The organism is Streptomyces cyaneofuscatus, from assembly GCF_000718135.1.
Taxonomy (GTDB): domain Bacteria; phylum Actinomycetota; class Actinomycetes; order Streptomycetales; family Streptomycetaceae; genus Streptomyces; species Streptomyces cyaneofuscatus.
The window spans coordinates 280970-396312 of sequence record NZ_JOEM01000004.1 but is presented as its reverse complement, the minus strand read 5'-3'; the positions used below and the strand labels follow the sequence as shown (position 1 = coordinate 396312).

Sequence of the window (115343 nt, the reverse complement as noted above, 5' to 3'; positions counted from 1 at the left end):
CGGTCGCCGAGACCGCGGTGACCACCGTCGCGAGGGCGAGACCGCGATGGGTGGCGGCCAGTGCGTTGGACACGTCGTGGCGGCTGACCGACACCCCACCCGACCGCCGGTCGTCGAGCGCGGTGAGCCCCGACGCCATCAGCGCGAGCCGGGGCAGCATACCCAGCAGCACCACGGAGAACACCGCCATCACGGCGCCCAGCCGGGCCGGGTCCGACTCCACCGCGGCGACGGCCTCCCACACCGCGGTGACGGCGGTCGTGGCCCCGGCCCCGATGAGGCCGCCACGGCCCAGCGGGGAGAAGAACCCGAGCAGCAACAGGGCCAGGATCACCGCTGCAGCCACCGCCGCCAGCCGGGCCGGGCCCGACCAGTCGTAGGCGTCGGCGGCGGTCCACGCCGTGAGAACGCCGAGGCCACCCGAGACGAACAGCAGCGCGGTCGCCAGCCCGCGGTTGCCCGCGCCGATCCGGGCGCAGAGCGCGCCCCCCACGAGGAGGACGGCGGTGACAGCCGCCAGCGCCCCGGCCAGGGTGTCCAGCGGGAATTCGCGCCGCGCCAGCAGCGCGGCGACCACCGAGAACGCCACGGTCGACGCCCCCGCGGCGACCCTGCGCGCGGCCGGACGCCAGCGCCAGGCCTGCAGATCGAGGGTGTCGGCCACCTGGTCGGTGACGTCGTGCACCACCGGGGCGGGCGGAGCGGCGTGGATCCTGACGAGCCGGAGTACGGCACCGTCGCTGACGCCGGCCGAGGCCAGGGTGCTGTCGTGCGGAAGGGCCGAGCCGTCGGAGGTGAGCAACTGCCTGGTCAGTGGCCGCGAGGCTGCCCGGTCGTCCAACAACTGCAGGATGTCCGGCAGGAGTTGGCCGATGGGAGTGTCGGACGGCAGCACGATGTCGGCCCGGCGCCGCTCGCCGACCAGGGTCACCCGGCTCAGTTCCGAGCGGGACGTCATTGCTGTGCTCACCACTTACGGAAACCTATCATCGTGATTTTCCGAGCTTTCGGGCCAATTGACCAATAAGGAACTGTGCGCTCTTTCCCATCTTCTCCTCGATAGGGAATGCGGAGCGGTGCTCACCCTTAATGCGGCGGCTGCTCGTACTGCTGAGCCTGCCGCTGCTGTTGCTTCTGCTGCTCGGCCTTCTGCTTGTCCAGGGTGTGCTGGAGGAAGGACCACCCCACGCACCCCGCACACAGCACGGCCGTGATCGCGATCCCCGCGAAAACCTTGCCGAGCCGCTCGTCCGCCGTCCGCCGCGCCCGCTCCACACCGAACAGCAGGGCGTCCCGCATCCGGCGCCGGCGTACCCCCACGGACTCCAGCAGCTGGCTGTCGTAATCCCTTGCCATGCGATCCCCCTTTGCCACTGCAACATAAGGCATGGCCGGGCGGGCCGTACACCTCAGGGCCCCTTCTCCGCTCCGGGACGTCATTCCCGCCGCAGCGCGAACCACAACTCCGTCCGTACGTCCATGTCGTTCAGGTCCACGTCCAGCAACTCCGCGCACCGCCCGATGCGTTGGCGGACGGTGTTGCGGTGCACGGACAGGGCCACCGCCGTGCGGTCCCAGCTGCCGTGCAGGGAGAGCCAGCAGCGCAGGGTGTCGGCCAGGGGCGGGGTGAGCGGGGCGAGGAGGGTGCGGGCGTGGGCGGCCGCCTGGTCGGGGGGGATCAGGGCGGCCAGGCCGGTGACCGGGGCGTCCACTTTCAGCGGGGTGCGGGTGGCCTCCGCGTGGGCCAGGGCGCGGGCCGCCCGGGTGTCGGCGGTGGTGAGGGCCGAGAGGGGGGTGGGGGTGGAGACGCCCAGGGTCCAGCCGGGGTGCGGGGGCACGGTGGGGGGTCGCGGGGGCTGCCTGGGCTCTTCAGGCTCTCCGGGCTGCCTGGGCTTCTCACCGTCGCTCCCTTGCGGGGGCGCCTCCCTCGTGGTCGCCGGGAGCAGGACTCGTACCGTCTCGTCGTCCTCCCGGCCCGCGTCCACCAGCGCCGAGCCCAGCGACGCCCCCAGCGCCCCCGCCGTCAGGGCGTCCGGCGTCGTGCCGTCGCTGCGGCGGGCGTGGATCACCGTCCAGGGGCCGTCGGGGCCCAGCAGCGGGGCCACCTCGGCGGGCGTCGCGCCGAGCAGCAGGCGTACCAGGGCCGCCGAGCGGTCCGCCGCGTCCGCGCCCTGGTGGGGGGCGGCCAGGAGGGAGAGCAGAACCACCGCGATCCCGGCCACCGTGTGGTCGCCCGGCTCCCGCCCACGGGTCGCCAGGGAGAGGACGAGGCCCTCGCCGCCGCCCAGCGCGTACGCCGCCAGGTGCGTGTCGCCGTGGGTGTCCGTGGCCGAGGCGGGGGAGCCGGGGCGTTCGCGGGCGACCACGCGGGCCAGGCGTGCCAGTGCTGCCGCCGCCTCCGGATGCGGGCGCCGGCCCGCCGCGTGGACCTCCTCGCCCCGCGCCGTCAGCAGCACCGCCCGGCCGCTCAGCTGCGTGGCGAGCTGGTGGAGGACCGCCGGTACGGGGTCGGGGCGGGCCGCCGCCGTCGCCAGGGCCTGCTGAGCCCGGGTCACCCGGCGCAGCTCCCGGTGGCGGGCCTGAGCCATCAGCCGCCACACCGCCCGCGCGATCGTCGTGAACGGGGTCTCCGGCGGCACCTCCAGCAGCGGTAGCCCGTACCGGTCGCACGCCTCGATGAGGGCCTCCGGGACCGCCTCGTACACCGGCCGGACACCGAAACCCAGCGCCGCCGCGCCCGCCTCCACCAGCCGCGCCACATAGCGGTCCGGGTCCGTCAGCAGCACCCCGGCGCTCAGCAGCAGCTCACCGCCGAGGAGGTACGGGTAGGGGTCGGCCATCTCCGACGTGTGCACCCAGAGGAGGTCGGCCTCGGCCGGGCCCGCGATCCGGCGCAGGCCCAGCTCCTTGCTCGCCAGGAGTTCGGCGAGGGGGATGGGCGGGGCCGGCGGGCCGGGGGAGGGGGCGGGCGGTGTCGGCATGGAGGGTTCGTCCATTCGCGGCGGTGGGAGTAGAGGAAACGTACACTTCAACGCTGCCTTTCGGCCACCTACCGTCTTCCTCGCACCTGCAGCTGCATCCGGACCTGCACCAGGACCCGCACCTGCACCCGCACTGCACCTGTTGCGCGAGACGGAGGGAAGCCCATGGCTGTCGACTACGCCGTGATCGTCGTCTACCTGGCCGGCATGCTCGCCATGGGCTGGTGGGGCATGCGCCGCGCCAAGTCCAAAGCTGAGTTCCTGGTCGCCGGGCGCCGCCTCGGGCCCTGGATGTACTCCGGCACCATGGCCGCCATCGTCCTCGGCGGCGCGTCCACCATCGGCGGCGTCGGGCTCGGCTACAAATACGGGCTCTCCGGGGCCTGGATGGTTCTCACCATCGGCCTCGGGCTCCTCGCGCTCTCCATCTTCTTCTCCGCGCGGATCGCCCGGCTGAAGGTCTACACCGTCTCCGAGATGCTCGACCTGCGCTACGGCGGGCGGGCCGGGATCATCTCCGGCGTCGTCATGTGGGCGTACACCCTCATGCTCGCGGTCACCTCGACCATCGCGTACGCCACCATCTTCGACGTCCTCTTCGACGTGAACCGCACCGTCGCCATCGTCCTCGGCGGCACCATCGTCGTCGCGTACTCGACGCTCGGCGGCATGTGGTCGATCACGCTGACGGACATGGTCCAGTTCGTCGTCAAGACCATCGGCGTGCTGCTGCTCCTGCTGCCCATCGCCGTCGTCAAGGCGGGCGGCTTCAGCGAGATGAAGGCGCAGCTGCCGACCGAATACTTCGACCCGCTCGGCATCGGCGGCGAGACGATCTTCACGTACGTCCTGATCTACACCTTCGGCATGCTCATCGGGCAGGACATCTGGCAGCGCGTGTTCACCGCGCGCAGCGACCGCACGGCGCGGTGGGGCGGAACGGTGGCCGGTACGTACTGCCTCGTGTACGCCATCGCCGGAGCCGTCATCGGGACCGCGGCCAAGGTGATGTACCCGGACCTGGCGAGCGCGGATGCCGCGTTCGCGACGATCGTGAAGGACGAGCTGCCGATGGGGGTGAGAGGGCTGGTGCTCGCCGCGGCCCTGGCCGCCGTGATGTCGACCTCGTCGGGCGCGCTGATCGCCTGCGCGACCGTCGCCAACAACGACATCTGGTCGCGGTTGCGGGGCGCCGTGGTGCGGGACGGCGGGAGTGGCGAGCCGCATGACGAGGTCAAGGGGAACCGGGCGTTCATCCTCATCATGGGGATCGCGGTCATCCTGATCGCCATCGCGCTGAACGATGTCGTCGAGGCGCTGACCGTTGCGTACAACCTGCTGGTCGGCGGGCTGCTCGTGCCGATCCTGGGCGGGCTGCTGTGGCGGCGCGGGACGGCGGCGGGGGCGCTGGCGGCGGTGTGCGTGGGGGGTGTCGCGGTGATCGGGCTGATGGCGGTGTACGGGATCCTCGCCAACCAGCCGATCTACTACGGGCTGCTGTCATCGCTGGCCGTGTACGTGGTCGTGTCGCTGGCCACGCCGCCTACGGACGCGGCCGTGCTGGCCGCTTGGCGCGAGCGGCTTGCGGGGCGCGATTCCAGCCCGTCTGCCGCCTCCACCAGCCCGTCCGCCGCGTCCACCACCAGCCCGTCCGGCGTTTGAGGACGGAACCCTCGCGCCGGATCCGGCGGGCGCAAAAGATGTCCTCAATCGCCGGACGGGCTGGGTCTGGCCGGACGGGCTGAGTAGGCCCTCTCGACCCCGCACACTTGACACCGTACGAAACCTGTACGAATCCTGAAACGAAAGGCACACCCCCCATGAGCAGCAACGAATCGCCGCGCGGCCCCGTCGACTCCTCCCGCGTCCCGCGGTACGCCGGGCCCGCGACGTTCGCCCGGCTGCCCCGGCTCGACGAGGTCGGGCGCACCGATGTCGCCGTCGTCGGCGTGCCCTTCGACAGCGGGGTCTCCTACCGGCCCGGCGCCCGCTTCGGCGGCAACGCCATCCGTGAGGCGTCCCGGCTGCTGCGCCCCTACAACCCGGCCCAGGACGCGTCCCCGTTCGCCCTCGCGCAGGTCGCCGACGCCGGGGATATCGCGGCGAACCCGTTCAACATCAACGAGGCCGTGGAGACCGTCGAGGCCGCCGCCGACGACCTGCTCAACACTGGCGCCCGCCTGATGACCCTCGGCGGTGACCACACCATCGCCCTGCCCCTCCTGCGCTCCGTCGCCAAGAAGCACGGGCCCGTCGCCCTGCTCCACTTCGACGCGCACCTGGACACCTGGGACACCTACTTCGGCGCCGAGTACACCCACGGCACCCCCTTCCGCCGCGCCGTCGAGGAGGGCATCCTCGACACCTCCGCCCTCTCCCACGTCGGCACCCGCGGCCCGCTCTACGGCAAGCAGGACCTGACCGACGACGAGAAGATGGGCTTCGGCATCGTCACCTCCGCCGACGTCATGCGGCGCGGCGTCGACGAGATCGCCGACCAGCTGCGCCAGCGCATCGGGGACCGGCCGCTCTACATCTCCATCGACATCGACGTCCTGGACCCGGCGCACGCCCCCGGCACCGGCACCCCCGAGGCCGGCGGCCTCACCTCGCGCGAGCTGCTGGAGATCCTGCGCGGGCTCTCCTCCTGCCACCTGGTCTCCGCCGACCTGGTGGAGGTGGCGCCCGCGTACGACCACGCCGAGATCACCTCCGTGGCCGCCTCCCACACCGCGTACGAGCTGACGACGATCATGTCCCGCCAGATCGCGGCGGAGAAGCAGACCAAGGACGCCAAGTGAGCCACGACCACGACGACCGGCCGCAGCTCACCGCCGCGCAGGCCGCCGCCGTCCTGACCCCGCCGCCCGGCCGCAACGGCGGTGACCTCGTCGTGGAGTCGCTCCAGGGGCTCGGCGCGACCACCGTCTTCGGGCTGCCCGGCCAGCACGCGCTCGGCATGTTCGACGCGCTGCGCCGCTCCTCCCTCCGTTACGTCGGACTCCGCGTCGAGAACAACGCCGGGTTCGCCGCCGACGCGTACGGCCGGATCACCGGAGAAGTGGCGCCGCTGCTCCTCTCCACCGGGCCCGGCGCCCTCACCTCGCTCGCCGCGCTCCAGGAGGCGGCCGCCGCCTCCGCGCCCGTCCTCGCGATCTCCAGCCAGATCCCGACGGCGGGCCTCGGCGGCGGGCGCCACGGGTATCTGCACGAGCTGCGCGACCAGCAGGCCTCCGTACGGGACATCGTGAAGTCCGTGCACACCGTGCGGGCGGCGTCCCAGATCCCGTCCGCGATCGCCGCCGCCTGGGAGTCCGCGCTGACCGCCCCCCACGGGCCGGTCTGGGTGGAGATCCCGCAGGACGTGCTGCTGGCCGAGACGACCCTTCCCGTCGTCAGCGCCATGGACGCCACCCCGCGCGAGCTGTATCCGCGGCCCGAGCTGACGATCGCCGCCGCCCACCTGCTGTCGAACGCCGAGCGGCCCGTGATCATCGCGGGCGGCGGAGTCGTACGGTCCGACGCCTCCGGCAAGCTGCGCGCGCTGGCCGAGAAGATCGACGCGCCGGTCGTCACCACCTTCGGCGGCAAGGGCGCCTTCCCCTGGGAGCACCCGCTCTCGCTGCGCTCCTGGCTGGAGGACCGGCACACCACCGACTTCCTGGAGGACGCGGACGTCCTGCTCGTCGTCGGCTCGGGGCTCGGCGAACTCTCCTCGAACTACCACACCTTCCGCCCGCGCGGCCGGGTGATCCAGATCGAGGCGGACGCCGGGAAGCTGGAGTCCAACCACCCCGCCCTCGGCATCCACTCCGACGCCCGCGAGGCGCTGTCCGAGCTGCTGGAGGCGGTGGAGCGGCGCGAGGACGCGGGTGCCGCGGAGCGCGTGGCGACGGTGCTGGAAAAGGTACGAGTCCGGATCGACGCCCAGGAGCTCACCCTGGAGCAGCAGGTCCTCGACGCCGTACGCCAGGCACTGCCCGACGCGTCGCCCAGCTTCTGGGACATGACGATCCTGGCCTACTGGGCCTGGTCCGCGTTCGACGCGCGGCGCCCCAACACCATGCACTCCGCCCAGGGCGCAGGCGGCCTCGGCTACGGCTTCCCGGCGGCCATCGGCGCCGCCTCCGCCGACCCGACCACCCCGGTGCTCGCGGTCTCCGGCGACGGCGGGGCGATGTACTCCATCGCGGAGCTGGCCACCGCTCGCCAGTACGACCTGCCGCTGACGTGGCTGATCGTGGACGACGGGGGCTACGGCATCCTGCGCGAGTACATGACGGGCGCCTTCGGCGAGGCCACGGGCACCGAGCTGTCCCGCCCGGACTTCGTCGCCCTCGCCGAGTCCTTCGGCGTGCCCGCCGTCCGTACGACCCCGGAGTCGCTCGCCGCGGACCTGGGCAAGGCCCTGGCCGAGCCCGGACCGTCCGTGGTCGTGCTCCCGGCCCTGCTGCGGATGTTCGAGCCGACGCATCTGTAGGCCGGGCTGGGGAGGGACCGCCCGGCTGCGGGTTCGGCTCCCTCAGCCCGTGGCCGCCGTCCTCTCCGCGCTCGCGTCCGCCTCCGCCTCGGGGGCGGACGCGTGTTCCGTGGCGGTCTCCTCCGGTGTGGTTCCGTCCAGGTCGGTGAACGTCACGCGGATACTGCTCCCGAACAGCTCCATCCGGAACACCGCCTCCATGGCACGGGCGAGCCGTGCCAGCAGGGGCACGGTGGGGACCGTGCCGCCGAGCTCCAGCTTCGAGACCTGCGGCTGCGTCATACCGGCGCGCCGGGCCAGCTCGGTCTGCGAGAGGCCGAGGGCGACCCGCCGGTCGTACACGGCCTGTCCGAGGTCGAACGCGAGAGAGATTTCCTCGCGGCGCCGCTCCACCTCGGGATCCTCGGCGATCCCCTGGGCGACCTTCTCGTCGCGGGCGAGCTTCCAGCGTGCGTGGCTGACCATTACCGCTTCTCCTTCTCCTCGTCGGCTGTGCGCATGTACACATCGTGAGCCGGTGGGTGCTCGGTCTGGCAGAGCACCTTGGCGCGCTTGGCGCGGGCGACCTCGGCCGTCTCCCGCCGCCGGGTCTTGCGGAAGACGGTAAGCAGAACGATCCGGCGATCCGGCGCGAGCCAATAGGGAATCCGGGTCGCGACCCCTTGCCGGCCAAGGCTGAACCGCAGCTCGCGGACGCCGTCGCCGAGGTGCCGGGAGTACGGCTCTCCGAGCGTCGTGGGGCGCTCCCGCAGCAGCTCGGCGACGTGCTCGACCACCAGGAAGTCGTTGTACGGCAGGTTCATCAGCCATAGCCGGACCTCGGGTTCGATCTCGATCACATAGGGCGTATCCATATATCGAAACGTATAGATGCTCCAGTGTATGTCGCCCGCCTTCGCTGCGCAGTCACTCGAAGAAGTGATCCCCTCTCGGTGGTTGTCGTGGCCTCGGGGCGTCCCCCTTTATTGCGGAGGGATGAAATCCGCTCCCTGCCGTGTTGGTGCCTTCCGGAAGATCAGGTCCGACAGCTCGGAAGCAGGAGGCAACGCGTGACGGGCGCAGAGCAACAGGGGTGGGGCCGACGGCTGACCGGGTACGCGTGGCGGTACCGGCGCAATGTCGTGCTCGCGCTCGGCTCCTCGCTCGCCGGGATGGCCGTCATGGCGCTCGTCCCGCTGATCACCAAGGTGATCATCGACGACGTCGTCACCGACCACACCCGCTCGCTCGCGCTCTGGACCGGCCTCCTCATCGGCGCCGCCGTCCTCGTCTACATCGCCACCTACATCCGCCGCTACTACGGCGGCCGGCTCGCCCTGGACGTCCAGCACGATCTCCGTACAGACATGTACACGACGATCACCGAGCTGGACGGCAAGCGGCAGGACGAGCTCTCCACCGGGCAGGTCGTCGGCCGGGCCACCAGCGACCTCCAGCTCATCCAGGGGCTGCTGTTCATGCTCCCGATGACCATCGGGAACATCCTGCTCTTCCTCATGTCCCTGGTGATCATGGCGTGGCTCTCCCTGCCGCTCACCCTCGTCGCCCTCGCCGTCGCCCCCGCGCTCTGGGCCATCGCCCGCCGCTCCCGTAAGCGCCTCTTCCCCGCCACCTGGTACGCCCAGGGCCAGGCCGCCGCCGTCGCCGGGGTCGTCGACGGGGCCGTCTCCGGGGTCCGGGTCGTCAAGGGGTTCGGCCAGGAGGACCAGGAGACCGGCAAGCTCCGCGAGGTCAGCCGGCGGCTCTTCGCCGGGCGGCTGCGCACCATCCGGCTGAACTCCCGCTACACCCCCGCCCTCCAGGCCGTGCCCGCGCTCGGCCAGGTCGCCATGCTCGCCCTCGGCGGCTGGCTGGCCACCCGGGGCGAGATCACGCTCGGCACGTTCGTCGCCTTCTCCACCTACCTCGCCCAGCTCGTCGGCCCGGTCCGGATGCTCGCCATGGTCCTCACCGTCGGCCAGCAGGCCCGCGCGGGCGTCGAACGCGTCCTGGAGCTCATCGACACCGAGCCCTCCATGACGGACGGCACCAAGGAGCTGCCCGCCGACGCCCCGGCCGGGATCGAGTTCGACGACGTACGGTTCGGTTACGACGAGGAGCGGCCCGTCCTCGACGGCTTCTCGCTCACCGTCGAACCCGGCGAGACCCTCGCCATCGTCGGCGCCTCCGGCAGCGGCAAGTCCACCGTCTCGCTCCTGCTGCCCCGCTTCTACGACGTCTCCCACGGCGCCGTCCTCATCGGCGGCCACGACGTCCGCGAGCTCACCCAGGCGTCCCTGCGCGCCGCCATCGGGCTCGTCCCCGAGGACAGCTTCCTCTTCTCCGACACCGTCCGCTCCAACATCGCCTACGGCTTCCCCGACGCCACCCAGGAGCAGATCGAGCAGGCCGCCCGCGCCGCCCAGGCCCACGGCTTCATCTCCGCGCTGCCCGACGGGTACGACACCACCGTCGGCGAGCACGGCCTCACCCTCTCCGGCGGCCAGCGCCAGCGCGTCGCCCTCGCCCGCGCCATCCTCACCGACCCCCGCCTGCTCCTCCTGGACGACGCCACCTCCGCCGTCGACGCCCGCGTCGAGCACGAGATCCACGAGGCGCTGAAACAGGTCATGGAGGGCCGCACCACCCTCCTCATCGCCCACCGCCGCTCCACCCTCCAGCTCGCCGACCGCATCGCCGTCCTCGACGGCGGCAAGCTCGCCGCGATCGGCACCCACGCGGAGCTGGAGCGCACCTCCCCGCTCTACCGCCGCCTGCTCACCGACCCGGACGAGCTGGGCGGTACGTCCCCGGGCCACCGGCCGGTGCACACCGAAGCGGACCCCGACGGCGACCGCTCCCTCCAGAAGGAGCTGGACGCCGAGTTCGACGCCGAGCGCGGCATCACGCCCGAGCTGTGGATCCGCAAGGAGGAGGACCGGGACGCCTCGGTCGCCGGCATGCCCGCGAGCCCCGAGCTGCTCGCCCAGGTCGAGGCCCTGCCGCCCGCCACGGACACCCCGCAGGTCGACGAGGCGCGTGCCGTGCTGCCCGAGGACTCCTACGGGCTGCGCCGGCTGCTGCGCGGCTTCGGGGGAGCGCTGCTCCTGGCCCTCGGGCTCGTCGCCGTCGACGCCGGGATGGGCCTGCTGCTGCCGGTCCTGATCCGGTACGGCATCGACGAGGGCGTCAGTCAGGTGGCGATGGGCGCGGTGTGGGCGGCCTCCGCGATCGGCCTGGCCGTCGTGGTCGTCCAGTGGGTGGCCCAGACCGGCGAGATCCGGATGACCGGCCGGACAGGCGAGCGGGTCCTGTACTCGCTCCGGCTCAAGATCTTCGCCCAGCTCCAGCGGCTCGGCCTCGACTACTACGAGCGCGAGCTGACCGGCCGGATCATGACCCGGATGACCACGGACGTGGACGCGCTCTCCACGTTCCTCCAGACCGGCCTGGTCACCGCGTTCGTCTCGGTCGTCACCTTCTTCGGCATCATGGTCGCCCTGCTGGTCCTGGACATCCAGCTCGCCCTGGTCGTCTTCGCGACGCTGCCCGTGCTGATCATCGGCACGTTCTTCTTCCGCCGCAGCAGCGTCAAGGCGTACGAACTGGCCCGTGAGCGCATCAGCGGGGTCAACGCCGACCTCCAGGAGTCCGTCTCGGGGCTCCGTATCGTCCAGGCCTTCGGCCGCGAGCACGACGGCGCCGCCCGCTACGCCGAGCGCAGCGACAGCTACCGCCAGGCCCGGGTCCGCGGCCAGTGGTTGATCTCGATCTACTTCCCGTTCGTCCAGCTTCTCGCCTCGGTCGCCGCGGCCGCCGTGATCATCGTCGGCGCGGGCCGGGTCGACAACGGCACACTGACCGTCGGCGCCCTGGTCGCCTACCTCCTCTACATCGAGCTTTTCTTCGCCCCCGTCCAGCAGCTCTCCCAGGTCTTCGACGGCTACCAGCAGGCCACCGTCTCCCTCGGCCGCATCCAGGAGCTGCTGCGCGAGCCCACCTCCACCGCCGACCCGGACGAACCGCTGGACGTGCTCTCCCTGCGCGGCGAGATCGCGTTCGAGGACGTCTCCTTCGCGTACGGAGATGAGGAGGAGGCCCTCACCGGCGTCGACCTGCACATCCCGGCCGGACAGACGGTCGCCTTCGTCGGCGAGACCGGCGCGGGCAAGTCGACCCTGGTCAAGCTCGTCGCCCGGTTCTACGACCCGACCAGCGGGCGCGTCACCGCCGACGGCACGGACCTGCGCCGCCTCGACATGACCGCCTACCGCCACCGCCTCGGCGTCGTCCCCCAGGAGGCGTACCTCTTCCCCGGCACGGTCCGCGACGCCATCGCCTACGGGCTGCCCGACGCCACCGACGCCCGGGTGGAGGCCGCCGCCCGCGCGGTCGGCGCGCACGACATGATCGCCACCCTGGAGGACGGCTACCTCCACGAGGTCGCCGAGCGCGGCCGTAACCTCTCCGCCGGGCAGCGCCAGCTCATCGCACTCGCCCGCGCCGAGCTCGTCGACCCGGACATCCTGCTCCTGGACGAGGCCACCGCCGCCCTGGACCTCGCCAGCGAGGCCCTGGTCAACCAGGCCACCGACCGGCTCACGGGCCGCCGCACCACCTTGGTGGTCGCGCACCGCCTGACCACCGCCGCCCGCGCCGACCGGGTCGTGGTGATGGACCAGGGCCGCGTCGCCGAGGACGGCACGCACGACGAACTGCTGGCCCGGGACGGGCGGTACGCGAGGCTGTGGCGCACGTTCATAGGGGAGGGCATGGGCGAGGACGTAGGGGCGAGGACATAGGGGAGGACGAGCCGCCCTCGTCTGAACCGGCCTCCGGGCCCGCCCGTGCAACCTCCCGGCGGTCTGCTGCGTCGTAGCCAGGGACGCTCAGGTGCGTACGGATGTCAGGTGGGGGCGAAAGTGTTCGACAGGGCGGCGGAAACCAGGGGACCGCGGAGACGGCCCCGGCGCGAGGTCGTACGCGAAGGGGTGGCGGCGCGCCTCCTCGTCGTGCCGCTGCTGGCCGGCCTCGTCCTCCTCATCGGCGCCCCGACGACGGCGGCCCAGGCCGCACCCGGCTGCTCCGGCCGCCCCGCGAAGACCATCACGTTCGCGACGGGGGAGCTGCGCGTCTACAAGAGCCGGGCCCACGCGTGTGCCGTCACCGTCGCCAAGAAGCCGGGCAAGCGGCGGACGATGAGCGTCACGCTCCAGCCGCGCGGCGGACGCGTGGTCAAGGACAGCGGCTCGTTCACGCAGATGGCCGGTCCGGTGACGGTGAACGCCCTCAACCGCTGCGTCCGGGCCACCGGAGCGGTCGCCGGGCGGTCGGCTGCCACCGGCTGGATCCTGTGCTGAGCGCCTGGTAGGAGTCCGTGGGGCCCTGTAGCACCCCTCAGGACTCCGGGTAAGGGAAACGTGTGGGGAAGCAAGACACACCCAACCGGGTCTGGCGCCGGGTGCGTTGACCTCGCTAGGTTCACGGCGACTGTTGTGAATCAAGGGGAGGGTGCATGCGCAAGGCGCTCACAGGGGTTCTGTCGCTCGCGGTGCTCATCGGCACGGTGGGAGCGGCGGGAGCCTCGGCCGGTGCGGCCACCGCCGCGGAACCGGACGCGAAGCGGAACGGCCTCGCCGCCGTACACGGTGGCGAGGCGAGCAACGAGGACATCAAGGACCGCATCCTGGCGATCCCGGGCATGAGCCTGATCGAGGAGAAGCCGTACGCGGGTTACCGCTACTTCGTCCTCAACTACACCCAGCCGGTCGACCACCGGCACCCGTCCAAGGGAACGTTCCAGCAGCGGATCACCGTGCTGCACAAGGACACCGCCCGTCCGACGGTCTTCGCCACCAGCGGCTACAACGTCTCGACCAATCCGAGCCGCAGCGAGCCGACGCAGATCATCGACGGCAACCAGGTCTCCCTGGAGTATCGCTTCTTCACCCCGTCCCGCCCGGCGCCCGCCGACTGGTCCAAGCTCGACATCTGGCAGGCGGCCAGCGACCAGCACCGGGTGTTCACGGCGCTGAAGAAGATCTACCCGAAGAAGTGGCTGGCCACCGGCGGCTCCAAGGGCGGTATGACCGCCACGTACTTCGAGCGGTTCTACCCGAAGGACATGGACGGTGTCGTCGCGTACGTCGCGCCCAACGACGTCGTGGACCACGAGGACTCCGCGTACGACCGGTTCTTCCGGAACGTCGGGACCAAGGAGTGCCGCGACAAGCTGCAGGGGGTGCAGCGTGAGGCGCTGATCCGCCGGGCCCCGCTCCAGAAGAAGTTCAAGGAGTACGCCGCCGCCAACGGCCTCACCTTCACCACCCTCGGCTCCCTCGACCGGGCCTACGAGGCCGCAGTCATGGACTACGTCTGGGCGTTCTGGCAGTACAGCCTGCTCGCCGACTGCGCCGAGGTCCCGGCCGACGCCAAGAACGCCACCGACGAGACGATCTGGGACGCCGTCGACTCGATCTCCGGCTTCTCCTTCTACTCCGACCAGGACTTGGAGACGTACACCCCGTACTACTACCAGGCCGGCACCCAGCTCGGATCGCCGGACATCAAGCAGCCCTGGCTCGGCAACCTGAGCCGCTACGGCTACCAGGCGCCGCGCAACTTCGTGCCGCGTTCCATCCCCATGAAGTTCGACCGGGGCGCGATGCGGGACGTGGACAGCTGGGTCCGGAACAACGCCCGCCAGATGCTGTACGTGTACGGCGAGAACGACCCGTGGGGCGCGGAGCCCTTCCACCTCGGGCGCGGCGCCAAGGACAGTTACGTCTACACCGTGCCGGGCGGCAACCACGGCGCCCGGGTCTCCGGCCTGACGGAGGACCAGAGGGCGAAGGCCACCGCCGCGATCCAGCGCTGGGCGGGGGTCGCCCCGGCGACCGTCCAGGCGGACCCGGCGAAGGCGAAGCCGCTGGCGAAGTTCGACACGAGGCTGGACCAGCTGAACGGCGAGATCGAGCGCGAAGAGGTCATGCTGCGCCCGTAAGCAACACCCGTAACCGCTCGTGCCCGCCGGCCCCCCTGCGTACGACGGGGGCCGGCGGGCACAGTCGTGGTGGTGCGGCTAGTACGACAACCCGTGGCCCACCGGGTACAGCACCCGCGCCGGGTCGTCCGCCCGCTGGACCGGGACCGGGAGGCGGCCCTCCGGGCGGGCGCGGCCCGCGATCACCCGGGCGGCGGCGCGGAGTTCGACGTCCGTCCAGGAGTAGGACGCCAGGACCGCGGCGACCCCGCGGCCTGTGAGGTGGGCGGCGTCGTACGGGTTGCGGATCGCGACGGCGACCACCGGGACACCGGTCGCCACGAGGGCGTCGACGAGGGCGCGCTGGGTGCTGCCCGCCGTGATGTTGTACGTGGACACGACCACCGCGTCCCTGCCCTGCGCGGCGGCGACGGCCTCGGCGATCTTCGCCTGGTTCGGGGCCGTACCGGTGGACAACGCCGTTGCGGCGAAGCCCAGTTCGGTGAAGGCGCCCGCCAGGGTGGTGGTCGGCGGACCGGTGGTGCCGGACGGGGACACCGGGTCGGCGCCCACCACGAGCAGCCGGCGGTGGGTACGGCGGGAGAGCGGGAGCAGGGCGCCGGGGTCGGCGAGCAGGGTCGTCGTGCGCTCGGCGATCCGGTCGGCGTCGAGGAGGTGCTTGCGGATGCCGACGGTGCGGTCCACCCCCCGGCCGCTGACGAACGGGTCGCGGAACAGACCGAGCTTGCTCTTCAGCCGCAGGATCCGCAGGACGGACTCCTCGACCCGCGCCTCACTGATCTCGCCCCCTCGGACCGCTTCCAGCACGGCGTTCCACGCGACCGACAGATTCGGCGGGTTCAGCAGCTGGTCCACGCCCGCCAGCACCGCGAGGACCGGCACACGGTCGTCGCCGTACTTGGTCCGCACGCCCTCCATGCCGAGCGAGTCCGTGACCACCACCCCGTCGTAGCCCAGCTCCTCGCGGAGGATGCCGGTGAGGATGGGGCGGGAGAGCGTGGCCGGGTCCTCGGACGGGTCGAGGGCCGGGACGACGATGTGCGCGGTCATGATGGAGTCGATACGGGCCCGGATCGCGGCCCGGAACGGCGGCGCGTCCAGCTCCTCCCACTCCTGCCGGGTGTGCTCGATGACGGGCAGCCCGGTGTGGCTGTCGGTGCTGGTGTCGCCGTGCCCGGGGAAGTGCTTGGCGGTGGCCGCGACCCCGGCGCCCTGGTACCCCTTCACCTGCGCCGCGACCAGCTCGGCCACCGCCTGCGGGTCGGAGCCGAAGGAACGGACGCCGATGACCGGGTTGGCCGGGTTGACGTTCACGTCGGCGTCGGGCGCGTAGTTCTGGTTGATGCCGAGCGCGGCCAGCTCGGCGCCCGCGATCCAGGCCGCCCGCCGCGTGTCGGACCGCGAACCGCCCGCGCCGAGCGCCATCGCGCCCGGCAGCAGGGTCGCGGGCTCACCGACCCGGCAGACGATGCCGTGTTCCTGGTCGGTGGAGATGAGCAGCGGCACCCGGGAGCGCTCGTCGAGGGCGGCCTGCTGGATGCCGTTGGAGAGGGCGGCGATCTGGTGCGGGTCGCGGGTGTTGTGCGCCCAGGAGAAGTAGATGATCCCGCCGACGTGGTACGTCGAGACCAGCTCGGCGGCGGTACGGACCCCGATCTCCTTGAGGTTCGCGTCGATGTCGGCCTGGTCGGGATCGGTGGCGGAGTGCCCGTACACCCGCATCACGAAGAGCTGGCCGACCTTCTCCTCCAGGCTCATCCCGGCGATGATCCGCCGCAGCCGACGGTCGGTGGAGGCGTTCGTGGAGGCATCGGCGGGGTGCGCGGATGCGGTGCCGGCGAGGGGGAGGGCGCCGGTGGCGGCGGCGGCCGTGGCGGCGGCGGTGGCGGTGAGGAGGGTGCGTCGTGAGGTGCGGTGGGGCACGTGAGCTCCTTCCCTGACTGAAAGAAACTTCCAAGATGATACGGATATAGGGAAAGTAACTTTCGGTCAAGGGGGCGGGAGCGGAACGGCAGCGACACGCGCGCGATGGGGTGGTCCACCCCGGGCCGCCTCCGGAGCTCACTCCAGACCCGCCGCCGCCCCATGGGTCTGGAGCGCGGCGACCGCCGCCGTGATCGCCGGCCGCCGGGCCGCCTCCGTACGCCACAGCGCGTACAGCCGCCGCTCCGGTACGGGATCGAGCCGCACCGCCACCACCCCGGCCGGCAGCGTCCCGCGCCCGAGCCGGGGGATCATCGCGACCCCCAGTCCGGCGGCGACCAGGGCGAGTTGGGTGTGGTGTTCCTCGGCCCGGTGCCGGATGTCGGGCTCGTACCCCGCCGTCCGCAGCGTCCGGGTCAGCCAGTCGTGGCACACGGACCCCGGCGGCTGGCAGATCCACCGCTCCCGCGCCAGCTCCTCACGCCGCACCGCCTCCCGCCCGGCCAGCGGATGGCCCGCCGGGACCAGCAGATCGCACCGGTCCAGGCCGATCACCGCCTGCGCCAGGCCCTCCGGGGCGGGCAGCGGGGCGATGTCCCAGTCGTGGGCCACCGCCAGGTCGATGACGCCCTTGGCCACCAGGTCGACCGAGAGATGCGGGTCCACCTCGTCCAGCCGCACATCCAGCGCCGGGTGGTCCCGGCTCAGCTCGGCCAGCACGCCGGGCAGCAGCCCGCGCCCCGCCGAGGCGAACGCGCCGATGGTCAGACGGCCCGTCGGCAGCCCCCGGCGCTCCTCCAGCACCGTCTCGGCCCGCTCGACGATGGCCAGCAACTGCTGGGCCGCGTCGACCAGATGGAGTGCCTCCTCGGTCAGTGAGACCCCGCGGCCGCGCCGCTCCAGCAGGGTCGTCCGGGTCTCGCGCTCCAGCTTGGTGATCTGCTGCGAGACGGCGGAGGGGGTATAGCCCAGGGCGACGGCGGCACCCGCGACCGAGCCGTGGACGGAGACCGCGTGCAGGGCGCGCAGCCGGGGCAGGTCGAGCACCGTGACCTCGCGGGGAGAGAGGGGGATGGGGGAGGGGGAGAGGGCTGATTCGTTAGCAACACTCAATTCCACCATGAAGAAATCCGCGCTGGTGCTACACGGTCACCCTGGCCGAAGCTCGGTCCATGCGTCCCCTCCACATCGCCCTGGCCGTGCTGATCGCGGCTGTCTGGGGCGTGAACTTCGTCGTGATCGAGGTCGGGCTCGGCCACTTCCCGCCGCTGCTCTTCTCCGCCCTGCGCTTCCTCGTCGCCGCTCTGCCCGCCGTGTTCCTGGTCGGGCGGCCCGCCGTCGCCTGGAAGTGGATCATCGGGGTGGGGCTCGCGCTCGGGGTGGGCAAGTTCGGGCTGCTGTTCATCGGGATGGACCAGGGCATGCCCGCCGGACTCTCCTCCCTGGTCCTTCAGGCGCAGGCCGTCTTCACCGCCCTCTTCGCCGCTCTCGCCCTCTCCGAACGCCCCGGCCGGGCCCGGGTGGCGGGTATGGCGATCGCGCTGGCGGGCATCGGGGTGGCCGCCGTGGACGAAGGGGCGGGCGGACCGGTCCTGGCGTTCGTGCTGGTCGTCGCGGCGGCGGCCTGCTGGGGCGTCTCCAACGTGCTGACCCGCAGGGCCGCCCCGCCGGACGCGCTCGCCTTCATGGTCTGGGTCTCGACCGTCCCTGTCCTGCCGCTGCTCGGCCTCTCCCTCCTCTTCGAGGGCTGGGACCGCGACATGGCCGCTCTGGCCGCGCTGGACTGGAGCGGGGTGGCGATCATCCTGTTCATCGCCTGGGTCAGTACGGTGTTCGGCTTCGGCGCCTGGGGCTTCCTGCTCCGCCACCACCCGGCCTCGTCCGTGGCCCCGTTCACCCTGCTCGTCCCGGTCTTCGGGATGTCCTCGGCCGCGCTCCTCCTGGGCGAGGCGGTGAGCCCGCTGCGGTGGTGCGCGGCGCTACTGCTGGTCGGCGGGGTGGCACTGACCTCGCTGGGAGGGGTGCGGGGCCGGGGAGTCAGGACTCCCTCGGCGCCCGCCTCCGTACGACCTACCGCTTCGCAGCCCCCGGCCGCCGGCCCTACTGCTTCGGCGCCCGCAGCCGCAGCAGATGCTCCCGCCCCGCGCTGAGCAGGCCCGGGAGGTCCGCCGCGTCCGGGTGCCAGCGCTTCTCGTACTCCCAGCAGACCCACCCGTCCGGGTCCAGCGGCTCCAGGCAGGCGGCCAGCGGCAGCGTCCCCGCGCCGAGGGGGAGCGGAGTGAGGTCGTCCGTCGATGCGACGTCCTTCACCTGTACGTAGCCGAGGTGCGGGGCCAGCACCGCGTGGCTGGCGGCGGGGTCCTCGTCGGCCAGCCAGGTGTGCAGGACGTCCCAGATGGCCCCGATCCTGGGGTGGCCGACGGTGCCCACGACCCGGGCCACGTCGGCGCCGGCGCGGTGGGAGTCGTGGGTCTCCAGCAGGATGGAGACGCCCATGTCGGCGGCGGCCGGGGCGGCCGAGCCCAGGCGGCGGGCGGCCGTCGCGTCGGCGTCCGCCGGGTCCTGGTCGCCGCCGCCGGGGAAGACCCGGACGTAGCGGGCGCCCAGGTCCCGGGCGAGCTTCACCAGGTCGGCCAGGTCGGCGGAGACGGCCTCGTCGTCGCCCTCGGCCGCCACCTGGACGTACCCGGCCACGGTCAGGATCTCCACCCCGGCCGCCTTGAACGCCTCGACCACATCGGCCCGTTCGAGGGAGGAGAGGCCCGGGTGTACCGGCTCCTCGGCGTGGGCGCGCAGTTCCACGCCCTCGTAACCGTGCTCGGCGGCGAGCCGGGCGACCTCGGCCACCGGCATTCCCGGCACCCCGAGAGTGGAGAAAGCGAGCTTCACGTGCGTGTCCTTCCCATCGTGACCGCGCGGGAACGTGTCCGGCGCCTGCCCCCGGCTCCTGCCCGCAGCCCGGGCCCGTACGCGTACGGACCCCGGGCCCGTACGCGTACGGCAAGCGTCTCAGCCGGTGCCCCGCAGCACCTGCTCCAGGCTACCGAGCAGCCGCAGCGCGTCCTCGCGCTCCGCGCCCTCCAGCGCCCGCCCGGCGGAGGCCGGGGCCACCGGCTCCGGGGTGATCACCCGCAGGGCGGCCGCCGCCTGCCGGGCGAACATCGCCAGCAGGTCCAGCTCCCGCACGTTGGAGCGGGCCTGCGGCGACGCGTCCAGCACTTCGAGCACCCCCAGGACGCGGGAGTCGCTGATCAGCGGGGCCGCCATCAGGGAGTCGGGGACGTACTCGGTGGACTCGGCCAGCGAGCGGTCGAAGGACGGGTCGGTCGACAGGTCGTCCACCACCATCGGCTCGCCCGAGGTCGCCACCCAGCCGGCGATCCCCCGCCCGGCCGGGAACCGGCGCCCCACCAGGAACTCCTGGCCCTCCCCGGAGACCGCCCGGAAGACCAGTTCGTCCGTCTCCTCGTCGAGCAGGAGGACCGAGCTCGCGGCCGCGCCGAAGATGGCCCGGGCCACCTCGACGACCGACTGGAGCAGTTCGTTGCGGGGGGTGTCGGAGGTGGCGGGGGCGAGGGGGGACGCCGGGGCGGATTCAGTCTTCGGAGTCATCGCGGGTATCTCCTGCCGCTGTTGAAGGACGCGGGGGGCGCTGAGCGTTCGGCTCGTGGCGCACATTGGCCGCCGACAGATAGAGGGCGTTCTTGAGCTGGAAGGCCGTCATCCGGGGATGCGCCGACAGCAGGCGCGCGCAGAGCCCGGCGACGTACGGCGTGGCGAAGCTGTTCCCGGTGGTGCGGATCGTCCGGCCGCCCAGCCACGGCACGGTGACGTTCTGACCCGGCCCGAAGAACTCCACGGGCGGCTCCGGGTTGTAGAGGTGGAGGGCCGGGTCGTCCTCCTGGTGGCTGCCGACGGAGATCACCGACGCGAACCGCCAGGGGAAGCTCTCCACCGGGGTGTTGTGGGCCGAGGCGACGATCACCGTACGGGCGAAGTAGGCGCTGTCCGCGAGGGAGTGGAGTTCCTGCGCGAACCGGGCCCGGGTGGTCGACAGGCTCAGGTTCACCACGTCGAAGCGCTGCTCCACCGCCCAGCGCAGCCCGGCCATCAGGATGTCCCCGGTGCCGGAGAACCGCTCGCCCAGCACCCGGACGCTGTGGATCTCGCACTCCGGCGCGGTCCGGCGGATGATGCCCGCGCACGCGGTGCCGTGCCCGCAGGTGTCGCCGGTGGTCGTCGGCTCGACCGTGATCTCCCCGCTCTCCGCGTCCTTGACCACCACCCAGGAGGCGGCCGGCTCGCCGACCAGCGGATGGTCGCGTTCCACGCCGGAGTCCACCACGCAGACGCGTACGCCGCGTCCGGTGGCGGGCCCGGTGGGGTGTCCGCCCGGTGGTCCCGGGTCGCCCAGGACGGGCACGTCCTCGGGGCCGCGCCCGCGCAGGCTCCAGGTCAGGCCCTGCCCCGGCCCCGTAGCAGCTGTGGTCGCTCCTGTGGCGCCCATCGGTCAGCTCCCTTCCCTCGTCGTGCTCGTCGTGGCCATGGCCGCGGGTCCCGGGTGTGCCGCGAGGAAGGCCGCCACCCGGCGGGTCCCCGGCAGGTGCCCTTTGCCCGCGAAGTGCGCCCCGGCGCTCCGGGCCGCCGCCTCGGCGGCAGCCGTGCGGTCCAGCGCGGCGAGGGTGCGGGCCCGGTCCAGTTCGGCGGCGGCCTGCACCAGCGGTGAGTCGGTGAGGAGGGATGCGCGTACGGCCCTGTCGGCGTGGTGGAACGCCTCGTCCGGGCGGGCCCGGGCCGCCAGCCGGGCCCGTAGCCCCTCCAGGTCGACGGCGTCCGCCCGGCTCAGCTCCGACGCGTCGCCGACGCCCGCCAGCCACCTCGCCGCCCGGTCCTCGTCGCCCGCGTCCAGCTCCAGCCGGGCCGCGTCCAGCGCCACGGCCGTCCGCATCCCCGCCGCCCCCATCCGCCGGGCCGCCGCGTCCGCCCGGGCCAGCAGGGCCAGGGCCTCCGCGCCCCGGCCGAGCAGCGCCTCCACGGTCGCCCGGAACACCGGCAGGAACACCTTCGCCTCCGCGAACCCGAGCTTCCCCGCCAGCCGTTCCGCCTCCGCCAGGCACGCGTACGCGTCGTCGGCCCGGTCCTGGAGCCCGTACAGCACGGCCAGCGGGCAGTTGAGCGTGACCCGGACCGTCGGCCGGCCGGACCCGTGGGCCGCCAGCAGGGCGCGGCACCGCTCCACCGCGTCCGGCACCGGGACGGGCCCGCGCCAGAGCGAGATGCCGATCGCCCCCAGGGCCCCGGCCCGCTCCGGCTCGGCCCCGGCCTCCACCGCGTGCTCCAGGGCCCGCGCGTGGTCGCGCTCCGCCTCCTCGTGGCGGCCCGACTGCTGGAGCTGCTGGGCGAGGCGGAGGTGGGCGCGGGCCCGGCCGACCGCGTCCCCCGCCGCCTCGAAGACCGGCAGCACCGCGCGGGCGGTTGCGGCGGGGCCGGGGCGCGCCGCCGGGTCCAGCACCGCCAGCGCGAGGCGGGCGTGTGCCGACTCCACGGGCGCTGTGGTCAAGTCCCGTACCGTACGCAGTAGTTCGGCTCCCTCCGCGACCCGGCCGAGTGCCACCCGCACTTCCCCGAGCCCTAGCAGCGCCCCCGCCGCGTCCGGCCGCAGCTCCACCGCCCGCTCCAGCAGCCCGTGCGCCCAGTGCAGGTCGGAGCGGGCGGCGGCCTGCGCCCCGGCCCGGCCCAGCGCGGCGGCGGCCCGGTCCCGCAGCAGCCGGGCCCGGTCGTCCAGCAGCCCCAGCTCGGTGCGGTAGCGGTAGGCGCGCTCCAGATGGCCTCCGACCGCGCCGTCGCCGGTCCGCAGCACGCTCGGCAGCTCGGCCGCCCACGCGTGGCGCTCCGCCTTGGCCCGCTTGGAGAGCGAGGCGTAGGCGACCTCGTGGACCAGCCCGCTGCTGAACCGGTACGCCGACGGCTCCCCGGCCCCGGGCGGCGCGGGCTCCACCAGGCGCCGCAGGGCCAGCGCGGCGAGCGCCTCGTCGACACGGCGCCGGTCCTCGGGCCCCTGCCCGGTGACGGAGGTAGAGCTGGCCCCGTTCCCGTACCCGGTGGTGACGGTTCCGGGCTGCTCGGCCGTCCGTACGGACAGCTCCAGCCGCACCAGCTCCGCCGCCGCGAACTCCCGGCCGATCACGGCCGCCAGGTCCACCACTCCGCGCTCGGTCCGGGCCAGCGCCCCGATCCGGGCGCCCAGCAAGGCCTGGAGGGTGGGCGGCAGCTCTCCTTCCGGCCCCGACGCCGCGGCGGTCCCGTCGTCGACGAGGAGCTGCTCCAGATAGAGCGGGTTGCCCTCGGCGCGGGCCAGGAGCCGGTCGTCGGCCGGGGCGGGGCGGCCGTCCAGCCGGGCCAGGCCGGCGGCCAGCCGGGCCGCCTCCTCCCGGGGGAGGCCGGTGAGCTGGAGGTGTCCCTGCTTTTCGCCGGCCGCCCGCGTGGCCTGTGCCTCCTCCGGGCGGCCCGCGCAGATCACCAGGACCCGCGCGGGCCCGGCGTCGCCGGTCAGCCGGTCCACCGTCCGGACCAGCAGGGGCGCCGCCGCATGCCAGTCGTCGAAGACCAGGACCACCGGCCGGTCCCGGGCGGTCCGCTTCAGGACCACGGTCAGCGCGGCGCACATGTCCTCGAAGGGGGCGTTCGGCGTGCCGTCGCGCAGGAGGCCCCCGGAGAGCAGGGCCATCGCGTCGTCGGTCGCCTCGTCCCCGGGGGCGGAGGCGTCCCCATGGGCATGAGCGTGCGGGAGCAGGGAGCGTACGGCGTCGGCGAGGGGCGCCAGCGTGCCGTGGTCCCCGTAGGTGCGGCAGCGGCCCGCCCCGTACGTGAAGGCGCCCGCGGCGCTCCGGCGCGTCAGCCACTCCCGTACCAGCCGGGTCTTGCCGATGCCCGCCTCGCCGGTCACCCGCAGCAGGCCGGGGCGGCCCTTCCGTACGGCCTCGTCCAAGGACCGCCCCAGAGCGTCCAGTTCGGTGGTGCGGCCGACGAACGGCGCGTCGAAGCGGCGCAGCAGCTCCGGGTCGTCCGCCCCCAGCGCCAGCAGCCGGTACGCCTCCACGCTGTCGCGCTTGCCCTTGAGCTGGAGGGGGCCGGTGGGCTCGGCCGTCACCGTGGGGCCGGCGGCGAGGAGGGTCTGCGGGCCGATGAGGATCTCGCCCGGGCCCGCGTTCTGCTCAAGGCGCGCGGCGATGTTGACGACCTCGCCGGAGACCAGGGCCTGGCGGGCCGTGGTATCCGAACCAGCCACCACCTGACCGGTGTTGACCCCGATCCTGGTCGTCAGCCGGATGCCGAGCGAGGCGTACAGCTCCTCGTTGAGGGCGTCCAGCGCCCGGCGCATCCCGAGCGCCGCCGCCAGGGCCCGCCGGGCGTCGTCCTCCCGGACCACCGGCACGCCGAACACCGCCATGACCGCGTCCCCGATGAACTTCTCCGGGGTGCCGCCGCGCGCCACGATCTGCGCGCTCATCGCCTCGAAGTACCGCAGGGTCACCGTTCGCAGCGTCTCCGGGTCCAGCACCCCCGACAGGGCGGTCGAGCCCACGAGATCGCAGAACAGTACGGTGACCGGCTTGCGTTCGTCCTCGGCGGGCGGCGCGGCAGGGGTGAGGGCGGGGGCTGCCGCCGCCGGACCGGCGCACGGCGTCCCGCAGGACGAGCAGAACCGGGCCGTGGAGGGAAGCTCCTGTCGGCACGAGGGGCAGGTCATGGCGGGTCCTCAACTCTCCTGGTCCAACTCGCCCCGGAAGAAGGGCTCTCCTCGAACGGAGGGGCGGTGGCTGATCGGTCCCGGGAGCGCACGCGCCGGACCCCCGTCCTGGCGCGGGCGCTCCCGGGGATGCCCGGGGGTGCCCCTAGAACAGCGCGCCGCCCGCGATCTCGCCGTGGGCCTGGACCTCGGGGCCCACCGCGTCCAGCCGGTTCTTGACGTCGAGCAGCAGGGTGAGCTCCTGCGGTGTCAGCTCGCTCAGCACCACGCGCTGCTCCTCGGTGAGCAGGTCCACAGGGAAGCCCGCTTCGTTCAACACCGCCTCGACCGGCGGCCTTTCGGGCTGGTCTGAGCGTGCAGGTGGTCCGGTCATCGGGTGACTCCCGTCGGTGGGGTGGGTCCGGCTCCCCGCAGCGACGGCGCCGGTGCGGAGCGCCCGAGCCGGATGAACAGCCGGGTGAGCGCGTCGAGGGAGTGCAGCGCGCTGACCGCGACGGCCGCTTCCTGGTCCCGGGTCAGCGGCAGCCGGTCCAGCAGCGCGTGCAGTTCGTCCAGGTGGTCCGTGTCGAGCGCCGCGTGCTCCCGTACGGTCCGCAGGGCGGCGGGGGGAAGCCCGGTCAGTCTGCTGATGCGGTCGGCCAGCCCGGGGGCGGGCGCGTATCCCTCCAGCACCGCGATGTAGCCGAGCAGGGCCATCGGGTGGTGGTGCTCGATCCAGTAGTACTGGGGGCCGACGAGGGCGGCTACGTCCGGCGGCGGCTGCGGGCCGAGCGCGTCCTCGGGGGTGGCGCCCGCCGCGAGCAGATCCTCCAGCAGCCAGGCGTCGTGCCCGGCCTCCTCCTGGATGTGCTCGGCCAGATAGGCGGCCAGCGGCTCCGACAACGGGTCGCCGGGCCTCTTTGCCGTACGCCGCAGGGCGAGTTCCATCAGCGGGACGGAGGCCCGGATCACGGCGTGCATGGTGCACAGATACGTCCGGTAGCGCGGCAACAGCGCCTCGGGGCGCCACATATGGGTGGTGGCCCCCCGGAACTCCGGCTCCAGCAGCAGCAGTTTGGTGCGCAGGCGCGTCGAGGCCTTTCCGCGGGCGGTGACGCCCGGCGCTGCGGTACTCGTCCACGTGATGCTCACCGCGCGCTCCCGGCGCCCACCAGCGGCGCGTACGCCGAGCAGCCGTGCCGTCGGACGACGCCTTCCGGCCCGCCGCTCGCACCGCGCTGCGCGGCGGCCAGGTCCAGCAGCGCACCCGCCGGACCCGCCGCCACCGCCTGCGCTCCGGCCGCCACCGCCTCGTCGCCGCCCAGGGCCCGGCACCCTTCGCAGTACGAGCCCGGGTGGGGCGCGGCGCCGGAGCGGGCGGCGAGATGGGTGGGCCCGACCGTACGGATCATCCGCAACACCGGGGATTCCAGGGCCCGTCGGCGTACGGTCTCCCAGTCGTCGGAGCCGATGTGCCCGAGGTTCAGATGGGCCGGGGCGGGCCGCCGGTCCACCGTGTCCTGGTTGCAGCAGACCAGCACCGTGCCGTCGAACGCGACCACCGGCCAGGCGGCCATCGAGCACGGCGCCGCCGCCGACGGATCGGGGCCGGTGCGCGCGGGCCGGGCCCAGGAGGCGGCCCGGCCGAACGGCCGCACCTCGTTGACCAGGGACGGCACCCGGCCGCCGAACTCCTTGTCGATGGCCCGGGTGATGTCGGCCAGGTACGGGTCGGCGGCGCCGGTCCCGGTGAGGTGGAAGCTGACGGAGACCCCCGAATCGCGGATGCGGTGCAGGGCCCGGAACACCTCCGCGCGCGCCACCTCCCGCTCGTGGTGGACGTCCAGGCTCGCGGAGAAGTGGTCGACCTGGGCGATCGCGCGCAGGATCGCGGGCGGGATCTCTTTCGAGCGGGCGAAGAACATGCCGCTCAGCACCGCCGTACGCGATCCGGCGCGCCGGGCCAGGAAGCTCAGCTCGCCGGCGAGCGTGGGCAGGAGCAGCGGCTCCCCGCCCGTCAGCAGGACGACGTCCGGACGGTTCTCGGCGGTGAACGAGCCTACGAAGCGCAGCAGTTGATTGGCGTCCGGCTCCTCCCGCACGGTCAGGTCCGACCCGGTCGAGCAGTGCCCGCACCGCAGGGGGCAGCGGCGGGTGAGGCCGAGCAGCAGACCGGCGGCCGGGAAGGGCCGGAGTCCGACGAGTTCGGCGAGTTCCATACGGGCCGCCTCCTTCGGGGGCTGGGGGCGCGCCCGGACTTCAGGGGCCGGTGCGCACCCGCCCAGGCTCCGACGTACCGGTTCACCGGCGGTCTGCCATCGCTTCAGGACCGGTATACGCCCAGGTCAGCGAGGTCAGCGAGGTGAGGAAGCCGCCCGGGGCCTCGGTGGAGCAGCCGCCGAACCCCGCCGTACTGGCCCCATACCGGCCCCATACCGGAGCCGAAGCGTCTCCCAGGCCGGCGCTCCTAACTTTCTCGGCAACGGCAGGCAACGGGCCGCGGCGGACGCCACGAGAACCGGGCCGGCACACCACGAGTGGACGGAGACCACCATGTCCGAGAACACCAAGCCCGCGGCCGGCGACAACAACGAGACCGAGACCCCCGAGGTCGAGGCGCACTCCGTGCTGGACCTCCAGGAGACCCCGGGCGTCATCGACCGCGAGATCGTGCCCGGCAACTGCGTCAGCACCGTGAGCCTCGTCCTGGGCTGATCGACCGGAGTCGGGGCGGCCTCCGCGCACTGCGGAGGCCGCCCCGCCCTGCGTTCGGCGCACAGGAAGACCCATGAGGGATGACAGGAAGACCCATGAGGGATGAAGGACAAGACGAACGACGGGAGCCTCCGATGGCAACGCCGCTCCGCTCCAACCGGGATTTCCGGCTGCTCTGGTTGAGCGGTCTCTTCGCCGTGCTGGGCGGCCAGATGAGCGCCCTCGCCCTGCCCCTGCTGATCCTCAGGACGACCGGCTCCGCCGTACAGGCCGGCGCCGTGGGGACGGTCTCCGTCTGCGCCCTCCTGGTGACGATGCTGCCGGGTGGGGTCATGGCCGACCGCGTCGAGCGCCGCCGCCTGATGCGGCTGTGCGACGCGGGCAGCCTCGCCGCCGTCACCGCCCTGACCATCGCGGTCTGGTACGGGCACGCCCCCATGGTGCTCGTCCTGCTGGTCGCGACCTCGGGAGCCGTACTGAGCAGCGTCTACGCCCCCGCCGCCTTCGGGCTGATGCGCGCGGTCGTGCCCCCGGACCAGATGGGCACGGCCACCGCACGGCTCCAGGCGCGCACCGCCACGGTCAGGATGGTCGGCCCGCTCGTCGGCGGCGCGCTCTTCGGCATCCACGAAGCGCTGCCCTTCGCGGCCCAGTTCCTCGGACTGCTGCTGTCGACCGTCTGCATCGCCCTCGTCCGCACCCGCTCCGAGGCCAGGACCCGGGCAGGCTCGGTGTTCAGCCGCCGGGAACTCACCGCCGGGCTCGCCTTCCTCTGGCAACTCCCGTACGTCCGTACGGTGTTGCTCGTCTTCGGTCTGGGCATGAACTTCGCGTTCGGCGCCCTCACCTTCACCGCGCTCGCCGTCTTCTCCGACAACGGGACCTCCGGCCTCGGCAGCGGCTTCGTCATCACCTGCGTCTCGGCCGGCTCACTCGCCGGCGCGCTGCTCGCCCCCAAGATCGCACCGGACCGCCATGCCCGCGCCCTCATCATCGCCACCTGCTGGAGCTGCGTCCTGACGGCCGCCGCCCTGGCCTGGTTCAGCAGCGCGGTGCTGGCAGGAGTCCTCTGCGCGCTCTGCATGTGCCTGTCCACGATCGCCAGCATCGGCTTCCTCTCGACCCTGCTGATCGTCACCCCGGAGGACCGGATCGGGAGGGTGCAGAGCGCCGCCGGGTTCCTGTCCTCGATCGTCCAGCCGTTCGGGCCGCTCGCGGGCGGTCTCCTGTTGGCCACCCTGGGCACCCGCTCCGCCTTCGGTGTCATCGGCTGTGTGCTGGCCGTATCGGCGGCCGTGGTGACGCTGTCCTCCGCCGTACGGGCCGGGGCCGCCCCGCCACCGGAGCGGCCGGAGACGCTCGAAAAGCCCCCCGCCCCGCCCGGGCCCGCCCCCGAAGAGGCTTTCGCCCGTAAAGAGCCCCCCGCCCGCCCCGTCCACGACGCCGCCGCCGGTCCCGGCGCACTCTGAGGAGGCACACCGTGTCCGTGTCCGGTATCCAGCAGACCCAGCTCTACTGCCTCGCCGACCCCACGTACTACGAGACCCCGGCCCGGCTCCCGGACGAGAAGACCCGCTATCCGCTGGACTCCGCCCCGCCCCCCGAGGGCTGGCGCCGCGTCCGGGGCGGACTGTGGACCTCGCTGCTGCCGGAAGGCCGTGAACTCGCCGAGCAGGGCTGGAAGATCCATGTCTCCACCGTCCCGGAGGAGGCCGAGGCGACCCTGCGCGACACCGCCCGGATCTGCCTCGCCCACGGGGTGCCGTTCAAGTTCCTCCGCAGCGAGCAGGCGCTCCTGCTGATGTCCGACAAGTACATGGCCCGCTCCGGCGCGGGGAAGTTCCTCACGCTCTACCCGCCGGACGAGACCGTCTTCCTGCGGGTGCTGGACGAGCTGACCCACGCCCTCGCCGGGCGCCGCGGCCCGTACATCCTCAGCGATCTGCGGATCGGTGACGCCCCGGTGTACGTCCGGTACGGGGCGTTCACCGCCCGCTGGTGCCTGGACGCCGACGGCGAGCGGGTCCACGCGCTGCGCCACCCCTCGGGCGAGCTGGTGCCCGACGAGCGGGGCGTCGTCTTCCGGGTGCCGCGGTGGGTCACCGTCCCCGAGGCGCTGCGCCCGCACCTTGCCGCCCGCGCCGCCTCCGGGGACGCCACCTTCCCGTACACCATCACGGAGTCCCTCCAGTTCTCCAACGCGGGCGGGATCTACCTGGCCCGGCACCGCGAGACCGGCGAGCGCGTGGTGCTCCGCGAGGCCCGGCCGCACTGCGGTCTCGACGCGGTGGGCGACGACGCGGTGACCCGGCTGCACCGCGAGCACCGGGCGCTGACCGCACTGGCCGGCCTCGACTGCGTGCCCGAGGTGTACGGCGTACGACGCGTGTGGGAGCACCACTTCCTGGTCGAGGAGCACATCGAGGGCGCCACCCTCCTGGAGGAGATCGTCGGCCGCTTCGCCCTCCTCCACGGATCGGGCACGGCCGCCGAACTCGCCACGTACACCGCCTGGGTGGACTCCGTGACCGAGCGGCTCAGGCAGGCGCTGGCGGCGATCCACGCGCGCGGGCTGCGCTTCGGCGACCTCCACCCGTCCAACGTCATCATCCGCCCCGACGGCCGGGTGGTCCTCATCGACTTCGAGTACGCCACCGCCCTCGACGACCAGGACACCCCGGTGGCGGGCGCGCCGGGCCTCCAGGCGCCCACGGGGACCCCCGGCGCCGAGGCCGACGCCTACGCGCTCTGGGCGACCTGGCTCTCCATGCTGATGCCGCTGATGGAGATGGCCGGGCACGACCGGGCCAAGGCCCTCACCCTGGAACGGTGGGCCCGGCAGAGGTACGGCCTGTCGTCCGACGCGGGCCCCCCGCGGCCCGCCGCGCTGCGGGCGGCGGAAAGCCGCTTCGGCGGCGAGCGCGAGATCGCAGCGCTGCTGGACGGTCCCGCCCCCGACTGGGCGGAGCTGCGGGCCCGGCTGCTCGCGGGCATCCACGCCGGGGCGACCCCCGAGCGCACCGACCGCCTCTTCCCCGGCGACCCGGCCGCCTTCGCGACCGGCGGGACCGACGTCGCCCACGGTGCGGCCGGGGTGCTGTACGCCCTGCACCGCGTCGGGGCCCCCGTGGAGACCGGCTGGACCGACTGGCTCGCCGACGCCGCCCGGCGCCGCGACCCCGCCGCCCCCGGCGGCCTCTACGACGGGCTGCCGGGCACGGCGGTCGTGCTGTCCCTGCTGGGCCGGCGGGATGAGGGCCGGGAACTCTTCGAACGGGCCGCCGCCGCACCCCCGTCCGCCTCGGCCGACCTGAGATCCGGCCGCGCGGGCATCGCGCTCGCCGCCCTGCGCCTGGCCCGGCCGGCCGGTGAGGGGGGCGGGGCGCCGGACCCCGACGCCAAGGTCGACCAGGGTCTTGTCGACCTGGCCGTACGGACCGCCGACGACCTGGACCGCCTGGTGCGAGGGGATTCCGTACCGGGCCTGGCCGCCCCCGCGTCGGCGGGGCTGCTGCGCGGGCTGAGCGGCGCGGCCCTGCTCCACCTCGAACTGCACGCCCTGACCGGCGAGGACCGGTTCCTGCGGGCGGCCGGCCGGGCCCTGGAGCGGGAGGCCGGGCACTGTGTGACGATGCCGGGCGGCACCGTCCAGGTGAAGGACGGGCGGCGCCACTTCCTCTACCTGGACCAGGGGAGCGGCGGCGTCGCGCTGGTGGCCCAGGCGTATCTGGCCCGCCGCGCCGCACCGGCCCTCTCCGCGCTGCTGCCCGGGGTGCGGCAGGGCTGCGTCCTCGAATTCGTCCGGGAGCCGGGCCTGTTCACCGGCCGGGCGGGGCTCATGGCCACGGCGGGCCAGCTGTCGCCGAAGGGCCGTACGGAGCCCGACGTCCTGGCCTCCGCCCGCAACCTGTCCTGGCATCTGATCGCCCAGGAGGACCGGCTGCTGGTCCCGGGATCGAGGCTGCGGCGCTGCTCCGCCGACCTGGCGACGGGCGCGGCGGGCCTGCTGCTGGCGCTGCACTTCCTGGCCGGGGGCGGGGACGGGGCCGGAACGGGAACGCCCGGCCTCCTGGAGCTGCTCACCCTGGGGTGAGGGGCCAGGGGTGAGGGCCCCGGCCCCTCACCCCGTTTCCCGCTCGCGCGCGTACAGACAGAGCAGCCGCGGCACTTCGTACAGCGCGGCGTGGGCGGTGACCTCTCCGGCCGGAGAGGTCACCGCCCCCGCGTCGATCAGCGACTCGACGGTACGGATCGCGGCCCGCTCCCCGCACCCCAGCGCCTCCATCGCCCCGTCCAGGGTGAAACCGCCCTCCTGCGCGGGCCCGGCCAGCCGCCCCAGCGCCCGCCGGTCGTCCGCCGACAGGTCCTGCCACCCGGACGCCATGCGCAGCCGTACGGAGATGTCCCCGGCGACCAGCTCGTCCAGGGCGGCCGACGGATCGCCGAGCCGGTCCGCGTACTCCGCCAGCGGCAGATGGCGCAGGACCGCCAGCCGCATCCCGCCCACCCCCACCGCCAACGGCAGGGCGCCGCAGGCCCGGACGATCCGCAGGGCCGCCGCCGGATCGGTCCGCAGCCGCCCGGGCCCGATCAGCTTGGCCAGCAGCTCCAGCGCCTCGCCGTCCGCCAGGGCGCCCAGCGCGATCCGGTGCACGGGGGCCAGCCCCGCCAGCTGCCCGCGCGCGGTGAGCACCACCGAGGACGGGCCGGACCGGGGCAGCAGCCCCCGTACGAAGGCCTCGTCCGGTACGTCGTCGAGGACGATCAGCGCCCGGTGCAGCGACAGCCACCGTTGCCAGGCGTCGCCCGCCCCCTGCGAAACGGCAGGCACCGTCGCATCAGCCGGCACCGCAGAATCAGTCGGTACGGCCGACGCAGCCGTTACGGCCGACTCAGCCGGGACCCCCGACCCCCCCGGCGCCCGCTCCCCGCACAACCACCCCAGTTCGCCCAGGACTTCGGCCGGGGTGCGGGCCGAGCCGTCCTCTCGCCGGACCTGTACGTGGAAGCGCCCGTCGGGGAAGCCGTCGCCGAGCAGGTGGGCCGCCCGCAGGGCCAGCGCCGACTTGCCGGAGCCCGCAGGCCCGGACACGACGACCACCCGTTCGTCCGGCGAGCCCAGCAGCGCCAGCAGCTCCCGCAGCTCCTCGCGGCGGCCGGTGAAGTCCCTCGGCGCGGCGGGCAGCGCCGTACCGTGCGCGGCCTCCCGGCCGGCCGCCGCGGGCCGGGCGGTACGGCCCCGGCCCAGCATGGCGCGGTACAGGGACGCCATCGCCGGACTCGGCTCCAGGCCCAACTCCCGGGCCAGCAGCTGCCGGTAGTCGTCGTAGACCGCCAGCGCCTCGGCCTGCCGCCCCGACTGGTGCAGCGAGTTCATCCAGGCCACCCGCAACCGCTCCCGCAGCGGGTGGCGCTCCACCAGATCCCGCAGGCCGTCCACCGTGACGGCGGCCCGGCCGAGCTCGATCTCGGTCTCGGCCCAGTCCTCGTACACGGTCAGACAGCGGGCCTCCAGCCGCTCGGCCTCCTCCGCGACCCCGGTGGAGTCCCGCAGGTCGTTCAGCGGCGGCCCCTCCCACAGGTCCAGCGCCTCCCGCAGTAGCCGGGCCGCCGTCCGCAGGTCGCCGCGCTCACCGGCGGCCCGCCCGGCGCGGGCCAGCGAGCGGAAGCGCAGGGTGTCCAGCTCGCCCTCGTCGATGGTGAGCCGGTAGCCGCCGCAGCCGTGGACCACCCGGTCGCGGCCGTCGTCGCCGGTCGAGCCGAGCAGGGCGCGGGCGGCGCTCACGTACACCTGGAGGTTCTTGCGCGCGGTGCGGGGAGGGTCGTCGGGCCACACCGCGTCCGTCAACACGTCGACGGGAACAGGGGTGTTGGGGCGGGCAAGCAGGGTGGCCAGGACGAGGCGCTGTTTGCGCGGGCCGAGCGGGAGCGGGCGGCCGTCCCGTACGGCGGTGAGCGGGCCGAGCAGCGAGAAGTACACCGTACCGGTGGGGGCCGGGCGGGCGGGAGGTCGGATCATCAGCGGGCCTCCGGAAGCGGGGACGGGCGGCAGACTGCCGTACGCACGTTTCCGATCCTGCCGTCGTCACGCCACGCGCACATCGGGGGACTGCCCGTATGTTCCGCCCGCACACCCGACCGAAAGCGCCCCGTGCCCCCATGTTGTAGGGCACGCCCGGGCCCCCGTTTCCAGGGGTACGGCCCCCGGCCCCCTCAGGCCGGCTCCACCGCGCACTCCGCCGCGAACTCGCACAGCGCCGAGCGGTCCGCCCGCCCGGTCTTGCTGAGCAGGCTGGCCATGTGCTTCTCCACCGTGCGCGGCGATATCGACAGCCGCCGGGCGATCTGCTGGTTGCCCGGCCGCTCCGGGAGCAGCACGAACACCTCGTACTCGCGCGGGGTCACCCCGCTGGTCCGCAGCGGCAGCGGGATGCGGTCCCAGCCGCCCCGGTGCTGGGTGACGCTCGCCCCCGCCTGCCGCAGTGCCGCCCGGCACGCCGAGGCGACCGCCTGCGCCCCGACCCCGTAGAAGAACTCCTCGGCCCGCCGCAGCCAGGAGACCGGCTCGCCCCACCCGTCGGCGCCGGCCGCGTCCGCGACCAGGCGCAGCCCGAGGTGGCGGGCGACCGGGAAGGGCACGGCCCGGGCGTCGAAGGAGGCCACCAGGCGGTCTGCTCCGGCCCGATCGCCCTCCCGGCCCAGCAGCACCGCCTCCGCCAGCTGAAGGAACTGCCCGTTCCAGGCGAGTTGGGCCCCGGGGGAGGCGCGTACGGCGTCGAACTCCGCCCGGTCCGCCGCCCCCGCCAGCACCCGCAGGAAGGGGCGCAGCCCGTAACTCCCGCTCAGGTAGAAGTAGCTGGGGTGGTCCCGCTCCCAGGCCAGCACCGCGTCCAGCCCCGCGAGCGCCCGCTCCCGGTCCTCCTCCAGGAGCGCGCCGATCGCCTTGCAGAGCCCCAACTGGTGCGGCACGAGCAGCGATGGCTCACCGCCCGCCCGCCGGAACGCGGCCAGCGCACGGTCCATGTCCCGCCGCCGCCCCCGGTGCGCGGCCATCGTGGCGGAGGAGAGGAGCAGATAGCGGTGGGCGGAGAGGTTGCCGACCCGGGCACTGGCCTCCAGCGAACGGTCGATGATCTCCTGCGCCTCCTCCCAACGGGCGCACAGCACCGCGTTCATGGCGAGCAGCCCGTCCACCGTCTGCGTCAGCAGCAGCGCGCCGAGCTCGATGGCCGCGGCCCGCGCCGACCGCAGCCGGGAGGCGTCCCCGGTCCGCATGAAGGCATTGGCGCCCAGCCGCACCAGCGCCTCCACCCGCCAGACGGGCAGCCCGTGATCGGTGGAGAGCGCCAGCATCCGCTCCAGGCAGGCGTCCGCCTCGTCGAACCCCTTCTCGCGGAGCAGCAGCGCCAGCAACTGCCAGGCCTGGCAGGCGACGACGGGCAGCCCCTCGGCCTCGGCGATCTCCGCGGCCTCGCGGGCGGCGCGCTCGGTCTCCCCGGGGCGCCGGTGCTCCTGCCCGGGCAGCAGGGCGAGATGGGCGTCGGCGACGGTGAGCGCGGCATGCCGGCCGGGCGCCGGATCGTGGCCCAGCAGGGTGCGGGCGGTCTCGATCTGACGGGCCGCGTCGGCCGCCCGCTCGGCCATCACGGCCACCCAGGCGATCTTGGTGTGGACCTCGCCGCGCCGCTCGGCGGCCTCGGTGCGCGCCGGAACCGGCGGCAGCGACTCGGCCAGCTCCAGCGCGGCGTCCAGGTCGCCGCCCTCGGCCCGGGCGACGGCCAGGGACTCGGAGATCGCGGCCCGGTCGGCGTCGGCGGCCAGGGGACAGGCCCGCTCCAGCAGCACGACGGCCGAACCGTGGGCCCCCGAGGCGAGCATCCGCCGTCCGGCCTCCGCGAACCGCAGGGCCGCGCCCGCACGGTTGCCCGCGGCCAGGTGCAGGGAGGCGACGAGTTGCTGCCCGTCCTCGTCGAGCGGGTGACCGGAGTGCTCGATGGCCCCGGCGGCGCGGCGGGCGAGCGAGGCGCGCTCGGCCGGGGCGAGCGAGGAGATCAGGGCCTCGGCGGTGAGGGAGTGGCGGAAGGCGTACCGGTCGGGGGCGGCGCCGTCGGGGGCGATCACGCCCGCCTCGACGGCGGACCGCAGATGGGTGAAGAGGGCCCGGTCCTCGAAACCGGTGACGGTCTGGAGGACGGAGACCGAGAACTGGCCACCCAGGGTGGCCGCCGCGAGTAAGAGGTCCCGGACCGGCTCGTCCAGGCGGTCGAGTCTTCGGGTCCAGGTCCGCACGATGCCCGAGGGGACCGGCCCGCCGGGCTGCTCGGCCGCCTCCCAGCCGCTCCCCGCCCGGCGCAACTGGCCGGTGTCCAGCATGTCCGCGAGCAGCACCTCCACCAAGTACGGGTTGCCGCCCGCCCGTTCGGCCAGCCGATGGTGCACCACCGGGGGTATCTCCTCGGGCGCCGCCTCCAGACACGCTGCGGTCAGTGTCCGCATCTGCTCGTCGGCCAGTGGCTTCAACTCCCGTACGGAGGCGGCCTGGCGGCGCTCGGCGGACCGCACGAGATCGAGCGCGGCCCCCGCCTCCGGGCGCAGCGTGCCCAGGAGCAGGATCGGCAGGTCGGCGAGGTTGTCGATGACGTACTCGACCACCGCGACGGTCTCCGTGTCGCTGTCGTGGAGGTCCTCCAGCAGGATCGCGCAGCCGGACTCGCGGCCTAGCACGGACAGCAGCCGCAGCAGCGCCTCCGCCAGCTCGACGACCGTCTCCGGATAGCCGGGGGAGGCCTTTTGGCGCCACTCGGGGACCAGCCGGGCCAGGGCGGGATGGTACGGGGCGAGCTCGGGATCGGTCGGTGTGCCGGCGGCCCGGAAGCGGGAGGAGAGCGCCTCCACGAGTGGCCGGAAAGGGACGACGAGCCCGGTCGAGGTGGCCCGGCCGCGCAGCACGGGCATGCCGAGGCCGTAGGCCCGGTAGGCGGCTTCACCCACCAGCCGGGATTTTCCGATCCCCGCCTCGCCGACGAAGAACAAGGCGCGCCCTGAACGCCGTTGCACGGCGTCCAGGGCGCTGCTCAGCAGGCCGATCTCCTCGTCCCGCCCGACGATGACCGGCGAAGTGGCGCGCATGGGCGCAGGCTACTTGAGTCGTAACTCATGCGGCAGTGGTCCAATGCGCCACAATGCGGGCCGAGGTGTGGTTAAAGGGGGATCATGGTGGTCCACGGCAGGTCGATCGTGTTGCCGGTCTCGCCCTCCGAGGCGCTGAGGAGCCTGCTGCGCATCCCCAGCCCGCCGCCGATGCCGAGGGAGATCTGCCCGGCCGGGTGGTCGTACGCGCCCTCGTGGGCGAGGTTGCCGGATCCCTGGATCGTGGATTCGCTGATGTGCGTCATCTCTGCCTCATTCTCTGCTGGGTGCTGAATCCTGAACGGAATGAACGCTGGACCAAAGGTTTCTGACGGCTGATCGACAACAAGTGCGGTACGGATGAATCGGCTGCGGATAAAAGGGCGGCCGGTACCGGCCGTGGGAGGGCCTCTCACGCGACCCCCGCGGACGGGTTGAGAAGCAGCGCGGAGCCGATCCGGTCGGGGAACCCCGCCCGCAGCAGTCCGTGCCCGATCCCCGAGAGGCCGGTGAGCAGCCCCGGGTGCGGTACGTGGCCGGGGGTCCCGCAGCGCGGCCCCTCCTGGTCGGCGGCGGCCAGCAGCGTCCCGGACCGGCGCACCCACGGGGTGCGGTCGCCGGTCAGGGCCGGGTGGCCGAGCAGCTCCAGCAGCCCGAGCTCGCCGTGGCAGAGGCTGTCGTCGGCGAGCGGGGCACAGTCCGCCAGCTCACCGGCCCGCTCCGCCAGCCAGCCGGACAGGTCGGGGTCGACGAGGGCGTCCGGGCTGTCCGCGACCGCGAGGGCCACCCCGGCGGCCCCCTCGCACCAGGCCCGGCCCGCCGTCACCTCGACGGTCGCCCGGCGCAGGGCCCGCAGTCCCGCCGTACGGTACTGCTCACCGCCCCCCGCCGCGGCGAAGCGCAGCAGCGCCCAGCCGATGCCCGCGGCCCCCTCCGCGAAGCCCCCGGCCGCCGGGTGCGGCGCCACGGAGATCCGCTCGGCGCAGCGCTCGGCGCCCCGCCAGGCCTCGGCCCGGCCGGTGCTGCGGTGCACCGCGAGCAGGGAGACCAGCCCGCCGGCCGCCCCGCCGCGCACCCCGTACCCCTCCTCGGCGGCGCTCGCAGCGCAGGCCAGCCGGGTGGCCGGGCCCGCCAGGTCGAGCACCGCACGGTCGCCGAGCAGCGACCCCACCTCGGCCAGGGCGTAGGCGATGCCGCCGAGGCCCGCGAAGGCCCCCGAGCCCAGCACCGCGAGGTCTTCGGCCCGGCCGTGCAGCGCGTCCAGCAGCCCGGGCACCGGGGTCAGTGCCTCACGGGCCGCCTCGGCGTACCGGTCGGCGCCGGTGAGGGCGGCCAGCTGGGCGAGGAAGAGCGCGGGGCCGGTGTAGCCGCTCGCGAGGTCGGCCGCCATCGGCGCGAGCCGCCAGTAGCGTTCGCCGAGCAGTTCCAGGCCGATCCAGTTGGTGCGGGCCTCGTGCCGGTAGGCGAGCGAGACGAGCTGGTCGCCCACCGACCTTGCGGCGGACAGGAGTTGCTCCGGCTCGGGGGCCGTCGCGGCCATCCGGGGCCGCGCGCCGCCCTCCGCCCGGTGAGGCGGTTCGGGGGAGGTGGACACCATGGCGGCCCGGATGATCCGTTCCTGGTCCTGGCGGTCCACCGTGTCCATGGCCCGCACCTTCGCCTCGACCCGGGCCAGACCGGTCGGCCCCGGCGCGGGCGGCACCTCACGCCCGGTGCCGCTCCACAGGTCCGGGGAGCCGGGCCGGGTGAGGAAGACCGGCACATCGCCGGCCCACAGCTCCTCGATCTCCTCGTCCTCCAGACCGGGCAGCGCGGGCACGCCCAGGGCGGGGGTGCGCAGCAGGGAGAGGACCTGGTGGCGTTCGGCGGCGTCCCGCATCAGGTCGGGGTGGGTCGACTCGTCGAGCAGGGTGGTGTACGTCCAGGTCGGCCGGGGCACGACCCGTACCTCGTCCTGCGCGAAGTCCGTCAACAGGCCGCGCTTGCCGAGTAGTTCGTCGCGGTGGTCGCTGATGGCGGTGTATCCGGCGCGGAACCCCTCGCAGAGCGCGTCGGTGTACGCGGACGGATCGGCCGCCACCCCTTCCAGCCGGGGCCGGTTGGCGGACTCGCTGAACTGCGCGGAGCGCCGTACCAGCCGCATGGTGTCCGTGCCCGCGTCCGCCCAGTCGGCGGTCTCGATGGGGGAGGGGGCGGCCCGGCCGCCGCCGATGGCGGAGACGTCGAGCGCGGCGGCGTCCCCGACCAGCAGTTGGGGCAGCAGCCCGACTCGGTGGACCGAGGCGTGCAGGGCCCGGGCGGCGGGGTCGGAGGAGTGCGCCTGGGAGAGCGGCGGATGGAACAGGGTCTCCACATCGACCAGGACCGGGTGCGGCCCGCAGGCGATCAGGTTCTCCTGGTGCAGATCGGTCCCGTCCAGCAGGTGGAGCAGGGCCAGCAGCGCGCCCTGGCGCCGGTAGAAGAGATGGGTGTCCGAGGTGGACGAGCAGGGCCGCTCCTCCACGTACTCCACCCACCCGTACTCGCCCCGGTCCAGCACCCGCAGCGCCCGCAGGGACGGCGTCCCGGGCAGCGAACCGAACCATTCCACCAGGGAGTTGAAGTGCCGGTGCGCCGCCAGCGGGCGCGGCTTGTAGACCAGCCGGCTCCCGTCGGTGAACCGCAGCAGCATCACCGAGCGGCCCCCGCGGTGACTGTCCCCCGCCCCGGCCTCGACCCCGGTCAGCGCCCCCGGCCCCCGCCCGGCGGCGAGCGTCCCCGGCGAGGCACCGTGCCCCCGGTCGCCCAGCACACCGGAGGAGGCCAGCAGCTCCCGGTCGTCGGCGAGCCGCCCGAGCATCTCGGTGAAGGCGTCGGCGGCGGCGAGACTCGTCCGGGCCAGGATGCGGGCCAGTACGGGATAGGCGGTGAGGAAGGCCGCGAGCCCGTCCCGCCCCGCCGTCCGCCGCACGAAGTCCCGGAACCGCTCCTGCGGCCCCTCCCCGGCCAGCCGCCCCGCCCGCCGCGCCTTGTGCAGCTCCAGCACGAGCGTCCGCGCCGCGAGCCGGGCCAGCCGGCCGACCAGATGGGACCGGAAGTCCTGCAGTACGGGGGCGAGCCCGACGGCGGTCCCGGCCCGTACGGCGTTGTTCGACGGCGAGGTCAGCAGCCGCCCGGCGGCCCGCTCGGCGAACGGGGCCACGACGAGGGCGAATCCGGAGAGCCCCGGGTGGTCCCGCCCGGCGACGACAGCCTCGGCCGGCGCGTCGGCGATGACGGCCCGCACGAAGACGACCCAGTCGGGCTCCCCCATGGGCGGCTCCCCGACGACTCCGGGAAGCCACCAGGGGTTGGCGCGCGGGGTGGTGGGGGCGGGGGCGGTGCTGCCGGTGTTCGTGCGCGGGTGGTTCGCGTTGGCGTGATCCGCGTACGGGTGGTCCGTGTCGGCGTGGTCCATGTACGAGTGGTCCGTGTTCGTGTGGTCCGTGCGAGCCGCTCCGGCGGTGGTGACGGCCGCTTGGGGGGACGCGGAGGGCGCGGCGGACGTGGAAGTCCCGTTCGCGCCGGCGGACCCGTGGGTACCCGGGAGGGCGAGACGGGCACCAGCCCCCGTACCGCCGCTGCCGATCAGTTCCTTCTCCACCGCACCTCCCAGGTCGGGAGCGGCCCACCGGACCGCTCACGAACCATCCTGGCGGGGGGACTCCCGGGGCGCATGGGGGAGTTGCCCCCATCTTTCGCCCCCGGCCGGTGGGGTGGGTGGGTGCCGGGCTCACCTCGGGGGACCTCACCCCAGGTGACCTGGCTCTGGGCGACCCCTCACCCCAGGGTGACCCAGGCGGCACCCCAACAGCACCCCGGCGGCCTCACCCCACTCGGGGCGGAGTCGTCGACCCACGGATCATCAACTCGGCGGCGATGGTGGCGATTCCGCCGGGCGGCGGGTTCTCCTTGCCCATGGCGAGCCGGCCCGCCCGCGCGCCCGCCTCGAAGAGCGGCAGCCGTACGGTGGTCAGCGCGGGTACGGCGTCCACCGAGAAGGGCAGGTCGTCGAAGCCGGCCACCGAGATGTCCTGCGGGATGCGCAGCCCCTGGTCGCGTACGGCGGCGCAAGCGCCCAGCGCCACCGTGTCGTTGGCGGCGACGACGGCGGTCACGGTCGGGTCCCGGCGCAGTATTTCGAGGGTGGCCTCGTACCCGGAGCGCCGGTCGTAGGGCCCGTGCACGGTGAGCCGCTCCTCGTCCCCGTCCTCCGCGCCGAGCCCGGCGCCCCGCAGGGCCTCGCGGTGGCCTTCCAGCCGGTGCCGGGTGGTGGTGCGCTCGGGGGGCCCGGCGACGTAACCGATCCTGCGGTGGCCGAGCGAGATCAGGTGCTCGGTCAACCGCCGCCCGCCGCCCCGGTTGTCGAAGGCGAGCGCGGCGACGAGCGCGTCCCCCTCGGGCAGCGGGGGCCGCCCGCAGAAGACGATCCGGGTGCCCGCGTCCGCCATCTTGGCCAGCTTCGCGGCCATGGCGGCCTGGTGGTCCGGGTACTCGACCGCGCCTCCGGTGAGGACGACGGCGGCGGCGCGCTGGCGCTGGAGGAGGGTGAGGTAGGTGAGCTCGCGCTCGGGGGAGCCGCCGGTGTTGCAGATGACGGCCAGCTTCTCGCCGCCCGCCCGCCCTGAGCCGTCCCCGGGCCCGCCGATCTGGGTCTGCGCGGCCCCCGCCATGATCCCGAAGAAGGGGTCGGCGATGTCGTTGACCAGGATCCCGACGAGGTCGGAGGTGGCGGCGGCCAGCGAGCTGGCGGGCCCGTTGAGCACGTAGTCCAGGTCGTCCACCGCACGCAGGACCCGCTCCCGGGTCGAGGCGGCGACCGGGTAGTTGCCGTTCAGCACACGGGAGACGGTGGCCGGGGACACCCGGGCGCGGGCCGCCACGTCCGCCAGGGTGACTGTCATCGCTTTCCTCCGTGAGGTCACGTGCGGCGCCCCTCTTGTCCGGCCGCTGTCCGCAGGCTAGCGTCATCTCGTATAGAAAGCGCTTGCTACGGCTGTATGGAGGGAACTTCGTGACACGCAGGACAGTGCGCATCGCCATGAACGGCGTCACGGGTCGCATGGGATACCGGCAGCATCTGGTGCGTTCGATCCTCGCGATCCGCGAGCAGGGCGGCCTGGACCTGGGTGACGGCGAGGTGCTCTGGCCGGAGCCCGTCCTCGTCGGCCGCCGCACCCACGCCCTGGAGGAGCTGGCGGCCCGGCACGGCCTGACCGAGTGGTCGACGGACCTGGACGCGGTGCTCGCGGACGACACGATCGACATCTACTTCGACGCCCAGGTCACCTCGGCCCGGGTGGAGGCGATCAAGAAGGCCATCGCCGCCGGCAAGCACATCTATACGGAGAAGCCCACGGCCACGGACGTCGAGGGCGCCCTCGACCTTGCCCGCCTCGCCCGGGACGCGGGCATCAAGCACGGCGTGGTCCAGGACAAGATCTTCCTGCCGGGCCTGCTGAAGCTGAAGCGCCTGATCGACGGCGGTTTCTTCGGCGAAATCCTCTCCATCCGGGGGGAGTTCGGCTACTGGGTCTTCGAGGGCGACTGGCAGGAGGCCCAACGCCCGTCCTGGAACTACCGAACCGAGGACGGCGGCGGCATCGTCGTGGACATGTTCCCGCACTGGGAGTACGTGCTCCACGAGCTGTTCGGCCAGGTCACCTCCGTAACGGCGCATGTGCAGACGCACGTTCCGCAGCGCTGGGACGAGCACGGCAAGCCGTACGAGGCGACCGCCGACGACGCGGCGTACGGGATCTTCCAGCTGGCGGGCGGGGCGGTCGCGCAGATCAACTCCTCCTGGACGGTGCGGGTCAACCGGGACGAGCTGGTGGAGTTCCAGGTGGACGGTACGCACGGCTCCGCCGTGGCGGGCCTGCGCAACTGCCGCGTACAGCACCGCTCTTCGACCCCGAAGCCGGTCTGGAACCCGGACCTGCCGGTCACGGAGTCGTTCCGCGACCAGTGGCAGGAGATCCCGGACAACCAGGAGTTCGCCAACGGCTTCAGGGCGCAGTGGGAGCTGTTCCTGCGCCATGTTGCGCTGGACGAGCCGTACACCTGGGACCTGCTGGCCGGTGCGCGGGGCGTCCAACTCGCCGAGCTGGGACTGAAGTCGTCGGCGGAGGGGCGCCGCTTCGAGGTCCCGGAGCTGACGCTGTGACGGCGACCGTCCCCCTGCCCTGGGGCCCGCACACCCCGCGCGCGACTCCGCTCGACCTGGCGGCCGGTGGGGCGCGGCCGACCTCCCGTACGGTCTTCTCGGCGGCCCACGTGGTCGCGGACCCGTACGCGGACATCAGCCCGGACGACCCGGCGGCCGTCGACTGGGAGTCCACGCTCGCCTTCCGCCGCCACCTCTGGTCGCACGGCCTGGGCGTCGCGGAGGCGATGGACACGGCGCAGCGCGGGATGGGCCTGGACTGGGCGGGCGCGGCCGAGCTGATCCGCCGCTCGGCGGCGGAGGCGAAGGCGGTGGGCGGGCGGATCGCCTGCGGAGTCGGCACCGACCAGCTACTTCCCTCCTCCGAGCCGACGTTGGCCGAGGTCAGGTCGGCGTACGAGGAGCAACTGGCCCTGGCCGAGGCGAACGGCGTACAGCCGATCCTGATGGCGTCCCGCGCCCTGGCGAAGGCGGCGCAGGGCCCGGAGGACTACCTGGCCACGTACGCACACCTCCTGCGCCAGGCCTCGGAGCCGGTGATCCTGCACTGGCTGGGCCCGATGTTCGACCCGGCGCTGGAGGGCTACTGGGGCAGCGCCGACCTGGACGAGGCGACGGACACGTTCCTGAAGGTCATCGCCGAACACCCGGACAAGGTCGACGGCATCAAGATCTCCCTCCTGGACGCGGCCCGCGAGATCGACGTACGCCGCCGCCTCCCGAGCGGGGTGCGCTGCTACACGGGCGACGACTTCAACTACCCGGAGCTGATCGCGGGCGACGAACGCGGCTTCAGCCACGCCCTGTTGGGCATCTTCGACCCGCTGGGCCCGCTGGCGGCACACGCGGTACGGGTGCTGGACACGGGAGATACGGCGGGCTTCCGGGCCCTCCTGGACCCCACGGTCGAACTCTCCCGCCACCTCTTCCAGCCCCCCACCCGCTTCTACAAGACGGGCGTGGTCTTCCTGGCCTGGCTGGCCGGCCACCAGGACCACTTCACGATGGTGGGCGGATCGCAGTCGGCGCGCTCGCTGCCGCACCTGGCGAAGGCGTACGAACTGGCGGACGGATTGGGCCTGTTTTCGGATCCGGACCTGGCGGCACACCGTATGCGAGCGCTGCTGGCGGTCAACGGAGGCGCACGATGAACGTCGAACGCCTGGCCCGCCTCTCGCTCAACCAGGAGACCATCAAGCAGTGGTCGCTGCCCGAGCTGGCGGAGGGGTGCGCCAAGGCGGGGATCGGACAGGTCGGCCTGTGGCGGGCGCCTGTCCAGGCATACGGCGTAGAGCGCACGGCAAGGCTCCTCTCCGATGCCGGGCTGGCGGTCACCAGCCTCTGCCGGGGCGGCTTCCTCACCGCCCTGGACCCGGCGGACCGGGCCGCCGCCCTGGACGACAACCGCCGGGCGATCGACGAGGCGGCGGCCCTCTCCACGGACACCCTGGTCCTGGTCTCCGGCGGCCTCCCGCCCGGCAGCCGGGACCTGTACGGGGCGCGGGAGCGGGTGGGTGACGCGCTGGCCGAGCTTGCGCCGTACGCGGCGGGATGCGGCGTACGCCTGGCGATCGAACCGCTGCACCCGATGTTCGCGTCGGACCGCTGCGTGGTCTCCACCCTGGCCCAGGCCTTGGACCTCGCGGAACGCTTTCCGGCCGAGCAGGTCGGGGTGGTCGTCGACACGTACCACGTCTGGTGGGACGACCGGGCGCCCGAGCAGATCGCTCGCGCCGGGGCGGGCGGCCGCATCCACTCCTTCCAGCTGGCCGACTGGATCACCCCGCTCCCGGCGGGCGTTCTGCTGGGCCGGGGCCAACTGGGCGACGGCAGCGTGGACTTCCGCGCCCTCCGTGCGGAAGTGGAGGCGGCGGGCTTCGACGGCCCGATCGAGGTGGAGATCTTCAACGAGACGCTGTGGGCCCGGGACGGGTCCGAAGTCCTGGCCGAGGTCGCGGAGCGCTTCGTACAACATGCCTGCTGAGAGCCCTCATCAAGGCCCAAGGTAAAGAGATCGTAAAGGGCTGCAACCTTTGCGTACCCTCCCGGGTCACACATGGCGTCGGGACTTCCGGGGAGGGGTCCGGGGGGAACGGGAAGGCCCGACGGGGGGAAAGCGAGGGGGGTCCGGCCGCAAGGCCGGGCCCCATTCTTGCTTTCCGCTCTCTTCTTGCTTTTCGGTGAGCGGACCGCGGACCGCGGGCCGGGGACCGGGGGCCGCCCGGTGAACACCGGACGGCCCCCGATCACAGCACGGCCCCCCGGCTCACAGCGCGAGCATGACCCGCGAGGCGGGGATACCGGCGTCCGCGAGCGGCCGCAGCGCCAGCCGTATCAGCGCCAGAGCGTTGTCGTCGCCCGCGATGCGGTTGGCGCTGAGTTCGCCGCAGGTCAGACAGAGGTGGATGAGCATCCACTCCCCGTCAGCCCGCACCGACAGGCTCAGCGGCGTCATCCGACCTCCGCAGCCCGCCGCCCGGTCACCCGGCACCCGCCGGTCCACGTGCAGGCTGACCAGGCAGGACGGGCAGTGGTTGCGATGGGCGGTGCCCGGCGCGACCAGGGAGACATCGAGCCGGCAGCCGACGCACCGGAACGCGTCGCCGCGCGCCCCGGCCGGCCCGTGGAGGACGTCCTTGGCCCGCTGGGGCCGGCGCTGCCCGCCCGGCCGGGCTTTGCGCCGCGTCACAGGTCACCGAACGCTTCGAGCGGGAACGGCGGCTGAGCCAGTGGACGTACGGCCATCCGCATCAGGATGAGCTGGTTGTCGTCCCCGCAGACGGGGTTCGAGGTCAGCTCGTCGCAGCGGACACAGCGGTGGACGACCATCCAGTCACCGGTACGGAGCACCGCGATGGAGATCGGGGTCATCCGGCCCTCGCAGTCGGAGGGCCCGCCCTCGACGTGGTCGACGAGGTGCTGGGAGTGCAGGCAGCTGGGGCAGTGGTTGCGCCGGCTGCCATCGGGCGCGGACGCGGCGACGGTCAGGCCGCAGCGGACGCAGGTGAAGGTGGAGAGGGAGGACATGGCTGAGCGGTGCTGGGGGTGGTCGTGTGACACCCGGATACTCCTTGCCGAAGGTGAGGAACAAAGCAGCAGGGAAGTACCGAGCACCCCTCGCGGCGGAGGGCCGGAGCGCCGGAGGCCGTGGGAGAAGGGCTGCAGGCCGTGGAGCGTCAGCAGACGGTGAACGTACGGCTGCGCAGGCGGTCAGGCCCGGTCACCCCGGCGTCGTGGGCGCGACGAGGGAGGCTCGGAGTCACTGACCGGGGCATACATCAACTGCTTTCCAGGGCACACGGCCCAGAGGTCACCTGCGGTCGGCACCGCGACAAGGCGGAAGCACCGTAACAACGGGAAAGGGAGCCGGACCACCGAATTACGGAACACAGGAACAGGAGTACGCCCATGCCACAGAGCCCCACCAATCGCACCACCCCCGCAACCCCCACCACCTCCACCGCCGGAGCGACACCATCCCGCCGGAGGAGCTGGCTCACGCTCCTCCTGCTGCTGGCCCTCTGCTACGGCGTAGCCGCCGCCGGAGCGGCCGCGACAGGTGACGCGGGCAGCACATATGCCGCCCTGGACCGGCCGGCCTGGGCGCCGCCCGGGTGGCTCTTCGGCCCGGTGTGGACGGTGGTGTACGGGATGATCGCGGTGGCGGGCTGGCTCGTGACCCGCCGCCCCGGCCCGGGCCGCCGGCCGGCGCTGGTGGCGTGGGGCGTACAACTGGCGCTGAACGCGCTGTGGACGCCGCTGTTCTTCGCCGCCGAACAGTACGGACTGGCCTTCCTGGACATCTCCCTCCTGCTGGCGGCCGTGGTGGCCACCGCGCTGCTCTGCGCCCGGGTGGACCGTCGCGCGGCCTGGCTGCTGGCGCCGTACCTGCTGTGGGTGGGCTACGCGGCGGCGCTGAACCTGGCGCTCTGGCTGGCGAACTGATCTCCATGGCCGAAGGCGGCTTAATACGTCGACAGAGCCCTGGGGTGCCCGGCAGAGTGTCCGCCCGTGACGAGCAGCGAACGATGGACCCGCGCGACCGCCGACCGCTACGACGCCGAGGAGACCGAGAACTCCTCGGCCGCCGTTCTCCATCCCACCCTCGACTTCCTCGCCGAGCTGGCCGGAGACGGCCGGGCCCTGGAGTTCGCCATCGGGACGGGCCGCGTGGGCGTCCCGCTCCGGGAACGCGGCGTACCGGTGGTGGGCATCGAACTGTCCGAACACATGGCAGCGGTGCTGCGCCGCAAAATCGACGAGGACACACTCCCGGTGACCATCGGGGACATGGCGACCACGGTCGTCCCCGGCGGATTCACCCTGGTCTACCTCGTCTACAACACCATCTCGAACCTGCTCACACAGGAGGAACAGGTCGAGTGCTTCCGCAACGCGGCACGTCACCTGGAACCTGGCGGCCGATTCGTCATCGAGCTGGTGTTGCCGCCCCTGCGCTCCCTGCCGCCCGGCCAGACCGCGGTGCCGTTCGACGTCTCCGAGCGACATCTGGGCTTCGACACGTTCGACCTGGTGGAGCAGATCCTCGTCTCGCACCACTTCACGCGCGACGGCGACGACGGCCGCTACCGCCGGGGCAACTCCCGCCACCGGTACGCGTGGCCTGCGGAGCTGGACCTGATGGCGAGGATCGCCGGCCTCGAACGGGAACGCCGGGTAGCGGACTGGGACGGCACACCGTTCACCCAGGACTCCACAAAACACATCTCGGTATGGCGCAAGCCGACCTGAAATTTCCCTTCCCCGGGACCAATCCGACCACCCTCGCCGCTCCGAACAACACCCTGAGGGCCCAGGCACCGGCCCTCACCTGCACCGTTCGGGGGTGCGGCGGCCTGCACCCCCGAACGGCTGCCACCGCACCGACACACTCACCACCGAACTGCGGCAACGGGGGCGACTGGCTGGGCGCCCGGGGGGTATCCGGCGCACATGGCCTTCATGAAGCGTGTAGCCCTCGCCCCTCGCGCTGTACGCCAGCTGCGGCGCGTCCGCTCGGTCTACCTGGGCGGCATGGTGCTCTCCCTGCTGGGACTTTTCCTCCAACTGGACCGCGACGGGGGCGGCGGCCGCCAGATGGAGATCATGACGGTCATCCTCCTGGCGTTCACGGCTCTGTTCGGCCTGACGATCGTCCAGCTGTGGCGCCACACGAGGACCGCCCACTGCAGCACGGCGAAGAAGCTGACCCCGTCCGTCTGACCGGCGCCGCCGTCCAGCGCCGTAGGCACGCCGGTGACCACTCAGCAGGTGAAGGGCCTGCCCTCCGCTCCGGATGAGCCCGGCAGATGCGGAGGACAGGCCCCCAGGTTCCTCAGACGCGGTCCTGGAAGACGATGTACCACGGGTACGTCCCCACCACGGTGCCATCGGCCGTCACGGCCTCAAGCGTGTAGAAGTACGTGTCCCCCTTCGTCGCCGTGGCGTCCTCCCACGTACGGGCGCCCGCCGGGAGCAGTCCGTCGTGCTGGGGCTCGTATGCCTTGGCCGTCGGGTTCCACCGGCTCACGCGGAAGCCCGTGACCGTGGCGCAGCGGGCCGTGTCGGTGCACTGCCAGTCGATGGACGGACGAGTGGCCGTCCGGTTGTGTCCCAGGCTGCCGAGGCTCCAGTCCCGGGTGACGGTCACGGACGGCCGGACGTCGCGTTCGGTGGCCGCGACCACGGTGACCTTCGGGTCGCTCGGGTGCAGCGTGTTGCCCCAGTGGTCCTTGGCCACCACCGCGTACACGTGCGTCTGGCCGTCCGGCAGGTTGCCGCAGAGGATCGCGAGCCAGTTGCTCGTGCCCTCCGAGCAGGTGTCGGGACCGAGCCACGTGACCGTGCCGTCGGCCTGCCGGGCGCCCTTCCACACCACGTACTCGTCGATGTCGTCCTCGGGCGAGGCGGCCCAGCTCACCAGCATGCCGTCGTTGCGCGGGGTGACCTTCACTCCGGTGACCGGGCCGGGTGCCACGGTGTCGCCGGTGCGGACGACGAGCGGGGCGGAGTACGCCGACTCGTTGCCGTACGGGTCCACCGCCGTGACGGCGTACGTCACATACGTGTTCGTGGGCATGTCCACGTCGTAGCAGTTGCCGCCGTTGCCGGCGTCGTCGCTCTCCTCCGCGGCGCAGGTCACCTGGGTTCGCGCTGCCGGGTCGAACGTCTTGCCGGGCGAGCGGTACACGCGGTAGTACCCGCCGTTGTCGTAGTCCTCGGTGAAACTGTCGGGCTGGTGCCAGTGCAGGTCGGTGTAGCCGGGACGGGCGACGACGTTGAGGTCGGTCGGGGACTTCGGTGGCATCCGATCGACGCCGTCGCTGGTGACCGCCGCGTACGCACCCGGGTTGCCGACCGCATCAAGGGCCCGGACCCGGTAGTACGTGTTCTTGTTCACGGCGCCGTTCGTCCGGTACGACGTCGTGGTGGTCGTGCCGCGCAGCTCGAACGGTCCGGTGGGCGCGGGCGAGGCGTACACCTCGTACTTCGCCGCGTCGGCGGCCTTCTGCCAGTTCAGGGTGTCGTGCCACCCGTCGCCGGTGGTGACCACAAGCCCGGTGGGGGCGGCCGGCCCGGTGCGGTCGACGGTCGTCGCTGTCACGTCCGGGCTACCGGTGGACTCGCGGCCCGCCTTGTCGACGGCGCGGACCTCGTACAGAAAGGTCTGACCGGTGGCGGGCGGGGCGTCGACGAAGGACCGGGTGGTCAGCGCGGACGTCCCGCTGACCTTGGCCCAACTGGTGGTGCTCAGCCGGCGGTACACGCGGTACGCGGCGAGGTCCATCTCCTTGTTGGCGGCCCAGCGCAGGGTGGTCCTGGCCGTCGTCCGGTCGTACGCGGCGGTGAGCCCGGTCGGGGCGAGCGGCTTGACCGTGTCGACGGCGGCCTCGGTGCGCGGGGTGTAGGTGAAGGCGGCGTTGGCGACGCCGGTCCAGGCCACGAAGTCCACGCGGATCGTGTGCTTGCCTGCCGGGATGGTCAGGTCGACGGTCTTGCGGACGGTGGCGGAGACGTTCTTCCACAAGTTGATCTTCCGCACACCGTCGACGTAGACGCGCATGCCGTCCTGCGTAGCGGCGGAGAGCCGGAAGGGTCCGCCCGAGCCGAAGTCACGGTTGAGGGACCAACGGACGGAGAAGTTGTCCTTGGGCAGCGTGACGCCGGCCGGGTCGCCCTTCCCGTAGCTCTCGCTGATGGCGGTGTCACAGGCGGTGAGTTTCGGCGTGCCGCTGAAGGTGGAGTTGCCGAAGTACTGCGCCTTCCAGGCAGGAGAGGTGCAGGTGACCGCCGCGGAGGCGGGGGCGGCGGCGGTCACCAGGCCACCGGTGGTGGCGAGCGCGGCCGTCGCGGCCAACGCGGACAGCCGGGTACGAGTCATCACAGAAAAAAGGCCCCTTCCGGACCGAGCTAGATCATAAGAAAAGTCAGGCGCCTGTGTGACTCGTGAGTCGGGGGCAGGGTTGTCTGGACCCTCGTACGTTTTTTCGGTCAGCGTCCCGCCCTCTCACCCGTGGCCGCGGCCCGGCGTCCAGGTGCCACGCCACGACGGGCGGAGCGGGTTGTGCACGTCGTCGACCGGCACACCGTTCAGACCTGGACGGAACAGCCGCTCATACAGGGAGGGCGGCGAGAACGGCGGCCTCTTCGTGAGTGGGGTGCGCTAGGTACTGCCGAAACCAGGAGACCTGTGGCCGTCGGCCTCAGACGGTTCTGAGCAGGTCGGGGAGGTCGGTCATGCGTGCCTTGATGTCGGCGGTCTCGGCGGTCTCGGCGGGTGGGGCCGGGGCCTGATCGGTGTCGGGATGGTGGATGGTGCGGCAGGGACGGCAGAGGCCGTCGGGGAGGGCTTCTGGTTGGCCGGGGCGGCCGCAGTCGGTGTCCGGTACCCAGAGGAGCAGCAGCGGTCTGGCGGAACACCCCCGCGTGCGCGGGGACCACGGCATCCCGCCGTGACCGAGGCCGCTGGGGCGCGGAACGCCCCCGCCTGCGCGGGGACCACACGAACGCCCGCGCCTGCTCTGCCAGGTACACCGGAACACCCCCGCCTGCGCGGGGACCACTCTTCCTGACCTGCAGGTTTATAGGGGATTTGCCAACCCTTGACTCACTGGCGCGTCCCTCACCCTCACATGGTGACAGAGCTGAACTGTCAGCACAGGCACAAGCCCCGCGAAGCCGATTGAGCCGTCGCATCGACCACCTCAAGGCGCAAGGCGTAACACAGGCAAGCACACTCCCCTCCAGGAGCCCAGCGCCAATCAACCCGCGTCCCCGCGCTTCGCCCATCCGCCTCCGTCCCCGTCCCTGGCCAGCGTCAAGCCGTACGGCTGCCCAATCTGTACGGGTGAAGCCACAGCCGATCGCCGCCATGAGCCCCAACACACCCACCACGATGGCCATCCGCGCCGCCGACCCAGGGACAAGGAGCCATCGTGTCGGATCACGCCCCGGACCATCCGCCGAAGACCCCGCCCCCGCCGAAGCGCCCGGTCTCCCCGCCGCGTCCGGAGACCGGCCTCGCAGCTACCCCGCGTGCCCGGACACTGGTTCGGAACCGAAGATCCGCGAACTGGCAACTCCCAAGCGAGCCTTGGACTCCGAAGAAGGCCTCGGGCCACGTGCTTCTCCGGCTGCGTGAGTGGGGTTTCCGGGAAGCGGGCCGTGCCGCAGCCGAGTTGACGGAGTTACTCGTGCGCACCGCGGTCGCGGACGGCGGCCGCAGGGTGTCCGTGCACCTCGCGGACCAGGGGCAACAGGCCCTGATCGTCGCGCTCTCGCACCAGCCGGCGCATGAGGCCGCGAACGGCACGGTGCTCCCAGAACTCACCCGCCTCGGCGCCGTGTCGTGCGGCACGGACACCGCAGAAGACGGCCGACGGGTGTGGGCGGTGCTCGACCTGTAAGCGACTTGACCCAGCAGCGGCGCGCTGGGTCTGCGCCAGCCGCCCTTCTCTGCCGCGCGCGAGCCTGATAGAGCTTTGCTACGGTCAACCCCAGCCGGTGCGGGGGCCGTTGACGGCTAGGAGTGGCTCGTGCACGGTAGGGCGCATCACCCGGACCACGACGAGGCGTCGCCCATCAGGCCGCCCGTCGGCAGAAGTGTGCGCGTCCCGGCCCTGGCCGATCAGGAGATCCGTCCCAACACGCCCCTGCCCCCGGCAACCGCCGATTTCCTCCAGCGCTCCATCGGCAACGCCGCGCTCGCCCAGATGATCGAGGACCAGCGCCACGTCCACGACCCCTCCCGCGGCCACCACCCGGACACCGCGGCCGCAACGGAGTCCGAGGCCAACCCACCCGTACAGCGCTCCAGCGTGCACGACGTGCTGCGCTCGCCCGGGCGGCCGCTCGCCGAACCGGTGCGTACGGAGATGGAGTTACGCCTCGGCGAAGGCTTCGAGTCCGTACGCATCCACGACGGCGCCTCCGCCGCTCGCTCCGCCTCCGAGATCGGCGCCCGCGCCTACACCTCCGGCGACCACGTCGTGCTCGGCCAAGGCGGCGCGGACAAGCACACCCTCGCCCACGAACTCACCCACGTGATCCAGCAGCGCAAGGGCCCGGTGCCCGGCACCGATACCGGATCCGGGCTGCGCGTATCGGACCCCTCGGATCACTTCGAGCGCGCGGCCGAAGCGAACGCCACAGCTGCCCTGGCCCGCCCCCTCCCCGCCCCGGCGGCGGACCGGGACCGCCTCTCCCCGGGCTCCGGCCCTGTACTGCTCGGCGGGGCGAACACCGCAGGCCACTCCTCTCCATCGCCCATCCAACGCGCTCCCTCCACGGGGAGCACGGCCACCGGCACCGGTACCGCCGCCCCCGTCGCGTCGCAGGCCGCGCTCACCAACCTGCCGGCGGACGAGCTGGAAGGCGAGTGCGGCTACTTCGAACGCAGGCGGCAGCTGAGCGTCAACCCGCCTCAGCAAGGATTGATCATCCAGGAGATCAACCGGGTCTTCGCGGTGGAGCAGTGGGACGGCTCGGCGTGGACGGCCCTGCCCGCCGCAAACATCGACGCCTACGTCACAGCCAAGCGATCCAACGTGTTCGCCTCCGTCGGACGCTACTGGGAGCTGTGGATCGTCGACGCGCAGGGCAACGTGTCCGACGGAGGGGAAGACACCTTCTCTCTCGCCTCCATCATCCCGGGGAAGAAGCGCAAGGACACCACCCGGGGCACGTACACGATCACCGGTGACGCGGCCTTCTATCCCACCACCGTCGCGCCGGGCGCGCTGGGATTCACCCAGGGCGGGGCCGGGCCCGCCGGGGGCCTGTTCAGTACGCTGACCGATCCGTCGGGCGCCATCGCGGCGAGCGGACTCGTCGCCACCGGCCAGCCGGTCCACTGCCAGGTCCACGTGGCGTGGGACAGCTCCGCGCCGGACAGGTACTCGACCGTCACCATGACCTGAGCCCCCAGAGGTGGGCACAAGCTGACCGGGACACACTCACGAGTGGAACGGCCGGCCGTAGATGCGGACCGGACCAGACGGGACCAGACCGGACCAGACCGGACAGCGGTCATCCGCCGCGGCCGCACGCTTGTCCGCAGGATGACCCCTTTGGTCGCTTCCCTGGTTCGGCTGTTTATGCAGCTCAGCGCGGCATCTTGCCCCGTGCGCCGCGGTCCAAGGTCTGCCTCGCCCCCGCTGTTCACCCCCGAAGATCACTCAGCCGGGCAAGGGCATCGTGCGCCGTCTCCCGCTCCTCGGCGCCGAGTTGGACCGCTGCCGCCTCCTCCAGCCAGCCCCGAGCCCCCTCCTCATCTCCCAATCGCTGCGCGATGTCACCGCGCAGGACGAGCAGTCGCACCCTCTGTGCCGGGGTCGGCTGCTCGTCCTCCAGCTTCAGCACCCGGTCGATGATCTTGGCGGCCCCCGGATAGTCCTGCTTGGAGTCCGCGAACAGGTCCGCCATGTGCAAGGCGCGGGCGAAGGTCTCCTTCGGTGCGGTGGCCGGCTCCTCCTCGCCGCCTCCGCTGATCACCTGGCCCACCCGGATCGTGTTGCCGGTCGGATCGGTCGCCAGGAACTGCCGTACCCCGTACGACATGTCCTTCAGCGGACCGATGCGCGGCAGCCCGCGCGTCGGAATGCGCCCGTACGCCGCCTTGAGGCCGGACCGGAAGGCCGCGTGCAGGCCGTCGACGTCTTCGGTGAGCACGTAGCAGCTCGAATGTGACGAGGCCGGGTCGTAGTCCTTCATGCCGTACAGCTGGAGCTCGACGGCTCCCCGCTCGACCACCGCGTATGCGTACGGGCTCTTCTGTAGTTGCGTCGTCTCGAAGCCCAGGGCTGTGTAGAAGTCGACCACGGACTGGATCAGTTCCGTCCGGCAAGGCAGCAGCGGAATGGTTTTCTCAGTCATGGCGCCGACCCTAGTCAAGTTTGATTAGCTGGACAATGGGACATGACAGCGGCCCCGTCAGGTCGGTGACCGTGACGGGGCCGCTGGTGAGTCGTCGTCGTGCGTCAGGCGGAGAGCTCGCCATCCTTGACGGCGGTGACGAACCGGGTCCAGCCCTGGGGGGAGAAGGCGAGCGCGGGGCCGACGGGGGTCTTGCTGTCGCGTACGGGGACGGTGGCGTAACCGCGGGCGACCTCAAGGCACTCGCCCTGGTTCCCGCCGCTGTAGCTGGACTTGAACCAGCCCGTGAGGGTGGACGCATCCACAACGCTCCGCCTACTGCTGACCATGTTCGTGCTCCTCCGCTGCGGCCCGCACGCGGGCCACCGATTTCTGGTGCGACAACGCATCGCCCAGAGCGAGATCGTAGGCGGTGCGGCTGAACGCCACCAAGCGCGGATCGTCCATCAAGTTGCCCGTCTGGAAGCCTTCGACGTACGCCACCGGAGCGGAGTCCGCGAAGCTCATCAGTGTCAGCAGGCTCTGCTGGAGGGAGTGAGCCCCAGCCTCGAATGGCAGCACGTGCAGCCGCAGCCGTCCCGCCTCAGCCATGTCCGCGATCTTTCGCAACTGCTTGGCCATCACCTGAGGTCCGCCGACCCGGCGTCGCAGGACTGCCTCGTCCAGCAGGGTCCACAGCACCGGATTCGTCGGACCGTCGAGAACGCGGGCACGCTCTGTTCGGATGACGACGTCCTGGTCAATCTCTTCCCGGCGATGGTTGGGCTTGTATGCCTGGAACAGGGCCCGTGCGTAGCCGTCCGTCTGCAGTAGGCCTGGAACGAGCGTCAGCGCAAACTGCTGGATGAGCACCGCCTGCTGTTCCAACTCCGCTACGGCCGCGAAGTTTTCGTCGTACTTCGTCTCCAGGTCCTGCAGCCACCGCTCGAAGAACCCGTCCGTCCCCAGCGCCCGGTCGATTCGCCGCGCGTCGTCCGGACTCGGCAGCCGCCGCCCCGCCTCGTAGTGGCTGATGAGCGTTGGTGAGCAGACCACCTTTTCGGCCAGCGCCTCCTGGGTCATCCCGGCGGCCGTGCGTCGCAGCTTCAGCTCCTCGCCGTACTTCTGTCGTGCCGTACGCGGCCGCTCGTTCGCCTTCATGCGCGCCCAACTCCTCGATCTGACCAGCGTGCTGTCATGCCCGACCCCCTGGAAGCGTAGCGACTCATGACCCCACTCTGTGATGGGTTCGCTACGGAAAGAAGCGGTACCCGTCCAGCACGAAGACGAGAAAGCAGGCCCCCCATGATGTACGCCCTTGCCCGGTCCCCGGAGCCGCTGCCACCACCCCCGAGCCCTTGCCCCGGCCGTGGTGGAAGCGAGGTCGTCGCATGAGGGTGACCGGTGGGAGCAACGCCTCCGTCGCCCGGCTGCTGCCCTGGACGGGTACGGGCGGGAAGCCCTGCTACGTCGTCGGGGACGGCACCGGCTACGTGTCGCGGAAGGCCGGTGAGGTGGAGGAGATCCAGCTCGACATGGCGTACGAACTGCTCGGGCACGCCGACGGTCTGCTGACCGAGCCCGGCGTCACCGCTCCCGAACTCCACTTCCTCGCCCGCCGGCTGACCGAGTCCCTGGAGCAGGTCCAGCGCATCGCGGAGAGCAGAGGGTCCCGACTGGAGGCGGCACTCGCTCGGCCCGAGCCCGAGCCCCAGCCCGCTTCCCCTTCCGAGCCTCAGCTTCCGCCTCTGCCTCAGTCGAACAGCGACACCAGCCCGTAGACCCAGATCCCGAGGAAGGCGATGGTCAGCAGCAGGCACCCGATGCCCGTCAGGGCGTCGGTCAGCGGACTGATCTGCCGCGCGTCCCCCTTCACCTCCACCAGCCCGTCCCACGTGACCGGCCGCCCGACGATCTCCGAGGCGGCCTCCCGTACGGCGGTCAGTTGCCTGGCGGGGCACGGCGTCGGCGCGTCCGACTCCGTGCCCCGCCAGGCCATGGCCCGCATCCGGCGTACGGCGTTGGCGTACCGCTCCTCGAAGGCCGCCGTCTCCTCCGGTGAGCGGTCCTCCTCCAGGTACATCCAGCGGCCGGCCTCCGCCGGATCCCCGTACAGGCGGTACACCTCGGCCAGGCGGCGGCGGGGGGCGGGCTCGTGCGGGTAGGAGGAGACCAGGCCGCGCAGGCGCTGCCTCGCCACCGGTATGCGTCCGGCGGCGAGGTCCGCGTCCACGCGGGCCAGGGTGTCGTTCAGGGCCATGCGCTCATGATGGGGGCGGGGGAGCGGGACGTACGAGTGAGTTGTTCACCGGGTCGGGCCGCCCACCCCTTGACTGTTCAGCGGGGCGGGCCACCCGCCACTCCCTGCCGTCCGCCCCGCTTCTCCTCCTCCCGTGAGTCCGTACGCGCCTTCGGCGACATGAACAGCGTCGCCGCCAGTGCCAGGAGCAGCAGCCCCGCGCAGACGTAACCGGAGACCTGCACCCCCACCGCCATCGCCTCGCGCGCCGCCTCCGCCGCCGTCGCCGTACGCGGGTCCTCCGCGAACGCGCCGATCACCGAACCGGCCCTCTCCGTGACGATGTCGCCCAGCCGCTCCGCCTCACCGGCGGTCACCCCGTCCCGCGTGAGGCGGTCCGCCATGCCGGAGGCCAGGGTGCTGAAGAAGAGGGTCGTGAGGAGGGCGATCCCCAGTGCCGAGCCGAGTTCGCGCGCCGCGCTCTGGATCCCCGAGCCCTGTCCGGCGCTTCGGGCCGGGACGTCGACGAGCACGATGTTGGTGACCTGCGCCGTGGCGAAGCCGACCCCGACTCCGTACACGAACAGCGCGATCGCGATCAGCCACCACGCGCTGTCCGTCGAGGCGATCAGCGCCAGCATCGCCAGTCCCGCCGCCTCCAGCACCAGGCCGATCCGGACCTGAGCGAGGGCGGAGACCGTCGCCGACATGGGGAAGCTCGCTCCGGAGGCCGCGAAACTGCCCGCGGCCAGGGCCACCAGCGCCAACCCCGCCTGGAACGCGCTGTAGCCGAGGGCGAACTGGAGCCAGAGCGGCAGCACCGCGATGATGCCGAACTCACCGAGCCCGACCATCAGAGTGACGAAGTTGCCGTTCCGGAACGAGCGGATACGGAAGAGGCCCACGTCCATCAGCGGCTCGCCATCCGACCGGCCGAGCACCGCCTGCCGCCGCCAGAACGCCCCCAGGGCCAGGGCGGACGCGAGGAAGGCGACCAGAACGGGGGAGGGGCCGCCGCTCCATGTGAAGCCGCCGACCTCCAGCGGCTTCGTCGTCATCAGCCAGCCGTGCGTGCGGCCCTCGATGAGGGCGTACGCGAGCAGGCCCAGGCCGGCCGCCGACAGGACGGCTCCGACGCCGTCGATACGGCCCCGGGTGCGTGGCGACACGTCCAGGTACAGCACGCCTCCCGCCACGATCAGGGCGACGAGCGGGATGTTGATGCCGAAGGCCCAGCGCCAGGAGATGTCCGCGAGCCAGCCGCCCAGCAGCGGTCCCACGGCCGCCGCCGCTCCGATCGTGGAGCCCCAGATCGCGAACGCCTGGCCCCGGGCGCGGCCGGAGAACGTGGCGTTCAGCAGGGCCAGCGAGGTGGGCAGGATCATCGCTCCGCCGACGCCCTGGACGAACCGGGCGAGGATCAGCAGCCCGCCGCTGGGTGCGAGCGCGGCCAGCATGCTCGTCGCGCCGAACACCACGAGGCCCAGCAGGAAGATCCGGCGCGCGCCGTAGAGGTCGCTGAGGCGGCCGGTGACCAGGAGGAGGGCCGCGAAGGTGATCGCGTACGACTCCTGGATCCACTGGGCCTCGGACGAGCCGATGGACAGGTCCTCGATGATCGGCGCCAGGATCACATTGACGATGGTGATGTCCACGACGATCAGCGCGACGCCCAGGGCCACGGCGAGGAGGCCGAGCCACTGACGTACCGAGGGAGGGGTTTCCGCAGGCCGGGAAGGTTCGGGCATGGTGCTTCGACTCCCATGTTTGCTTTGCCGCAAAGATAGATAGCTTTGCGACAAAGGTAAATGGAGCGCGGTAGGTTGTCAAAGCGCGAACGGGAGCGGTAGCGGGAGCGGGAGAGAGGGTGGCGAGAGAAGGTGGACAGAGCTATGGCCAACGCCGATGCGGCAGCCGACGGGAAGGTCGGCGGCGGCGGTGACGACGACGCGACCCGCGTCGACCACCTCATGGACGGCCTGCGCGCCTTCGGCGCCAACTACACCGAGTTCACCCGCCGCTTCGCGACCTGGCTCGGGCTGCACTCCACCGATGCCGCAGCCCTGGTGGAGATCCTGTACGCCGAGGACCAGGGCACGCCCCTCTCGCCCGCCCGCCTCAGCGAGCGCGTCTCGCTCTCCTCCGGTGCGACGGCCATCCTCCTCAAGCGGCTCGAACAGGCCGGGCACATCGTCCGCACACGCGAGAGCACCGACCGCCGGGTCGTCACCCTGCGCAGCAGCCCGGACATCCGGCCGCGCGCCGAGGCGTTCTTCGGGCCGTACGCGGAACGGATGGCCGAGGCGATGTCCGCGTACTCGCCGCAGGAGATCCGGCGGTTCGAGGACTTCATCGGGCGGCTGCGGTCCACCATGGACGCCCTGCTCGCGGACGAGTACCGGGACGGCGGGCCCGCGGTACGGGACGGCGGGCCCACGGCGTAGGAAGGTCCCGGCCCGCGAACCGCACTGTCAGTGGCGGGCGGTAGCGTCGGGTCATGTCCAACATGGCCGTCATCGAAGGGGTCCTGGAGAGGATCACGTACGCCAACGAGGAGAACGGGTACACGGTCGCCCGCGTCGACACCGGGCGCGGGGCCGGGGATCTCCTCACGGTGGTCGGTGCGCTGCTCGGTGCGCAGGTCGGCGAGTCGCTGCGGATGGAGGGCCGTTGGGGCTCGCACTCGCAGTACGGCAAGCAGTTCACCGTGGAGAACTACACCACCGTGCTGCCCGCCACCATCCAGGGCATCCGCCGCTATCTCGGCTCCGGGCTGATCAAGGGCATCGGGCCGGTGATGGCCGACCGGATCACCACCCACTTCGGCGTCGACACCCTCGACATCATCGAGAACGCGCCGAAGCGGCTCGTCGAGGTCCCCGGCCTCGGCCCCAAGCGCACGAAGATGATCGCGGTCGCGTGGGAGGAACAGAAGGCGATCAAGGAGGTCATGGTCTTCCTCCAGGGCGTCGGCGTCTCCACCTCCATCGCCGTCCGCATCTACAAGAAGTACGAGGACGCCTCGATCTCCGTCGTCAAGAACCAGCCCTACCGGCTGGCCGCCGACGTCTGGGGCATCGGCTTCCTCACCGCCGACAAGATCGCCCAGGCGGTCGGTATCCCGCACGACAGCCCCGAGCGGGTCAAGGCCGGTCTGCAGTACGCCCTCTCCCAGTCCTCCGACCAGGGGCACTGCTACCTCCCCGAGGAGCGGCTCATCGCGGACGGGGTCAAGCTCCTCCAGGTCGACACGGGCCTCGTCATCGAGTGCCTGGCCGAGCTGGCGGCCGATCCGGAGGGGGTCGTACGGGAGAAGGTGCCGTCGCCGGAGGGGGGTGAGCCGATCACCGCGGTCTACCTCGTGCCGTTCCACCGGGCCGAGCTGTCCCTCGCCGGGCAGGTGCGGCGGCTGCTGCGGACCGGGGAGGACCGGATGCCGGCCTTCCAGGACGTGGACTGGGAGAAGGCGCTGGCCTGGCTCGCGACGCGTACGGGGGCGTCGTTGGCGCCCGAGCAGGAGGAGGCCGTACGGCTCGCGCTCAGCCGGAAGGTGGCCGTCCTGACCGGTGGGCCCGGCTGCGGGAAGTCGTTCACCGTACGGTCCATCGTCGAGCTGGCCCGGGCCAAGCGGGCGAAGGTGGTGCTGGCCGCGCCCACGGGGCGGGCTGCCAAGCGGCTGGCCGAGCTGACGGGGGCCGAGGCCTCCACCGTGCACCGGCTGCTGGAGCTGAAGCCGGGCGGGGACGCCGCGTACGACCGGGACCGTCCGCTGGACGCGGATCTGGTCGTCGTGGACGAGGCCTCGATGCTCGATCTGCTGCTCGCCAACAAGCTCGTGAAGGCGGTGGCACCCGGTGCCCACCTCCTCCTCGTGGGCGATGTCGACCAGCTGCCCTCGGTCGGGGCGGGGGAGGTGCTCAGCGACCTGCTCGCGGAGGGCAGCCCCGTCCCCGCCGTCCGGCTCACCCGGATCTTCCGGCAGGCCCAGCAGTCGGGGGTGGTCACCAACGCCCACCGGATCAACGCCGGGCAGCCGCCGCTCACCGAAGGGCTGAGCGACTTCTTCCTCTTCGTGGAGGACGAGACGGCGGACGCGGGCAAGCTGGCGGTGGATGTGGCGGCCCGCCGCATTCCGGCCAAGTTCGGTCTCGATCCGCGCCGCGACGTGCAGGTTCTCGCGCCGATGCACCGGGGGCCGGCGGGTGCGGGCGAGCTGAACGGGCTGCTCCAGCAGTCCATCACCCCCGGCCGCCCCGACCTCCCCGAGAAGCGGTTCGGCGGCCGCGTCTTCCGGGTCGGCGACAAGGTCACCCAGATCCGCAACAACTACGACAAGGGCGAGAACGGCGTCTTCAACGGCACGGTCGGCGTCGTCACCGGCCTTGACCTGGACGAACAGCGGCTCACCGTCCGCACCGACGAGGACGAGGAGATCGGGTACGACTTCGACGAGCTGGACGAGCTGGCCCACGCGTACGCCATGACGATCCACCGCTCCCAGGGCAGCGAGTATCCGGCGGTCGTCATCCCCGTCACCAACAGCGCCTGGATGATGCTCCAGCGCAACCTGCTCTACACGGCCGTGACGCGCGCCAAGAAGCTCGTCGTCCTCGTCGGGTCCCGTAAGGCGATCGGCCAGGCCGTCCGCACGGTTTCCGCAGGCAGACGGTGTACGGCACTGGATTTCCGGCTCCGGGGCGGCTCAGGAGAAGACTTCTCGTGACCCCCGCACAAAAATGATCGATCAAATCGGTGGGAAACATCACGGAGGTCTTCCGGAACCGCAGTCAAGGGGGCAGGATGAGTAAGTTGGCGGCACTCAGTGCCGCCAGTAGGTCCAATGGACGACCCCGAGTGCACTCTCCTGAGCCGAATGGGGGAGGGTGGAGACAGTCAGGGCACCTCGAAGAAGAGGCACTACGTCGGTGAGGGATGACGTGAGCGACAACTCTGTAGTACTGCGGTACGGCGATGACGAGTACACCTACCCGGTGATCGACAGCACCGTCGGCGACAAGGGCTTCGACATCGGGAAGCTCCGGGCCAATACCGGCCTGGTGACGCTGGACAGCGGATACGGCAACACCGCCGCCTATAAATCCGCCATCACGTACCTCGACGGTGAACAGGGCATTCTGCGCTACCGCGGATACCCCATCGAGCAGCTCGCCGAGCGCTCGTCGTTCCTCGAGGTCGCGTACACGCTGATCAACGGCGACCTTCCGAAGGTCGACGAGCTGGCGACCTTCAAGAACGAGATCACCCAGCACACGCTGCTGCACGAGGACGTCAAGCGGTTCTTCGACGGCTTCCCGCGTGACGCCCACCCGATGGCCATGCTGTCCTCGGTCGTCAGCGCCCTGTCCACGTTCTACCAGGACAGCCACAACCCGTTCGACGAGGAGCAGCGCCACCTCTCGACGATCCGCCTGCTGGCGAAGCTGCCGACGATCGCGGCGTACGCGTACAAGAAGTCGATCGGGCACCCCTTCGTCTACCCGCGCAACGACCTCGGGTACGTCGAGAACTTCCTGCGCATGACCTTCTCGGTCCCCGCCCAGGAGTACGAGCTGGACCCGGTCGTCGTCTCGGCGCTGGACAAGCTGCTCATCCTGCACGCGGACCACGAGCAGAACTGTTCGACCTCCACCGTGCGTCTGGTCGGCTCCTCGCAGGCGAACATGTTCGCCTCGATCTCCGCCGGCATCTCGGCGCTGTGGGGCCCCCTGCACGGTGGCGCCAACCAGTCGGTGCTGGAGATGCTGGAAGGCATCCAGGCCAACGGCGGCGATGTCGACTCCTTCATCCGCAAGGTGAAGAACAAGGAGGACGGCGTCCGCCTGATGGGCTTCGGCCACCGGGTGTACAAGTCGTTCGACCCGCGCGCCAAGATCATCAAGGCTGCCGCGCACGACGTGCTGTCCGCGCTCGGCAAGTCCGACGAGCTGCTCGACATCGCGCTCAAGCTGGAGGAGCACGCGCTCTCCGACGAGTACTTCGTCTCGCGCAACCTCTACCCCAACGTGGACTTCTACACCGGTCTGATCTACCGGGCCATGGGCTTCCCGACCGAGATGTTCACCGTGCTCTTCGCGCTCGGCCGCCTTCCGGGCTGGATCGCGCAGTGGCACGAGATGATCAAGGAGCCGGGTTCGCGCATCGGCCGCCCGCGCCAGATCTACACCGGCGAGGTCCTCCGCGACTTCGTCCCGGTCGAGGGTCGCTGACCCCGCCTCGTACCGCCCTGTAGTACCCCGGCCTCTTCGGCCGACTGCCTTCGCCCCGCGTACCGCGCTTCGCACAGAGCGCGGTGTCCGGGGCGATTCGGCGTTACGAGGCCGTGGTGGCCGTGGTCACCGTGTGGTGGTCGTGGTGGGTCGAGCCGGGGGCGGAGGGCCGTCCTGGGCGCCCCTGAACGCGAGAAACGCCCTGCCGCCGATCCCCCCACGGGTCGACGGTCAGGGCGCTTCCCATATCCCGGAGCGGATTCCCCCCACGGGATCCGGCCGGGCGTCTGAAGGGAGCCGAAGCTCCCGTTGTTGTGCCGTGCTGCGCTCTGCCGGGGTACGTACGCACGGGAGGGCCGCTCAAAGCTCCCCGGTGCACGTGCCCCGGCTCAACGCTTGCCACAGGAGCGTCCCCCAAGACACTCCATCGGACGTCCCCCAAGACATCCTTGGCATCGCACTCTAAGACTCATGAACCCACCGGATGGTTACCCTGAGAACGGTGTGATCTAAATCTCTTTGTGGAAGTTACGTGAAGGCACGCAACCGAAGGCTGTTCGTGACGACGAACACGGACGAAAACGCCATGGCGGCTCCCGCGATCATAGGGTTGAGCAGGCCACTTGCAGCCAGGGGCAGTGCCGCGACGTTGTACCCGAAGGCCCAGAAGAGGTTGCCCCTGATGGTGGAAAGAGTACGCCTGGAAAGGCGGATTGCGTCAGCGGTCACCTTGAGATCTCCACGAACCAACGTGAGGTCGCTCGCCTCGATCGCCGCATCCGTCCCGGTACCCATCGCCAGCCCCAGATCTGCCGTGGCCAGAGCCGCCGCGTCGTTGACCCCGTCGCCGACCATCGCGACGCTCCGGCCCTCCGCCTGAAGGCGCTTGACGACGTCCACCTTCTCCTCGGGGAGCACCTCGGCATGGACCTCGTCGATGCCCACCTCGCGGGCCACGGCCTCGGCCACCGCCCGGTTGTCGCCGGTCAGGAGGGCGGGCCGCAGCCCCAGGGCCCGTAGCTGGGCCACAGCGGTCGCGCTGCCGTCCTTCACGGCGTCGGCCACCCCGAGCACGCCCCGGGCCGCCCCGTCCCAGGCGACGGCCACCGCTGTACGTCCCTGCTCCCCGGCCTCCGTCAGGGCTGCGGCCAGTTCGGGAGGGAGGGCGATGCCCGCGTCGGCGAGGAGGCGGGGGCGGCCGACGAGGACGGTGTGGCCGTCGACGACGCCCTGGACGCCGAGTCCGGGGATGTTGGTGAAGTCCTCGGGGGTGGGGAGGGTGGATCCGTCGCCGAGGCGTTCGGTTGCGCCTGCCGCTACCGCCTGGGCGATGGGGTGTTCGGAGGAGTGTTCCAGGGCGCCGGCCAGTCGCAGGACGTCGTTCTCGTCCCGTCCGGTGCCGACCATGAGGGCGGTGGGGGTGGCGAGGCCGAGGGCGCAGGGGCAGGCGATGATCAGGACTGCGACGGCTGCGCGCCGGTCAGCATCGACGCGTCGACGGCCGAGCTGCCCTCGACGACCTTCCCGTCCGTCGCGATCTTCTCCCCGGGGCGGACCACGAAGCGGTCCCCGATGACGAGCCGGTCGGCCGGGACGCGTACCTCCGTACCGCCTCTGAGGACGGCGACGTCCTTGGCGCCCAGGTGCATCAGCGCCCGCAGCGCGGCGCCGGACCTCCGCTTCGCGCGGGCCTCCAGGTAGCGGCCCAGCAGGATGAAGGTGATGACCCCGGCCGCCACCTCCAGGTAGATGGTGGAGCTCGCGTCGGCGCGCGAGACGGTGAGGTCGAACCCGTGCCGCATGCCCGGCATCCCCGCGTCGCCGAGGAACAGGGCCCACAGCGACCAGCCGAAGGCGGCGAGGGTGCCCATCGAGACGAGGGTGTCCATGGTGGCCGCGCCGTGCCGGAGATTGGTCCAGGTGGCGCGGTGGAAGGGGAGGCCGCCCCAGATGACGACGGGGGCGGCGAGGGTCAGGGAGAGCCACTGCCAGGAGTCGAACTGGAGCGCCGGGACCATGGCGAGCAGGACGACGGGGACGCTGAGGACGGCGGAGACGACGACCCGCTGCCGGAGGGCGGCGAGGGAGGCGGCCTGTTCCGCTTCGGCGGCGTCGGTTGATGTGGCGGGCGCGTCGGATGGGGCGGGTGCCGGGTCCGGGTCCGGTTCCTGCTCCGGTTCGGGCTTCGGTTCCGGTTCCTGCTTCGGGGGTGCGAGGGGGCGTGCCGTGTAGCCGGTCCGCTCGACCGTCGCGACGAGGTCCGACAGTTCCAGGCCCTCCGCGAACGTCACGCGAGCCTTTTCGGTCGCGTAGTTCACCGTGGCGGTGACGCCGTCCATCCGGTTGAGCTTCTTCTCGACGCGGGCGGCGCACGAGGCGCACGTCATCCCGCCGATCATGAGCTCGGCCTCGGAGGCGTCCGCGGCCGGGGTCCCGGCTGCTGCTGTGCTGGCCATGTCCGAACTCCTGGGTAACGCAGGTCGGGCCGTACCTCACCAGTATCTGCTGGCGGGCCGGCCCGACGGGGAGAAGGTGGTGCGGCGGGCGCTCAGGCGGCCCGGCCGACGAGCTCGTAACCGGCCTCGTCGACGGCGGCGCGGACGGCGTCCTCGGCCAGCGGGGCCTTGGAGGAGACGGTGACGCGGCCGGTGGCGGCGACGGCCTCGACGGACGTCACGCCGCCGAGCGCGGAGATCTCCTCCGACACGGCGCCTTCGCAGTGGCCGCAGGTCATGCCCTTCACCTCGTACACGGTGGTGACCGAGTCCGTCGGCTCGATCTGCACGTCGGCGGCGCCGCCACCGTGGCAGGAACCGCTGGGCGAGCAGCAGGAGCCGGTGGACTGGGTGGTGGTGGGCTCGGTCTCGGCGGTCATGACGTTCTCCTCTTCGGCGTACGAGTGTGGCGCGGGGGGCCACAGGGGTGCCCGGGGCGCCTCGCTCACTCCATAATATACCCCTAGGGGGTATGGATGAGATGCGGGCGCGCACGGCGCGTCGACCCGGGTTCCGGCTCTAGGGGGTGTGGTCCTGGCGGGCGTGCGGGGCCAGGTGGGGAGAGTCGTCGCCGATCAGGGGGTCCAGGTAGCGGTACATGGCCGCCTTCATCTCCCGGATGTAGGCCTCGCGCTCCTCGCCCTCGTGGGCCATGACCAGGTCGAGTCCGGCCTTGAACACCATGAAGGCCATCTCGGCGACCCGGTGGAGCTGGGCGGCGGGGACGTCCGGGAGGTAGTCGGCGAGGATCCCTTCGACCCGGCTCAGCATGGTGGTGTGCAGGGTGTCGTGCTCCTCGGTGATCCGGCCGGGGATCTCCGAGCCGTGCATCAGCACGAAGAACGCCGGGTTCTCGCAGTTGAACGCGATCAGCGGGTCGAGGACGGCGTCCAGCATCCGGTCGAGCGGCAGTTCGAGGTGGGTCTGGTCGAAGGCGGCGCCGTACGTGTCGCGCCAGCGGTGGAGCAGCTGGTCGCCGAGTTCGACGGCGATGGCCTCCTTGTTCGGGAAGAACTGGTACAGCGTGCCCGGGGAGACGCCGGCCTCGCGGGCGATGGCGTTGGTGCTGGACGCGGTGTAGCCGCTGGTGCAGAAGACGCTGGCCGCGGCCTGGAGCAGCTGGGCGATACGCGCCTCGCCGCGGGCCTGGCGGCGGCGCGGGCGTGGCGCCTCCGCGCTGCCGCCGGGCCCGTCGGTGGTGGGTTTCTCGGCTGCGCCGTCCCCTGCGGCGCCCTTCTTGGCTCTGGCCTCCGGCACGGCGATCCCCAGCTTTCGTGATGCGTTTGACAAACGCGAGTGTTCGCTCGCATTCTTGTGAAACGCGAGCGACTACTCGTGTTTGCCAGTGTAAGTGGCAACGACTGACCCATGCTGCCCTGTGCCGCCCGGGTCTCGGTGAAGGGGACACCGCACCATGTCCGAAGTCAACGGTCCACCCGGCACGGCCGGGCCGTCCGGTTCACCCGGTCCGCAGCGCATCGGAGGCTGGACCCGGTTCGTCACCGCCAGGCCGCGGATCGCCCTGCTGGCCGCCCTGGTGATCACTGCTCTGGCCGTGTTCGCCGGGAGCGGTGTGGCCGACCGGATGGGCAGTGGTGGCTGGCAGGCCCCCGACGCCGAGTCGTCCTACGCCACCGAGGCGCTGGAGCGGGAGTTCCCCGCCTCGCAGCCCAACCTGCTTCTGCTGGTGGACAGCGGTACCGCCTCCGTCGACGATCCGGCGGTGGCCGCCGAGGCCGCACGGCTCACCGAGCGGCTCGCCGCCGAGCAGGGCATATCGGGGGTCACCTCGTACTGGCAGACCAAGGCGCCCGCCCTGCGCGCCGAGGACGGCCGGGAAGCGCTCATCGCGGCCCGGATAGGGGGCGACGAGACGGAGGCGGGGGAGACGCTCGAACGGATCGCTCCCGCGTTCGCCGGGGAGAGCGGCCCGGTGAAGGTGTCGGTCGGCGGGCCCGTCGCCGTCCAGCACGAGATGCAGACGATCATCCAGGAGGACCTGCTGCGGGCCGAGCTCATCGCCCTGCCGGTGACGCTGATCCTGCTGGTCATGGTCTTCGGCAGTGCGATCGCCGCCATGCTGCCGCTCCTCGTCGGCATCGTCGCGATCCTCGGCACCAACGCCGTGCTGCGCGGACTGACCGAGTTCACCGACGTCTCGGTCTTCGCCATGAACCTCACCACGGCCCTCGGCCTCGGACTGGCCATCGACTACGCCCTGTTCATCGTCCGCCGCTTCCGTGAGGAGCTGGACGCCGGGGCCGACACCCGGACGGCGGTCGGCACCACACTGCGCACGGCCGGACGCACGGTGCTCTTCTCCGCGCTGACGGTCGCCGTGTCCCTGTCGGCGATGCTCGTCTTCCCGCAGTACTTCCTGCGGTCCTTCGCCTACGCCGGGATCGCCGTGGTCCTGCTGGCCGCGGCCGCCGCACTGATCCTGCTGCCCGCCGCGCTCATGCTGCTGGGCCCCCGGGTCAACGCGCTGGACCTGCGTCGGCTGCTGCGCCGCAGAAAGAAGACGGCAGCCCCTGCCGGGGAGTCCGGCAGGGGGTGGGCGCGCTTCGCCGAGCTGGTGATGCGCCGGGCGCCGGTCTTCGCCATCGTCACCACGGTGGGCCTCGTCCTCCTCGGACTGCCCTTCCTCGGCGTCAAGTTCGGTACGGCGGACGACCGCCAGCTGCCCGCCGGTGCCGAGTCCCGGGTGGTCCAGGAGCACATACGGGACGGCTTCCCCGGCAGCCCGAGCGGCGGCCTGGAGATGCTGGTCGAGGGGGAGGGGACGCCGGCGGCGTACGCGGCCCTGAAGGACCGGATCGAGAAGGTCCCGGGCGTGGAGCGCGTCGAGGGCCCGGTCACGGCGGACTCGGCCGCGTACTTCAGCGTGCTGCCGGAGGGCGAGGCGGTCGGGGAGGAGACCCAGCAGCTCGTACGGGATCTGCGCGCGATGCCCGCCGACTCCTTCGACACCTCGGTGACGGGCACGGCGGCGGTCCTGGTCGACTCCAAGGACGCCATCGCGGACCGGCTGCCGTGGGCGATCGCCATCATCGTCGTGGTGACGCTGCTCCTGGTCTTCCTGCTCACCGGCAGCGTGCTCATCCCGATCCAGGCGGTCGTGCTCAACGCCCTCAGCCTGACGGCGATGTTCGGTGCGGTGGTCTGGGTCTTCCAGGACGGGAACCTCTCCGGGATCCTCGCCTTCACCAGTACGGGGGATATCGAGACGACCCTGCCCGTCCTGATGTTCTGCGTGGCCTTCGGCCTCTCCATGGACTACGGGGTCTTCCTGCTCTCCCGTATCAAGGAGGAGTACGACCGGACCGGCGACCACGAACGCTCGGTCACCTTCGGCCTGTCCCGCACCGGCGGCCTGATCACCGCGGCCGCCGTGATCCTCGCGGTCGTGATGGTCGCCATCGGCACCTCACGGGTCACCAACACCAAGATGCTGGGGCTCGGGATCGCCCTCGCCGTCCTGATGGACGCCATGGTGGTCCGCAGCCTGCTGGTCCCCGCCGTGATGAAGCTGACGGGCCACGCCACCTGGTGGGCGCCCAGGCCGCTGCGCGCCTTCCACCAGAGGTTCGGCCTCAGCGAAGGGGAGTCGGCCCCGGCCGGCTCGTCCGGTACGAAGGGTGAGCCGGGCGGCCCGGGGGAGCCCACGACCGAGGGGGAGATACCCGAGGCGGGGAGCCGGGACGGGGAGAAGGTCACCGCAGGGGCGTAGGGGGAGCCCTCGTGTGCGGCCGGCCCCGGAATCCGTTCAGAAACGAGGCCAGTAGTGCCGGTGGGGCCGGCCGGGGGCCGGGGTCAGCGGCCCCGGTTGCGCGGGCGGGAGGCGACCCAGGCGCGGACGGTGTCGCCGTACCAGTAGGGCTTTCCGTTCGTCACCTGGTCGGGCGGGGGGAGAAGGCCGTGTTTGCGATAGGAGCGGACGGTGTCCGGCTGGACCTGGATGTGCGCGGCAATGTCCTTGTAGGACCAGAGTGTTCTGTCCGTCATCCGTGACACCTCTCTGCGCTGCTCTGTTCTGAGGACCGGTTCTGCCCTCGTGATCACGCAGCCTGCGCCCGGTCGAACGACCGCGGACGGCAGGCGGGGTGGGGCTGTGGTGCGCCTGTGACGGAAAACCCGCGTAACGGAGACATGTGTGGCGAAACAGTTACTGGCGTGACAGAAGGGGCGAACAGCAGGCTGTGGTGCGGAAGCCGGGCGATGTCAGACCCGGATGTCACGATGATGACCATGAACATTTCCGAGCGTTCGATGCCCCCGTTGGTCGCCGACGAGCGCACCACCCTGGAGAGTTGGCTCGACTTCTACCGCGCCACCCTCGTCCAGAAGTGCGCGGAGCTGCCTGCGGAGCGGCTCCGCGAGGCGGCCGTGGCGCCCTCGTCGGTCACCCTGCTCGGGCTGGTCCAGCACGCGGCGGCCGTCGAGCGGAACTGGTTCCGTCGGGTCCTCGTGCAGGAGGACGTTCCGCGCCTGTACGCCCCGGCCGACGAGAGCGGGAGCGGAGGCGGCGGCGCAGGCCATGACGGTGGGTTCGAGCTCGCCGACGACGCCACGTACGAGAGCGCGGTGGCGGTGTGGGAAGAGGAGGTGCGGCGGGGCCGGGAGAACTGTGCGGGGCGGAAGCTCGACGACACCAGCCCGTTCATGGGCGGCGAGGTGACGCTGCGGTGGATCTACACGCACATGATCGGCGAGTACGCGCGCCACTGCGGGCACGCCGACCTGATCCGCGAGCGCATCGACGGGCGTACGGGGGTGTGACCCGGCGGTCAGGGCCGTCCGCAGGAGCGCAGGAACTCGCGGGTGCGGCGCGCGATCGGGAGCGGCTTGTCCGGGTCGCACGGGTACATGTCCTGCTCCACGATCGCGAACAGGTCGACGTCCAGGGCGCGCGCCGCGTCCAGGACCGGCTCCAGGGCGGGCACCCCGCCGGGCGGTTCGCACATCACGCCCCGCGCCACGGCCGGGCCGAACGGGACCTCGTCCGCCACCACCGCCGCCAGGATCTCGGGGTCGACCTGCTTGAGGTGGAGGTAGCCGATGCGCTCCCCGTACGTCTCGATGAGCTTGACGCTGTCGCCGCCGCAGTAGGCGTAGTGCCCGGTGTCCAGACAGAGCGAGACCAGGGCGGGATCGGTGGCGTCGAGGAAGCGGCTGACGTTCTCCTCGCTGTCGATGTGGGTGTCCGCGTGCGGGTGGACGACGATGCGGAGCCCGTAGCGCTCCCGGACCTCCCGCCCCAGCCGCTCCGTCTGCGTCGTCAGGTCCCGCCACTGCGCGGGCGTGAGCGTGCGGTCCTCCAGCACCTCGCCCGTCTTGTCGTCACGCCAGAACGAGGGGATGACGACCAGGTGTTCGGCGCCCATGGCCCGGGTCAGCTCGGCGATGTCCGCGACATGCGCCCAGGTCCGGTCCCAGACGTCGGGCCCGTGGTGCAATCCGGTGAAGACGGTGCCGGCGGAGACGGTGAGCCCCCGGCTGCGGGTCTCGTCCGTCAGCCGGGCCGGGTCGGTGGGCAGATAGCCGTACGGACCGAGCTCGATCCACGCGTACCCGGCCTCGGCCACCTCGTCGAGGAAGCGCTGCCAGGGCACCTGCTGCGGGTCGTCCGGGAACCACACCCCCCACGAGTCGGGTGCCGAGCCGATGCGGATGCGGGCCGAAGAGGGTGCGGAGGGGGTCATATCGCCCAGCGTCGCGGCCCGTACGGATGAGTGTCAAGAGTTCGTCCGAATGTCCGGACAAAATGTTGACAGGGTTCCGGGGAGAGGGCTAGACCTGACCTGGGATCAGCCGGCCACCGGTGGGCCGCGCCGGTGAGTCGCGCGCCGGTGGGTCGCGCCGGTAGGTCGAAGGGATGCGTATGCCTGAGCCGTACGACGTGATCACCATGGGGCGGATCGGGGTGGACCTCTATCCCCTGGACATCGGTGTGCCGCTCGCCCGGGTCGAGACGTTCGGCAAGTTCCTCGGCGGCTCCCCGACGAACGTCGCGGTGGCGGCGGCGCGGCTGGGGCGGCGGACGGCGGTGATCACCCGGACCGGCCGGGACGCCTTCGGGGAGTACCTCCACCAGGAGCTCCGGGGCTTCGGGGTGGACGACCGGTGGGTGACGGAGGTCGAGGAGTATCCGACCCCGGTCACCTTCTGCGAGATCTTCCCGCCGGACGACTTCCCCCTCCACTTCTACCGGCAGCCCAAGGCGCCCGATCTGGAGATCCACCCGCCGGAACTCGACCTGGACGCGGTGCGCGACGCCCGGATCTTCTGGATGACCGGGACCGGGCTCAGCGCCGAGCCCAGCCGGGCCGCGACACTGGCGGCGCTCCAAGCCCGTAGCGCGAGTGCCCGTACCGAGAGCCCGGCCCCGGAGTTCCGTACCGCGACCGTGTTCGACCTCGACTGGCGGCCCATGTTCTGGGACGGCGGAGACCACAGCTCGGTGGCGCCCGCCCGCTACCGGGAAGCGCTCGCCCACGCCACCGTCGCCGTCGGCAACATCGACGAGTGCGAGATCGCGACCGGCGAGCGCGAACCGCACGCCGCCGCCCGCGCCCTGCTCGCGGCCGGGGTGGAGCTCGCCGTCGTCAAGCAGGGGCCGAAGGGCGTCCTCGCCGTCCACCGCGACGGCTCCACCGCCGATGTGGAGCCGCTGCCGGTGGAGGTGGTCAACGGGCTCGGCGCCGGGGACGCGTTCGGCGGGGCGCTCTGCCACGGACTGCTCGCCGGCTGGGACATCGCCCGGATCATGCGGTACGCGAACGCCGCCGGGGCCATCGTCGCCTCCCGCATCGCCTGCTCCTCCGCGATGCCCTTCCCGGACGAGGTGGAGCGGGCCCTCGCGGAGGGAGCGGTCACCGAGGCCATCGCCGCCGGGCCCTCCGGAGCGGCCTCATGACCCCCGCCGCAGCCTCCCTCCGCGACCTGGTCCGGCTCCGCGCCGAGCGCCCCGAAGCGGTGGCCGAAGCCGCCGCGCGACGGAAGCGGCGCCCCCTGCTCCGTACCGACGACATCGCCTCGGACCGTGCGCGCCCGCCCCACCCCGGCCGACTCATGATCATCGCCGCCGACCACCCCGCACGCGGCGCCCTCGCCGTCGGGGACCGGGCGCTCGCCATGGCCAACCGGTTCGAGCTGCTGGAGCGGCTCCGCCTCGCCCTCTCCCGCCCCGGCGTCGACGGTGTGCTCGCCTCCGCCGACGTCCTGGACGACCTGCTCCTCCTCGGCGCCCTGGAGGACAAGGTGGTCATGGGCTCCATGAACCGGGGCGGGCTCGCGGGCGCCGCCTTCGAGCTCGACGACCGGTTCACCGGGCACCGCCCCGATGACCTGGTCCGCCACGGGTTCGACGCGGGGAAGCTGTTGCTCCGCATCGACCACGACGACCCCGGCTCCCTGGACACCCTGCACACCGCCGCCCGCACCATCGACGCGATGGCCGCGCACCGGCTGCCGGTCTTCGTCGAACCGTTCCTCTGCCGGCGCGTCGACGGCCGCCTCCGCAACGACCTGGGCGCCGCCGCCGTCGCCACATCCATCGCCATCGCGTCGGGGCTGGCCGGGACCTCCGCGTACACCTGGCTCAAGGTCCCCGTCACCGAGCACCCGGACGACATGGCGCAGGTGATGGAGACCTCCACGCTCCCCGCCGTGCTGCTCGGCGGCGAGGTGGGCGACGACCTGGACGGGGCGTACGGGAAGTGGCGCGAGGCGCTGCGGCTGCCGACCGTACGGGGGCTGGTCGTGGGGCGCTCGCTGCTCTACCCGGTCGACGGGGACGTGGCGGGCGCCGTCGACACCGCTGTATCGCTGCTGTAGCCGGGTAAGGAGTGGCCATGGAAACGCACCACGAGCACCGCACCGGGGCCACCTCGCCCGCCGCGCGCCACCACCTGCCCTCCGGCAGCGCGGGGCGCGGCCCCTATGTCCTGGACGTCGACCCCGAAATGGCCGGATGGGACCGGTCCCATCTCCGCGTTCTGGAGCTGGAGCCGGGCGGAGTTCATACGCTCGTCACCGGGGAGTGCGAATGGATCGTCCTCCCGTTGGCCGGTGGCTGTACGGTGCGTACGGCAGGTGACACCTTTGAACTGCTGGGCCGGGAAAGCGTGTTCAGCGGGGTGAGCGACTTCGCCTACGTGCCGCGCGACGACCGAGCGCAGATCGCCTCCGGCGCAGGAGGCCGCTTCGCCCTGGCAGGAGCGAAGTGCGAGCGACGACTCCCCGCTCGCTACGGCCCCGCGCCGGAGGTACCCGTCGAACTGCGCGGCACCGGCACCTGCTCGCGCCAGGTCAACAACTTCGCCGCCGCCGACACCTTCGACTGCGACCGCCTGATCGCCGTCGAGGTCCTCACGCCCGGCGGCAACTGGTCCTCCTACCCGCCCCACAAGCACGACGAGTACGTGCCGGGCGAGGAGTGCGAGCTGGAGGAGATCTACTACTTCGAGGTGGAGGGCGGCGGCCTCGGCTACCACCGGGTCTCGCCGTCGCGCGAGGGCGGTACGGATGTCCTCGCCGAGGTCGGCAGCGGTGACGCGGTCCTCATCCCCGACGGCTGGCACGGCCCGTCCATCGCCCCGCCCGCCCGCACGCTGTACTACCTGAACGTCATGGCGGGGCCGGGGGAGGAGCGGGCCTGGCTGATCCGCGACCATCCGGGCCACGGATGGATCCGCGACACCTGGCGGGACGAGCCGGTCGACGCCAGACTGCCGCTGTACACGGCGCATCCGCAGACGGCCCGCCCGGACACGGCGCATCCGTCGCCCGGCCCGGAGGTAACAGGTTGAGCCCGACGAGTCCCACGAGCCGCACCGGCCCCCGTAACGAGCCCCCCACCCGCCGCCTGACCACCGCTCAGGCCCTGGTCGCCTTCCTCGCCCGCCAGTACACCGAGCGCGACGGCCGCCGCCACCGCCTGATCAGCGCCACCTGGGGCATCTTCGGCCACGGCAACGTCGCCGGAATCGGCCAGGCGCTTGTGGAGGCGGGCAACGGGAGCAGAAAGCGGAACGGCGACCACAGCGTCACCCGGACCGGGCCCCGCATGCCCTACCTCCAGGGCCGCAACGAACAGGCCATGGTGCACGCGGCCGTGGGATACGCGCGCCAGTCCGGCCGGCTCTCCGCGCACGCCGTGACCACCTCCATCGGCCCGGGCGCCACCAACCTCGTCACCGGCGCCGCCCTCGCCACCATCAACCACCTCCCCGTCCTCCTCCTCCCCGGCGACACCTTCGCGACCCGGCCCGCCGACCCCGTACTCCAGCAGCTCGAAGTCCCGTACGCCGGTGACGTGTCGGTCAACGACTGCCTGCGCCCCGTCTCGCGCTACTTCGACCGGGTCACCCGCCCCGAAGCGCTCATCCCGGCGGCCCTCCAGGCGATGCGGGTCCTGGCCGACCCCGCCGAGACGGGCGCGGTCACGCTCGCCCTGCCGCAGGACGTGCAGGCGGAGGCGTACGACTGGCCGGAGGAGTTCTTCGCCGAGCGGGTCTGGCGGGTCCGCAGGCCGGCGCCCGACACGGCCGAACTGGAAGCGGCGGTACGGGCGGTGCGCTCCGCCCGCCGCCCCCTGATCGTCGCGGGCGGCGGGGTCCGCCACAGCGCGGCCGAGGAGACGTTGGCCGCCTTCACCGCCGCCACCCGCATCCCGGTCGCCTCCACCCAGGCGGGCAAGGGGGCCCTGCGCCACGACCACCCGGCGGACGTGGGCGGCATCGGCCACACCGGCACCGCCACCGCCGACGAGCTGGCCCGCACCGCCGACCTGGTGATCGGCGTCGGCACCCGGTACACGGACTTCACCACCGCGTCCGGCACCCTCTTCGAGAACCCGGCCGTCCGCTTCCTCAACCTCAACATCACCGGCTTCGACGCCCACAAGCTGGCCGCCCTGCCCCTGGTCGCCGACGCCCGCACCGGCCTGGAGGCGCTCACCAGCGCACTCGCCGGACGGGGATACCGGATCGACCCGGCGTACGAGACGGAGTACACCGGCGCGAAGGAGGCGTGGGAGGAACAGGTCGAGGCGTCCTTCACCACCCCCGATCTCACCGCACGCCCCACCCAGACCCAGGTTCTCGGCCTCCTCGACACCCTGGTCACCGAGGAGGACATCCTCATCAACGCCGCCGGTTCGCTCCCCGGTGACCTGCACAAGCTCTGGCGCACCCGCTCCCGCGACCAGTACCACGTCGAGTACGGCTACTCCTGCATGGGCTACGAGATCCCGGCCGCGATCGGCGTCCTCCTCGCCACCGAAGCCCAAGGACATGAGGGCCGCCCCGTCTGGGCCCTGGTCGGCGACGGCACGTACCTGATGAACCCCACCGAGATCGTCACCGCCGTCCAGGAGAACCTCCCCCTCAGACTGCTGATCCTCCAGAACCACGGCTACGCCTCCATCGGAGGTCTCTCCGAGGCGGTCGGCGGCGAGCGCTTCGGCACTGCCTATCGCCACCGCGACCCCGACGGCGGCTTCACCGGCCCGCCGCTCCCCGTCGACCTCGCCGCCAACGCGGCCTCCCTCGGGATGCGGGTCCTGCGCGCCACCACCGTCGACGACCTGCGCAAAGCCCTCGCGGAGGCCCGCAGCGCGGAGGGCCCCACTTGTGTCTACGTCGAGACCGAAACGCCCGACACAGTGTCGGGCCCCCCTCCGGCACAGGCGTGGTGGGATGTTCCTGTGGCCGAAACCGCGAGCCGTCCGGCGGCGGTCACGGCCCGGGAAGAGTACGACCGGCGGGTCGCCGCCCGACGCCACCACCTGTGAGACCGGCCCCCACGCCTGCCTGAAGCCTGAAGGAGTACGTCATGACGAAGACCGTCAACCACTGGATCGGCGGCAAGACAGTGGAGGGCACGTCGGGCAAGTACGGTCCGGTCACGGACCCGGCCACCGGCGCGGTCACGACCCAGGTGGCGCTCGCCTCGGTGGAGGAGGTCGACGCCGCGGTGGCCGCGGCGAAGGCCGCGTACACGACCTGGGGCACCTCCTCCCTCGCCCAGCGCACCGCGGTCCTCTTCCGCTACCGCGCGCTGCTGGACGCCCACCGCGACGACATCGCCGCGCTGATCACCGCCGAGCACGGCAAGGTGCACTCGGACGCGTTGGGCGAGGTCGCCCGCGGTCTGGAGATCGTCGAGCTGGCGTGCGGGATCACCACCCAGCTCAAGGGCGAGCTCTCCACCCAGGTCTCCAACCGGGTCGACGTCTCCTCGATCCGCCAGTCGCTCGGCGTGGTCGCGGGCATCACCCCGTTCAACTTCCCGGCCATGGTGCCGATGTGGATGTTCCCCCTCGCCATCGCGTGCGGCAACACGTTCGTGCTGAAGCCGAGCGAGAAGGACCCGTCGGCCGCCAACCTGCTGGCCGAGCTGGCGGCGGAGGCGGGCCTCCCGGACGGCGTCCTCAACGTCCTGCACGGCGACAAGGTCGCCGTCGACGGCCTGCTCAACCACCCCGACGTGGCCGCCGTCTCCTTCGTCGGCTCCACCCCCATCGCCCGCTACATCCACGCCACGGCCTCCGCCAACGGCAAGCGCGTCCAGGCCCTCGGCGGCGCGAAGAACCACATGCTCGTCCTCCCGGACGCCGACCTGGACGCGGCGGCCGACGCGGCGGTCTCGGCGGCGTACGGCTCCGCCGGTGAGCGCTGCATGGCGATCTCGGCGGTCGTCGCGGTCGGCGCGATCGGTGACGAGCTGGTCGCCAAGATCCGCGAGCGCGCCGAGAAGATCACGATCGGCCCCGGCAACGACCCCGCCTCCGAGATGGGCCCCCTGATCACCGCCGCCCACCGCGACAAGGTCGCCTCGTACGTCACGGGCGCCGCCGCCCAGGGCGCCGAGGTCGTCCTCGACGGCACGGGCCACACGGTGGAGGGCTTCGAGGACGGCCACTGGATCGGCCTCTCCCTCCTGGACAAGGTCTCCACCGACTCCGACGCGTACAAGGACGAGATCTTCGGCCCGGTCCTGTGCGTGCTCCGCGTGGAGACGTACGAGGACGGCATCGCCCTCATGAACGCCTCGCCGTTCGGCAACGGCACCGCGATCTTCACCCGCGACGGCGGCGCGGCCCGCCGCTTCCAGCTGGAGGTCGAGGCCGGCATGGTCGGCGTCAACGTGCCGATCCCGGTCCCGGTGGGCTACCACTCCTTCGGCGGCTGGAAGGACTCCCTCTTCGGGGACCACCACATCTACGGCAACGACGGCGTGCACTTCTACACCCGCGGCAAGGTCGTCACCACCCGCTGGCCGGACCCGGCGGACGCCCCGGCGGGCGTGGACCTGGGCTTCCCGCGCAACCACTGACCCCCTCTCCGCCCGGCAGGCCCCGTCGCACCTCAGTGGTGGCGGCGGGGCCTGCCGCACTCCGAAAAACCAGGTGCCGTCCGGTGGACGCGTCCCGCACCCTGGGACGCATGAACACCCAGCCCCACCCGCCCCGTTACGAGATCCGCGCGCTCCACACCGCCACCACGGTCACCGTCTACCAGGCGTACCGCCCCGCCATCGGGCTCCCCGCCGCGCGCGACGGGCGGTTCCCCGCCGAGTGGAAGCGGGACCGGATGACGTGGATCAAGCCCAGCTTCCTGTGGATGATGTACCGCTGCGGCTGGGGCACCAAGGAGGGCCAGGAGGTCGTGCTCGCCGTCGAGATCGACCGGAGCGGCCTGGAGTGGGCCCTCGCGCACGCCGAACTCTCCCACTACGTACGCGATGTGCACCCGGACCAGGCCGCCTGGAAGCGCGCCCTGCGCACCGCCCCCGCCCGGGTGCAGTGGGACCCCGAGCGTGACCTGGACCTGAACCCGCTGCCGTACCGCTCCCTCCAGCTGGGGCTGAGCGGGGAGGCGTCGCGGCGGTACGCGGACGAGTGGGCCGTCTCCGTACGCGATGTCACCCCGCTCGCCCGCGAGGTGCGCGCGGCGGTGCGTGCGGGGGAGCGGGAGCGGGCCGCCGCCCTGCTGCCGGTGGAGACGCCGCTTGATCTCGCCGCGCCCCGGCCGGTGCCGGCCGGGCTGTAGTCAGGATGTCGGGCTGTAGCCGCGAGCCCGGCGCCCGTCGCGGTCGCTGCGGGCGTTGCGCGGCCAATGTCCGCAATGGCCTTCGGCCGGGATAAGGCCCGTACCGCATCCGGAGTACGGGAAGGGCGCACCGTACCTCTCAGGGAGGCTGCCCACCTCCCCCTGGCGGCAGGCAAGGGGGTTGCGTCTTCCGTTTAGGGTCGAGGGATGGAGACCCCTACTGCTCGATGGCGGCGCCTGCTGCCCCGTACACCTGGCCGGTGGGCCGCGGCCGTGGCCGCGCTCGCCGTGCTCGTGGGCGGCGGCACCTGGACCGCCGTCGCCGACGACGGCCCGCCCGCCGTGCAGCGCGAGGACCGGATGCTGCGGCCGGGCGGGGTGCCCATCGACACCTCGTACTTCACCGCCGGAGGTTCCGGTAAGCGGCCCGCCGTGCTCATCGGCCATGGCTTCGGCGGCAGCAAGAACGACGTACGGGCCCAGGCCGAGAAGCTGGCCGCCGAGGGGTACGCGGTGCTGACCTGGTCGGCGCGCGGCTTCGGGAAGTCCGGCGGGGCGATCTCGCTCAACGACCCCGACGGCGAGGTCAAGGACGTCTCCGGGCTCATCGACTGGCTGGCGAAGCGGCCCGAGGTCGAGCTGGACAAGAAGGGCGACCCCCGGGTCGGCCTCACCGGCGCCTCCTACGGCGGGGCCGTCTCCCTGCTCGCCGCCGGGCACGACCAGCGCGTCGACGCCATCGCGCCCGTGATCACGTACTGGAACCTGGCCGACGCCCTCTTCCCCGACGGGGTCTTCAAGAAGCTCTGGGCCGGGATCTTCGTGACCTCCGGCGGCGGCTGCGAGAAGTTCGAGAAGAAGCTCTGCGAGATGTACGAGCGGGTCGCCGTCAGCGGCAAGCCCGACGCGGCCGCGACGGAGCTGCTCACCGAGCGCTCGCCCTCCGCCGTCGCCGACCGCATCAAGGTGCCCTCGCTCCTCCTCCAGGGACAGTCCGACTCCCTCTTCCCGCTCGGCCATGCCGACGCCATGCAGAAGGCGATCAGCGCCAACGGCGCACCCGTCTCCGTCGACTGGATCTCCGGCGGCCACGACGGCGGCGACAACGAGACGAGCCGGGTCGAAGGGCGCGTCGGGGCCTGGTTCGACCGGTACCTGAAGGAGGAGACCGGTACCGACACCGGGCCCGCCTTCCGCGTCACCCGTACCGGAGGCATCGACTCCACCGACGGCGCCGCCCTCAAGCGCGGCGCGAGCAGCGACACCTACCCGGGGCTGCGCAGCGGCGGCCGGGAGATCCCGCTCGGGGAGGGGACGAAGACGTTCCGCAACCCCGCCGGCTCCGCCCCGCCCGCCATCTCCGCCGTACCGGGCGTCGGCGGCGGGCTCTCCCAGCTCTCCTCGCTCGGCGTCGGGCTCTCGCTCGACTTCCCCGGGCAGTTCGGCCGCTTCGAGTCGGCCCCGCTGGCCACCTCCGTCCACGTCACCGGCACCCCCACCGCCCGCGTGACCGTCAAGGCGACCGAGGGCCGGGACGCGGTGCTCTTCGGCAAGGTGTACGACGTGTCGCCCGACGGCAGGCAGCAGGTGCTGCCCTCCCAGCTCGTCGCCCCCTACCGGATCACCCCCGACCAGCAGGGCAAGCCGATCGAGCTGGCGCTGCCCGCCGTGGACCACGAGTTCGACGCCGGGCACCGGATGCGGCTCGTCTTCTCCGCGACCGACCTCGGGTACGCGTCCCCCGCCGAGCCCGCCACCTACACCGTGACCGCCGACGGACCGCTGACCGTCCCCACCGCACCCGCCGTCACCACCGCCGCCGCCACCCTCCCCTGGTGGACCTGGGGCCTCCCGGCCGCCGCCCTCGTCATCGCGGCCGCCCTCCTGCTCACCGCGCGGCGGCGGACCGCGACCCCGGCGCCGGACCCCGCGCTCACCGACGTACCGCTCCAGATCACCGGGCTCTCGAAGAAGTACGCGAAGTCCGTCGACCGGTACGCCGTGCGCGAGCTCTCCTTCCGCGTCGAGAAGGGCCAGGTCCTCGGGCTGCTCGGCCCCAACGGCGCGGGCAAGACCACCACCCTGCGCATGCTCATGGGGCTCATCACCCCCGACGAGGGCGAGATCCGCGTCTTCGGGCAGGCCATCCGCCCCGGTGCCCCGGTCCTCTCCCGGGTGGGCGCCTTCGTCGAGGGCGCGGGCTTCCTGCCGCACCTCTCCGGGCGCGCCAACCTGGACCTGTACTGGCAGGCCACCGGCCGCCCCGCCGAGGACGCGTACATCGACGAGGCCCTGGAGATCGCCGGGCTCGGCGACGCGCTCGCCCGTGCCGTACGGACGTACTCCCAGGGCATGCGGCAGCGGCTCGCCATCGCGCAGGCCATGCTCGGCATGCCGGACCTGCTCATCCTCGACGAGCCGACCAACGGGCTCGACCCGCCGCAGATCCGCGAGATGCGGGACGTGATGATCCGTTACGCGGCCGGGGGCCGGACCGTCATCGTCTCCAGCCACCTCCTCTCCGAGGTGGAGCAGTCCTGCACCCACCTGGTCGTCATGGACCGGGGCCGGCTCGTGCAGGCCGGGCCGGTCGCCGAGATCACCGGATCCGGCGACATGATCCTGGTGACCACGGCGGAGGAGGTGTCCGAGCCGCTCGCGGAGAAGGTCGCGTCCCTGCCCGGCATCGGCTCCGCCGTCCGCCTCGACGACGGGCGCGGGCTCCTCGTCCGCCTCGACGGCGCCACCACCTCGCGGCTCGTCGCCGACCTGGTCCGGCTCGACGTCCCGGTCACCGGCGTCGGCCCGCACCGCCGCCTGGAGGACGCCTTCCTCACCCTGATCTCCGGAGGAGCAGCATGAGCGCCCCCGTACAGCCCCCCGAGGCCCGGGTGGAGGCCGAGCACCCGGAAGCCGCCGGCTACCGCGCCGGGCGCACGCTTCCCCTCCGCGTCGAGGCCATGCGGCAGCTGCGGCGCCGCCGCACCCTGCTCGTGGGCGGGATCCTCGCCGCTCTCCCGTTCATCCTGATCGTCGCCTTCGCGATCGGCGGCACGCCGGACGGCGAGGACGGCGGTGGAGGCGGCCGGGGCGGCGGCCGGATCAACCTGATGGACGTGGCGACGGAGTCCGCCGCGAACTTCGCCGCCACCTCCCTCTTCGTCTCGGCGGGCTTCCTGCTGGTGGTCCCGGTGGCCCTGTTCTGCGGAGACACCGTCGCCTCCGAGGCGAGCTGGTCCTCGCTGCGCTACCTGCTCGCCGCACCCGTGCCCCGCGTCCGGCTGCTCTGGTCCAAGCTCGTCGTCGCGCTCGGCTTCAGCCTCGCCGCGATGGTGCTGCTGCCGCTCGTCGCGCTGGCGGCGGGCACGGCGGCGTACGGGTGGGGGCCGCTGAAACTGCCCACCGGGGGAGCGCTGGCCGCCGGGGACACCATCCCGCGCCTCGCGCTCGTCGTCGCGTTCATCTTCGTCTCCCAACTCGTCACGGCGGGGCTGGCGTTCTGGCTCTCGACGAAGACGGACGCCCCGCTCGGCGCGGTCGGCGGAGCGGTCGGCCTCACCATCGTCGGCAATGTGCTCGACGCGGTCACCGCGCTCGGCTCCTGGCGCGACTTCCTGCCCGCGCACTGGCAGTTCGCGTGGGCCGACGCGCTCCAGCCGGAGTTGGAGTGGGGCGGCATGATCAAGGGGGCGGCGATCTCGGTGACGTACGCCCTGATCCTGTTCGCTCTGGCGTTCCGCGGGTTCAGTCGTAAGGACATCGTGTCCTGAACCTGATGTTCCGCGGTTTCGGCGGCCGCGAAGGCGTCCCGCCCGGCCCCGTATGACCCCCGACCGGCCTCTGTTGCCGCATCGAGATGGTTCCGCAACGCTTTCGTCGACTCCGGTCGGCGGCCCCGTACGTCACATTCACAGGTGTCGGAGACAGGAACGCGACACCGTGATGACGTGGGGGGTTACGGATGGACCAGCGAAACGGCAAGCGATCAGGGGTACGGGCGGGGGGCTGGGCAGGGGCCCGGCCCGGGGCGGTGGCGCTGCTGCTCGCCGCAGGGATGGTGCTCACCGCGTGCAGCGCCGGGGGGTCGTCGGACGGCGCCACCGCGGACAAGCGCTCCGGCGCACGCCCGGCGCAGGGCACGACCGGCGGCGGGCAGCCCGCGCCCGATGCGGCGGCACCGGAGAAGGGCAGGCAGTCCGAGGAGAGCGGGGACACGGCCGAACCGGACCTCGCCGCCCCGGACTACCTCTCCACCTTCGCCCTGGACGTCGACACCGCCAGCTACGGCTACGCACGCTCCAGCCTCGGCGACGGCAGGCTGCCCGACCCGGTGAACGTACGGCCCGAGGAGTTCGTCAACAGCTTCAAGCAGGGGTACGAGCGTCCGAAGGGCAACGGCTTCTCGGTCACGGTCGACGGAGCCCGGATCACCACAGGCAAGGGCTCCGGCCCCTCCGACTGGTCGCTGCTGAGGGTCGGACTGGCCACCAAGGCCGCCCCGCCGAGCAGCGAACGCCCGCCCGCCTCGCTGACGTTCGTCGTCGACATCTCCGGTTCCATGGCCGGCCCGGGCCGGCTGGGGCTTGTCCAGAAATCCCTGAACATCCTCACCGACGAACTGCGCGACGACGACTCCGTCTCCCTCGTCACCTTCAGCGATGAGGCCGAGACCCGGCTCCCGATGACCCGCCTCCAGGGCAACCGGAACAAGATCCGGGACGCCGTGGAGGCCATGGAGCCCGCCCAGTCCACCAACGTGGAGGCGGGGATCATGCGCGGTTACGAGGAGTCCGTCAAGGGTCACCGCAAGGGCGTGAACAACCGGGTGGTGCTGCTCTCCGACGCCCTCGCCAACACCGGCGACACCAACGCCGACAGCATTCTCGAACGGATCGACTCCGCCCGCCGCGAGTACGGCATCACCCTCTTCGGGGTGGGCGTCGGCAGCGACTACGGCGACGCGTTCATGGAGCGGCTCACCAACCGGGGCGACGGCCACACCACGTACGTCGGTGACGAGGAGCAGGCCCGCAAGGTCTTCGTCGACCAGCTGCCCGCCCACATCGAACTCCGGGCGCGCGACGCCAAGGCCCAGGTCGCCTTCGACCGCAGGAATGTGAAGCAGTTCCGGCTGATCGGCTACGAGAACCGCAAGGTCGCCGACGAGGACTTCCGCGATGACAGCGTGGACGGCGGCGAGGTCGGCCCCGGCCACACGGTGACCGCGCTCTACGCCGTACGGCTGCGCGAGGGCGCCTCCGGCGAGGTGGCGAAGGCGACGGTGCGCTGGCTCGATCCCAAGACCCGCAAGGCGTCCGAGGAGAGCGGCTCGGCGCGGACCGGCACGATCGACGGCAGGCTGTGGGGCGGGGAGTCGCAGCGGCTCCAAGTGGCGGCCGTGGCGGCGTACTTCGCGGACACCCTGCGCGGCGGTGACCTGCCCGGCACGCCCACGCTGCGCGAACTGGCCTCCCGGGCCGGGAAGCTGGCGAACGAGACCGAGGACAGTTCGGTACGGAAGCTGGCGACGGCGATCGGCCAGGCGGAGGCGCTCAGGAACGGGACCGAGCCGGAGGACGGGGGCGACGAGGGCGAGGGGGAGATCGGCTGAGCCGCTCGGCACCATGACGGCGGGACCGCCTTCGCACAGTCAGGCGAAATGCGGCTGTGCGAACGGCGGTCACCGGTCATGATGACCGCCATGACCTCCCTCTTCCTGGTGCTCTCCGTGATCGTCACCGGCCTCTACGCGGGCATCATGCTGACGTTCCTGATCGCGATCATGCCCGGCCTCGCGGAACTGACGGACGAGCAGTTCACCGCGGCGATGCGCCGCTTCAACGAGAAGGTCCCCGGCCCTCTCTTCCTCGTCCTCTTCCTCGGCGTGGTCGCCCTGCCCGCCGCCGCGCTCTTCACCGGGCTCGGCGAGCACGACGAGGTGGCGGGCCCCGCGCTGGTGGGGGCGCTCGTCTGCGTGGTCGCCGGTCACCTGGTCACGATCGCCGGGAACATCCCGCTCAACAACGCGCTCGCGAAGTCGGAGGGCGGCGACGACAGCGCCGCCCGTCAGGCCTTCGAACCCCGCTGGAACACCTTCCACCAGGTCCGCACCGCCTTCGTGCTGGCGGCGTGCGTCCTGCTGGCCATCGCGCTGTAGGCCCGGGGGCGGCGGGACTCACACGTTGGGCACCTTGAGCCGGTCCCAGCTGGTCTTCCCCGGGATGCCGTCCGCGGCGGTGCCCGTGTAGCCCAGCTTGCGCTGCCAGGCGGCGTACGAGTTCCGGTCCGCCGTGGACCAGGACGGTCCGGGCCCCACCGTGTACCGGCCGCAGCCCTCGGCCACCAGGCGCTTGCCCATCGCCGTGACGATCGGGCTCTTGCGGCCGGCCGTGAAGAAGGACGCCCCGGGGAACGGCTCGTACGTCGGTTTCGGAGGCGGCTGGGAGGGCCCGTCCGGCGAACCGTCCAGCCGCTTGGCGATCCGGGTGCGCATCGAGCTCATGGTGAAGCCGCGCGGGTCGACCTTGCCCGGCTGCCACTCCAGGTGCCCGATCACCGACCGCTCGCCCCAGCCGTGCGCACGGCAGACGGCGGCGGCGGCCCGCTCGATCGCGAGCAGCTGGGCGGCGGGCCAGGGGTCCTTCCCATCCCCGAGGTTGACGCACTCGAAGCCGTAGAAGTACCGGTTGCCGTCGGTGTTGGCCTCGTTGTCCGGCGGCAGGGCCTTCTCCGCGATGACGGCACGCAGGACGTCGTCGTCGCCGAGCCCGGCGTGGTTGGCGCGCCCGTTCCCCACGAGGTGGACGGTCCCGTCCTTGGCGATGACCCCGTGGCAGAGGGGGCCGGGGAGGGCGGAGTGGCCGTTGTAGCAGAGCTCGACGGAGGAGGCTGTGCCGGATGTGACGGTGTGGTGGATCATGACACCGTGCGTCGGGCCCCAGGGCCCCTTGTGATTCCGGTTGTTCGTACGCCAGCTCCGGTGTTCGACGACGTGGAGGCCTTCGTCGCGGAGGGCTTTGAGCAGCTTGTCGGCGGACAGCGGCGTCGCCATCGTGGCGCTCCTTTCCAGGTGATGCGTGGGTTCGCAGGAGTGTTCGGCGGGTGGAGGGCAGGCTCGGATGCCGGACGGCACAACGAAGTTGCGCTCGCCCGAACGGGTTTGCGGAGAGGTGGGGGGCGCCCAGCGACGGGATTCCGCCTACGGGCCGTACAGGATCGATTTGCCCGTTCTTGCGCCGCCCTGAACGTCATCCCGTACCGAACGTTTCGTCGGCCCGCCACTCTTCTGCTGCGGATTCCGCTTAGGGGGAGGGGAGGGGCGGATGGGGCGGGAGTTCCCCTCCCGACGTCATGCCGACGTCACCCCCGTCGTCATGCCGACGTCACCCCCCCCGCCGTACTCCCCTCGTCGTATGCGCCCGGCGCCCCCGGCTCCTACGGTGAGGGGGTGATGACCTTCGCCCGCCTCGCCGCCCGCGTGCGCGCCCTGCCGCCGCTCGCAGCGGATCTGGCGGTGGTGGCGGTGGTGGGCCTGTTCACCGCGTCCGACGTGGCGGTGAACGACCCCGGCTACCGGCAGGACGACGCGCTCACCTGGGCCCTGCTCGCGGTCTCGCTCGCGGCACTGGTCTTCCGCCGCCGTCGGCCCGTCCCGGTGGCGTGCGTGACCGGGGCGGCGTGCGCCGGATGGGCGCTCCACGGGCACATCGGCGAGCTGCTGAACCTCCCGGTCATCGTGGCGCTGTACACGGTGGCCGTCCTCGGCGACCGCCGCCGCACCCTGTGGACCGGCCTGGTCGCGGCGACCGCCTCCGGGGTGGTGGCGCTGATCGTGGGCCGGGACGTGGTCAACCCGCAGGGGCTGCCGGTCCTGGAGATGGTCTGGCCGCTCGTACCGCTGCTGCTGGGCGAGGTGGTGCGGACCCGGCGGGAGCTGCTCGCGGAGTACGCGGCGCGGGCCGAGCGCGCGGAGGAGGAGCGGGAGCGGGAGGCGGCCCTCCGGGTGCGGCGGGAGCGGGTGCGGGTCGCCCGGGAGATCCACGACATCCTCGCCCACACGGTGTCGGCGATGACCGTGCAGGCCGGGGTGGCGCTCGACGCGCTGGACACCGCGCCGGAGGTGTCGCGCCGCGCGATGACGCAGGTGCGGGCCTCGGGGAAGGAGGCCGTACGGGAGCTGCGCGCCACGCTCTCCGTCCTGCGCGAGACGGAGTCCACCGCCCCGGCGCCCCGCCTGGACCAGCTCGCCGAGCTGGTGGAGGGGGTCGAGGCGGGCGGCGTACGGGTGGCCCTGCGCCGGACCCCGTCGGGCGCCGCCTACCCGGCGGTCGTCGAGGCGACCGCGTACCGCATCGTGCAGGAGGCACTGACCAACGTGGTGAAGCACTCGGGGGCCGGGCGGGTCGCGGCGTCGCTGACCGGCACGGACTCCGCCCTGCACATCGAGATCGTGGACGACGGCCCCCTCCGCTCGGAGCCCTCCACCGCCGATGCCGATGCCGCTGGCGGCTTCGGCCTGATCGGCATGCGGGAGCGGGTGCTCGCACTGGGCGGGACGCTCGCGTACGGTCCGGTGCCGGGCGGAGGCTTCCGCGTCCACGCGGTGCTGCCGACCGAGGGAACGACGGGCGGGACTCCGTGACCGTACGGGTGGTGCTCGCCGACGATCAGACGGTCGTACGGGCCGGGTTCCGCGCCCTGCTCGACCTCACCGCCGACCTGGTGGTCGTCGCGGAGGCGGCCGACGGCGTCCAGGCGGTGGAGGCGGTCCGGATGACCCGCCCCGACGTGGTCCTGATGGACATCCGGATGCCCGGCGTCGACGGCCTGGAGGCCACCCGCCGGATCGCCGGGGACCGGGCGCTGGACGGGGTCCGGGTGGTCATGCTCACCACGTACCAGGTGGACGCGTACGTGTTCGAGGCCCTGCGGCACGGAGCCGCGGGCTTCCTGCTCAAGGACATCGAGCCGGACGACCTGCGCGCCGCGATCCGTACGGTCGCCGAGGGCCGGAGCCTGCTCGCCCCGGCCGTGACCCGCAGGGTGATCGAGGAGTTCGCGCGGCTGAAGGCCCCGGAGGCGGCGGGCGCGGAACGGCTCGACGTCCTCACCGGCCGGGAGCGCGAGGTGATGGCCCTGGTCGCCGGGGGCCTCACCAACGAGGAGATCGGCAGGGAGCTGATCATGAGCCCGCTGACGGCGAAGACCCACGTCAGCCGGACCATGACGAAGCTGGGCGCCCGTGACCGGGCCCAGCTGGTGGTGCTGGCGTACGAGACGGGCCTGGTCAGACCGGGCGACCACTGAGGACCGGGCCTACTCCACCGGGAGTAGGCCCGGACTCCCACCGAGGGATTCGCATCCCCCGCCCCGCTCGTAGCGTCGGCCGCATGATCGAAGCAACGGAACTCACCAAACGCTATGGCGAGCGGACCGCCGTCGACCGGCTCTCGTTCACCGTCCGCCCCGGCCGGGTGACCGGCTTCCTCGGCCCGAACGGAGCCGGGAAGTCGACCACCATGCGGCTGATCCTGGGCCTGGACGCCGCGAGCGGGGGACGGGTCACCGTAGGGGGCAAGGCCTACCGGGACCTCCCCGTACCGCTCCGCGCGGTCGGCTCGCTGCTCGACGCCAAGGGCGTCCACGGCGGCCGCTCCGCCTACCACCACCTGGCCGGCCTCGCCGCGAGCAACGGCATCCCGCGCCGCCGCGTCGACGAGGTGCTCGACCTGGTCGGCCTGCCCGCCGCGACGGCCCGCGGGCGCGCCAAGGGCTTCTCGCTCGGCATGGGCCAGCGGCTCGGCATCGCGGCCGCGCTCATCGGCGACCCGGAGGTGCTGATCCTCGACGAACCGGTCAACGGCCTCGACACCGAGGGGATCCGCTGGATCCGCGAACTGATGAAGTCCCTGGCGGCGGAGGGCCGTACGGTCTTCCTCTCCAGCCACCTCATGAGCGAGATGGAGCTCACGGCCGACCACCTCATCGTGATCGGCCGGGGCCGGCTCATCGCGGACACCACGATGCGCGACTTCATCGAGACCAACTCCCGCGCCCACACCCTCGTACGCACCCCCGAACCGGAGAAGCTCCGCGCTCTGCTGGAGTCGGTGGGGGCACAGGTCCGCCTGGACGCCACGGGCGGCTGGCGGGTGGACGGCCCGGACGCGGCCACGATCGGGAACCTGGCCCGCGACCACGGCCTGGCCCTCCACGAACTGACCTCCACGCACTCCTCGTTGGAGGAGGTCTACACGGCGCTGTCGCAGTCGTCGGTGGAGTACCGGACCGAGAACCAGAAGGAGGCAGCCCGATGACGACACCGACGCTCGGATCCCAGGCCCTGTCCTACGAGTGGATCAAGTTCCGCAGCGTGCGCTCCACCCTGTGGACGACGGCGGCGACAGCCGTACTCCCCCTCTTGGGCGCGGTGTTCGTCGCGGCCACCGGCAGCCTGCAACCCGACGACACCGTTCTCGGCGGCAGTCTCACGCTCTCCGTCGTGGCCCAGATGCTGGCGGCGGTGGTGGGCGCGCTGGTGATCTCGGGGGAGTACAGCAGCGGCACGATCCGTACGACGTTCGCGGCCGTCCCCCGCCGGTCCACGGTGTTCGCGGCCAAGGCGACGCTGGTGGCGGCCGTGATGTACGCCCTCGCGCTGCTCTCCTGCTCGGCCGCGTACCTGGTAGGGGACGCGATGCTGCCAGCAGGCCGTTACGCCCAGGGCGACCCCCTTCCCGCCCTGTTCGGCATCGCCGCGTCCTTCGCGGTGGCGGCGGTGCTGGGCCTCGCGGTCGGCACCCTGGTCCGCCACTCCGCCGGCGCGGTCACCACGGTGATCGGCGTACTGCTCCTGCCGTCCCTCTTCGGCCCGCTCTTCGGGAACGCCGAACGCTGGATCGCCGGCCTCTCCCCGACGGCGGCCCTGGAGAAGCTCACCCAGACCTCGGACGCCACCTCCGACACGGTGGGCAGCCTGGGCCCCTGGCCCTCCCTGCTCCTGGTCGCGGCCTGCACGACGGCGATCACCCTCGCGGCCCTGCTCCTGCTACGGCGACGGGACGCGTGAGGGTGAGCGCCGTTCTCCGTCACCGGCCACGCCATGCACAAGGCCCGACTCCGCCAGCCGGGGAAGGGCCTCCGGCGCGAGCCGCGGCAGCAGCGGCAAGGCGTACCGCCAGTGCTCGCCCGCCAGCACCTCCCGCACGAGCCGCCGGGCCTCGGGCTCGTCCCGGGTGGTGCCGGTGCCTGCGTTGCCTGCGTTGACTTCGGTGCCGAGGGCGTCGGCGAGCGCGAGGAAGCGCAGGACGGAGGTGTCCTGCGGCGCCCAGCCGTCGGCGGCCGGAACGATGACGGGTACCCCCGCCAGGTAGGTCGCCACAGCTGCCAGGGCGGCCGCCCGCCCCTCCGCCGTCGAGGCCCGCCCGGCCACGGCCCGCGCCCCCGGGACAGCAACGGGCAGCACGCCTTCGGGCAACGGGGTGGAGGCCACGTATCGCTCCCAGCGGTCGAGCCTGCCCCCGAGAGCCACCACCCCCGAACGGCACCCGCTGACATCGAGCAGCGCGTGAGACAGAACCGCGCGCATGTCCCACCCCTGGATGCTCTCGGCCGGCCCGGCACAGAGCCCCTGAAGTGCCACGCACACTTCGCTTCCGGGCCGCCGGGGATCGGGAAGGGCGAGGAGGAGCCCCATGATTCGGGGCAGATGCCTTTCCCCACCTGGCACGAGCCTCGCCCGGTTCACCCCGAGGAGGTGCCGCCCGACGATGTGAGCGGCGGCTTCGGGGTCGTACGGGCCAAGCCCCACAGCCACGGCGGCCTGCGCCCGCTCAAGCTGCTCGCGTTCCTTCCCCGTACGCCCCTCCCCGGAGGCCCACTCCTCGGCAGCCTCGGCCGCACCCGTATGAGCGAAGGCCTGGCCGACGAGACCGCGCACGGCAGGATCGGCCAGGCCCCCGGTGGCCCCCGCAGCCTCCTCCGCATACCGCAGTGCCTCACCCCCGCGCCCACCCGCCGCACACCCCAACGCGACAACGGCCAGAGCCCCTGCCCCCTCGGCCGAGTCCGGCGGGCACCCCACGAGCCGCACGGCCTCCTCCGCGTAACCGGTGGCGGCGAGAGCTTGAGCCAGGGGGAGCCCCCAGCCCTGGGCTCCGGAGGCCGAGCTGTGCCCTTCCCACCGGGCGAAGGCCTCGGCGAGGAGGTGGCGTCCACGGACGGGATGGGTGGTCAACTCCTCCTCGATGCCGACGAAATCCGGCCCCGGGCCGACCGCCACCTCAGCCCGGCCCTTCGACGAGGAGCCCGCGCTTCGCCCCTTCACTGAGTTGGCCTGTTCCAGGACGTCATCGCCGAGCGTGTCCCGGCGCAGCTCGGGCGGAACCGCAGCCAGGAGCTTTCCGCGCTGAAGTCCACGTCGTGCAGAGCCTGTACGACACGTACCAGCGTGGTGGACAGTTCGAGATCCAGATGGGCGCGGTCGGCCGGGGAGAGCGCCTCGGGGGCGGCGAAGGCGTCGAGCAACGCCTGCTCGGCGACCTTGAGCATCCGGCGCGTCTGGTCCCGGCGGCCGCTGGTCAGGGCGCCCGCTCCCAGGGCGACCAGATCGACGTGGGTCAGGTCCGTCGAGGGTTCCAGGGCGTCGCAGGAATCCTTGACGACGTCCCGTAACGCGACATCCCCCGGCACCCGTGCCTTGATCATCTCCCCCCAGATCTCCAAGGCTTCGGCCTGCTCGTCGAAGCCTCCCTCGGCAAGTACCGAGGCATATCGGGAGACCTCGGTGAGCCACTCCACCCGCTCCGGGGCGAGAGCCTGTGCGGCCCTGACCCGGGACGCCCAACTCACCGCCTCACAGGGGATGACGGCACGCAGCGCAGCGCGCCCGGCCTCCTCCGCACCGCACGTGATGAGTGTGCGGCCCGCCTTGGCCAGCTCCTCCATGCCGTCGTCCTGCTCGGCGAACGGAGGTGTGGCTTCGGCGGCGCGCTCCGCCCATCGGACCGCTGCACGAGCGAGTTCCCCAGCATCCGAGACATCCGAGTCATCCGAGGTATCCGAGGCTTCCGCGGCGTCCGGCGCTTCCGCCCCGGACAGCACGGCCCGGGAGAGAGCCACGCGCGCAGCCACCTCCGGCGTGCGGTCCTCCCCGTCCGGGAGGAGGTCGAGCTGCGTCAGCGCTTCATCGAGCCGGCCCGCCTCCACGAGCCGCCTCTGGCGCCGAGGATCGAGAACGTACTGCTCAAGCCGTGACCTTTCGCAGAGCAGGCCCGGGTAGTACGAGAGCAGGTAGCGAGGCATGGTCCCGGCCCGTTCGTCCGTGAGCCAGGAATCGGCCCAGGCGTGCAGCCGACGGACACACTCCGCGCGCAGATCCGGCCCGGTCTTCTCCCAGGCCGTGCGCAGGAGTTCCCTATCGGCGAAGACATGGCTGCCGGCGCTGAGATCGTCCGGTACGAGACCCCGGCCCCAGGCGGTTTCCAGCATCCGCGCGATCTGGGCGTGGTCGCGGCCCGTCAGCGACCGGGGACACGTTCGGCCGTCATGAGGTCGAGGACTGGTACGGAGCGCCGAAGAGGATCGGCGCCGATCCGCTCTCCGGCGCCCTCGTCTCCGCCGAGGGGCGCAGGAACGCGATGATCACCGAGCGCTGGTATCTCGCCGACGCCGCCTTCCTGGTGGGCCTTCAGCACTCGGAGAGGGAGGTGCTGGATCGGATCGCGCACGCGCTGGAGCACCCGAAGCGGCTCCTCTGGCTCGGGCGCAAGTCCTGTCCGCCGTCGGGTCAGTTGGCCCTCACCGTCATGGCCTGCACGCTCGCCGAGGCCTTCGCCTCCGTGGCCCTGCTGCCCTCACCTTCCGACGCGCCTCCATCGGCCCGGGACAGCCGGCCGTGGGCCTGGATCGAGAGCGAGCGCCCCCTACCGGGAGTCGGTCCGGTCATGGACCAGCCGGTGAGCTTCCACGCCATGGGCCCGAAACACGCCGCGCGCTGGGAGACCGGGGACCGCGTCGCCATCGATCCGCGCGCCAAGGACTGGGACATCATCCTGTGAAGCAGCTTTCTGTGAAAGAGCCGCATGTGACGACCGCACGATTCGTCGCCACACAAACCCTCCTGACACTGGACGCCCGGCACCCTTACGCTGCCAAGTCGCTGATCGACGCCCAGGACATGCATCGCACGGTGATGAGCGGCTTCCCGGGCTGGGTCGACGACGGCAGCCGTGACGCCCGCGCGCAGATGGGCGTCCTGTCTACCTGGACGCTGAACCTCCGCGAGGCCCAGCTCTCGCTCGTCGTGCAGTCCCAGGTGCCCGGGGACTGGGGCCGCGTCCCGAGGGCGGCCCTCGCCGAGGAGCCGGAGACGCTGACCCTTGACCGTACGTTCTCCGTGGGCGAGACGGTCGACTTCCGTACCGTCGTCAACCCCGTGTACAGCCGTCCACCCGCACCGGGGTCCCCGGAGAAGACTCGCGGCCAACGGGTCGCCCACACCCGCCCCGACCATGTGAAGAGCTGGTTCGTCCGGCGACTTCAGCCGGCCGGCGAACCTCCCGTCGCTCCCGACGGCCTGACACGCCTGGGCGCCGACGCTCAGGCGGAACAACTGGCCGTCCGCATGCTGCCCCGTATCTCCAGCCCCGCCCCGCACAAGGGGCTCCGCCTCGTCCGCGCGGAGGTCCGGGGCAAGCTGACGGTGACGGAGCCGCAGACGTTCGTGGGGGCGCTGACGAGGGGGCTCGGGCACGGGAAGGCTTACAGCTGCGGGCTGCTGCTGGTGTGGTAGGGGCCGGGCCCCCGGCCCACCCGTTCAGTCAGCTTCAGTCAGCTTCAGTCCGCGATGTCGACGCCGTAGCCGCGTGCCAGGTTCGCGAGCCCGTCGTTGTACCCCTGTCCGACCGCGCGGAAGCGCCAGACCGGGCCGCGGCGGTAGAACTCTGCCAGGAGCAGGGTGCGTTCCGTGGTGGCGGCGTCGAGGGTCGCCCTGGCCAGGGGCGCGGCCCCGGTGCCGGGTACCGCGGTGACCTGGACCGCGCCGACGTCCCCGAAGGTCGCCTCTCCGTCGATGGCGGCCGCGACGGCGACCCTGCGCGAGGCGGGCGGGAGCGAGGCCAGGTCGACGGCGATCGTCTGTTCGGCCGGGCCGTCGGTGAGAAGGCGGACGGTGCCTGCGGGGTTCTCCGGGACGCCGTAGAAGACGAAGTCCTCGTCGAAGGTGACCTGTTCGTCCTCGTCGAGCACGAAGGCGACGACGTCGATATCGGCCGCCTCCTGCGGTTCCCAGGCCGCGGTGATGTGCCATGGCGGAGCCGCGTCCCGCTGCGGCGCGGCCAGGTCCACGACGCCGCCGCGCGGCAGGACGAGAGGGGACGGCGGACGGTCCGCTTCCCGCTCCGGTGACGAGGAGTCGGTCGCCGGGGAGGCCGCGCCGGGAGCAGCCCCGGAAGCGGCCCTGGGCGGGGTCCCGGGAGCGTTCAGCCAGTGTTCGTCATGGACGGGGAGCCCCAGCTCCGGCATGCGCCGCAAGCGGCGATCGGCCTCTCCTCCCGGCAGGAGGACGGCGTCGGTGACCGTGCGGGAGAGGTTGATGGCGGCCGAGCCGCCCAGCTCGACGACCCTGGTACGCGCGGCTGCCGCGGCGGGATGTGTGCCGCCGAGTATGAGGACCCGCCGCCCGGCCAGGGGGCGGACCGTCGTCGTCGCTGGGATCGGTTGGCGCGCGGCCGGGACGGCCGCCACCTGCGTGGAGGGGACGGCCGTGAAGGCGGGGACCGCCGTAGAAGCAGGGGCGGCCATAGGGGCGGGGGCGGCAACGGCGTTCCCTGGGACGGCCGCCGCAACCCTGGACACCGACGCCGCAGCCCCGGACACCGACGCCACACCCCCGGACGCCCCAGCCCCCTCAGCCGCACCCCGGTGCGGCGTTCCCGCGCGTACGTCACCCAGCAGCCGCAGGAACGTGTGCTCGTCGATCACCGGTACGCCCTCGGCCGCCGCCCGCCGGGCCTTGGCCGAGGCCGAGCCGGCCTCGTTGGTGACCAGCGCGCTGGTGTGGCGGCTGACCGACGACATCACGTTCAGCCCCGCCGCGACCGACCGCGCCACGAGCTCCGCCCGCGAGGTCGCCGTCTCGCCGGTGATGGCGATCTTCATGCCCTGCACGAGCGGACCGTCCGCCTCCGCCTGCCCCGGATTGCGGTACGCGCACGGCGTCTTGGGCGGCTGGGGCGCGAACTGCACGTCCTGGCGCGGCGGGCATGCCACCAAGGGCAGGGGCAGATCGAGCCGTGCGGCCTCCCGGAGCGTCGCGCGGAGGATGCCGGCCAGCACGCGGGTGTCGTCCAGGGCGTCGTGCGCCCGCGTCTGCTCCACGCCGTAGTGCGCCGCGAGCGTGCCCAGATTCATGTCGGGGGCCGGCGGGTCCACCTGCCGGTTGAGGGCGAGGGTGCACAGCCGCCGGGAGACCGGCAGGTACAGGCGGGCCCGCGCGAACTCGTGCGCCAGGAAGTCGTAGTCGAACTGGGCGTTGTGGGCCACCAGGACCCGGTCCTGCAACAGCGCCCCGATCCGCCCCGCGACCTGCTCGAAGGTCGGCGCCCCCAGCAGCCGCTCGGCGGTCAGCCCGTGCACATGCACCGGCCCCGGATCGCACCCCGGGTTCAGCAGGGTCGAGAACTCCCCGGTCTGCTCCCCGTCCGGACCGATGGTCACCACCGCGACCGACAGCACCCGGTCCCGCCGCGCGATGACCCCGGACGTCTCCACATCCACCAGCGCCCAGTCGAAGGCGTAGTCACGCAGGCCGGAAACATCACGCGATGGGGAGCTCAGGGTCATGCCCGCAAGAATGATCCGGCATGTGCCCAGTCCTCAACCGGAATGGCCTTTTTCCCGGACATACGAAGGCTGCCGGCTTGCCAGGCCCGGCGCCGGACCCTCTCTTACGCCCCACTACCCCGCTCCCCGCTAACCTGCCCCGACCAGCGAAAAGGCCCTCCGGGCGGAGGGCCTCGCGGTCGTGCAGTCATCGTGCGGTCGGTGCGCCCCCGGCAGGACTCGAACCTGCGGCCAAGCGCTTAGAAGGCGCCTGCTCTATCCACTGAGCTACGGGGGCCGGGAGCCCTGATCGGGTGGTTCCGTGGCCATGCCGGGACAAGGATAGGGCTCCGATCGCCTGGACCCGGTTGCTTCACCTGCGTGGCACGATGTGGAGGTTCGGTGAAGCGAACCGATAATCGCAGGTGAGTGCGGATCGTGCATAGCTTTTCGCTCCCTGTGGCCCGGGTGTTGTGCACTCGTTATGCCTGCGCCCTACTCGTCCCCTCTGTCCCGACTCTGTCCACAGAGTGGAACCGCCGCGCAGAGGGGTCTATAAGCTTCAAAAGGGCGCCAAAATTGGGCATTCTTCGCATGTGGTGACCATGGACGTACGGCCTCAGCTCATCGACGCACTTTCCGCCCTGCGCGACCGTGTCGCCGCCGTGCGTCTTCCACTCCCGCTGCCGGGGGCCGAACGCGCCCGGCAGACGAGGGTCGAACTCCTCGCACAGCTCGACGACTACCTCCTGCCCCGGCTCAAGGACCCCGAGGCCCCGCTGCTCGCCGTGATCGGCGGATCCACCGGGGCCGGGAAGTCCACGCTGGTCAACTCGCTCGTCGGGTGCCGGGTCAGCGAGGCCGGGGTGCTGCGGCCCACCACCCGCACTCCGGTGCTGGTCTGCCACCCCGACGACCACCACTGGTTCGCCGGCGTACGGGTGCTCCCGCAGCTCACCCGGATCTGGCTGCCGCCGGGTCAGGCCCGGGACCCCGACGGGCTCGACGACCTCGGGGCGGGCGCCGACGACGAGGGGAACGTGCTGCGGGTGGAGACCGCTCTCAGCCTGCCCCGCGGGCTCGCCATCCTCGACGCCCCCGACATCGACTCCCTCGTCGTACGCAACCGGGTCCTGGCCGCCGAACTCATCTGCGCCGCCGACGTCTGGGTGATGGTCACCACGGCGTCCCGGTACGCCGACGCGGTCCCCTGGCATCTGCTGCGTACCGCGAAGGAGTACGACGCCGCCCTCGTCACCGTCCTCGACCGGGTGCCCCACCAGGTGATCGCCGAGGTCTCCCGGCAGTACGCGGCGCTCCTGACCCGCGCCGGACTCGGGGACGTACCCCGCTTCACCATCCCCGAACTCCCCGAGTCCGCGGGCGGCGGCAGCGGACTGCTCCCCACCACCGCCGTCGCCCCGCTGCGCGCCTGGCTCACCCACCGGGCCCAGGACCCCGCCGCCCGGCAGCAGGCGGTGGGGCGTACGGCCTCCGGGCTCATCGAATCGCTGAACGTGCGGATGCCCGAGCTCGCGTCGGCCGTCGCCGCGCAGTACGCGGCGTCCGTACGGCTCACCGGCGTGGTCCAGGACGCGTACGGCAAGGAGGCCGAACGGATCCGGCGCAGGCTCCAGAGCGGGGCGGTCCTCTCCGGGGACGCGCGGACCCGGTGGCGCGGCTACCCCCTCTACAGCGCCCCCGGCGAGCTCCTCGAAGCCCTGGTGGACAGCCTGATCGCGCTCCTCCAGTGCGCCGTCTCCGCCGCCGACGACCAGATCCGTACGCAGTGGAGCCGCGAGCCGGCCGCCGGGGTCTTCCGGTTCGAGGGCGCGGGCCGGGATGCCGGAGGGTGGGGGCCCGTCGAGGACATCGAGGGCCGGATCGCCGTGGCCGTACGGCGGTGGCGGCGGGTCCTGGAGGAGCTCGCTGAGGAGGAGGTGCGCCAGCTCGAACGCAGCGTGGCGCCCGACCCCGAGACCGTCGCCGCCCTGCTCGCGGCGGCCCTGCTGGGCGGGCGGCGGGCCCGCACGGCGGGGGAGCAGCTCGCCGAACGCATCGGGGCCCAGGGCGCGCTGCGCCTGCGCGACAAGGGCGGGCACCTGCTGACGACCTATCTGGACCAGGTGCTCGGCGGCGAACGCGACCGCAGGCTCGCCCCGCTCGACACACTCGACATCGCCCCCGAACCGCAGGCCGAACTGATCGCCGCGCTTTCCGTCATGCAGAAGGAGAGGTGGCAGCGATGACTGCCGTCACGGACGAGGACCAGGGCAACGGCACGACGGAGACCGGCGAACCGGAGGAGAAGGAGGAGGCCCGGAGCAAGGACGGGCGCTGGGACGACGGGCTGATCGCCCGGCGCGCCGCGGCGGCCGACCCACGCGGCGGCGATTCCGGAACCGGGCACTCCCGTACGGACGGGGGCTCCACGGACTCCGTCGGCCCGTCCGACCTCACCGACCCGTCCGCCCCCGCCGACTCCCCTCCCGACGAGGACGACGTGCGGCCGCAGGTCGAGGCGTACGGGCCCTCCGGCGGCCCCCTGCCCACCCGCCTCGACGCCCTGCGCGAACTCGTCGGACTCTCCCGCGCCCGCCTCGACCGGGACACCCTCGCCGAGGCCGGACGCGTACTGGACGAGGCTGCCGCGCGGCAGCGGCTCTCCTCGCGGCACACGGTCGTCGCCATCGCGGGCGCCACCGGGAGCGGCAAGTCGACCCTGTTCAACGCCCTCGCCGGCACCCAGATCTCCGACACCGGGCTGCGCCGCCCCACCACCTCCCAGCCCATCGCGTGCAGCTGGACCGACGGGGCCGCCGGGCTCCTCGACCGCCTCGCGATCCCCGGCCGGCTCCGCCGCAGGCCCCACCCCGGGCCCGCCGCCTTCGACGAGGCGCTCCAAGGGCTCGTCCTGGTCGACCTGCCCGACCACGACTCCGCCGCCACGGCCCACCGGGACCAGGTGGACCGGGTGCTGGCGCTGGTCGACGCGGTGATCTGGGTGGTGGACCCGGAGAAGTACGCCGACGCCGCCCTGCACGAGCGCTACCTGCGCCCCCTGGCCGGGCACGCGGAGGTCACCTTCGTCGTCCTCAACCAGATCGACCGGCTGCCCGGCGAGGCCGCCGACCTCGTGCTCGACGACCTGCGCCGGCTCCTGGACGAGGACGGCATGGCGCTCGGCGAGCACGGCGAACCCGGCGCCACCGTCATGTCCCTCTCCGCGCTGACCGGCGACGGGGTACCCGAACTGCGGGAGATGGTCGGCCGGTTCGTCCAGGACCGCACGGCCGCCACCCGCCGGCTCTCCGCCGACGTGGACGCGGCGGCGGCGCGGCTGCGTCCGGTGTACGTGGCGGAGGGGCGGCCGGGACTGGGGGAGCGGGCCCGGGAGGAGTTCACCGACCGGCTGGCCGAGGCCGTCGGGGCGGCCGCCGCCGGGCAGGCCGCCGAGCGGGAGTGGCGCAGGAACGCCGGGCGGGCGTGCGGGACGCCGTGGCTGCGGCTGTGGCGCTGGTACGAGTCCCGGGGGCTGCCGGGCAGCCTGGACCGGATGGGCCAGGCGCTCGCCCCGCCCGAGGAGGAGCCGACCGCCCGGCAGCGGGTGGAGCAGGCGGTCCGGACCGTCGCGGACGACGCCTCCGCCGGGCTCCCCGCCCCCTGGGCGCAGGCGGTGCGCGAGGCGGCGTTCAACGGGGCGAAGGGGCTGCCGGAGGCGCTGGACGAGCTGGCGGCGAAGGCGGCCGCGGGGGGCGGTTCCGCCAAGGGATCGGGCGGCTCCGGGCGGTTCGGTACGGCGTCGGGCCGGGGTCCGGCCACGGGCGTGGCGCTCGGCGGCCGGCCGGCCAGGCCGCCCCGGCCGAAGTGGTGGCCCGCCGCGGTCCTTGCCCAGGTCTCCATGACGCTGCTCCAGGTCTTCGGCGGTCTGTGGCTGCTCGGCCAGATCGTCGGGGTCCTGGAGCCGGGGCTCGTCGTCCCCGCGCTGATCATGCTGGCCGGGGTCGTCGGCGGGCCGCTCGTTGAGTGGTCCTGCGCGGCGGCGATCCGGGGCCCCGCCCGGCGCTACGGCCAGGACGCCGAACGCCGGCTGCGCGAGGCGGCGGCAGGGTGCGGCCGGGCCAGGGTCCTGGACCCGGTCTCGGCGGAGCTGGCGCGGTACCGGGAGGTGCGCGAACGGTACGTGGCGGTGACGGAGTTTTCCACAACCGGCCAGTAGTCCACAGGCTCCGGCGCGATTCGCTTCCGGCGTCCACCATGAAGTCGTCGGCGGACGGGTTCGCCGGCGGACGGATACGGGACGCACGACCGGAACCACGGAACGACGGAACGACGGAACGACGGAACGACGGAAAACGGGGGCGGGAAATGAACGAGACGATGGTGACGCTGGTGGGAAACGCGGCCACCGCGGTGGAGTTCCGCGAGACGGCGACCGGGGGAATGGCGCGATTTCGTTTCGCCGTGACCCCGAGGCGCCGTGACCGCGAGACGCAGCTGTGGACGGACGGACCCACCAGCTTCTACACGGTGTGGGCCTGGCGCACCCTCGCCGCGAACCTGGCCGGTTCGGTGGCGATCGGAGAACCTCTGGTGGTGCACGGCCGGTTGAAGGTCCGCGAGGAGGAACGGGAGGGCGGGCGGCGGACGTTCGTGGATGTCGAGGCGGTCGCGGTCGGCCACGATCTGAGCCGCGGGACCGCCGCGTTCCGCCGGGTCGTCAGGACCGAACCGGCGCTGACGGCGGCCTCGCACAGCAGAGCTGACGGAGAGTCGGAAGACGGTTCCGACGCGTCACGGGCACGGTCGGAACGGGCCGCCGAAAAGGTGGCTGTGTCCTGAAAGGGCTGGTCGCAGGGACGGCCCGGCGATAACGATTCCGATTCGGAATGGTTGGCCGGGGGCAGTACGGGGGACTGGGGTTCGCTCGGTCCTTACGATTCCCAGAGCTCATGGATCACTTGAGTCTGCTGGCGGGGCATTCCCCACACGCGCACCACGCGCGAGGGCCCCGCCCGGAGGGGAATTCTGTGTTTTCTGCGCCTTCAGTGTCCACTTCGCCGTCCGACGCGAAGGCGGTGCACGCCGTCCGTGACAGAGCGTCGCGGTTCGGGAAGGCCACCGGGACCGGGCGGCCACGACGCGGCCGGGCCTTCCTCCGGCCGGTGACCGCGCTGCTGCTCTCCGGTCTCGTCACGGCGGCCACCCTTGCCGGGACGGGCACGGCGGCCGCCGACGATCCGGGCCGGCACCAGGGCGGCGCGGCCGCCGTCCTCGACGGGCTGAAGACCTTCGACAGCGCCGTGCTCCGCACACCGGGTGAGAACGGCGCCCCCGACGTCACGCAGGAGCTGCCCGCCGGGCTCTTCGAGATGACCGTGGACGGCGGCGGCAAGCTCAAGACCTACTGCGTCGACCTCCACAACCCCACCCAGAATCAGGCGAAGTACCTGGAGACCCCCTGGGCCGAGACCTCCCTCGGCGCCAACCGGAACGCCGGGAAGATCCGGTGGATCCTCCAGCACTCCTACCCCCAGGTCGACGACCTCGCCGCGCTGGCCGAGGCGGCGGGCACCGGTCCGCTCACCGAGCGGACCGCCGCGGCGGGCACCCAGGTCGCCATCTGGCGCTACTCGGACGGTGCCGATGTCACCGCGGTGGACAAGCAGGCCGAGAAGCTCGCCGACTGGCTGCACCGGCGCGCCCGCAACGTCACCGAACCCCGGGCGTCCCTGACGCTGGAGCCCGCGGCGGTCTCCGGCCGGGCGGGCGAGCGGCTGGGCCCGGTGACCGTCCGCACGGACGCGGAGCAGGTCTCCGTGTCGCCCCCGGTGGACGCGGCGGTCAGCGGTATCACGGTGACCGACAAGAAGGGTAAGCCCGTCACCTCCGCCACCGACGGCGCCCGCCTCTACTTCTCCGTGCCGAAGGGCAGCGCCGACGGCTCGGCCTCGCTGTCCATCCAGACCACCACCTCGGTACCGGTCGGCCGCGCCTTCGCCGGGACCACCCGCACCCAGACCCAGATCCTGGCCGGATCCAGCGAGTCCACGGTCTCCGCACGGGCCACCGCCACCTGGGCCGAGACGGGCGCCGCCCCGGCCCTGACCGCCCGGAAGAACTGCGCGGCCGGCGGCGTGGACATCACCGCGGTCAACCGGGGCGACGAGCCCTTCACCTTCGAGCTGGGCGGCGCCGAGCACACCGTGGCCGCCGGGGCCACCCGGACGGTGACGATGCCGGTCGCCGAGGACCAGGCGTACGACTTCACCATCACCGGCCCCGCCGGTTTCCGGAAGAGCTTCACCGGCGTGCTGGACTGCGCCACCAGCGGCAGCGTCATCGCGGCCGAGAAGGACCAGCAGGCCGACGAGGACAGCGGCATCGGCACCCAATCCGCCCGCGACTCCCTCCCCGCCTCGACCGGCACCACCACCTCCGGCCTGGAGGGCGACCTCGCCGCGACGGGCGGCTCCAGCACCACCCCGATGATCGCCGCCCTGGCCGTCGGCTTCCTCGTGATCGGCGGCGGCGCCCTGTTCGTCCTGCGCCGCAAGGAAGCACAGGAGCACGCTGAGTAGTTGCGGGTGCGCATCCGTGAGCGGTGACGGATGGCCGATCCCCGGACGGGTTTCCTTCCGGGGATGGACGTCAGGCAAGATGGGGTGTATCTGCCCACACCTCTATTGCTGCCGGACGGTTTCTCTTGGCTGAGTTCATCTACACCATGCGCAAGACGCGCAAGGCGCACGGCGACAAGGTGATCCTTGATGACGTCACCTTGAACTTCCTGCCCGGCGCGAAGATCGGTGTCGTAGGACCCAACGGCGCCGGTAAGTCCACGGTGCTGAAGATCATGGCGGGCCTGGAGCAGCCGTCCAACGGTGACGCGTTCCTGTCACCCGGGTTCAGCGTCGGCATCCTCATGCAGGAGCCGAAGCTCGACGAGAGCAAGACCGTCCTGGAGAACGTCCAGGACGGCGCCGCCGAGATCATGGGCAAGCTCAAGCGCTTCAACGAGGTCGCCGAGCTGATGGCGACCGACTACTCCGACGCGCTGATGGAGGAGATGGGCAAGCTCCAGGAGGACTTGGACCACGCCAATGCGTGGGACCTGGACGCCCAGCTGGAGCAGGCCATGGACGCCCTGGGCTGCCCGCCCGGCGACTGGCCGGTCACCAACCTCTCCGGTGGCGAGAAGCGCCGCGTGGCGCTCTGCAAGCTCCTCATCGAGGCCCCGGACCTGCTCCTCCTCGACGAGCCCACCAACCACCTGGACGCCGAGTCGGTGAACTGGCTGGAGCAGCACCTCTCGAAGTACCCGGGTGCCGTCGTCGCCGTCACCCACGACCGGTACTTCCTGAACAACGTCGCCGAGTGGATCCTGGAGCTCGACCGCGGCCGCGCGATCCCCTACGAGGGCAACTACTCCACGTACCTGGAGCGCAAGGCCACCCGCCTCAAGGTCGAGGGCCGCAAGGACGAGAAGCGCCAGAAGCGGCTCAAGGAAGAGCTGGAGTGGGTGCGGTCCAACGCCAAGGGGCGCCAGACCAAGTCCAAGGCCCGTCTCGCCCGGTACGAGGAGATGGCGGCCGAGGCCGACAAGATGCGGAAGCTGGACTTCGAGGAGATCCAGATCCCGCCGGGCCCGCGCCTCGGTTCCATCGTCGTCGAGGTCGAGAACCTCTCGAAGGCCTTCGGCGACAAGGTCCTCATCGACGACCTGTCCTTCACGCTGCCCCGTAACGGCATCGTCGGCATCATCGGTCCGAACGGCGCGGGCAAGACCACGCTGTTCAAGATGATCCAGGGCCTGGAGACGCCGGACAGCGGCTCCATCAAGGTCGGCGACACGGTCAAGATCTCCTACGTCGACCAGTCCCGCGCCAACATCGACCCGAAGAAGACCCTCTGGGCCGTCGTCTCGGACGAGCTGGACTACATCAACGTCGGCCAGGTCGAGATGCCCTCGCGGGCGTACGTCTCCGCGTTCGGCTTCAAGGGCCCGGACCAGCAGAAGCCGGCCGGCGTCCTCTCCGGTGGTGAGCGCAACCGCCTCAACCTGGCGCTGACGCTCAAGGAGGGCGGCAACCTGCTGCTCCTCGACGAGCCCACCAACGACCTCGACGTGGAGACCCTGTCCTCGCTCGAGAACGCGCTGCTGGAGTTCCCCGGTGCGGCCGTGGTCATCTCCCACGACCGCTGGTTCCTGGACCGCGTCGCCACGCACATCCTCGCCTACGAGGGTGACTCCAAGTGGTACTGGTTCGAGGGCAACTTCGAGTCGTACGAGAAGAACAAGGTCGAGCGTCTCGGCGCGGACGCGGCCCGCCCGCACCGCGCCACGTACAAGAAGCTCACGCGAGGCTGATCGTCTTGGCCCGTCACATCTACAGCTGCCCCCTGCGCTGGTCGGACATGGATGCCTTCGGCCACGTCAACAACGTGGTCTTCCTCCGCTACCTGGAGGAGGCGCGCATCGACTTCATGTTCCGGCTGGCGCCGGGGGACGGCTCGCCGTCGTTCTCGGGCGGGTCCGTCGTGGCCCGGCACGAGATCGACTACGTACGGCCGCTGGTGCACCGGCACGAGCCGGTCACCGTCGAGTCGTGGGTCACGAAGATAGGCGCCGCGTCGCTGACGATCGCCTATGAGATCAAGGACCCCGACCAGGTGTACGTACGGGCCTCGACCGTCGTCGTCCCGTACAACCTGGAGGCCGAGCGGCCCCGGCGGATCTCCGCCGAGGAGAAGCTCTTCCTCCAGAAGTACCTGGCAGAGGAGCCCGCCGCGGCATGACGGTGCCTGTGCAGTCGCTGCTGTTCGCCGACCCGAGGGAGGCGGCGGATCTCGCCGCCTTCCTCGGCCGGCTGCTCCACTACGACCGGGCCGCGGCGGTCCGGTTGCAGGCGGGCGGCGGCGACGCACTGGCCGTGTTCGGCCGCCCGCCCTCCTTCGAGGTGCTCGCGATCCGTGCGGCCCGCCTGGCCCGCCCCGAGAGGCTCGACGTCACGGTGTCGGCCGGGGAGCTGCTGGAGTCCCTCTCCCTGGACACGGCCGGGGAGGAGCCGGGGGAGCGTGGCGGTGTGCTGCCCGCTCCCGTGACCGGGCCGCCCTGGACTGGCGTCCTGCCGCCCCGGGGGCCCTGGCGGGAACAGGCCGGTCTGCCCCGGCCGGATGCCCTGCGCGCCGCCCTGGACGCGGCCGTCGCCGAATTCCGTACGCGGGACGAGGCGCTGCCCGAGGAGCTGCGCACCCGTGCCGAACGCGAGCGGATCGGCCGGGAGATCTGGTCCCGGCCCGTCGGCGCCACCGAACTGCCGCTGCGCGCGGTCCACGCCGCCCAGTCCCTCGGCTTCCTCCGCGCCGACCCCGGCTTCCCCGTCTCGCTCCTCGCCGCGGGCGGCTGGCTGCGGCTGCGGACCCCGTTCGGGTCGGTCGCCCTGCGCCGCGACCCGGTCGGCGGGCTGGGCTCGCTGGCCCTGACCGTCGGGCACCGCTGAGCCCGGCGGGCGGACCGCTCACCCGCCCGGACCGTCAGTACCGTCAGTCGGCGGTGTTGACCATCGAGGCCGCCGCGTACGTCAGGTAGTCCCACAGCTGCTTCTCGTGCTCCGGCGCGAGCCCCAGCTCGTCCAGCGCCACCCGCATATGGGACAGCCAGGCATCATGCGCCGCCCGGTCCACCCGGAACGGGGCATGCCGCATCCGCAGCCTGGGGTGGCCGCGGTGGTCGCTGTAGGTGCGCGGGCCGCCCCAGTACTGCATCAGGAACAGGGCGAAGCGCTCCTCGGCCGGGCCCAGGTCCTCCTCCGGGTACATCGGCCGCAGCAGCTCGTCGCCCGCGACCCCCTCGTAGAAGCGGTGGACCAGGCGCCGGAAGGTCTCCTCGCCGCCGACCTGCTCGTAAAAGGTCTGCTCCTGAAGCGTGTCGCGCGGAATCTCTGTCACCCGTCCATGGTCGCAGACGCACCGGCCGGGGTCAGGGGTCCTAGGACCAATGGCCGGGACCGCCGCCAGCAGTCGCATCCGCCGTTCCGCCGCAGGACAGTGGAGGCATGGGCGCACACCGGGAAGTTCCCGCCGAGACCGGCTCCGATCCCAAGGCCGACGAGGCGCGTCACACCCTCATACGGAACATCGTCGCGCAGGGCGGGCTCACCGACCCCGCCTGGCGTGCCGCCTTCGAGGAGGTGGAGCGCCATCTGTTCGTGCCGTACTACTACGTGCACGGCAGCCGGGGCTACGAGCGGCTCTGGGGCGAGGACCCCGATCCCGTACGCCGTCGGCGCTGGGTCCGCGGAGTGTACGGGGACGAGGCGCTGGCCACCCGGATGCGGGACGGCGAGCTGATCTCCTCCTCCAGCCAGCCCTCGCTGATGGCCCTGATGCTGGAGGCGCTGGACGTACGGGACGGGCACACCGTCCTGGAGATCGGCACCGGCCCCGGCTACAACGCCGCGCTGGTCTCCCACCGGCTCGGCGACGCGGCGGTGACCAGCGTCGATCTGGACCCGGAGATCACGGACGCGGCCCGTGCCCATCTCGCCGCCGCCGGGTACCGCCCCACGGTCATCACCGGCGACGGGGCCCGGGGCTGCCCGCAGCGAGCCCCGTACGACCGGATCATCGCCACCTGCACGCTGCCCGCCGTACCGTCCGCCTGGCCGGAACAGTGCTCTCCGGGGGCGCGGATCCTGGCACCCGTCGCGACCGGGCTCGTCTCGCTGGACGTACGCGCGACGGCGCACGGTCCACGCGCCGAGGGGCACTTCCTGCACACCCCGGCGTACTTCGTGCCCCTGCGCGGGGCCTCACCGCTGTCCGAACCGCTCGCGCGCCCCGGCGGAGTGCCGCGGCGCGCGATAGGGGACGAGCTCTTCCGCTTCCTGCTGACCCTGACGGCGGGCAGCCTCGACCCGCGCGACGCCCTCTCCCTCTGGGAGCGCGAGGAGCGCCCGCAGCGGGAGAGGTACGGCGTCACGGTGGCGGACGGCCGGCAGTGGGCCTGGCTGGACGACCCGGAGGGGCCGTACACCTGGCCCCTGGGTGTCTCTTAGTCCCGGCGGATCGTGATCGTCGTCCAGGCCCCGACGTGCACCTGGTCGCCGTCCTGGAGGGGGACGGGGACGTACGGCTGGATCGGCTCGTCGGCGCCGTTGAGCGTGGTGCCGTTCGTCGACTTCTGGTCGACCACCGACCAGCCGCCGTCGGGCTGCTGCACGAGCACCGCGTGCTGATGGGAGACGCCCGGGTCCTCGGGCGGCACGGACAGGTCGATGTCCGGGGACTCGCCGGTGCTGTGCCGGCGGCGGCCGATGGTGACCTGGCTCCCGGTGAGCGGCAGGCGCTGCTCGGGGGAGTACGCGGGCAGGTTCAGCCCGGTCGCCTCGGGGCCGCTGCGCTGCATCATCGCCAGGAAGTACTCACGGTCCGGCGCGATGACGGCGGTCCAGGTGGTGGCCTGCTGCGGCTGCCCCTGGCCGGGGACCTGGCCGTAGCCCTGGTCCTGGCCGTAGCCCTGATTCCCCTGCGGCTGGCCGTGCCCCTGCCCCTGCCCCTGCCCTTGGCCTTGGCTTTGGTAGGGCGCCTGCTGCTGGAACGCCTGAGGCGGCTGCTGCGCCTGCTGCGGCGCCTGCGCCGGTGCCTGTGCCTGGGAAGGCGGCGGCAGGACCCAGTCGTCGCCACCGCCACCGTGCGGGGACTGGTGCTGGGGCGGCGCCGACTGGTGCTGCTGCGGCGGCGCGAAGGGCGAGGACTGCTGCGGCTCGAACGGTGAGGGCGCCGACTGCTGCTGGTGCGAGGGCGGCGGGCCCTGCTGCTGGAAGACCGGCGGAGGCGGCGGGCCCTGCTGGAACGCGCTCGGCGGAGGGCCGCCCTGGCCACCGGGACCGCTCTGGCCACCGCGCTCGTCCTGGCCGCCATGACCGCCTTGGCCGCCGTGACCACCCTGTCCGCCATGACCGGTCTGCTCCGGAGCGAGCGACTCGGCGGGACGGTTCACCTGCGAGGGCCGCGAAGCCTGGAACTCGTACGGGTCATGCTGCTGAGGCCGCGGCGCACCGCCAGGACCACCGGGACCGGCAGGGCCGCCTTGTCCGCTCTGTCCACCCTGGCCGCCCTGTCCTCCGGGGCCCTGCTGGGCCAGGAAGCCGGGCGGCAGGTTGAGGCCGGGCGGCGGGCCGCTGGGTGCGCCGGGCTGCGGGGCCAGAGGCGTGTACGAGGTCGCCGTGTTGGTGAGGAAGTTCCAGCGGCACTCCTCGCAGTACGGCGCGTTCGCCTCGCGGGGCGTGCGGCACTGCGGGCAGAGCTCGGCCTGCATCGTCGCCGGACCGCCGTCGTGGGAGGCGGGCGGCGGGTAGCCGTAACCGGGGGCGGGGGGCGGAGGAGGCGGTGGGGGTACGGCGCCGGCGGGGGCGCCCGTTCCGGTCATGCGGTGTCCGCAGACCTCGCACCAGTCCTCGGAACCCGACTGGTGTCCGTTCGGGCAGGTCGGCATGTCGGCGCTTCCCCCTCTCCTCGTCCGGCCCAGGGGGCCGTCATGCTGTCGATCGATCGTGACCGTTCGGTCACCGATGCTGCTACTTCTTGACGCGAACAGTCTTGGTCGAGCGCGTTTCGAGGGTCATCTCGTCCGCTTCCGCGACCTTCGCTTTCAGTCGCACAGTACCGGTCGCCGCATCGACGACGTCGACCACCTTCGAAAGCAGTTTCGCAGTGTCCTGGTTCCCGGACGCCGATGCCAATTGCACCGCACGGCCCAGTTTCGCCGTAGCGCCGTCGAAGTCGCCCGATTTCCGGGCATCCAGCCCCTGCTGGATGACCTGTGCCAGCTCCGCCTGACCCGTGTAGTGCGCGACCTGCGGATTGATCGAGGTCGACGCCACCATGTCGTCCGTCCACACCGCCCGTACGAGCCCCTGCGAGAGGACCTGCGGGGCTCCAGCGCCCGAGGGGTCCGGCAGGATCAGCGAGACCCGCGCCGCCAGCATCTCCTGGCCGATTCCGGCCTCGGGGACCAGGACGCAGACGTGGTAGTCGCGGGACTCGTCGCCCCAGGAACCGGTCGGGTAGTCCCCGGCGCGCGGGCCCGCCTCGGTGCGCCGGCCGGTCAGGTCCTCGACCGTCGGCGCCACCTGCTTCACGAACCGGATCTCCACCCCGACGGGCGTCCAGAGCCGCAGCGCCACGTCCGCGACCTCCTTGCCCATCGCGTTCTCCATCATCTGCGTGAAGTCGGCGGCGAGACCGGCGGGGTCGGCGACGATGTCGGCGGTGCCGAGCAGCGCGGAGGCGATGGAGGTGACCTCCTTCACCTCCCAGTCGGTGCCGACTCCCCGGGCGTCACAGGTGAACCGGCCCGCGCAGGAGTCCAGCGCGGCCCGCAGGTCCTCGGGTGCCTCGTGCTCGTTGCGGCCGTCGGTCAGCAGGATGCCGTGCCGGATGTCGACGTCGGCGGCGCCGAGCAGCCGGTCGGTCAGCCGCAGCCAGGTGCCGATCGCGGTCCCGCCGCCCGCGCTCAGCCTCCGCAGCGCCTCCTTGGCCTGGGCCTTCGTCCGCGCGTCGGCGACCGCGAGCTGCCCGTTGCCGGGGTAGACGTCCTTGGCCACATGCGTCCCCGCGACCACCGCGAACCGCGTGCCCTCGCGCAGGGTGTCGATGGCCGCCGCCGTCGCGTCGCGCGCGTTGCGCATCTTCGTGGGCGGGTAGTCCATCGAACCGGAACAGTCGACCATCAGCACCACCGCGGCGCTCGGCCCCTGCCCCGGCCCGGGTCCGGGCCCGTATCCCGGTACCTGTCCGGGGGAGGCCGCCGCGCGCGGCAGCGGGATACCGCCGGTCGTGCCGCCGCCGGTGGAGGTGACGGTGACGATCGCGTTGACCTCGCGGCCGCCCTCGGGCAGGAACGCGTTCTGGTACACCTCGACGGAGAACTGCGGCACGTTCGACTTCGAGAAGTTGGCCATCCGGTCTGCTCCCTGAGACTCAAACGGTGGTGCAGGCCGATCCTGCCCCTTGCGGCTCCACGGCGAACGGCAGCAGAGCCACTGTTACGTTGTCGTGGCCCCCGCCGTCGAGCGCGTGCCCCACGAGCACCTGGGCGCCGTGCAGCGGGCGCCGGTGGGCCTCCGGAGGCACGGCCGCGGCCATCTCCTCGGCGGATTCCGCGTAGTTCCACAGGCCGTCCGTGCAGACCACGACGAGGCCGGGGCGGTCCGGCTTGAACGAGGCGGTGTGCGGCTCCAGTTCGTAGGAGTCGGCGCCGAGCCAGCCGGTGATGGCGTGGGCGCGCTCGTCCGCGTACGCCTCGGCCTCGTTCATCAGGCCCGCCGCCACCATCTGCGCGGCCCAGGAGTCGTCCTCGGTGAGCCGGGCGGGCGGGCCCGTGCGGTCGTCCGGCACCCAGTAGACCCGGCTGTCGCCGACCCAGCCGACGACCAGCAGGCCGCCCGCCATGATCGCGCCGACCAGGGTGCAGGCCGGGGCGTTCTGATGGCGGTGGGCCTCGTGCTCGGCCGACCCGGGCGGGTCCTGGGCCAGCGCGTTGACCGCCTCGGACGCCGCGACGATCGCCTCGTGCATCGCCTGTTGCGGGTGGGTGCCGCGCGGCAGGGACTCCAGGAGCGCCTCGTTGGCGGCGCTCGCGGCGGCGGCCGACGCCTCGTCGGGCCGGCTCGCCGAGGAGACACCGTCGCAGACGATCGCGACCACGGCGGGCGAACCGTCCGGCAGCGCGGTCGAGGAGACCGCGAAGGAGTCCTCGTTACGGTGGTGGCGCAGGCCCCGGTCGCTGACGGCGGCCACCGAGCCGAGCTCCTGCTCCATGTGGTCGCGCTCGCGGGGCTGGGCGTGCCCGCAGTTCTCGCAGTACCCGTCGGGGTCGACCCGGCCGGACCGGCAGGCCACGCAGACCTTCGTCCCGGCGGCGGGCGTCGGGGTGGGCTCCGCCGTACGGGGATCGGGTGCGGCGAGCGCGAAGTCGCCGGAGGCGTCGGGGGGTACGGCGGTGGCCGGTTCCGCCACCACCGCCCGGTCGTCGTGGCGCACCGGGGGTGTCGTCGGCGGGTCGTCGTGGTGTGCCCCGGGTGTCGCCGGCAGCGGCTTGCCGCCGGAGTCCGTGCCGGGCAGGTCCGTCGCCCGGTGCACGGGTACGGGCACGTCGGAGCTGTCCGTCTCGGAGGCGGCGGGCCACTGCACGGCGGGCGCGGGCGGCGTGGGTGCGTCGGGCGCGTGCGGGGCCGTCGGCGGGACGGCAGCGGCAGGGGAGGGGGCAGGGGCGGGCGGGACCGCCGGTGGCACGGTGATGGCCAGCGTCGGCCGGTCGTCCGGGCGGGCCGGCACGGCCGAGAGGTCGTAGCCGCACGCACCGCAGTACAGGTCGCCGGACGCCGGCGGTTCCTCGCAGCCGGGGCACCTGGCCAGGGCGGGCTGCTGGTGGCTCTCTGACATCTTCACACCCACGTCCGGGGGCGGAAACGGTTGGCCCGCTCCACCAGTTCGATCCTCTCGTCGCCCCGCTGTGCGAGCCGGGCGAGCATGCGGTACGAGCGTTCCAGGCCCAACCGCAGCCCCTTCTCGTCCAGTTCGGCGTCGAGCAGCTTCCGGGAGCCCGAAGCTCCGGCGGCTGCCGATCCGCCCGGCGGCGGGGCGCCGGGGCTACCGGAGAGTACCCAGTCCAGCGCCTTGCCCAGTACCTCGGTCGTCAACTGCTCGCGCCGCACCGGGTCCAGGCCGAACCCGGTCAGCGCCGCCACCTGGACGGCGGCGGCCGTCAGGTCGGTCAGCAGGGGCTCGGCGGGGTCCCGTTCACGCAGCCGGGCACGGACGGCGGCGACCCGGGCCGCGGTGTAGTGGATCGACGCCTCCGGCACCGACTCCAGGGTGCGCGCCGCCTCCGCCCGCTCCCCGGCGGCGATCTGCACCCGGGCCAGACCGAACGCGGCGCTCACGAAGCTCGGATCGGTCGCCCACACCAGGCGGTAGTACTCGGCGGCGTTGTCCAGCTGGCCCAGCACCTCCGCGCAGATCCCCAGCGCCAGCTTGGGCGCGGGCTCCCCGGGGAACGCGTCGTACACCGCGTCGAAGGAGAGCGCCGCGACCTCGTGGTCACCGGTCACCAGCGAGGTGATGCCCCGGTACCAGACGACCCGCCAGTCGTCCGGGTGCCGGGCCTCCAGGGCGGTCAGCGTGTCGGCCGCGGCGTCCGGCTCGCGCATCTCCAGCTGGGCCCGCAGCTCCCGCAGCCGGGTCTCCAGCGAGGCCGCGGGCACCGCCTGGAGGGCCGCGATCAGCTCGGCGGGGGCGGAGGCCATCAGTCCGGCCAGGAAACCGGCGTTCGGGTCGTTCGCGTCGACCCGGGGGACCGGCAGGGCCAGGGAGGTGGCCCGCGCGTCGAACAGGGCGAGCCGGACACCCCCGGCGGTCACCCCGAAGGGGCCGTACGGGCCGGTCGGGCCGGGCTGTGCGACGGCGGGCGGGGCCTCCCGGGGTGGCGGCACGGGGGCGTGCGCGGAGGCAGGGGTGTGCGCCGGTGCGGTGACGGGTGCCGGGGCAGCCGCCGGGGGCGCGTACACCGCCGGACCGCCACCCTGCGGACCGGCGTACGAGCCGGAGCCCGTACCGCCTTGCGGGCCTGCGTACGAGCCAGTTCCCGTGCCGCTCTGCGGACCTGCGTACGAACCGGAGCCCGCACCGCCCTGCGGGCCGCCCCGCACATGGGTCGCCGCCGCTGTCAGCGGAGCCGCCCCCGCGCCGGGCCACGCGGCTCCGGCGCCCGGACCGGCGGGCTGCGCCCCCACCGGCAGCGCGCCCGCCACCGCCGACGTCACGGCCCCAGGAGCCACCGGCATCGCACCGCCCCGGCCCGGTACGCCGCCGCCCTGCGCCGGAATGCCCGGCAGCGGACCCGTACCGCCCTTGCGGCGCCCGAAGCGGCTACCGCGCCCCGAAGCCGTCGCCCGGGCGCCCAGCCGCGACACATCGTCCACCTGCTCGGCGAACAACTCCGTGTCCGTCACCCGCAGTTCCGTACCGAACAGCGTCGACAGCGCCGGCCTCGGCCGCCCGCTCTGGAGCGCCACGACCTCGCGCAGCACCCCGGTCAGCTGCTCGGCCATCTCGGAGGCGGAGGCGAACCGCCTCCCCGGGTCCGGGTCGGTCGCCCGGACCAGCAGCCGGTAGAAGGACTCGTAGGTGCGGAAGACCTCGATGTTGTCCGGGTCCGGCAGCGAGTCCACGAAGACGTTCGTGTACCCCTGGAAGTCGAAGGTGAGGACCGCCAGCGTCCGCGCCACCGTGTACAGGTCGGAGGCGACCGACGGGCCGACCTCCGCGACCTCGGGGGCCTGGTAGCCGACGGTGCCGTAGATGGCGGACTCGTCGTCGTCCATCCGGCGCACCGCGCCCATGTCGATCAGCTTGAGCTGGTCCTCGGTCTGGATCGCGTTGTCGACCTTGAAGTCGCAGTAGAGCAGATTCCGGCTGTGCAGATGGCCGAGCGCCTCCAGCGCCTCGATCCCGTACGCGCAGGCCTGCTCGACCGGGAGCGGGTCGCGCTTGCCCGACGGGGTGCGGCGCTGGTTGGCGATCTCCTTGAGCGCCTTGCCGCCGACGTACTCCATGACGATGTACCCGTCGAGCGAACCGGTCCGCTGGTCCAGGTGTTCCACGAAGTTGTAGATCCGCACGATGTTGGCGTGCTCGATCTCGGCCAGGAAGCGGCGCTCGGAGATGGCCGCGGCCATCGCGTCCTGGTCGCCGGTGTCCAGCAGGCCCTTGAGGACCACCCAGCGGTCCGACACGGCCCGGTCCACCGCGAGGTAGACCCAGCCGAGCCCGCCGTGCGCCAGGCAGCCCACGACCTCGTACTGGCCGTGCACGATGTCGCCGCCGGTCAGCTTCGGCACGAAGGAGTACGGGTGGCCGCACTTGGTGCAGAACCCCTCGGTGCGGCCCGGCCGCTCGCCGCGCGAACGGCCCACCGGGGCACCGCAGTCCGAGCGGGAGCAGAACCGCTTGCGCTCCGGCACCTCCGGGTTCTCCATCACCGCCGTACGCGGGTCGGGCCGGGGCACGTCCGGGACCTGCACCAGGCCGGCGCCGAGCCGGCCCCGGGTGGAGGAGGCGGCCGACGAGCCCGAGGAACGCACCGAGACCGAACGGGAGGCGGAGGAGCCGGAGAGCGAGCGGGAGAGTCGCCCCGACACCGAGCGCCGCGAGGTCGACGAACGCGACGAGGAGCGCGCGGAGGCCCGGGAGCCGGAGCGCTGCGAGGAGCTGTTGCGGTTGCTCGCCCGGCCACTCGCCCGGCCCCCGCCCGCGATCCCGGTGGGCGGGGAGGAGACCATGCCCGTCGGCGAGACGACCGGGGCCAGGCCGCAGGTGTCGCAGTACAGCTCACCGCCGCCCATGTCCTCGTAGGAGCCCTCGCACGCCGGGCGCTGGCACTGCGTACTCATCGTGTCTCCCCCTGATCGCCCCGCCGGTCCTCGGGTCCGTCGGCCGGGCGCGGTGTCAGCAGCTCGGCCGCCGCCTGCTGGTAGCGCAGCACGTTCTGCTCGGCGACCCGCAGATCGCACGGGGCGCTCCACAGCATCCGGCGCGCCGCGTCGTACCGCTCGATCAGCAGCGGGTCCTCCGCCAGACCGTGCCGGGCCACCTTCGCCTTGTACGCGTCGAGCCGGCCGCGCAGCTCGGCGCGGACCGCCAGCGGGGCCGTCACCGAGGTCAGCGACTCCCGGGCGCGCAGCAGCTCTTCCTCGGCCTCCTGCTCCAGCGACTCCAGGAGCGGGGAGAGCCGGCTCCACTGGGCGCGCCTGCGGTACTCGGCGGCGATGTCCAGCCGCTCCTGGAGGGCGGTCGCCGGTCCGCTGACGGCGGGCACCTCGGACGCGGCGATCTTGGCCAGCACCTCGCCGCGCGCCGCCCGCGCCTCGGTCAGCGTGCGGTCGGCGCGTGAAAGCACGTCCCGCAGCCGCATCAGCCGCGCCTCGGCGTCCTGCCGCACCGCGAGCACCGCCTCGATCTCCCGCCGTACGTCCTCCAGGGCGCGGGCGGCCCGGTCGTACCGCGAGGTGTCCGGGCGTCCGCCGCCGGGCGCGGCGCTGCCGGGGCCCGGCAGCCAGAACGCCAGCGGGTCGGAGATCACCTGCACGCGCAGCGTGGTGAGCTCCTCGGTGATCTCCTCCAGGTCGTCCCCGGCCGGATGCTCACCGGGCCGCACGCCGACCGAGTGGGCAAGCGAACGGGTGCGGTGCAGCTCGGCGGCGAGCAGGTCGATCCGGGCGGGCAGCGCCGACCAGACGGAGTCCGATGCGACGACCATGTCCAGCGATCTGGCGTACAGCTCGTTCATCCGGGCCACCAGCTCCTGGAGCGAGAACCGCTCCGAGAGCCGGGCCGGGCCCGTCACCGAGGAGGGCGGCAGCGCACCGGAGTTGGCCACGGTGACCGCCTCGCCGCGCAGCAGCTCGGTCAGGGCGGCCAGATCCTCCCGGTTCGGGTGGCGGCGGCGCGCCCGTATGTCCCGGGCCTCCTCCAGCGCGCCCGCGTAGGCGTCGAAGTACCCCCACAGCACCGTGATCGACTGCTCGGTCGTGGCCCAGCGCTCCCGGGTGAGACCGGTCAGCTCGGCGCCCTCCAGGAGGCGGCGGCCCGCATGGTCCTGCAGGGCGAGGAGCGAGGTCTCGATGGCCTCGTGCTCCGCGCCGACCCGGGCCAGCGCACGGTCCGCCTCTTCCCGGTCCATGACCGGGCCGGGGGGCCTCCCCGCGAAGCTGGGGAAGGATCCCGCGACGCCCATCGATCACCTCTCCGCTCTCGCCGCCGGGCCGGTGGGCCCGGACGGGGTCAGTTGCTCCGGTACTTCGGGGCCGGCGGCGCCGTGATGCCGGGCAGTCCGGCGGCCAGCCACTTGCGGTACGACACCATCCAGGCGCTGTCCTTCCCGCCCGCGCGATAGTCCACCAGGACCTTGTTGACCCGGGCCACCAGATCGTCGGCACCCTTCTTCGCCGCCACGCCGTAGAACTCGGTGGTGAACGGCCCCGAGCCCTTGAGGGCCACCGCCGGGTCCTGCGCCGCCTGCCCGGCGCCCAGCGCGTTGTCCGTGAGGACGGCGTCGACCTCGCCGAGCTGGAGCCGGACCAGGCAGTCCAGCTGGTTGGGGACGGTCAGCCGGTCCGGGTCCCGCTCGGTGCCGTCGAACTCGTCCCGGAATATCGCCCCGTACGACTCCTTCTCCAGCGCCTCGAACGCGGTGGTGCCCTCGCCGGAGCAGACCCGCTTGCCCTTCAGCGAATCGTCGTACCCCGTGATGGGGGAGTCCTTGGGGGCCAGGATCTGCTGCCCGGTCCGGAAGTAGGCGGTGGAGAAGGAGACCTGCTCCAGCCGCTTGCAGTTGATGGTCATCGTCCGCACGATGACGTCGACCCGGTCCCTCTCCAGGGCGGCGATGCGCTGGTTGGTGGGGATCGCCCTGAAGATCACCGCGTCGGGGTCGCCGAGGATGTCCTTGGCCAGCGCCCGCACGAGGTCGATGTCGAACCCTTCGAGCTCGCCGCTGTACGGATTGCGGTAGCCCCAGCGGTAGCTGTTCTGGTCGACGCCCGCGACCAGCTTGCCGCGCGCCTTGATCTTCGCGATGCCCGGCCCGTCCGCCGACGAGGGCGGCAGGCTCGCCTCGGGATCGGTGCACACCTCGGCCCGCACCGGGACCGTCGCCGTCGTCCCGCTGCCCACCGGGTCCGCCCCGGCGGTCCGCCCGCCGTGCTGGGAGAGCGGCAGCAGGGTGAGCGCGGCGGTGATCACGCACGCCACCGCCATCGCCGTGACACCGCCCCAGCCGCGCAGCCCGCCCCGTGGTGTGCGGCGCCGTGCCCACGTCCTCGCCCTGGCCATCGCTGCCCCTCTCACCGGTACTCCGAGAGCCTGCGGTTGATCCCGAGGATCGCGGCGACCGCCCCCAGCACCGCCAGCGCGGCGGCTCCGGTCGGCAGGCCGCGCAGGGCCCCGCGCCCGTCCTCGGCGGCCG

Annotated in this window: 91 protein-coding genes, 1 tRNA gene and 1 pseudogene (2 of these 93 running past the window's edge); 48 read left to right on the top strand and 45 right to left on the bottom strand. The window is 72.5% G+C overall.

Annotated features, from left to right (window positions below):
• The 3 genes from eccD to IF17_RS0108985 all read right to left on the bottom strand — a co-directional run.
• Window positions 1-958, bottom strand: partial view of a type VII secretion integral membrane protein EccD gene (gene eccD / locus IF17_RS0108995; protein ID WP_030563946.1) — the 5' portion only. 386 nt of this gene lie to the left of the window's left edge; the window shows 958 of its 1344 coding nt (coding positions 1-958); the start codon lies at window positions 956-958; the stop codon falls past the left edge of the window.
• Window positions 959-1086: 128 nt separating this feature from the next.
• Window positions 1087-1356 (bottom strand): hypothetical protein, encoded by a 270-nt coding sequence (locus tag IF17_RS0108990; RefSeq protein WP_018511286.1) that lies wholly within the window; start codon window positions 1354-1356, stop codon window positions 1087-1089.
• Window positions 1357-1436: 80 nt separating this feature from the next.
• Window positions 1437-2981: a PucR family transcriptional regulator gene (locus IF17_RS0108985; protein ID WP_032771826.1), complete on the bottom strand. Its 1545-nt coding sequence runs from the start codon at window positions 2979-2981 to the stop codon at window positions 1437-1439.
• A gap of 165 nt (window positions 2982-3146) precedes the next feature.
• Here IF17_RS0108985 and IF17_RS0108980 point away from each other — a divergent pair, with 165 nt between their 5' ends.
• From IF17_RS0108980 to IF17_RS0108970, 3 genes are all read left to right on the top strand, one after another.
• The gene (locus IF17_RS0108980; protein WP_030563942.1) at window positions 3147-4643 is read left to right on the top strand and encodes a sodium:solute symporter family protein; all 1497 of its coding nucleotides are present in this window, start codon (window positions 3147-3149) and stop codon (window positions 4641-4643) included.
• Window positions 4644-4801: 158 nt separating this feature from the next.
• A complete protein-coding gene (speB, locus tag IF17_RS0108975) occupies window positions 4802-5782 on the top strand; it encodes an agmatinase (protein ID WP_030563940.1) in 981 nt (326 codons plus the stop codon).
• Window positions 5779-7461 carry a thiamine pyrophosphate-binding protein gene (locus tag IF17_RS0108970; RefSeq protein WP_030563939.1) on the top strand — a complete coding sequence of 561 codons (1683 nt, stop codon included), beginning with the start codon at window positions 5779-5781 and terminating at the stop codon, window positions 7459-7461. The genes speB and IF17_RS0108970 overlap by 4 nt, the downstream gene beginning before the upstream one ends.
• A 42-nt stretch (window positions 7462-7503) precedes the next feature.
• Here IF17_RS0108970 and IF17_RS0108965 read toward each other — a convergent pair whose 3' ends face one another.
• Together IF17_RS0108965 and IF17_RS0108960 are read right to left on the bottom strand one after the other, a co-directional pair.
• A complete protein-coding gene (locus IF17_RS0108965) occupies window positions 7504-7926 on the bottom strand; it encodes a helix-turn-helix domain-containing protein (protein ID WP_018511291.1) in 423 nt (140 codons plus the stop codon).
• Window positions 7926-8315, bottom strand: coding sequence for a type II toxin-antitoxin system RelE/ParE family toxin (locus IF17_RS0108960; protein ID WP_030563937.1), 390 nt, complete (start codon window positions 8313-8315; stop codon window positions 7926-7928). Before IF17_RS0108960 ends, IF17_RS0108965 begins: the two co-directional genes overlap by 1 nt.
• Window positions 8316-8510: 195 nt before the next feature.
• Here IF17_RS0108960 and IF17_RS0108955 point away from each other — a divergent pair, with 195 nt between their 5' ends.
• From IF17_RS0108955 to IF17_RS0108945, 3 genes are all read left to right on the top strand, one after another.
• A complete protein-coding gene (locus IF17_RS0108955) occupies window positions 8511-12242 on the top strand; it encodes an ABC transporter ATP-binding protein (RefSeq protein WP_030563935.1) in 3732 nt (1243 codons plus the stop codon).
• Between the two features lie 189 nt (window positions 12243-12431).
• A complete protein-coding gene (locus IF17_RS0108950) occupies window positions 12432-12800 on the top strand; it encodes a hypothetical protein (RefSeq protein WP_030563933.1) in 369 nt (122 codons plus the stop codon).
• Between the two features lie 155 nt (window positions 12801-12955).
• Entirely contained in the window at window positions 12956-14443 is a 1488-nt protein-coding gene (locus IF17_RS0108945) for a S28 family serine protease (RefSeq protein WP_030563931.1), read from the top strand.
• Between the two features lie 78 nt (window positions 14444-14521).
• On the opposite strand, the gene IF17_RS0108940 is transcribed toward IF17_RS0108945, so the two are convergent.
• The gene (locus tag IF17_RS0108940; RefSeq protein WP_030563930.1) at window positions 14522-16366 is read right to left on the bottom strand and encodes a glycoside hydrolase family 3 protein; all 1845 of its coding nucleotides are present in this window, start codon (window positions 16364-16366) and stop codon (window positions 14522-14524) included.
• A 138-nt stretch (window positions 16367-16504) separates the two neighbouring features.
• Window positions 16505-17413, bottom strand: a complete 909-nt coding sequence (locus IF17_RS0108935) for a LysR family transcriptional regulator (RefSeq protein WP_030563928.1) — start codon at window positions 17411-17413, stop codon at window positions 16505-16507.
• 125 nt (window positions 17414-17538) lie between these two features.
• Between IF17_RS0108935 and IF17_RS0108930 the strand changes: the two genes are divergently transcribed.
• Window positions 17539-18516 (top strand): EamA family transporter, encoded by a 978-nt coding sequence (locus IF17_RS0108930; protein WP_030563926.1) that lies wholly within the window; start codon window positions 17539-17541, stop codon window positions 18514-18516.
• On the opposite strand, the gene IF17_RS0108925 is transcribed toward IF17_RS0108930, so the two are convergent.
• From IF17_RS0108925 to IF17_RS0108895, 7 genes are all read right to left on the bottom strand, one after another.
• Window positions 18467-19255 (bottom strand): sugar phosphate isomerase/epimerase family protein, encoded by a 789-nt coding sequence (locus IF17_RS0108925; protein ID WP_030563924.1) that lies wholly within the window; start codon window positions 19253-19255, stop codon window positions 18467-18469. The two genes, IF17_RS0108930 and IF17_RS0108925, sit on opposite strands and share 50 nt — an antisense overlap.
• A gap of 120 nt (window positions 19256-19375) precedes the next feature.
• Window positions 19376-19978 carry a GAF domain-containing protein gene (locus IF17_RS0108920; protein ID WP_030563922.1) on the bottom strand — a complete coding sequence of 201 codons (603 nt, stop codon included), beginning with the start codon at window positions 19976-19978 and terminating at the stop codon, window positions 19376-19378.
• Window positions 19962-20873 carry a S8 family peptidase gene (locus IF17_RS0108915; RefSeq protein WP_030563920.1) on the bottom strand — a complete coding sequence of 304 codons (912 nt, stop codon included), beginning with the start codon at window positions 20871-20873 and terminating at the stop codon, window positions 19962-19964. Before IF17_RS0108915 ends, IF17_RS0108920 begins: the two co-directional genes overlap by 17 nt.
• Before the next feature lie 3 nt (window positions 20874-20876).
• Window positions 20877-24116: an adenylate/guanylate cyclase domain-containing protein gene (locus IF17_RS0108910; RefSeq protein WP_030563918.1), complete on the bottom strand. Its 3240-nt coding sequence runs from the start codon at window positions 24114-24116 to the stop codon at window positions 20877-20879.
• 145 nt (window positions 24117-24261) lie between these two features.
• The gene (locus IF17_RS0108905; RefSeq protein ID WP_030563916.1) at window positions 24262-24489 is read right to left on the bottom strand and encodes an aroma-sacti cluster domain-containing protein; all 228 of its coding nucleotides are present in this window, start codon (window positions 24487-24489) and stop codon (window positions 24262-24264) included.
• Complete coding sequence (locus IF17_RS0108900) at window positions 24486-25247, bottom strand: iron-containing redox enzyme family protein (protein WP_078615834.1); 762 nt, start codon at window positions 25245-25247, stop codon at window positions 24486-24488. Before IF17_RS0108900 ends, IF17_RS0108905 begins: the two co-directional genes overlap by 4 nt.
• Window positions 25244-26314 (bottom strand): radical SAM protein, encoded by a 1071-nt coding sequence (locus IF17_RS0108895; RefSeq protein WP_030563912.1) that lies wholly within the window; start codon window positions 26312-26314, stop codon window positions 25244-25246. Before IF17_RS0108895 ends, IF17_RS0108900 begins: the two co-directional genes overlap by 4 nt.
• Window positions 26315-26648: 334 nt before the next feature.
• Between IF17_RS0108895 and IF17_RS1000000139225 the strand changes: the two genes are divergently transcribed.
• From IF17_RS1000000139225 to lanKC, 3 genes are all read left to right on the top strand, one after another.
• A complete protein-coding gene (locus IF17_RS1000000139225) occupies window positions 26649-26810 on the top strand; it encodes a hypothetical protein (protein ID WP_167344511.1) in 162 nt (53 codons plus the stop codon).
• 134 nt (window positions 26811-26944) lie between these two features.
• Window positions 26945-28279, top strand: coding sequence for an MFS transporter (locus IF17_RS0108885; protein WP_030563910.1), 1335 nt, complete (start codon window positions 26945-26947; stop codon window positions 28277-28279).
• 17 nt (window positions 28280-28296) lie between these two features.
• Window positions 28297-30903 (top strand): class III lanthionine synthetase LanKC, encoded by a 2607-nt coding sequence (lanKC, locus tag IF17_RS0108880; protein WP_030563908.1) that lies wholly within the window; start codon window positions 28297-28299, stop codon window positions 30901-30903.
• A 27-nt stretch (window positions 30904-30930) separates the two neighbouring features.
• Here the strand turns inward: lanKC and IF17_RS0108875 are convergent, their stop codons facing one another.
• From IF17_RS0108875 to IF17_RS0108855, 5 genes are all read right to left on the bottom strand, one after another.
• Window positions 30931-32829: an AfsR/SARP family transcriptional regulator gene (locus tag IF17_RS0108875; protein WP_030563906.1), complete on the bottom strand. Its 1899-nt coding sequence runs from the start codon at window positions 32827-32829 to the stop codon at window positions 30931-30933.
• A 194-nt stretch (window positions 32830-33023) separates the two neighbouring features.
• Window positions 33024-35939: a helix-turn-helix transcriptional regulator gene (locus IF17_RS0108870; RefSeq protein WP_030563904.1), complete on the bottom strand. Its 2916-nt coding sequence runs from the start codon at window positions 35937-35939 to the stop codon at window positions 33024-33026.
• 71 nt (window positions 35940-36010) lie between these two features.
• The gene (locus IF17_RS0108865; RefSeq protein ID WP_030563901.1) at window positions 36011-36205 is read right to left on the bottom strand and encodes a hypothetical protein; all 195 of its coding nucleotides are present in this window, start codon (window positions 36203-36205) and stop codon (window positions 36011-36013) included.
• Window positions 36206-36351: 146 nt separating this feature from the next.
• A complete protein-coding gene (locus tag IF17_RS0108860) occupies window positions 36352-39375 on the bottom strand; it encodes a type 2 lanthipeptide synthetase LanM family protein (RefSeq protein WP_373036913.1) in 3024 nt (1007 codons plus the stop codon).
• A 409-nt stretch (window positions 39376-39784) separates the two neighbouring features.
• Window positions 39785-40861 (bottom strand): LacI family DNA-binding transcriptional regulator, encoded by a 1077-nt coding sequence (locus IF17_RS0108855; RefSeq protein WP_030563897.1) that lies wholly within the window; start codon window positions 40859-40861, stop codon window positions 39785-39787.
• Between the two features lie 110 nt (window positions 40862-40971).
• On the opposite strand from IF17_RS0108855, the gene IF17_RS0108850 reads away from it, so the two are divergent.
• The 3 genes from IF17_RS0108850 to IF17_RS0108840 are packed head-to-tail and all read left to right on the top strand — an operon-like array spanning window position 40972 to window position 44107.
• Window positions 40972-42123 carry a Gfo/Idh/MocA family protein gene (locus IF17_RS0108850; RefSeq protein WP_030563895.1) on the top strand — a complete coding sequence of 384 codons (1152 nt, stop codon included), beginning with the start codon at window positions 40972-40974 and terminating at the stop codon, window positions 42121-42123.
• Window positions 42120-43274: a dihydrodipicolinate synthase family protein gene (locus IF17_RS0108845; RefSeq protein WP_030563893.1), complete on the top strand. Its 1155-nt coding sequence runs from the start codon at window positions 42120-42122 to the stop codon at window positions 43272-43274. The genes IF17_RS0108850 and IF17_RS0108845 overlap by 4 nt, the downstream gene beginning before the upstream one ends.
• The gene (locus IF17_RS0108840; RefSeq protein ID WP_030563891.1) at window positions 43271-44107 is read left to right on the top strand and encodes a sugar phosphate isomerase/epimerase family protein; all 837 of its coding nucleotides are present in this window, start codon (window positions 43271-43273) and stop codon (window positions 44105-44107) included. The genes IF17_RS0108845 and IF17_RS0108840 overlap by 4 nt, the downstream gene beginning before the upstream one ends.
• A 282-nt stretch (window positions 44108-44389) precedes the next feature.
• On the opposite strand, the gene IF17_RS0108835 is transcribed toward IF17_RS0108840, so the two are convergent.
• Window positions 44390-44812, bottom strand: a complete 423-nt coding sequence (locus IF17_RS0108835; protein ID WP_030563889.1) for an RNHCP domain-containing protein — start codon at window positions 44810-44812, stop codon at window positions 44390-44392.
• Window positions 44809-45150, bottom strand: coding sequence for an RNHCP domain-containing protein (locus IF17_RS0108830; protein ID WP_032771825.1), 342 nt, complete (start codon window positions 45148-45150; stop codon window positions 44809-44811). The genes IF17_RS0108835 and IF17_RS0108830 overlap by 4 nt, the downstream gene beginning before the upstream one ends.
• A gap of 381 nt (window positions 45151-45531) precedes the next feature.
• On the opposite strand from IF17_RS0108830, the gene IF17_RS0108825 reads away from it, so the two are divergent.
• The 3 genes from IF17_RS0108825 to IF17_RS0108815 all read left to right on the top strand — a co-directional run bounded on the left by IF17_RS0108825 (window position 45532) and on the right by IF17_RS0108815 (window position 47346).
• Complete coding sequence (locus IF17_RS0108825; protein ID WP_030563885.1) at window positions 45532-46068, top strand: TspO/MBR family protein; 537 nt, start codon at window positions 45532-45534, stop codon at window positions 46066-46068.
• A 66-nt stretch (window positions 46069-46134) separates the two neighbouring features.
• Complete coding sequence (locus IF17_RS0108820) at window positions 46135-46875, top strand: class I SAM-dependent DNA methyltransferase (protein ID WP_030563883.1); 741 nt, start codon at window positions 46135-46137, stop codon at window positions 46873-46875.
• Window positions 46876-47076: 201 nt separating this feature from the next.
• Window positions 47077-47346 (top strand): hypothetical protein, encoded by a 270-nt coding sequence (locus tag IF17_RS0108815; RefSeq protein ID WP_030563881.1) that lies wholly within the window; start codon window positions 47077-47079, stop codon window positions 47344-47346.
• Between the two features lie 112 nt (window positions 47347-47458).
• On the opposite strand, the gene IF17_RS0108810 is transcribed toward IF17_RS0108815, so the two are convergent.
• Window positions 47459-49504, bottom strand: coding sequence for a PA14 domain-containing protein (locus IF17_RS0108810; protein ID WP_051883928.1), 2046 nt, complete (start codon window positions 49502-49504; stop codon window positions 47459-47461).
• A 1312-nt stretch (window positions 49505-50816) separates the two neighbouring features.
• Here IF17_RS0108810 and IF17_RS1000000139660 point away from each other — a divergent pair.
• Together IF17_RS1000000139660 and IF17_RS0108795 are read left to right on the top strand one after the other, a co-directional pair.
• Window positions 50817-51029, top strand: coding sequence for a hypothetical protein (locus IF17_RS1000000139660; protein ID WP_018511332.1), 213 nt, complete (start codon window positions 50817-50819; stop codon window positions 51027-51029).
• Between the two features lie 129 nt (window positions 51030-51158).
• The gene (locus tag IF17_RS0108795) at window positions 51159-52541 is read left to right on the top strand and encodes an eCIS core domain-containing protein (protein ID WP_030563875.1); all 1383 of its coding nucleotides are present in this window, start codon (window positions 51159-51161) and stop codon (window positions 52539-52541) included.
• Window positions 52542-52782: 241 nt separating this feature from the next.
• On the opposite strand, the gene IF17_RS0108790 is transcribed toward IF17_RS0108795, so the two are convergent.
• From IF17_RS0108790 to IF17_RS0108780, 3 genes are all read right to left on the bottom strand, one after another.
• On the bottom strand, window positions 52783-53496 hold the full coding sequence (locus tag IF17_RS0108790) for a VOC family protein (protein WP_030563874.1): 714 nt from the start codon (window positions 53494-53496) through the stop codon (window positions 52783-52785).
• A 104-nt stretch (window positions 53497-53600) separates the two neighbouring features.
• Window positions 53601-53825 (bottom strand): DUF397 domain-containing protein, encoded by a 225-nt coding sequence (locus IF17_RS0108785; protein ID WP_030563872.1) that lies wholly within the window; start codon window positions 53823-53825, stop codon window positions 53601-53603.
• Entirely contained in the window at window positions 53812-54636 is an 825-nt protein-coding gene (locus tag IF17_RS0108780) for a helix-turn-helix domain-containing protein (protein WP_030563870.1), read from the bottom strand. Before IF17_RS0108780 ends, IF17_RS0108785 begins: the two co-directional genes overlap by 14 nt.
• 230 nt (window positions 54637-54866) lie before the next feature.
• Between IF17_RS0108780 and IF17_RS0108775 the strand changes: the two genes are divergently transcribed.
• Window positions 54867-55256, top strand: coding sequence for a hypothetical protein (locus IF17_RS0108775; protein WP_030563868.1), 390 nt, complete (start codon window positions 54867-54869; stop codon window positions 55254-55256).
• On the opposite strand, the gene IF17_RS0108770 is transcribed toward IF17_RS0108775, so the two are convergent.
• Both IF17_RS0108770 and IF17_RS0108765 read right to left on the bottom strand, forming a co-directional pair.
• Complete coding sequence (locus tag IF17_RS0108770; RefSeq protein ID WP_030563866.1) at window positions 55229-55735, bottom strand: DUF6584 family protein; 507 nt, start codon at window positions 55733-55735, stop codon at window positions 55229-55231. The genes IF17_RS0108775 and IF17_RS0108770 overlap by 28 nt on opposite strands.
• A gap of 77 nt (window positions 55736-55812) precedes the next feature.
• Window positions 55813-57462, bottom strand: a complete 1650-nt coding sequence (locus IF17_RS0108765) for an MFS transporter (protein ID WP_032771806.1) — start codon at window positions 57460-57462, stop codon at window positions 55813-55815.
• Window positions 57463-57606: 144 nt separating this feature from the next.
• Here IF17_RS0108765 and IF17_RS0108760 point away from each other — a divergent pair, with 144 nt between their 5' ends.
• The 3 genes from IF17_RS0108760 (at window position 57607) to IF17_RS0108750 (ending at window position 61941) form a co-directional block, all read left to right on the top strand.
• On the top strand, window positions 57607-58158 hold the full coding sequence (locus IF17_RS0108760) for a MarR family winged helix-turn-helix transcriptional regulator (protein ID WP_030563861.1): 552 nt from the start codon (window positions 57607-57609) through the stop codon (window positions 58156-58158).
• 53 nt (window positions 58159-58211) lie between these two features.
• A complete protein-coding gene (recD2, locus tag IF17_RS0108755; protein WP_030563859.1) occupies window positions 58212-60437 on the top strand; it encodes an SF1B family DNA helicase RecD2 in 2226 nt (741 codons plus the stop codon).
• 214 nt (window positions 60438-60651) lie between these two features.
• A complete protein-coding gene (locus tag IF17_RS0108750) occupies window positions 60652-61941 on the top strand; it encodes a citrate synthase (RefSeq protein ID WP_018511343.1) in 1290 nt (429 codons plus the stop codon).
• Window positions 61942-62469: 528 nt separating this feature from the next.
• Here IF17_RS0108750 and IF17_RS1000000140110 read toward each other — a convergent pair.
• The 3 genes and pseudogenes from IF17_RS1000000140110 to IF17_RS0108735 all read right to left on the bottom strand — a co-directional run bounded on the left by IF17_RS1000000140110 (window position 62470) and on the right by IF17_RS0108735 (window position 65693).
• A pseudogene (locus IF17_RS1000000140110) lies at window positions 62470-64397 on the bottom strand (heavy metal translocating P-type ATPase).
• A gap of 92 nt (window positions 64398-64489) precedes the next feature.
• The gene (locus IF17_RS0108740) at window positions 64490-64816 is read right to left on the bottom strand and encodes a heavy-metal-associated domain-containing protein (protein ID WP_030563856.1); all 327 of its coding nucleotides are present in this window, start codon (window positions 64814-64816) and stop codon (window positions 64490-64492) included.
• A 139-nt stretch (window positions 64817-64955) separates the two neighbouring features.
• Entirely contained in the window at window positions 64956-65693 is a 738-nt protein-coding gene (locus IF17_RS0108735; protein WP_030563854.1) for a TetR/AcrR family transcriptional regulator, read from the bottom strand.
• 157 nt (window positions 65694-65850) lie between these two features.
• Here IF17_RS0108735 and IF17_RS0108730 point away from each other — a divergent pair, with 157 nt between their 5' ends.
• Window positions 65851-68166, top strand: coding sequence for an MMPL family transporter (locus tag IF17_RS0108730; RefSeq protein WP_051883927.1), 2316 nt, complete (start codon window positions 65851-65853; stop codon window positions 68164-68166).
• Between the two features lie 83 nt (window positions 68167-68249).
• On the opposite strand, the gene IF17_RS0108725 is transcribed toward IF17_RS0108730, so the two are convergent.
• Window positions 68250-68441: a helix-turn-helix transcriptional regulator gene (locus IF17_RS0108725; protein ID WP_030563850.1), complete on the bottom strand. Its 192-nt coding sequence runs from the start codon at window positions 68439-68441 to the stop codon at window positions 68250-68252.
• A 243-nt stretch (window positions 68442-68684) separates the two neighbouring features.
• Here IF17_RS0108725 and IF17_RS0108720 point away from each other — a divergent pair, with 243 nt between their 5' ends.
• Window positions 68685-69215: a DinB family protein gene (locus tag IF17_RS0108720; protein WP_030563848.1), complete on the top strand. Its 531-nt coding sequence runs from the start codon at window positions 68685-68687 to the stop codon at window positions 69213-69215.
• Window positions 69216-69223: 8 nt separating this feature from the next.
• Here IF17_RS0108720 and IF17_RS0108715 read toward each other — a convergent pair whose 3' ends face one another.
• The gene (locus IF17_RS0108715) at window positions 69224-70138 is read right to left on the bottom strand and encodes a sugar phosphate isomerase/epimerase family protein (RefSeq protein ID WP_030563846.1); all 915 of its coding nucleotides are present in this window, start codon (window positions 70136-70138) and stop codon (window positions 69224-69226) included.
• Between the two features lie 179 nt (window positions 70139-70317).
• Here IF17_RS0108715 and iolC point away from each other — a divergent pair, with 179 nt between their 5' ends.
• From iolC to IF17_RS0108665, 10 genes are all read left to right on the top strand, one after another.
• Window positions 70318-71352 (top strand): 5-dehydro-2-deoxygluconokinase, encoded by a 1035-nt coding sequence (gene iolC, locus IF17_RS0108710; protein ID WP_030563844.1) that lies wholly within the window; start codon window positions 70318-70320, stop codon window positions 71350-71352.
• On the top strand, window positions 71349-72272 hold the full coding sequence (locus IF17_RS0108705) for a Cgl0159 family (beta/alpha)8-fold protein (RefSeq protein WP_030563842.1): 924 nt from the start codon (window positions 71349-71351) through the stop codon (window positions 72270-72272). The genes iolC and IF17_RS0108705 overlap by 4 nt, the downstream gene beginning before the upstream one ends.
• Before the next feature lie 17 nt (window positions 72273-72289).
• Entirely contained in the window at window positions 72290-73246 is a 957-nt protein-coding gene (gene iolB, locus IF17_RS0108700; RefSeq protein ID WP_030563840.1) for a 5-deoxy-glucuronate isomerase, read from the top strand.
• Window positions 73243-75231: a 3D-(3,5/4)-trihydroxycyclohexane-1,2-dione acylhydrolase (decyclizing) gene (gene iolD, locus IF17_RS0108695; RefSeq protein ID WP_030563838.1), complete on the top strand. Its 1989-nt coding sequence runs from the start codon at window positions 73243-73245 to the stop codon at window positions 75229-75231. The genes iolB and iolD overlap by 4 nt, the downstream gene beginning before the upstream one ends.
• 41 nt (window positions 75232-75272) lie before the next feature.
• Window positions 75273-76775 carry a CoA-acylating methylmalonate-semialdehyde dehydrogenase gene (mmsA, locus tag IF17_RS0108690; RefSeq protein WP_030563836.1) on the top strand — a complete coding sequence of 501 codons (1503 nt, stop codon included), beginning with the start codon at window positions 75273-75275 and terminating at the stop codon, window positions 76773-76775.
• Window positions 76776-76885: 110 nt separating this feature from the next.
• Window positions 76886-77491 carry a DUF4291 domain-containing protein gene (locus IF17_RS0108685; protein WP_030563834.1) on the top strand — a complete coding sequence of 202 codons (606 nt, stop codon included), beginning with the start codon at window positions 76886-76888 and terminating at the stop codon, window positions 77489-77491.
• A 207-nt stretch (window positions 77492-77698) separates the two neighbouring features.
• A complete protein-coding gene (locus IF17_RS0108680) occupies window positions 77699-80353 on the top strand; it encodes an alpha/beta fold hydrolase (RefSeq protein WP_209437751.1) in 2655 nt (884 codons plus the stop codon).
• Entirely contained in the window at window positions 80350-81261 is a 912-nt protein-coding gene (locus IF17_RS0108675) for an ABC transporter permease (protein WP_030563830.1), read from the top strand. Before IF17_RS0108680 ends, IF17_RS0108675 begins: the two co-directional genes overlap by 4 nt.
• A gap of 284 nt (window positions 81262-81545) precedes the next feature.
• Window positions 81546-83102: a vWA domain-containing protein gene (locus IF17_RS0108670; protein WP_051883936.1), complete on the top strand. Its 1557-nt coding sequence runs from the start codon at window positions 81546-81548 to the stop codon at window positions 83100-83102.
• A 78-nt stretch (window positions 83103-83180) separates the two neighbouring features.
• Complete coding sequence (locus tag IF17_RS0108665; protein WP_030563827.1) at window positions 83181-83648, top strand: anthrone oxygenase family protein; 468 nt, start codon at window positions 83181-83183, stop codon at window positions 83646-83648.
• A gap of 18 nt (window positions 83649-83666) precedes the next feature.
• Here the strand turns inward: IF17_RS0108665 and IF17_RS0108660 are convergent, their stop codons facing one another.
• A complete protein-coding gene (locus tag IF17_RS0108660) occupies window positions 83667-84542 on the bottom strand; it encodes a peptidoglycan-binding protein (RefSeq protein ID WP_030563825.1) in 876 nt (291 codons plus the stop codon).
• Window positions 84543-84938: 396 nt separating this feature from the next.
• Between IF17_RS0108660 and IF17_RS0108655 the strand changes: the two genes are divergently transcribed.
• The 4 genes from IF17_RS0108655 to IF17_RS0108640 all read left to right on the top strand — a co-directional run bounded on the left by IF17_RS0108655 (window position 84939) and on the right by IF17_RS0108640 (window position 88559).
• Entirely contained in the window at window positions 84939-86132 is a 1194-nt protein-coding gene (locus tag IF17_RS0108655) for a sensor histidine kinase (RefSeq protein WP_030563823.1), read from the top strand.
• Window positions 86129-86797, top strand: coding sequence for a response regulator (locus tag IF17_RS0108650; protein ID WP_030563821.1), 669 nt, complete (start codon window positions 86129-86131; stop codon window positions 86795-86797). The genes IF17_RS0108655 and IF17_RS0108650 overlap by 4 nt, the downstream gene beginning before the upstream one ends.
• Window positions 86798-86880: 83 nt before the next feature.
• Entirely contained in the window at window positions 86881-87807 is a 927-nt protein-coding gene (locus IF17_RS0108645; protein ID WP_030563818.1) for an ATP-binding cassette domain-containing protein, read from the top strand.
• A complete protein-coding gene (locus IF17_RS0108640; protein WP_030563816.1) occupies window positions 87804-88559 on the top strand; it encodes an ABC transporter permease in 756 nt (251 codons plus the stop codon). Before IF17_RS0108645 ends, IF17_RS0108640 begins: the two co-directional genes overlap by 4 nt.
• Here the strand turns inward: IF17_RS0108640 and IF17_RS0108635 are convergent.
• Both IF17_RS0108635 and IF17_RS0108630 read right to left on the bottom strand, forming a co-directional pair.
• A complete protein-coding gene (locus tag IF17_RS0108635) occupies window positions 88539-89771 on the bottom strand; it encodes a hypothetical protein (protein ID WP_157851138.1) in 1233 nt (410 codons plus the stop codon). The genes IF17_RS0108640 and IF17_RS0108635 overlap by 21 nt on opposite strands.
• A gap of 41 nt (window positions 89772-89812) precedes the next feature.
• Complete coding sequence (locus IF17_RS0108630; protein ID WP_030563813.1) at window positions 89813-90979, bottom strand: hypothetical protein; 1167 nt, start codon at window positions 90977-90979, stop codon at window positions 89813-89815.
• 92 nt (window positions 90980-91071) lie between these two features.
• On the opposite strand from IF17_RS0108630, the gene IF17_RS0108625 reads away from it, so the two are divergent.
• Entirely contained in the window at window positions 91072-91548 is a 477-nt protein-coding gene (locus IF17_RS0108625) for a type I-E CRISPR-associated protein Cas5/CasD (RefSeq protein ID WP_106980153.1), read from the top strand.
• Window positions 91549-91574: 26 nt separating this feature from the next.
• Entirely contained in the window at window positions 91575-92282 is a 708-nt protein-coding gene (locus tag IF17_RS0108620; protein ID WP_244890443.1) for a type I-E CRISPR-associated protein Cas6/Cse3/CasE, read from the top strand.
• Between the two features lie 44 nt (window positions 92283-92326).
• On the opposite strand, the gene IF17_RS0108615 is transcribed toward IF17_RS0108620, so the two are convergent.
• Complete coding sequence (locus IF17_RS0108615) at window positions 92327-94333, bottom strand: TerD family protein (protein WP_030563810.1); 2007 nt, start codon at window positions 94331-94333, stop codon at window positions 92327-92329.
• 204 nt (window positions 94334-94537) lie between these two features.
• Window positions 94538-94610: transfer RNA gene (locus IF17_RS0108610), tRNA-Arg, on the bottom strand.
• Window positions 94611-94917: 307 nt separating this feature from the next.
• Between IF17_RS0108610 and IF17_RS0108605 the strand changes: the two genes are divergently transcribed.
• From IF17_RS0108605 to IF17_RS0108575, 7 genes are all read left to right on the top strand, one after another.
• A complete protein-coding gene (locus IF17_RS0108605) occupies window positions 94918-96561 on the top strand; it encodes an ATP-binding protein (protein WP_030563808.1) in 1644 nt (547 codons plus the stop codon).
• Window positions 96558-98531 carry a YfjP family GTPase gene (locus tag IF17_RS0108600; RefSeq protein WP_030563806.1) on the top strand — a complete coding sequence of 658 codons (1974 nt, stop codon included), beginning with the start codon at window positions 96558-96560 and terminating at the stop codon, window positions 98529-98531. The genes IF17_RS0108605 and IF17_RS0108600 overlap by 4 nt, the downstream gene beginning before the upstream one ends.
• A gap of 149 nt (window positions 98532-98680) precedes the next feature.
• Window positions 98681-99154, top strand: coding sequence for a single-stranded DNA-binding protein (locus IF17_RS0108595; protein WP_030563804.1), 474 nt, complete (start codon window positions 98681-98683; stop codon window positions 99152-99154).
• Window positions 99155-99342: 188 nt separating this feature from the next.
• Window positions 99343-100893, top strand: coding sequence for a Cys-Gln thioester bond-forming surface protein (locus tag IF17_RS0108590; protein ID WP_030563802.1), 1551 nt, complete (start codon window positions 99343-99345; stop codon window positions 100891-100893).
• Window positions 100894-101018: 125 nt separating this feature from the next.
• Complete coding sequence (gene ettA, locus IF17_RS0108585) at window positions 101019-102683, top strand: energy-dependent translational throttle protein EttA (protein ID WP_078615833.1); 1665 nt, start codon at window positions 101019-101021, stop codon at window positions 102681-102683.
• Window positions 102684-102688: 5 nt separating this feature from the next.
• Window positions 102689-103111, top strand: a complete 423-nt coding sequence (locus tag IF17_RS0108580) for an acyl-CoA thioesterase (protein ID WP_015608571.1) — start codon at window positions 102689-102691, stop codon at window positions 103109-103111.
• Window positions 103108-103815, top strand: a complete 708-nt coding sequence (locus tag IF17_RS0108575; RefSeq protein WP_030563798.1) for a DUF8010 domain-containing protein — start codon at window positions 103108-103110, stop codon at window positions 103813-103815. The genes IF17_RS0108580 and IF17_RS0108575 overlap by 4 nt, the downstream gene beginning before the upstream one ends.
• 43 nt (window positions 103816-103858) lie before the next feature.
• Here the strand turns inward: IF17_RS0108575 and IF17_RS0108570 are convergent, their stop codons facing one another.
• Complete coding sequence (locus IF17_RS0108570; RefSeq protein WP_018511419.1) at window positions 103859-104263, bottom strand: globin; 405 nt, start codon at window positions 104261-104263, stop codon at window positions 103859-103861.
• Window positions 104264-104370: 107 nt separating this feature from the next.
• On the opposite strand from IF17_RS0108570, the gene IF17_RS0108565 reads away from it, so the two are divergent.
• A complete protein-coding gene (locus IF17_RS0108565) occupies window positions 104371-105372 on the top strand; it encodes a methyltransferase domain-containing protein (RefSeq protein WP_030563796.1) in 1002 nt (333 codons plus the stop codon).
• Here the strand turns inward: IF17_RS0108565 and IF17_RS0108560 are convergent.
• The 7 genes from IF17_RS0108560 to IF17_RS0108525 form a co-directional block, all read right to left on the bottom strand.
• Window positions 105369-106811, bottom strand: coding sequence for an FHA domain-containing protein (locus tag IF17_RS0108560; protein WP_030563794.1), 1443 nt, complete (start codon window positions 106809-106811; stop codon window positions 105369-105371). The two genes, IF17_RS0108565 and IF17_RS0108560, sit on opposite strands and share 4 nt — an antisense overlap.
• Window positions 106812-106893: 82 nt before the next feature.
• Window positions 106894-108279 (bottom strand): vWA domain-containing protein, encoded by a 1386-nt coding sequence (locus IF17_RS0108555; RefSeq protein WP_030563792.1) that lies wholly within the window; start codon window positions 108277-108279, stop codon window positions 106894-106896.
• A gap of 19 nt (window positions 108280-108298) precedes the next feature.
• Entirely contained in the window at window positions 108299-109762 is a 1464-nt protein-coding gene (locus IF17_RS0108550; protein WP_030563789.1) for a PP2C family protein-serine/threonine phosphatase, read from the bottom strand.
• A gap of 2 nt (window positions 109763-109764) precedes the next feature.
• A complete protein-coding gene (locus IF17_RS0108545; RefSeq protein WP_078615831.1) occupies window positions 109765-112770 on the bottom strand; it encodes a serine/threonine-protein kinase in 3006 nt (1001 codons plus the stop codon).
• Window positions 112767-114113: a hypothetical protein gene (locus IF17_RS0108535; protein ID WP_030563783.1), complete on the bottom strand. Its 1347-nt coding sequence runs from the start codon at window positions 114111-114113 to the stop codon at window positions 112767-112769. Before IF17_RS0108535 ends, IF17_RS0108545 begins: the two co-directional genes overlap by 4 nt.
• A 47-nt stretch (window positions 114114-114160) precedes the next feature.
• Window positions 114161-115210 (bottom strand): glutamate ABC transporter substrate-binding protein, encoded by a 1050-nt coding sequence (locus IF17_RS0108530; RefSeq protein WP_030563782.1) that lies wholly within the window; start codon window positions 115208-115210, stop codon window positions 114161-114163.
• A gap of 11 nt (window positions 115211-115221) precedes the next feature.
• Window positions 115222-115343, bottom strand: the end of a protein-coding gene (locus IF17_RS0108525; protein ID WP_030563780.1) for a hypothetical protein. It continues 1267 nt past the right edge of the window; only the last 122 of its 1389 coding nucleotides appear in the window; its start codon lies beyond the right edge, outside the window; its stop codon occupies window positions 115222-115224.

What these genes read in the sequence shown, in the direction of transcription:
- IF17_RS0108860 (WP_373036913.1), bottom strand. Translation starts at nt 39,375, where the DNA reads ATGGACCACGCCGACACGGACCACCCGTACGCGGATCACGCCAACGCG.
- IF17_RS0108830 (WP_032771825.1), bottom strand. Translation starts at nt 45,150, where the DNA reads ATGTCCTCCCTCTCCACCTTCACCTGCGTCCGCTGCGGCCTGACCGTC.
- IF17_RS0108965 (WP_018511291.1), bottom strand. Translation starts at nt 7,926, where the DNA reads ATGGTCAGCCACGCACGCTGGAAGCTCGCCCGCGACGAGAAGGTCGCC.
- IF17_RS0108670 (WP_051883936.1), top strand. Translation starts at nt 81,546, where the DNA reads ATGGTGCTCACCGCGTGCAGCGCCGGGGGGTCGTCGGACGGCGCCACC.
- IF17_RS0108535 (WP_030563783.1), bottom strand. Translation starts at nt 114,113, where the DNA reads ATGGGCGTCGCGGGATCCTTCCCCAGCTTCGCGGGGAGGCCCCCCGGC.
- iolC (WP_030563844.1), top strand. Translation starts at nt 70,318, where the DNA reads ATGCCTGAGCCGTACGACGTGATCACCATGGGGCGGATCGGGGTGGAC.
- IF17_RS0108600 (WP_030563806.1), top strand. Translation starts at nt 96,558, where the DNA reads ATGACTGCCGTCACGGACGAGGACCAGGGCAACGGCACGACGGAGACC.
- iolB (WP_030563840.1), top strand. Translation starts at nt 72,290, where the DNA reads ATGGAAACGCACCACGAGCACCGCACCGGGGCCACCTCGCCCGCCGCG.
- IF17_RS0108785 (WP_030563872.1), bottom strand. Translation starts at nt 53,825, where the DNA reads ATGGTCAGCAGTAGGCGGAGCGTTGTGGATGCGTCCACCCTCACGGGC.
- IF17_RS0108875 (WP_030563906.1), bottom strand. Translation starts at nt 32,829, where the DNA reads ATGATCCGACCTCCCGCCCGCCCGGCCCCCACCGGTACGGTGTACTTC.
- IF17_RS0108545 (WP_078615831.1), bottom strand. Translation starts at nt 112,770, where the DNA reads ATGAGTACGCAGTGCCAGCGCCCGGCGTGCGAGGGCTCCTACGAGGAC.
- IF17_RS0108530 (WP_030563782.1), bottom strand. Translation starts at nt 115,210, where the DNA reads ATGGCCAGGGCGAGGACGTGGGCACGGCGCCGCACACCACGGGGCGGG.
- IF17_RS0108910 (WP_030563918.1), bottom strand. Translation starts at nt 24,116, where the DNA reads ATGACCTGCCCCTCGTGCCGACAGGAGCTTCCCTCCACGGCCCGGTTC.
- IF17_RS0108905 (WP_030563916.1), bottom strand. Translation starts at nt 24,489, where the DNA reads ATGACCGGACCACCTGCACGCTCAGACCAGCCCGAAAGGCCGCCGGTC.
- IF17_RS0108945 (WP_030563931.1), top strand. Translation starts at nt 12,956, where the DNA reads ATGCGCAAGGCGCTCACAGGGGTTCTGTCGCTCGCGGTGCTCATCGGC.
- IF17_RS0108775 (WP_030563868.1), top strand. Translation starts at nt 54,867, where the DNA reads ATGAGGGTGACCGGTGGGAGCAACGCCTCCGTCGCCCGGCTGCTGCCC.
- IF17_RS1000000139225 (WP_167344511.1), top strand. Translation starts at nt 26,649, where the DNA reads ATGTCCGAGAACACCAAGCCCGCGGCCGGCGACAACAACGAGACCGAG.
- IF17_RS0108985 (WP_032771826.1), bottom strand. Translation starts at nt 2,981, where the DNA reads ATGCCGACACCGCCCGCCCCCTCCCCCGGCCCGCCGGCCCCGCCCATC.
- IF17_RS0108675 (WP_030563830.1), top strand. Translation starts at nt 80,350, where the DNA reads ATGAGCGCCCCCGTACAGCCCCCCGAGGCCCGGGTGGAGGCCGAGCAC.
- IF17_RS0108765 (WP_032771806.1), bottom strand. Translation starts at nt 57,462, where the DNA reads ATGCCCGAACCTTCCCGGCCTGCGGAAACCCCTCCCTCGGTACGTCAG.
- IF17_RS0108865 (WP_030563901.1), bottom strand. Translation starts at nt 36,205, where the DNA reads ATGACGCACATCAGCGAATCCACGATCCAGGGATCCGGCAACCTCGCC.
- IF17_RS0108605 (WP_030563808.1), top strand. Translation starts at nt 94,918, where the DNA reads ATGGACGTACGGCCTCAGCTCATCGACGCACTTTCCGCCCTGCGCGAC.
- IF17_RS0108840 (WP_030563891.1), top strand. Translation starts at nt 43,271, where the DNA reads ATGAACGTCGAACGCCTGGCCCGCCTCTCGCTCAACCAGGAGACCATC.
- recD2 (WP_030563859.1), top strand. Translation starts at nt 58,212, where the DNA reads ATGTCCAACATGGCCGTCATCGAAGGGGTCCTGGAGAGGATCACGTAC.
- IF17_RS0108665 (WP_030563827.1), top strand. Translation starts at nt 83,181, where the DNA reads ATGATGACCGCCATGACCTCCCTCTTCCTGGTGCTCTCCGTGATCGTC.
- IF17_RS0108780 (WP_030563870.1), bottom strand. Translation starts at nt 54,636, where the DNA reads ATGAAGGCGAACGAGCGGCCGCGTACGGCACGACAGAAGTACGGCGAG.
- IF17_RS0108615 (WP_030563810.1), bottom strand. Translation starts at nt 94,333, where the DNA reads ATGACCCTGAGCTCCCCATCGCGTGATGTTTCCGGCCTGCGTGACTAC.
- IF17_RS0108550 (WP_030563789.1), bottom strand. Translation starts at nt 109,762, where the DNA reads ATGTCAGAGAGCCACCAGCAGCCCGCCCTGGCCAGGTGCCCCGGCTGC.
- IF17_RS0108825 (WP_030563885.1), top strand. Translation starts at nt 45,532, where the DNA reads ATGCCACAGAGCCCCACCAATCGCACCACCCCCGCAACCCCCACCACC.
- IF17_RS0108810 (WP_051883928.1), bottom strand. Translation starts at nt 49,504, where the DNA reads ATGACTCGTACCCGGCTGTCCGCGTTGGCCGCGACGGCCGCGCTCGCC.
- IF17_RS0108760 (WP_030563861.1), top strand. Translation starts at nt 57,607, where the DNA reads ATGGCCAACGCCGATGCGGCAGCCGACGGGAAGGTCGGCGGCGGCGGT.
- IF17_RS0108705 (WP_030563842.1), top strand. Translation starts at nt 71,349, where the DNA reads ATGACCCCCGCCGCAGCCTCCCTCCGCGACCTGGTCCGGCTCCGCGCC.
- IF17_RS0108790 (WP_030563874.1), bottom strand. Translation starts at nt 53,496, where the DNA reads ATGACTGAGAAAACCATTCCGCTGCTGCCTTGCCGGACGGAACTGATC.
- IF17_RS0108640 (WP_030563816.1), top strand. Translation starts at nt 87,804, where the DNA reads ATGACGACACCGACGCTCGGATCCCAGGCCCTGTCCTACGAGTGGATC.
- IF17_RS0108990 (WP_018511286.1), bottom strand. Translation starts at nt 1,356, where the DNA reads ATGGCAAGGGATTACGACAGCCAGCTGCTGGAGTCCGTGGGGGTACGC.
- IF17_RS0108555 (WP_030563792.1), bottom strand. Translation starts at nt 108,279, where the DNA reads ATGGCCAACTTCTCGAAGTCGAACGTGCCGCAGTTCTCCGTCGAGGTG.
- IF17_RS0108920 (WP_030563922.1), bottom strand. Translation starts at nt 19,978, where the DNA reads ATGACTCCGAAGACTGAATCCGCCCCGGCGTCCCCCCTCGCCCCCGCC.
- IF17_RS0108870 (WP_030563904.1), bottom strand. Translation starts at nt 35,939, where the DNA reads ATGCGCGCCACTTCGCCGGTCATCGTCGGGCGGGACGAGGAGATCGGC.
- IF17_RS0108725 (WP_030563850.1), bottom strand. Translation starts at nt 68,441, where the DNA reads ATGACGGACAGAACACTCTGGTCCTACAAGGACATTGCCGCGCACATC.
- IF17_RS0108815 (WP_030563881.1), top strand. Translation starts at nt 47,077, where the DNA reads ATGGCCTTCATGAAGCGTGTAGCCCTCGCCCCTCGCGCTGTACGCCAG.
- IF17_RS0108685 (WP_030563834.1), top strand. Translation starts at nt 76,886, where the DNA reads ATGAACACCCAGCCCCACCCGCCCCGTTACGAGATCCGCGCGCTCCAC.
- IF17_RS0108895 (WP_030563912.1), bottom strand. Translation starts at nt 26,314, where the DNA reads ATGGAACTCGCCGAACTCGTCGGACTCCGGCCCTTCCCGGCCGCCGGT.
- IF17_RS0108885 (WP_030563910.1), top strand. Translation starts at nt 26,945, where the DNA reads ATGGCAACGCCGCTCCGCTCCAACCGGGATTTCCGGCTGCTCTGGTTG.
- IF17_RS0108630 (WP_030563813.1), bottom strand. Translation starts at nt 90,979, where the DNA reads ATGCTGGAAACCGCCTGGGGCCGGGGTCTCGTACCGGACGATCTCAGC.
- IF17_RS0108770 (WP_030563866.1), bottom strand. Translation starts at nt 55,735, where the DNA reads ATGGCCCTGAACGACACCCTGGCCCGCGTGGACGCGGACCTCGCCGCC.
- IF17_RS0108720 (WP_030563848.1), top strand. Translation starts at nt 68,685, where the DNA reads ATGAACATTTCCGAGCGTTCGATGCCCCCGTTGGTCGCCGACGAGCGC.
- IF17_RS0108960 (WP_030563937.1), bottom strand. Translation starts at nt 8,315, where the DNA reads ATGGATACGCCCTATGTGATCGAGATCGAACCCGAGGTCCGGCTATGG.
- IF17_RS0108660 (WP_030563825.1), bottom strand. Translation starts at nt 84,542, where the DNA reads ATGGCGACGCCGCTGTCCGCCGACAAGCTGCTCAAAGCCCTCCGCGAC.
- IF17_RS0108595 (WP_030563804.1), top strand. Translation starts at nt 98,681, where the DNA reads ATGAACGAGACGATGGTGACGCTGGTGGGAAACGCGGCCACCGCGGTG.
- IF17_RS0108915 (WP_030563920.1), bottom strand. Translation starts at nt 20,873, where the DNA reads ATGGGCGCCACAGGAGCGACCACAGCTGCTACGGGGCCGGGGCAGGGC.
- IF17_RS0108680 (WP_209437751.1), top strand. Translation starts at nt 77,699, where the DNA reads ATGGAGACCCCTACTGCTCGATGGCGGCGCCTGCTGCCCCGTACACCT.
- IF17_RS0108715 (WP_030563846.1), bottom strand. Translation starts at nt 70,138, where the DNA reads ATGACCCCCTCCGCACCCTCTTCGGCCCGCATCCGCATCGGCTCGGCA.
- IF17_RS0108560 (WP_030563794.1), bottom strand. Translation starts at nt 106,811, where the DNA reads ATGCCGACCTGCCCGAACGGACACCAGTCGGGTTCCGAGGACTGGTGC.
- IF17_RS0108930 (WP_030563926.1), top strand. Translation starts at nt 17,539, where the DNA reads ATGCGTCCCCTCCACATCGCCCTGGCCGTGCTGATCGCGGCTGTCTGG.
- speB (WP_030563940.1), top strand. Translation starts at nt 4,802, where the DNA reads ATGAGCAGCAACGAATCGCCGCGCGGCCCCGTCGACTCCTCCCGCGTC.
- IF17_RS0108575 (WP_030563798.1), top strand. Translation starts at nt 103,108, where the DNA reads ATGACGGTGCCTGTGCAGTCGCTGCTGTTCGCCGACCCGAGGGAGGCG.
- IF17_RS0108855 (WP_030563897.1), bottom strand. Translation starts at nt 40,861, where the DNA reads ATGACAGTCACCCTGGCGGACGTGGCGGCCCGCGCCCGGGTGTCCCCG.
- IF17_RS0108740 (WP_030563856.1), bottom strand. Translation starts at nt 64,816, where the DNA reads ATGACCGCCGAGACCGAGCCCACCACCACCCAGTCCACCGGCTCCTGC.
- IF17_RS0108730 (WP_051883927.1), top strand. Translation starts at nt 65,851, where the DNA reads ATGTCCGAAGTCAACGGTCCACCCGGCACGGCCGGGCCGTCCGGTTCA.
- mmsA (WP_030563836.1), top strand. Translation starts at nt 75,273, where the DNA reads ATGACGAAGACCGTCAACCACTGGATCGGCGGCAAGACAGTGGAGGGC.
- IF17_RS0108645 (WP_030563818.1), top strand. Translation starts at nt 86,881, where the DNA reads ATGATCGAAGCAACGGAACTCACCAAACGCTATGGCGAGCGGACCGCC.
- IF17_RS0108980 (WP_030563942.1), top strand. Translation starts at nt 3,147, where the DNA reads ATGGCTGTCGACTACGCCGTGATCGTCGTCTACCTGGCCGGCATGCTC.
- IF17_RS0108565 (WP_030563796.1), top strand. Translation starts at nt 104,371, where the DNA reads ATGGGCGCACACCGGGAAGTTCCCGCCGAGACCGGCTCCGATCCCAAG.